The 115,343-nt window shown below is 45.4% G+C and carries 62 protein-coding genes, 2 tRNA genes, 3 rRNA genes and 2 pseudogenes (1 of these 69 running past the window's edge); 58 read left to right on the forward strand and 11 right to left on the reverse strand.

The features are described from left to right. The first annotated feature begins 849 nt into the window (after window positions 1-849). The 19 genes from HXT28_RS00005 (at window position 850) to HXT28_RS00095 (ending at window position 26,866) form a co-directional block, all read left to right on the forward strand. Window positions 850-2,376, forward strand: a 16S ribosomal RNA gene (locus HXT28_RS00005). 379 nt (window positions 2,377-2,755) lie between these two features. Beyond that, window positions 2,756-5,817: ribosomal RNA gene (locus HXT28_RS00010) — 23S ribosomal RNA — on the forward strand. A 178-nt stretch (window positions 5,818-5,995) separates the two neighbouring features. Further along, window positions 5,996-6,112: ribosomal RNA gene (gene rrf / locus HXT28_RS00015) — 5S ribosomal RNA — on the forward strand. Together the 16S, 23S and 5S rRNA genes form the textbook arrangement of a ribosomal RNA operon. A gap of 942 nt (window positions 6,113-7,054) precedes the next feature. Then, window positions 7,055-7,609 (forward strand): cysteine hydrolase family protein, encoded by a 555-nt coding sequence (locus HXT28_RS00020; RefSeq protein ID WP_016636814.1) that lies wholly within the window; start codon window positions 7,055-7,057, stop codon window positions 7,607-7,609. Window positions 7,610-8,096: 487 nt separating this feature from the next. Continuing rightward, window positions 8,097-10,457, forward strand: coding sequence for a choice-of-anchor M domain-containing protein (locus tag HXT28_RS00025; RefSeq protein ID WP_422113418.1), 2,361 nt, complete (start codon window positions 8,097-8,099; stop codon window positions 10,455-10,457). Between the two features lie 47 nt (window positions 10,458-10,504). Next, complete coding sequence (locus HXT28_RS00030; RefSeq protein WP_422113419.1) at window positions 10,505-11,707, forward strand: TIGR03773 family transporter-associated surface protein; 1,203 nt, start codon at window positions 10,505-10,507, stop codon at window positions 11,705-11,707. 15 nt (window positions 11,708-11,722) lie between these two features. Next, complete coding sequence (locus HXT28_RS00035) at window positions 11,723-13,966, forward strand: choice-of-anchor M domain-containing protein (RefSeq protein WP_422113667.1); 2,244 nt, start codon at window positions 11,723-11,725, stop codon at window positions 13,964-13,966. Between the two features lie 58 nt (window positions 13,967-14,024). Further along, window positions 14,025-15,815 carry an anchored repeat ABC transporter, substrate-binding protein gene (locus HXT28_RS00040; RefSeq protein ID WP_016636818.1) on the forward strand — a complete coding sequence of 597 codons (1,791 nt, stop codon included), beginning with the start codon at window positions 14,025-14,027 and terminating at the stop codon, window positions 15,813-15,815. 45 nt (window positions 15,816-15,860) lie between these two features. Then, the gene (locus tag HXT28_RS00045; RefSeq protein ID WP_422113420.1) at window positions 15,861-16,706 is read left to right on the forward strand and encodes an anchored repeat-type ABC transporter ATP-binding subunit; all 846 of its coding nucleotides are present in this window, start codon (window positions 15,861-15,863) and stop codon (window positions 16,704-16,706) included. Further along, a complete protein-coding gene (locus HXT28_RS00050) occupies window positions 16,707-17,570 on the forward strand; it encodes an anchored repeat-type ABC transporter permease subunit (RefSeq protein WP_016636820.1) in 864 nt (287 codons plus the stop codon). Between the two features lie 57 nt (window positions 17,571-17,627). Continuing rightward, window positions 17,628-18,512 (forward strand): lysophospholipid acyltransferase family protein, encoded by an 885-nt coding sequence (locus tag HXT28_RS00055; protein ID WP_422113421.1) that lies wholly within the window; start codon window positions 17,628-17,630, stop codon window positions 18,510-18,512. Window positions 18,513-18,696: 184 nt separating this feature from the next. Then, window positions 18,697-19,692, forward strand: coding sequence for an NAD(P)H-dependent glycerol-3-phosphate dehydrogenase (locus HXT28_RS00060; RefSeq protein ID WP_016636822.1), 996 nt, complete (start codon window positions 18,697-18,699; stop codon window positions 19,690-19,692). A 122-nt stretch (window positions 19,693-19,814) separates the two neighbouring features. Continuing rightward, on the forward strand, window positions 19,815-20,957 hold the full coding sequence (locus HXT28_RS00065) for a D-alanine--D-alanine ligase family protein (protein WP_422113422.1): 1,143 nt from the start codon (window positions 19,815-19,817) through the stop codon (window positions 20,955-20,957). 129 nt (window positions 20,958-21,086) lie between these two features. Then, on the forward strand, window positions 21,087-22,088 hold the full coding sequence (locus tag HXT28_RS00070; protein ID WP_016636824.1) for a CPBP family intramembrane glutamic endopeptidase: 1,002 nt from the start codon (window positions 21,087-21,089) through the stop codon (window positions 22,086-22,088). A gap of 67 nt (window positions 22,089-22,155) precedes the next feature. After that, the gene (locus tag HXT28_RS00075; RefSeq protein ID WP_064347706.1) at window positions 22,156-23,502 is read left to right on the forward strand and encodes a homoserine dehydrogenase; all 1,347 of its coding nucleotides are present in this window, start codon (window positions 22,156-22,158) and stop codon (window positions 23,500-23,502) included. A gap of 72 nt (window positions 23,503-23,574) precedes the next feature. Further along, on the forward strand, window positions 23,575-24,660 hold the full coding sequence (thrB, locus tag HXT28_RS00080; RefSeq protein ID WP_064347708.1) for a homoserine kinase: 1,086 nt from the start codon (window positions 23,575-23,577) through the stop codon (window positions 24,658-24,660). 55 nt (window positions 24,661-24,715) lie between these two features. After that, window positions 24,716-25,024 (forward strand): hypothetical protein, encoded by a 309-nt coding sequence (locus HXT28_RS00085; protein ID WP_016636827.1) that lies wholly within the window; start codon window positions 24,716-24,718, stop codon window positions 25,022-25,024. Between the two features lie 10 nt (window positions 25,025-25,034). Continuing rightward, on the forward strand, window positions 25,035-25,388 hold the full coding sequence (locus tag HXT28_RS00090) for a hypothetical protein (protein WP_004135602.1): 354 nt from the start codon (window positions 25,035-25,037) through the stop codon (window positions 25,386-25,388). Window positions 25,389-25,432: 44 nt separating this feature from the next. Further along, window positions 25,433-26,866 (forward strand): Maf family nucleotide pyrophosphatase, encoded by a 1,434-nt coding sequence (locus tag HXT28_RS00095; protein WP_422113423.1) that lies wholly within the window; start codon window positions 25,433-25,435, stop codon window positions 26,864-26,866. A gap of 143 nt (window positions 26,867-27,009) precedes the next feature. On the opposite strand, the gene HXT28_RS00100 is transcribed toward HXT28_RS00095, so the two are convergent. Continuing rightward, on the reverse strand, window positions 27,010-27,951 hold the full coding sequence (locus HXT28_RS00100) for an AEC family transporter (protein WP_422113424.1): 942 nt from the start codon (window positions 27,949-27,951) through the stop codon (window positions 27,010-27,012). Window positions 27,952-28,486: 535 nt separating this feature from the next. Between HXT28_RS00100 and HXT28_RS00105 the strand changes: the two genes are divergently transcribed. From HXT28_RS00105 to HXT28_RS00165, 13 genes are all read left to right on the forward strand, one after another. Then, complete coding sequence (locus HXT28_RS00105) at window positions 28,487-32,659, forward strand: Rne/Rng family ribonuclease (RefSeq protein WP_422113425.1); 4,173 nt, start codon at window positions 28,487-28,489, stop codon at window positions 32,657-32,659. A gap of 174 nt (window positions 32,660-32,833) precedes the next feature. After that, a complete protein-coding gene (gene rplU, locus HXT28_RS00110) occupies window positions 32,834-33,142 on the forward strand; it encodes a 50S ribosomal protein L21 (RefSeq protein ID WP_004129104.1) in 309 nt (102 codons plus the stop codon). 33 nt (window positions 33,143-33,175) lie between these two features. Next, window positions 33,176-33,427, forward strand: a complete 252-nt coding sequence (rpmA, locus tag HXT28_RS00115) for a 50S ribosomal protein L27 (RefSeq protein WP_004106248.1) — start codon at window positions 33,176-33,178, stop codon at window positions 33,425-33,427. Window positions 33,428-33,772: 345 nt separating this feature from the next. Further along, the gene (gene obgE, locus HXT28_RS00120; protein ID WP_422113426.1) at window positions 33,773-35,455 is read left to right on the forward strand and encodes a GTPase ObgE; all 1,683 of its coding nucleotides are present in this window, start codon (window positions 33,773-33,775) and stop codon (window positions 35,453-35,455) included. Window positions 35,456-35,574: 119 nt separating this feature from the next. Then, complete coding sequence (proB, locus tag HXT28_RS00125; protein WP_422113427.1) at window positions 35,575-36,720, forward strand: glutamate 5-kinase; 1,146 nt, start codon at window positions 35,575-35,577, stop codon at window positions 36,718-36,720. A gap of 180 nt (window positions 36,721-36,900) precedes the next feature. After that, window positions 36,901-38,139, forward strand: coding sequence for a pyridoxal phosphate-dependent aminotransferase (locus HXT28_RS00130; protein WP_422113428.1), 1,239 nt, complete (start codon window positions 36,901-36,903; stop codon window positions 38,137-38,139). 117 nt (window positions 38,140-38,256) lie between these two features. Continuing rightward, window positions 38,257-38,332: transfer RNA gene (locus HXT28_RS00135), tRNA-Trp, on the forward strand. Between the two features lie 40 nt (window positions 38,333-38,372). Further along, a complete protein-coding gene (secE, locus tag HXT28_RS00140; protein ID WP_016636842.1) occupies window positions 38,373-38,600 on the forward strand; it encodes a preprotein translocase subunit SecE in 228 nt (75 codons plus the stop codon). 26 nt (window positions 38,601-38,626) lie between these two features. Beyond that, window positions 38,627-39,565 (forward strand): transcription termination/antitermination protein NusG, encoded by a 939-nt coding sequence (nusG, locus tag HXT28_RS00145; protein WP_016636841.1) that lies wholly within the window; start codon window positions 38,627-38,629, stop codon window positions 39,563-39,565. Window positions 39,566-39,968: 403 nt separating this feature from the next. Continuing rightward, window positions 39,969-42,695: a hypothetical protein gene (locus HXT28_RS00150; RefSeq protein WP_422113429.1), complete on the forward strand. Its 2,727-nt coding sequence runs from the start codon at window positions 39,969-39,971 to the stop codon at window positions 42,693-42,695. A gap of 242 nt (window positions 42,696-42,937) precedes the next feature. Beyond that, window positions 42,938-44,911, forward strand: coding sequence for a SpaH/EbpB family LPXTG-anchored major pilin (locus HXT28_RS00155; RefSeq protein ID WP_422113430.1), 1,974 nt, complete (start codon window positions 42,938-42,940; stop codon window positions 44,909-44,911). A gap of 668 nt (window positions 44,912-45,579) precedes the next feature. Next, window positions 45,580-46,620 (forward strand): class C sortase, encoded by a 1,041-nt coding sequence (locus tag HXT28_RS00160; protein ID WP_422113431.1) that lies wholly within the window; start codon window positions 45,580-45,582, stop codon window positions 46,618-46,620. Between the two features lie 64 nt (window positions 46,621-46,684). Further along, window positions 46,685-46,972 carry a hypothetical protein gene (locus tag HXT28_RS00165; protein WP_016636835.1) on the forward strand — a complete coding sequence of 96 codons (288 nt, stop codon included), beginning with the start codon at window positions 46,685-46,687 and terminating at the stop codon, window positions 46,970-46,972. A gap of 17 nt (window positions 46,973-46,989) precedes the next feature. Here the strand turns inward: HXT28_RS00165 and HXT28_RS00170 are convergent, their stop codons facing one another. Further along, on the reverse strand, window positions 46,990-47,277 hold the full coding sequence (locus HXT28_RS00170; protein WP_422113432.1) for a type II toxin-antitoxin system RelB/DinJ family antitoxin: 288 nt from the start codon (window positions 47,275-47,277) through the stop codon (window positions 46,990-46,992). A gap of 440 nt (window positions 47,278-47,717) precedes the next feature. Here HXT28_RS00170 and HXT28_RS00175 point away from each other — a divergent pair, with 440 nt between their 5' ends. Both HXT28_RS00175 and HXT28_RS00180 read left to right on the forward strand, forming a co-directional pair. After that, entirely contained in the window at window positions 47,718-48,740 is a 1,023-nt protein-coding gene (locus HXT28_RS00175) for an ORF6N domain-containing protein (RefSeq protein WP_422113433.1), read from the forward strand. Window positions 48,741-49,597: 857 nt separating this feature from the next. Next, window positions 49,598-49,990, forward strand: coding sequence for a hypothetical protein (locus HXT28_RS00180; RefSeq protein WP_422113434.1), 393 nt, complete (start codon window positions 49,598-49,600; stop codon window positions 49,988-49,990). 14 nt (window positions 49,991-50,004) lie between these two features. Here HXT28_RS00180 and HXT28_RS00185 read toward each other — a convergent pair whose 3' ends face one another. After that, window positions 50,005-50,175: a hypothetical protein gene (locus tag HXT28_RS00185; RefSeq protein WP_422113668.1), complete on the reverse strand. Its 171-nt coding sequence runs from the start codon at window positions 50,173-50,175 to the stop codon at window positions 50,005-50,007. A 22-nt stretch (window positions 50,176-50,197) separates the two neighbouring features. Here HXT28_RS00185 and HXT28_RS00190 point away from each other — a divergent pair, with 22 nt between their 5' ends. The 9 genes and pseudogenes from HXT28_RS00190 to HXT28_RS00230 all read left to right on the forward strand — a co-directional run bounded on the left by HXT28_RS00190 (window position 50,198) and on the right by HXT28_RS00230 (window position 61,447). Then, on the forward strand, window positions 50,198-50,659 hold the full coding sequence (locus tag HXT28_RS00190) for a Panacea domain-containing protein (RefSeq protein ID WP_422113435.1): 462 nt from the start codon (window positions 50,198-50,200) through the stop codon (window positions 50,657-50,659). A gap of 182 nt (window positions 50,660-50,841) precedes the next feature. After that, complete coding sequence (locus HXT28_RS00195) at window positions 50,842-51,000, forward strand: hypothetical protein (RefSeq protein ID WP_422113436.1); 159 nt, start codon at window positions 50,842-50,844, stop codon at window positions 50,998-51,000. Between the two features lie 213 nt (window positions 51,001-51,213). After that, window positions 51,214-52,580: pseudogene (locus HXT28_RS00200) on the forward strand (ATP-binding protein). 473 nt (window positions 52,581-53,053) lie between these two features. Beyond that, a complete protein-coding gene (locus tag HXT28_RS00205) occupies window positions 53,054-53,914 on the forward strand; it encodes a KilA-N domain-containing protein (RefSeq protein WP_422113437.1) in 861 nt (286 codons plus the stop codon). A gap of 359 nt (window positions 53,915-54,273) precedes the next feature. Next, a pseudogene (locus HXT28_RS00210) lies at window positions 54,274-54,444 on the forward strand (ORF6N domain-containing protein); the annotation flags it as partial. 150 nt (window positions 54,445-54,594) lie between these two features. Continuing rightward, window positions 54,595-55,887, forward strand: a complete 1,293-nt coding sequence (locus HXT28_RS00215) for an ATP-binding protein (RefSeq protein WP_422113438.1) — start codon at window positions 54,595-54,597, stop codon at window positions 55,885-55,887. A 306-nt stretch (window positions 55,888-56,193) separates the two neighbouring features. Then, entirely contained in the window at window positions 56,194-56,625 is a 432-nt protein-coding gene (gene rplK / locus HXT28_RS00220; RefSeq protein ID WP_004118588.1) for a 50S ribosomal protein L11, read from the forward strand. A 14-nt stretch (window positions 56,626-56,639) separates the two neighbouring features. Beyond that, window positions 56,640-57,335, forward strand: coding sequence for a 50S ribosomal protein L1 (gene rplA / locus HXT28_RS00225; RefSeq protein WP_016636831.1), 696 nt, complete (start codon window positions 56,640-56,642; stop codon window positions 57,333-57,335). A gap of 1,346 nt (window positions 57,336-58,681) precedes the next feature. Continuing rightward, the gene (locus HXT28_RS00230; protein ID WP_422113439.1) at window positions 58,682-61,447 is read left to right on the forward strand and encodes a hypothetical protein; all 2,766 of its coding nucleotides are present in this window, start codon (window positions 58,682-58,684) and stop codon (window positions 61,445-61,447) included. Window positions 61,448-62,077: 630 nt separating this feature from the next. Here the strand turns inward: HXT28_RS00230 and HXT28_RS00235 are convergent. Both HXT28_RS00235 and HXT28_RS00240 read right to left on the reverse strand, forming a co-directional pair. Continuing rightward, window positions 62,078-63,544, reverse strand: coding sequence for a PucR family transcriptional regulator (locus HXT28_RS00235; RefSeq protein WP_422113440.1), 1,467 nt, complete (start codon window positions 63,542-63,544; stop codon window positions 62,078-62,080). Between the two features lie 168 nt (window positions 63,545-63,712). Further along, a complete protein-coding gene (locus HXT28_RS00240; RefSeq protein ID WP_422113441.1) occupies window positions 63,713-66,082 on the reverse strand; it encodes a DUF6020 family protein in 2,370 nt (789 codons plus the stop codon). Window positions 66,083-66,264: 182 nt separating this feature from the next. On the opposite strand from HXT28_RS00240, the gene HXT28_RS00245 reads away from it, so the two are divergent. Continuing rightward, entirely contained in the window at window positions 66,265-67,155 is an 891-nt protein-coding gene (locus HXT28_RS00245; protein ID WP_064347841.1) for a biotin--[acetyl-CoA-carboxylase] ligase, read from the forward strand. A 552-nt stretch (window positions 67,156-67,707) separates the two neighbouring features. On the opposite strand, the gene HXT28_RS00250 is transcribed toward HXT28_RS00245, so the two are convergent. Beyond that, on the reverse strand, window positions 67,708-68,364 hold the full coding sequence (locus tag HXT28_RS00250; RefSeq protein WP_422113442.1) for a biotin transporter BioY: 657 nt from the start codon (window positions 68,362-68,364) through the stop codon (window positions 67,708-67,710). A gap of 241 nt (window positions 68,365-68,605) precedes the next feature. Between HXT28_RS00250 and HXT28_RS00255 the strand changes: the two genes are divergently transcribed. From HXT28_RS00255 to HXT28_RS00265, 3 genes are all read left to right on the forward strand, one after another. Beyond that, on the forward strand, window positions 68,606-70,522 hold the full coding sequence (locus HXT28_RS00255; protein WP_422113443.1) for a biotin carboxylase N-terminal domain-containing protein: 1,917 nt from the start codon (window positions 68,606-68,608) through the stop codon (window positions 70,520-70,522). Next, a complete protein-coding gene (locus HXT28_RS00260) occupies window positions 70,522-72,159 on the forward strand; it encodes an acyl-CoA carboxylase subunit beta (protein WP_422113444.1) in 1,638 nt (545 codons plus the stop codon). Before HXT28_RS00255 ends, HXT28_RS00260 begins: the two co-directional genes overlap by 1 nt. Window positions 72,160-72,267: 108 nt before the next feature. Continuing rightward, on the forward strand, window positions 72,268-81,822 hold the full coding sequence (locus HXT28_RS00265) for a fatty acid synthase subunit beta domain-containing protein (RefSeq protein ID WP_422113445.1): 9,555 nt from the start codon (window positions 72,268-72,270) through the stop codon (window positions 81,820-81,822). A gap of 1,058 nt (window positions 81,823-82,880) precedes the next feature. Here the strand turns inward: HXT28_RS00265 and HXT28_RS00270 are convergent. From HXT28_RS00270 to HXT28_RS00280, 3 genes are all read right to left on the reverse strand, one after another. Further along, window positions 82,881-93,209, reverse strand: a complete 10,329-nt coding sequence (locus tag HXT28_RS00270) for a Rib/alpha-like domain-containing protein (RefSeq protein ID WP_422113446.1) — start codon at window positions 93,207-93,209, stop codon at window positions 82,881-82,883. A gap of 687 nt (window positions 93,210-93,896) precedes the next feature. After that, window positions 93,897-94,394 carry a holo-ACP synthase gene (locus HXT28_RS00275; protein ID WP_422113447.1) on the reverse strand — a complete coding sequence of 166 codons (498 nt, stop codon included), beginning with the start codon at window positions 94,392-94,394 and terminating at the stop codon, window positions 93,897-93,899. Between the two features lie 1,084 nt (window positions 94,395-95,478). After that, the gene (locus HXT28_RS00280) at window positions 95,479-97,365 is read right to left on the reverse strand and encodes an RICIN domain-containing protein (RefSeq protein WP_422113448.1); all 1,887 of its coding nucleotides are present in this window, start codon (window positions 97,363-97,365) and stop codon (window positions 95,479-95,481) included. Window positions 97,366-97,549: 184 nt separating this feature from the next. Between HXT28_RS00280 and HXT28_RS00285 the strand changes: the two genes are divergently transcribed. Beyond that, window positions 97,550-97,623 (forward strand) — tRNA-Gly (locus HXT28_RS00285). Between the two features lie 193 nt (window positions 97,624-97,816). Here HXT28_RS00285 and HXT28_RS00290 read toward each other — a convergent pair. Next, complete coding sequence (locus HXT28_RS00290; protein ID WP_016636584.1) at window positions 97,817-98,743, reverse strand: glycosyltransferase family 2 protein; 927 nt, start codon at window positions 98,741-98,743, stop codon at window positions 97,817-97,819. Between the two features lie 314 nt (window positions 98,744-99,057). Here HXT28_RS00290 and HXT28_RS00295 point away from each other — a divergent pair, with 314 nt between their 5' ends. From HXT28_RS00295 to HXT28_RS00315, 5 genes are all read left to right on the forward strand, one after another. Then, entirely contained in the window at window positions 99,058-101,151 is a 2,094-nt protein-coding gene (locus HXT28_RS00295; RefSeq protein WP_422113449.1) for a DUF6020 family protein, read from the forward strand. 103 nt (window positions 101,152-101,254) lie between these two features. Beyond that, entirely contained in the window at window positions 101,255-103,063 is a 1,809-nt protein-coding gene (locus HXT28_RS00300; RefSeq protein WP_064346859.1) for a phosphotransferase, read from the forward strand. Between the two features lie 74 nt (window positions 103,064-103,137). Next, the gene (locus HXT28_RS00305) at window positions 103,138-104,073 is read left to right on the forward strand and encodes a DMT family transporter (RefSeq protein ID WP_422113450.1); all 936 of its coding nucleotides are present in this window, start codon (window positions 103,138-103,140) and stop codon (window positions 104,071-104,073) included. Window positions 104,074-104,256: 183 nt separating this feature from the next. Next, window positions 104,257-105,366 carry a LicD family protein gene (locus HXT28_RS00310; RefSeq protein ID WP_016636579.1) on the forward strand — a complete coding sequence of 370 codons (1,110 nt, stop codon included), beginning with the start codon at window positions 104,257-104,259 and terminating at the stop codon, window positions 105,364-105,366. Between the two features lie 308 nt (window positions 105,367-105,674). Further along, window positions 105,675-107,837, forward strand: coding sequence for a DUF6541 family protein (locus tag HXT28_RS00315; RefSeq protein ID WP_422113451.1), 2,163 nt, complete (start codon window positions 105,675-105,677; stop codon window positions 107,835-107,837). Window positions 107,838-107,906: 69 nt separating this feature from the next. Here the strand turns inward: HXT28_RS00315 and HXT28_RS00320 are convergent, their stop codons facing one another. Then, window positions 107,907-109,085 (reverse strand): acyltransferase family protein, encoded by a 1,179-nt coding sequence (locus HXT28_RS00320; RefSeq protein WP_422113452.1) that lies wholly within the window; start codon window positions 109,083-109,085, stop codon window positions 107,907-107,909. A gap of 75 nt (window positions 109,086-109,160) precedes the next feature. Here HXT28_RS00320 and HXT28_RS00325 point away from each other — a divergent pair, with 75 nt between their 5' ends. The 5 genes from HXT28_RS00325 to glf all read left to right on the forward strand — a co-directional run. Next, window positions 109,161-110,006, forward strand: coding sequence for an ABC transporter permease (locus tag HXT28_RS00325; protein ID WP_422113453.1), 846 nt, complete (start codon window positions 109,161-109,163; stop codon window positions 110,004-110,006). Beyond that, the gene (locus tag HXT28_RS00330; RefSeq protein ID WP_422113454.1) at window positions 110,006-111,280 is read left to right on the forward strand and encodes an ABC transporter ATP-binding protein; all 1,275 of its coding nucleotides are present in this window, start codon (window positions 110,006-110,008) and stop codon (window positions 111,278-111,280) included. The genes HXT28_RS00325 and HXT28_RS00330 overlap by 1 nt, the downstream gene beginning before the upstream one ends. Before the next feature lie 112 nt (window positions 111,281-111,392). Beyond that, on the forward strand, window positions 111,393-113,105 hold the full coding sequence (locus HXT28_RS00335) for a glycosyltransferase (protein ID WP_422113455.1): 1,713 nt from the start codon (window positions 111,393-111,395) through the stop codon (window positions 113,103-113,105). Then, window positions 113,093-114,094, forward strand: a complete 1,002-nt coding sequence (locus HXT28_RS00340) for a glycosyltransferase family 2 protein (RefSeq protein ID WP_422113456.1) — start codon at window positions 113,093-113,095, stop codon at window positions 114,092-114,094. Before HXT28_RS00335 ends, HXT28_RS00340 begins: the two co-directional genes overlap by 13 nt. Window positions 114,095-114,261: 167 nt before the next feature. Next, window positions 114,262-115,343 carry the 5' portion of a UDP-galactopyranose mutase gene (gene glf, locus HXT28_RS00345; protein WP_422113457.1) on the forward strand. The gene runs 145 nt beyond the window's last position, so 1,082 of the gene's 1,227 nt are visible here — the first part of the coding sequence; its start codon is at window positions 114,262-114,264; its stop codon lies beyond the right edge, outside the window.

Genomic DNA, 115,343 nt, shown 5'->3' on the forward strand with positions numbered 1-115,343 from the left:
GTATATTTGTGTCTTTTTTGCGTTGATTTTGTGTTGATTGTGCGTTGTTAATTACTTTGTTACTCGAGTATCGTTTATTCGTTTTGATTGATGTTTAATGAAGTTACTTTGATGAGTTTCGTAAGTTTTTAGCATCGTGTATTACGCTCATACACTTTGCTTGTACTGCTGCTGAGTTTGCGCGAGCGTTGTAAAGCAAGCGCTACCGCATTAAGCTCACTTTAAGTTAATCTTCTTTGGTCGTCAGATTACGCTTTCTTCATTAGTTTAAAGAAAGCGTAATTGTTTGCGCGCTTGCGCGGAAAGCGCACTGTGCTTTCTGTATAAGCAAGCGCTACCGCATCGGGTTGCTTTTCGCGCTACGCTTTAAGCGAAAAGCAAGTCGATGCGACACGCCCGGGTTTGGTGGTTTTGGGGTTGTTTTTTGGTTATTTTTTGTTGTTTTTGGTTATGGTTTTTGGTTTTGGGTTGGTTTTTGAGTGTTTTTTCGTTGTTTTCGACACGCCGGTGGATGCTAGTGTTTTCAAGGGTTTTGGTGTGTTTGTTTTTGTTGGGTTTGCGTTTTAGCGTGGGTTGGTGTAAGTTTATCTCTTGCTGCTCAGCGCGGCTGGTTCTCCTCGGTTGAGGTTGATGAGCCGGCTGGTGTGGTGGTGGTTTGAGAACTCAAGAGCGTGTCTGTACTACTTATTAGTTAATTATTGCCAGTTCATTGCCTGCCTTGCATGTTGCAGGGTGCCTGAGAGATGGTTAAATGGTGGTGAGGTTTTTGTTGGGATGTTCTTTCCTTAAAGAATGTCTCGTCTTTTTCTTTTTATATTGGAGCCTTTTGTTGGCTCTTCATTGAAGTTTTTCGTGGAGGGTTCGATTCTGGCTCAGGATGAACGCTGGCGGCGTGCTTAACACATGCAAGTCGAACGGGATCTGGTCAGCTTGCTGACTGGTGAGAGTGGCGAACGGGTGAGTAATGCGTGACCAACCTGCCCCATGCTCCAGAATAGCTCTTGGAAACGGGTGGTAATGCTGGATGCTCCAACTTGACGCATGTCTTGTTGGGAAAGTGTTTAGTGGCATGGGATGGGGTCGCGTCCTATCAGCTTGTAGGCGGGGTAATGGCCCACCTAGGCTTCGACGGGTAGCCGGCCTGAGAGGGCGGACGGCCACATTGGGACTGAGATACGGCCCAGACTCCTACGGGAGGCAGCAGTGGGGAATATTGCGCAATGGGGGGAACCCTGACGCAGCGACGCCGCGTGCGGGATGAAGGCCTTCGGGTTGTAAACCGCTTTTGATTGGGAGCAAGCTTTCGGGTGAGTGTACCTTTCGAATAAGCGCCGGCTAACTACGTGCCAGCAGCCGCGGTAATACGTAGGGCGCAAGCGTTATCCGGAATTATTGGGCGTAAAGAGCTTGTAGGCGGTTCGTCGCGTCTGGTGTGAAAGCCCATCGCTTAACGGTGGGTTTGCGCCGGGTACGGGCGGGCTAGAGTGCAGTAGGGGAGACTGGAATTCCCGGTGTAACGGTGGAATGTGTAGATATCGGGAAGAACACCAATGGCGAAGGCAGGTCTCTGGGCTGTTACTGACGCTGAGAAGCGAAAGCGTGGGGAGCGAACAGGATTAGATACCCTGGTAGTCCACGCCGTAAACGGTGGACGCTGGATGTGGGGCCCATTCCACGGGTTCCGTGTCGGAGCTAACGCGTTAAGCGTCCCGCCTGGGGAGTACGGCCGCAAGGCTAAAACTCAAAGAAATTGACGGGGGCCCGCACAAGCGGCGGAGCATGCGGATTAATTCGATGCAACGCGAAGAACCTTACCTGGGCTTGACATGTGCCTGTCGACTGCAGAGATGTGGTTTCCCTTCGGGGCAGGTTCACAGGTGGTGCATGGTCGTCGTCAGCTCGTGTCGTGAGATGTTGGGTTAAGTCCCGCAACGAGCGCAACCCTCGCCCTGTGTTGCCAGCGGGTTATGCCGGGAACTCACGGGGGACCGCCGGGGTTAACTCGGAGGAAGGTGGGGATGACGTCAGATCATCATGCCCCTTACGTCCAGGGCTTCACGCATGCTACAATGGCCGGTACAACGGGATGCGACATGGTGACATGGAGCGGATCCCTTAAAACCGGTCTCAGTTCGGATCGTAGTCTGCAACTCGACTACGTGAAGGCGGAGTCGCTAGTAATCGCGAATCAGCAACGTCGCGGTGAATGCGTTCCCGGGCCTTGTACACACCGCCCGTCAAGTCATGAAAGTGGGCAGCACCCGAAGCCGGTGGCCTAACCCTTTTGGGATGGAGCCGTCTAAGGTGAGGCTCGTGATTGGGACTAAGTCGTAACAAGGTAGCCGTACCGGAAGGTGCGGCTGGATCACCTCCTTTCTACGGAGTTTTTGTGCGCGCTCGGTTGAGTGTGGTTACTGGTGTGGAAAACAGTGGTTAACGTTTTAGATGAGTTTGTTGGGCATGCTTTTGGGTTCCCGGATTGCCACCCCTCCTGTTTTTTGGGGGTTGCGGTCCTTGACTCATGGGATTTAGTGTTGATGCTTTTGAGTGTTGATGCTGGTTTTGTGGTGTTGTGGTGGTTTGAGAACTGGATAGTGGACGCGAGTAAAATGCGAGACTTTTTTTTGGTTTCGATTTTTTTGCTTTTATCAATTTCAACCGGCTCCTTTTGTTGGAGTCGCTTGATCGTTTTGTGATCGTTTAGTGTGATGATTTTTTGTCTAGAGAATTTTGCTGATGGGTTCTTGCTTTAGTGTTTGTCACTGGTAAGGGCGTATGGTGGATGCCTTGGTAGACAGGACCGATGAAGGACGTGACGGGCTGCGATATGCCTCGGGGAGCTGCCGAGTGGGCTTTGATCCGAGGATTTCCGAATGGGGAGACCCGGCCACTGTTATGAGTGGTCACCACAGTTTTGTGGGGGGTACGCAGGGAAGTGAAACATCTCAGTACCTGCAGGAAAGGATACTCCGTGAGTAGTGGCGAGCGAAAGCGGATCAGGCTAAACCGGGTGCGTGTGATAGCCGTCAGGTGTTGCGCATTCGGGGTCGTGGGATGGACTGTTCAGCCTCTGACGGGGTTGAGGAGAGTGATAAAATGTCGTGCTAGGTGAATGGGATTGAATTCCCAGCCGTAGAGGGTGATGGCCCCGTAGCTTGTCGTGCGATGTCTCTTTATGTTTATTCCCAAGTAGCGCGGGACTCGTGGAATCCCGCGTGAATCTGCCCAGACCGTTGGGTAAGCCTAAGTATTCCTGTCTGACCGATAGTGTACTAGTACCGTGAGGGAAAGGTGAAAAGCACCCCGGGAGGGGAGTGAAATAGTTCCTGAAACCGTGCGCTTACAATCCGTCGGAGCCTTCTTTGTGGGGTGACGGCGTGCCTATCGAAAAATGAGTCTGCGAGTCAGTGGTATGTGGCGAGGCTAACCCGGGTGGGGGAGCCGTAGCGAAAGCGAGTTTTAAAAGGCGTTTGAGTCGCATGTCCTGGACCCGAAGCGGGATGATCTAGCCCTGAGCAGGTTGAAGCGCGGGTAAGACCGTGTGGAGGACCGAACCCACCTAGGTTGAAAACTGGGGGGATGACTTGGGGTTAGGGGTGAAAGGCCAATCAAATTCCGTGATAGCTGGTTCTCTCCGAAATGCATTTAGGTGCAGCGTCGTGTTATTGCTTACAGGGGGTAGAGCTACTGGATGCTTGCGGGCCCATACCGGGTACCAATAGCAGCCAAACTCCGAATACCTGTTAGGTTTATCACGGCAGTGAGTCGGCGGGGGATAAGCTCCGTCGTCAAAAGGGAAACAGCCCTGATCGTCGTCTAAGGTCCCGAAGCGCGTGCTAAGTGGGAAAGGATGTGGAGTCGCATAGACAGCCAGGAGGTTGGCTCAGAAGCAGCCATCCTTGAAAGAGTGCGTAACAGCTCACTGGTCTAGTGGTTCCGCGCCGACAATGTAGCGGGGCTTAAGCACGCCACCGAAGACGCGGCTGCATGAATTTTGTTCATGTGGGGTAGGAGAGCGTCCTGTATGGGGTGAAGCGGCAGTGTGAACTTGTCGTGGACTTTACAGGAGTGAGAATGCAGACATGAGTAGCGAGAGACAGGTGTGAATCCTGTCCGCTGAATGACTAAGGGTTCCGGGGCCACGTTCGTCGTCCCCGGGTGAGTCGAGTCCTAAGGCGAGGCCGACAGGCGTAGTCGAATGGATGAACGGGTTGATATTCCCGTACCGGTGTTACACCGTTCGAACTGAATCTGAGAGTACTAACCTTCATTTGCTGGTTGATTTCCTTTCGGGGTTGTTGGCTGGTTTGTGTTGGGACTGTATCGGTAGTAGGTTAGCGTGGGAGTGACGCGGGTAGGTAGCCGGCTGCGGAGGTGGTTTTCCGTGGCTAAGCGTGTGGGCTGTCTCCTAGGTAAATCCGGGGGATGTTTAAGCTGAGGCGTGATGGGTAGGCTGTAAGGCTGATTCCGGTGATCCTGCTTGCCGAGAAAAGCTTCAACGTGAGGTGTGATTCCGCTCGTACCCTAAACCGACACTGGTGGTCTGGTAGAGTATACCGAAGCGATCGGGCGAATCCTGGCCAAGGAACTCGGCAAATTACTCCCGTGCCTTCGGCATAAGGGAGACCCTTGATGGTGATATGGTTTTACGCTGTTGAGCTGTTGGGGGTGGCACAAGCTAGGGGGTAGCGACTGTTTACCAAAAACACAGGAGCGTGCGAAGGCGTAAGCCGCTGTATACGCTCTGACGCCTGCCCGGTGCCGGAAGGTTAAGAGGATCCGTTAGCTTCGGTGAAGCGGTGAATTTAAGCCCCGGTAAACGGCGGTGGTAACTATAACCATCCTAAGGTAGCGAAATTCCTTGTCGGGTAAGTTCCGACCTGCACGAATGGCGTAACGACTTCCCCACTGTCTCGGCCAGGAGCCCGGCGAAATTGCAGTACGAGTAAAGATGCTCGTTAAGCGCAGAAGGACGAAAAGACCCCGGGACCTTTACTATACCTTGGTATTGTCGTTAGGTGTGGATCGTGTAGCATAGGCGGGAGGCTGTGAAGCGTGGGCGCTAGCTTGCGTGGAGTCGACAGGTGAAATACCGCTCTTTCCATATCTGGCGTCTAACCTCGACACGTTATCCGTGTTAGGGACAGTGCCTGGCGGGTAGTTTAACTGGGGCGGTTGCCTCCTAAAGAGTAACGGAGGCGCTCAATGGTCCGCTCAGCCCGGTTGGCAATCGGGTGTTGAGTGTAATCGCACAAGCGGGCTTGACTGTGAGACTGACGGGTCGAGCAGGGACGAAAGTCGGAGATAGTGATCCGGTGCCGGCGTACGGACGTGGCATCGCTCAACGGATAAAAGGTACCCCGGGGATAACAGGCTGATCATTCCCAAGAGTCCATATCGACGGGATGGTTTGGCACCTCGATGTCGGCTCGTCGCATCCTGGGGCTGGAGCAGGTCCCAAGGGTTCGGCTGTTCGCCGATTAAAGCGGCACGCGAGCTGGGTTCAGAACGTCGTGAGACAGTTTGGTCTCTATCCTCTGCGCTCGTTGGAATGTTGAGGAGACCTGCCCATAGTACGAGAGGACCTGGGTGGACGAACCTCTGGTATGCCGGTCGTCACGCCAGTGGCGCTGCCGGTTAGCTACGTTCGGAAGGGATAACCGCTGAAAGCATCTAAGCGGGAAGCCTGCTCCAAGATAAGCATTCCTTGCACTTGAGTGTGTGAGCCCCCATGTAGAACACGTGGTTGATAGGCTAGACGTGGAAGCCCTGTAAGGGGTGGAGCTGACTAGTACTAACGGGCGATGGTGACATTCTTCCTCACTTTTATTGGTGGGGAGGGTGGGTTCTTGTGAGTATTTTTCTTCTAGCGTTAATGAGTACTGAATGTTTTGCTTAACGATCGGTTGGTAAAAGAGTTTTTATTCGCGTTCATGTCCGGTTCCCTAACCGCCACGTGTTGCCACTCACGGTTTGTGAGTGTATAATTTAGTTTTGCGGTGGTCATGGCTCAGGTGAGACGCCCGGTCCCATTCCGAACCCGGAAGCTAAGGCCTGACACGGCGAGGGTACTGCACTCGATAGGGTGTGGGAGACTAGCACGCTGCCGCATTATTCTTCTAGCGGGGAACTTGATTGTTCCCCGCTTTTTTATTATCCGCATACCGTTTTTCGGGGTTATAGGCTGAAAAGTGTGTAAAACTATGCTGATGAATATTCTGTGGCATAAACTAGCCCCAGTACTGTTAAAAACTCAGTCAATGCACTGAGTTAGTAATGGTAATCACTCAAACATTGTTAAAACTCAGTCAAGTATTTTAAGAAAGTAACGGTCATATGTTACTGGTGCAGTACGTAATCTGCGTTAATAACGAATAATTGCTATTTAGCGTTACTCGCGCAGTATGTAATCTGCGCCAGTAACAAATAAGCAGTACCACTCGCGCTTTAAATCGCAACGCGAAAGCAGGTCGTCAGCGCACACAGAACACAACCGAATTACCAATGAACTACCACGCGAGCCTGCCCTGCCTTCGTCAATCGAGACGAAAGCAGACCTCGCTTGCGTTGAAAGCACACCGTGCTTTCAACTTAAGCAAGCTCAGCGAATCGAAGTGACTTCTCGCGCATTATGCAGCTCGAAGTCATCGATTCGCAAATCAGCCGAACGGCTATGCCGTGAGGAATAAGCGCTCAAGCACGTCGTCAGCGCAAATGTTTTATGATTACACTTGCCGCAAGGTAGTGATTAAATAATGGTAGTCGACGCAGAAGCATGAGCTTTCGGTATGCTGCTGGTAAGCTTTTAAGAAAGTTTTACGTAAGCTACCGATAAGCTTCCAGAAGCTTTTGGTATTAAAGTATTGCGCCGATTGCAATTGGGCCAGCAATTGAGTTGATAATTGGGCTATCAATTGAAATAACATTAAGCAATTAAGAATGCGGAATATTGTAACTAAAGCGATTATGCTATTGCAGTAGAGCTATTTGCGATAATGCTGTTAGCAGTAATGCTATTTGCAATTATTCTGCGATTTTCATACAAGGAGTAGGTGTGAATAAAGCCCTTATTAACATTGATTATACGAATGATTTTGTGGCAAGCGATGGCTCTCTTACTGTGGGCGAGCCTGCCCAAAAGCTCGAGAAGCGTATTACGGAGATTTCGCAGGAATTTCTTGACGCTGGTGAGTTCGTGGTTTTTGCGATTGATACGCATCATTTGAACGACCCGTATCATCCTGAAACTAAGCTGTTCCCACCGCACAATATCGCCGGAACTCACGGTCAGAAGCTGTATGGCACGCTTGGTGATTTTTATGAGGCGAATAAAAACAAAAGTAACGTGTATTACATTCACAAGACTCGCTACTCGTCGTTTAATGGCACGGATTTGCTGATTAAGCTTCGCGAGCGTCACATTGAGGAGTTGCATTTGGTGGGAGTTTGCACGGATATTTGCGTGCTTCACACTGCTGTTGACGCATATAATCTTGGGTTCAAGATTGTAGTTCATAAGGATGCCGTGGCAAGTTTTGATCCTGCAGGTCACGAATGGGCTTTGCGTCACTTTAAGACTTGCCTTAATGCGGATATTGTAGAAGGCTAAAGTTGCTTTTAAAAATATTAGATAAATATTAAAAATTACTCAATGATTGCGCTGGTTGCTTTAAGCTGCCAGCGTTTTTGTTTATTTGTGGTGTTCTTATTTGTGGTGTTCTTTATTCGGTTGATAGTTACAAAGTAGGTTTGCGGGTCGAAAGTGTGTAAAGCTATGTTGGTGAATATCCTGCGTTATAAGCCACAACCTGAATATTGTTACTATCTTCAGCTAACAATCTGCGGTAGTAACGTTCGTAGCTCAAGGAATAACCCACGTTCGATGGGTTGTTAGTGCGACTGTCACAAGACGTATGAGCTTAGTTTTTACATACTTTTGATCTGCAATTGGTTTATTCGGAGTGTTGACTTGACTATTAATGAGAATCATTATTATTATTAATAAACGTTGTAATAATATCTTCAATAAATATCTGCGAAAAAGAAGAGTGCAGATAAACGTTAAGAAGATGAAGTGTAGAGAGCGGAAACACAGCATGACTCAGGTTGTAAAAAATGTTGCGAAGCGTGCGTTTGCAGTAGTAGGCGTAATGATGCTTGCTTTCGCAGTATTGGCATCGGGATTAAGTGCAGCATTGCCAGCATATGCCTCTGAAGGAGGAAATCCTGAAAGTAAGTACAATGCAACTGCTAAACAAGTAATTGAACATGGTCATACTGATGTCTTTTACCCAATCCAGCATAAGGGTAAATTCATCATGGCAGTTGAAAAAGACGGTGCTACTTTCCTTAAGCCTGAAAATACAACATTTCGTGTATTAAAAAACACTTATACAGAAAAATCGCAACTGCCAGATCTTGCTACAAGTTACTACTATCTTGACATTGCAGGAAAGCAGAAAGGCAATCCTTTATATCCAGGCTGGGATACTGGTTATGCCGCATCATTAGTTGGTGCAGCTCATGCTGATGATGCTACAGCAGATATTGCGATTCAACAAATCACTGGCCCTATGAACGGACGAGTTTTATTGTGGTCAACCGAAGGTGTGGGCAAAAACTCAAAGAAAGTATCGTTTGAAGAGAACGACTTAGATGATGAACCAGATGTTGATGGTAGTCGATTTATGCTTCCTGGTGTTATTCATCAGCATACTGCCGGTCATGTGCATGCGAACTGGGGTTTTACGCAGCCAGGCGTATACAAATTAAAAGTAACTGCTACTATCACCAATAAAGAAACAAAACAAAAAATTACAACTGAACCTGCAGAATATACATTTGAAGTTGAAGATACGTATTCTGGAGAAGTACCTTCAACAACTCTTACTGAAACACTTGACTTACATCGACGCGAAGATTTTATTAATCCAAATGATGATACAGTGTCGCATGAAGCATCTGAAAAACACAAAGATACAGACGAAGATGATGGCGGCGATATGCGCATCGGGAATATTCGTGATTCTGGTCCGCACCCACATTATCATTCGTACGAAGGTTTCGGCGGTTTAGATTTAAAGGTAGTAAATAGGCCAAAGGGCGCTCGCATTGAATGGCGCTATGTGCGTGCAGATGAAGGTCCAGATGCGTATGGAACTACGCTTTTTGCGGATCGATTGCAGCTACCGGCAGAACCTGCAATGAATAAGATGAAGGTTTATGCGCATGCTACTGAAGGTGCTACGCAAATCGGGAAAGATACTGCATCTGCAACTATTGCAGTTGAAGATCATGGTGCTGACGGTCATCCTGTAGTAAAAGCAATCGCACCATATAAAAGATATAAGCCTGGCGACACTTTGCGCGCAAGGACAATCCTGCTTAATCCTCACGTCGCCACAGATGGTACAACTGGTGAACCTGTTGACGACCCAACAGATCCTGTAACTTCTATAGTTAAGGATTATGTGTGGCTTATAAAGAAGGAAGGGGAGCGTGAATTTAAGCGCATTCCTGGTGCTGTAAGTAGCAAGTTGGAGCTGAAACTTGATGCGTCTATGCAAGGTGCAACGATTCGTCCATCGTTAGTCCTAAAAAATGGAGAGCTATATCGTAATAGTAAATTTGATGAGTTCTGTGATTACATTATTGAAATGGACGACGGTGCTCATAACAAACATGATGCACAACATGGTGGAAGTTCGCAAGAATCCGAATCAGAAATCGATGGTAATCCTGGTACGAAGCAGCGTCATAAAAAACGCAAAAAACATCATAAGCGTGTGAATGGTGCCAGTAATTTTGTGAATGGTATTTTTGCTAGCATTGCACACAATGGTTTTGGTAATGGTTTTGGTAACAGTTCAGCCGGTGGTTTTAACGGCGGTTTGAATAATGGTTTCAATACTCATGGAGCATTCCAGTTTACGCCTGATTTCTTTAAGAGATCTCATAAAAAATTGAAGCGTACGAAAAATCAGCGTAATCAGCGTAATCAGCGTAACCAGCACAACAATAATGCTCAACATAGCACTCAACAAGGCTCTGCTGTACAATCTGGTTCCTTTACAAGAACAGAAAATACAAGTGGAAAATCTTTGCGTACTATGAATCGTCGAGGTGCTAACAACTTACATCATTCAATGAGTATGCAACGTAATAAGCATGCTAAGAAACTTGGGCAAACTGTCCGCAATTTTGCTGATGCTAGCAGTAAATCGGCAGCAAAATCGGCAGCAAACAACAATAAGCAGGATCGTAGTGCGCATGAGGGTGAGGGCCATGACGGCGCATATGCGGATGATGAGGATGATTCTGATGATGCTGATGATGCGGAAGAAAATCACTCGTCGACGCAATGGGTTGCAGCTGCTGCTGGTACTGCCAGCGTTGGTTTATGCACTATAACCGGTGCATGTAGCGTATTGATGCGGCCTCGTATGAAATTGCTGTGAAACAACAAGATTTACAATTCGTAATCTACAAAAGAAAGCTTATATTCATGAATAGCAACTCAACTCAAGCAAAGCATGCAAGGCGACAGTATGTGTATTCAACTGCGCTACTTGCTATGGTATTTTCTCTTATTATTTCGATTGCTTTTCTATGCGTACCATCTCCAATAGATAGTGCTGCTCAAGCTGCGGAAGGCAATCAGCCAGTGATGATTCAAGCTGGTCATGCTGATTTTGGGCCTACGCTCATTGATAACAAATGGAAACTGAAAATTCGTGATGATACTGGTGATGAACCAGTGTGGCGAGACCCAGAAAATGTGGTATTTAAATTAGGGAGCAACTCGATTATTGCTATGCCTGACGATGCTGCATACAGTTTTATTGGTGAGAAGCCTGGAACAAAACTATATGTGATTCCACAAACTCAGAATCCGGACGTGCCGTGGCTTGGTTGGAATACTCAGGAAGGCGGCGTTTTAAACGAGCTTGATAGAGGTGCTAATCTTTCACTTGAAGGAGTGAGTGGTCCTGGTAAACTGCACGTTTACTTAGAAAATGGTAATAATAATCCGCAGCAACTTTGGGATAGTACTAAGGGGTATCCGCAAAATAGTTGGATTGAAGCTAATGCTCATACTCACGTCAATTGGGTATTTTCTAAGCCTGGAATATATCATGTAAAACTTACTTTTTCTGGCAAACTGAAGAACGGTCGCTCAGTTAGTGATACTCGTGTTCTTAACTTTGCAGTTGGAGATAATACGGATCCGAATGCTGCTTTAAGTGCAAGTGCAGATTCTAGTGCAGATGATGATGAGCAATCAGATGATGGTGCTCAAGATGCCGACAATACTCAAGGTGATAATGCAGCAGAAGGTAATTCACGCCATCATGCTCATAGTGCTTTGAATCATAAAGGTAAGAATGTAACAAAGAATGATGATACGACTTTAGCGCTTCAGCTTATTGGTGTGTTTGTGGCTGTTATTGCAGTAATTATTGTGATTTTTGTGTGCATTGCTGTGATGAAAAGCAAAAAAGCTCGTGAGGAGGCGCTTGCGCAACGAGATTCATTGCAGCATGCTCAGCAAACAGTCAAGCATGAAAATAGTTTGTCGAATTTAGTGCGTGAGCAAGAAACTACTGTAATGGCGCCAATTGATACTCATACTACTGAATCTGGCGCTTCTCAGTTTGATTCTTCCAGCTTTGATTCTTCCAGCTTTGATTCTTCTCAATGGAAATAAGAAATTGTGGTGATGATGATGCGTAATACTATAAAGAAATTATCTCGCGCTTTATTGGTTGGCATGTGCTTGTGCGGCATGGTTGCGGGAACCCCGTCAGCATTCGCGGCTGATAATGATTCTGTTGTTGCAGCAAATGGTAAGCAACAGTCGTCAAAAGATTTTGCTGCGATAAAAAAAGCTAATTTTGAAGCTTGTAAAGCTGCTCGCTTAGCGCATACAGCACCGCAGCCTGAAGTTGATACTAAAGCGGCAATGTGCCATGCGTATAAGGGGCATACCGATACTTTTGCTACCTTTTTTGATACTGCAAGCCAGCGTATGGTATTAGGAACTTTGGGTGATTCATTTGAAAGTGATGATAATGACGGTGCTCGTTATGATACGAATCGGCTTATTTTTGAAGTTGGTTCTAAAAACATCATGCAACTTTCTCAAGATGAAGATAGTCCTGCAATAAAGGAGATTTACGCAAAAACGCGTGAAGGTGTAGTTTGGTTCTTTGACCAGTCAGGTGCTGGGAATACTGGTGCTTTGTGGCCAGGGCTTGATACTCGCCCTATGTATCAGAATGCCGGTAAAGCGGCGATAAACCCGACAGTAACAATGTCATTGACTTCAATAGAAGCTCCTCATGATGGCGAAGTATTTTTGTATACACGTAGTGGTGAAAGTTACGAAAAAATGCTTGGTTCAGCAGATGGGTGGCCTAAATCATTTGATGTTAGTGATACTCAAGGTAAGCATGAACACATGTATTGGTCATTTACGCGACCAGGTACATACAAACTGGCGATGAAAGCTGTTGCAACGATTCATGGTAAAGAACAGTCTGCTGAGCAGGTATATACCTTCCACGTAACCAATCACGATGTGACTGCAGGTGATTTTGCTGACTATGATGGTCCATCATTTGATGAAGATGATGAAAATGATGAGAATAGTGCAGATGATGAGAATAATGCTGACGAAGATGAAGACGATGCAGATGCTGATGGCGAAGATAATAGCATTAATGTGCAGCAAAGTAATGGAGCGTTCTTCATCAACGGGAATAACAATACAGTGTATGTGACGCCGTGGCCTGGCGCTAAACCGGAGCAAGGTTTAGCAGTGCCGTCGAATTCCGGTAACACACAGCATTCACAAACGACGCAGAACAGCGGATCGTTTATTCAAAATCATGCCGGTACTCATTCCTCACAGCAAAATCAAAATTCATCGCAAGATGCTAGCAATAGTGCAAAAGTCACGAAATTTAAGGATCTTCAAGGAGACAAGCTCGTTATCGATCATGGGCATGTAGATATTGCAGTATACACTGGCGAATCCAATAAAGTTGATATGGCTGTACAAGAAGATGTGACAGGAAGCCACGTTTTCCGCAACCCAGATACTGTTGTATTTGCTGTAAGTGATGCTGGAAAAACTCAAGGCGTTTACCGTATTCCACAAACGCAAATTAATGGAGTTCCATGGATGGGATGGAATAATCAATCCATGAATCCGCATAAGCCAACACAATTAACTTTGACTGGTGTTGATGGTCCTGGAAACGTGCGCGTATGGATGTTCGGTGGTTTAGGCGGTGGTGACCAAGAGATTTTCTCGACACAAGGGGCAAGCAATTACACAATACCTGCTAATACGCATGCGCATGCAAATTGGGACTTTGATAAGCCTGGATACTACACTCTACACTTCCAAGCTTCTGATGGAACTTCCACTGTCAGCCGCAGTATTCATGTTGCAGTTGGCGTAGACCCAATGGAAACACCAATGACATCTGTGGACGGCGATTCTGCTCCAAGTAAACCTACAAATCCTATCCAAGCTTCGTCTCCTACTGCTGGAAAAGGCGCTGGAAAGGGCGCTGGTAGTGGGTCTGGCAGTAGTATGCTTTCCGGGCATGGTGGTAGCGCTGCTTTTGCTGGAATGCATAATGGCAGCTTCGGCGGAAGCAGTTTCAATTCTGGTAAAAGTTTGCCGCGTGTTGCAAAAAAGAAGCATAAAGGACTCGTATCAAAAATTAGCAATAAAAGACTTGCTAAGAGTTTATATCGTCAAAAACTCGGTGATGATGTTGAACTTGTAGATAATGAGCCAACAGGTATTGCTGGTTTATTCCAACATAATCCTGTTCTTGCTTATTCGCTGCTTATTGGTGGTCTTTTAGCAGTGTTTGGTGTTTTGGGTGCTGGAATATGGTACCTCTATAAGCGTGGTTTTATTAATTTGAATTGGCTATTGCGTTATTAAGTAGAAGTAGTAGGAGCGTGAAAGGGTGATTGTTCAGCCCAGAACAATAAAACGAACTATGCTTGCTGCAGTGAGCATTATTGCGACTACGGTTCTTGTGCTACCACTCGCTGCTTGCGGAACAATTTCTAGCGATAATCGTGCAGGGCATCGTAATGGACGTATAAACGTTGTTACTACAACCGGGGTTTTGCGAGATATGGTTGCTAACGTGGCAGGAGATGCAGCAGACGTAAGTTCTATTGTGCCAGATAATGCAGATCCGCACTCCTATGAGCCGCGCTTGCGTTCTATTCGAGATGTTGTGTACGCAGATGTAGCTTTCAGCAACTACATGATGCTCGAGGAACATGGTGTTATCACTGCTTTAGACGCGAATTTGCGTAAGGGTGTGCCGAATGTGCAGCTTGCTGAAGAAAGCGTGAAACATGCTGCAGATATTATTCCAATGGTTGAGGATGTGTCGTTAGATACTATTTGGCTCGGGCTTGCTACGGAGCGTGTAGCTGCGCAACCAGGAGATGAAGTGCAAAGAGAGCAAGGTTCTACCAATACGCAACATCCTGCGGAAGAATCACCATCTACTGCTAGTGGACTAGCATCGCTCAACAATCTCAATAAAACAAAAACAAATTCAACACAAACTCACCAACTAGAAAAATCTGGCCAATCTTCGCAGTCAAATGCGCCATCTACTACCACAAAAGAAGGTCGCGCAACTGTAATAAAGCCAAACGCATACAATATGAAGCGTTCCGACAGAATCCGCTTAACTGCAACGAAAGTGAGTGGACCGGGAGCATTATTTGCTTATCTAACTGGCACTTTTGGTAGCGTGGAAACTTACGTAAATTCAGCGAACGGAATTAACGACGAAGATCACGTGGATTTGCCAGCGGATGCACACACGCATTTAAGTTGGGCTTTTAGCAAGCCAGGAGAGTATACGCTTGATTGGCATGCGGATATTTTAGATGCGCAAGGAGCGCGAGTAGCAAGTTTGGGAAATACTAGAATGCGTTTTGCTGTTGGCATAAATGCGCAGAAAGTAGCGAACAAGCGTGGCGCTCGCGTAGTTCTGAATCAAGGTCATGCTGATTTAGCATACAATTTAGCAGCACACGGATTTATGTACCGAGTAGATACGCTGCAAGAAAAGCGCTCTACTACGCCAAAACGCGTATATTATGCGCCGCATGACGTAGTAGTAGAAGTGCCGACGAATGCGTTAAAAGAAATTCCAGCAGAGCAAGGGTATCGTTTCTTGGGTGCAGCGCGCGAGAAGTTGTATCAGCTTCCGCAGGCTGTTTTAGGAAAGCATGTTCACGGCGATATTGATCCGCATTTGTGGCAGTCGGTAAAAAACGGTATTGCGTATGTGCGCACTATTGCTGACCGCTTGTGCGAAGTCGACCCTCAAAATGCTCGCAAATATCGCGCTAATGCTGACCGATATATTAACAAACTGCTGGATGTGGACGCGTATATGCGCAAGAAAGTTGCGGCAATTCCCAAAGAACGTCGCAACTTGGTTACAACGCACGATGCTTTTGCTTACTTAGGTAAAACTTACGGTGTAAACATTGCAGGATTTGTAACAATCAACCCTTCGAGTGAACCAAGCGTACAGGATAGACGTAGACTTTCGCAAATTTTGCGCGATTTGGAAATTCCAGCGGTATTTTTGGAACCAAATTTGATTTCGCGCTCTTCGGTGCTTAAGGAATTGGCTGCTGAAGCGCATGTAAAAGTCTGTCCAATTTATGGTGACGCTTTCGACGCAAAGGTGAGAACTTATGCGGATATGATGCGTGCGAACGCTGACTCATTGGCGAAATGTTTGAAGTGAGTTTGAAGTGAGTTTGAAGTTATGAGGATTTGGTGAGGATTACATATGGATGCAAATACTGTTATTAATGCGCAAAACTTGAGTGTAAGTTATGGGAATCGCGTTATTGTAAAAAACGTTTCGTTTGGTATCCAAAGTGGCGAGTTTGTGGGATTGCTGGGTGCGAATGGTGCTGGTAAAACTACACTGTTTCGCGCGATTATGGGTTTGATTCCACACTCCGGAAAGCTAGAAGTTAAAGCTCCTAGCGCAGAAGGCGGTAGTGTAAATCCGCGCGTATCGTACGTTGGCTACGTGCCGCAAAGACATGATATTGCTTGGGATTTTCCGCTTTCTGTGCTTGATGTTGTGATGATGGGTAGGATTCGGCATATTGGTTATGTTCGTCGCGCGAAGAAAGAGGATTATGAAATAGCGCTTGCTTCGCTTGAGCGTACCGGAATGGCTGATTTTCGAGATCGTACGATTGGAGAGCTTTCTGGCGGTCAGCGTCAACGCGTGCTGGTTGCTCGCGCACTGGCTGGAGAGCCGCGACTGTTGCTGCTTGATGAACCTTTTACCGGACTCGATATGCCGACTCAGGAATTGCTTACTGACTTATTCCTTACTTTAGCTGCTTCTGGCGAAGCAATTCTTATGAGCTCTCACGACATCATCGGCTCAATGAACTCATGTTCAAGAATTATGCTGTTTGATGGCACTATTGTTGGTGACGACAAGCCGCAACATTTGCAAACTGAACAGTGGGTGCAAACCTTCCATGTAGCACCTGAAAATCCGCTTATTAAAGCTATTGAGCGTGTTGTTGGGCAAGAAAATGCTCAGGAAAATATGTGCAAAAATGTGAAAACTGACGAAAATAATAAACTGCATAGTGGGGTGGAAAAGTAAATGTTATCGCCAATCGAATTTATACAGGACTTAACCAACCCCGATCTTTGGTTCCTGCTCAAAGCGCTTATTGTAGCCTGCTTTTCTAGTGTAATTTGTGGAGTAGTTGGCTGCTATGTGGTGCTTCGCGGCATGGCATTTATTGGTGACGCTGTAGCACACTCAGTTTTTCCAGGATTGGCTATAGCTTTCGTATTACAAGGCAATTTATTATTTGGAGGTGCGCTCGCAGGAGTTGCAACCGCGCTCATCGTATCTATTTTTAGCCAAAACCGCAGGCTTCGCGAAGACTCGTTTATTGGAGTATTCTTCGTATCTGCTTTCGCACTTGGAATCGTAATCATCTCAAAAGCTTCAGGTTACGCAGGATCCTTAGAATCCTTCTTATTTGGCTCAATTACAGGCATTCCGGACTCGGATATTGCTGTGGTAGCTGTTACAGGGCTGATTATTGTGGCGTTGCTGAGTATGTTCCACAAAGAACTTGTGTGTGTGTCGATGGATCGAGAAACTTCGCGCGCAATGGGATTGCCAGTGGCTTGGCTTGATGGAATGTTGTACGTGCTGGTGGCGATTGCGGTAGTTGTTTCTGTGCAAATTATTGGTAATGTGCTTGTGCTTGCACTGCTGGTGACACCTGCTGCAACAGCAAGGCTGCTTACGGATAGGTTGTCGAGAATGATGATTTTGGCACCGGTTATTGGTTGCGTTTCGTCGATTGTGGGCATGTATATTTCGTGGAGTTTTGATACGGCAACAGGCGGCACGATTGTGCTTGTTGCTACAGTGCTTTTTGTGTTGGCTTGGGCTTGCTCGCCCAAGCATGGTTTAATTGCAAAGGCGTTAGTAAATACAAAAGGTTAAGAAATCGGGTTTGGCGCAGGTTTAGCGCAGGTTTATAGCGTGCGGCACAATAGACGTATGGTATCAAAAGGAAAACCTTCGCCAAGAAGTGCTGTCAAACCGCTCAGTGATGAGCAAGTAGAGCGTTTAGCACGCGTACACAACTTAGTTGACCCAACGTATTACTATCCAACGGGAGCGCGCAAACCAAACGAAGCTGAAATCAACGCGCAAAATCCAAAAGCAACCGAAAGATTGCTCGAAGGAACGTCGCGCGTATTGCGTTCGCGCTGCAAAGTAAAGGCGTGGGGATTAGAAAACGTGCCAGAAGAAGGCGTGTTTATAACCGCTTGCACGCACGTAACAATGTTCGACGTTTTTGTACCAATGACAGCGCTATTCCACCAAGGACGTAGACCTCGCTACATGGCAAAAGCAGAACTAGCGCACTGGCCAATCTTAGGCAAATGGTTCCAGCTAGTAGGTATGCAGTCGGTTCCGCGCAGAAGCGGAAAAGCGCGCGAAATTGAGGAAGAATCTATTAAAATCCTCACCAACGGCAGACCGCTGAGCATTTGGCCGGAAGGCACTTTAACGCGTGACCCTCACAAATGGCCGATGAGCATGAAACCAGGCGTTGGAATTATTGCGCTCGAAGCTTCTCGCAGACTAGGGCATCAGATTCCGCTATTTTGCGCGGTTGTTTGGGGTGCTGCAAGCATTAACCACTGGTGGCCTTGGCCAAAGAAAAATGTGGTAATGTGCTACGATACTCAGCTTGATTATGCCGACTTGCTGCAGGGAAGTGAAACTTGGGGAGAATTACCCCCAATGGAAGCAGCTGAAGAATTAGCTCGTCGCGTGCGAGTGCGCATGACGCACATCATGGAAGAGATTCGCGGCGAAAAAGCGCCTGCTGGATACTTTGATTACAGGCAGATGAAACGCGTCACGGAAGAATAACAATATACGGAAAGATACAAGGAAGAATACAATAAAGTAGCTTTTTAAAATCCCGTAAAGCGGCGTGTGTAGTATTAAGTAATAGTGTGATTATAAGTCAAAATTGAGCTGCAAATTAGCCTGCGCAATACGCGAAACTATAACGCAGCCCACGAAACTTCAAACCGAAAGGCAGGACGTAAACATGAACGTTACGGTGTTGGGTGCTGGTGCTTGGGGAACTGCATTTGGTCAAGTGCTTGCGGACGCAGGAAATCAAGTGACGATGTGGGCAATAGAGCCGGAAATCGTTGAAGGAATTCGCGACCATCATCATAACGGTGTGCGCTTGCCAAGCGTGGAAAAACTGCCAGAAAATATGACCGCAACTGGGGATAGAGCGGAAGCTGTTGCGAACGCGGATATTGTAGTTGTGGCTATTGCGGCACAATTTGCTCGCGTTGCCTTAGCAGAATTCGTGGGTTTGATTCCACAAAACGCGATTGTAGTTTCGCTTATGAAAGGCATTGAGCGCACAACAGGCAAACGTATGGACGAAGTTGTGTGTGAAGCTTTGAACTTACCGCGTAACCGTTTTGCCGCACTTTCCGGACCAAACTTAAGCAAGGAAGTTGCTTCTCGTCATCCGGCTGCAGCAGTAGTTGCGTGCGCAGAAAAATCTCAAGCAGAAGTAGTCGCAAAAGCTTGCTCAAACAGCTACTTTAAGGCGTTTGTGTCAACCGACGTAATCGGCGTAGAAATGTGCGGCTCGCTGAAAAACGTGGTTGCGCTCGCAGTTGGCATGGCTCGAGGCGCAGGATACGGCGAAAATACTGCAGCCATGATTGAAACGCGCGGTTTGGCAGAATTGACAGCATTGGGCGTTGCAGAAGGCGCAGATTCACGCACTTTCGCAGGTCTTGCAGGCTTTGGCGATTTGGTTGCAACTTGCGGATCCCCATTAAGTCGCAATTACACTTTCGGTGCCAATCTTGGTAAAGGCATGAGTGTTGAAGAAGCAACAGCTGTGAGTAATGGCGTGGCTGAAGGTGTGCCAACCACAAGCGCAGTAGTTGCAATGGGCAAACGTTTGGGCGTCGCAACTCCGCTCGCAAGTGCAATGGCTCGCGTGCTGGAAGAAGGAATCTCCTGTCAAGAAATGCTCGCAATGCTTTTTGACGAAGATGTTTGCGAAGAGTAGGTAGCTTTTGCGAAAAGTAGCGCGAAAAGTAGCGCGAAAAGTAGCGCGCGTAAATAATCGTAAATAATCGTAAATAATCGTAAATAATTAAAATAATCAAAACTAAAATAATGAAGGAAAAAATGACGAAAAAACGCGTAGTGTTTTTGTATGGCGGTAAAGCGGACGAACATTCGATTTCTTGCATATCTGCTGCTGGAGTGCTCAGTGCTGTAGATGAAAATCGTTTTGAAATCGTACGCATTGCAATCACGAAGCAAGGAGAGTGGATTGTTGGTGGTGAAGATCCACGCAACTTCCGTATGGACGAGGGGGAGCTTCCAGTAATCACAAAAACCGCAAAAACGCGCGATGTTGTGCTTGACCCTGCAAAGGGTGCAGACGGATTTTTGGTGCGCGAAGCTGACGGTACGCTGACAAGTTTAGGTCATATTGATGCTGTTTTCCCTGTGCTTCACGGTCCAAACGGTGAAGACGGCACTTTGCAAGGTTTGCTTGAGATGATGCAAGTTCCATACGTTGGTTGCGGAGTGTTGGCATCAGCTGCGTGCATGGATAAATACTATGCAAAGCAACTATTTAAAGCAGCCGGAATTGCTGTGGCTTCTGGAATTGCACTGGATGCACGCAAGTTTGCAAGCGATTCGGCGAATAATTTTGTTGCATACGCAAACGAAATTCTTGAGCAAGTTGAGGCTGCAAAACTCGAATACCCGCTTTTCGTAAAACCAAGTCGCGCAGGATCTAGTTTTGGTGTAACAAAAGTGGAATCGCACGATGCCCAGGCTTTAGCACAAGCTGTTTTTGAGGCTTCAAAACACGATTGGCGAGTATTGGTAGAGCAAGGAATTGACGCGCGTGAAATCGAGTGTGCGGTGCTTGCAGCTCGTGACGGCGAAGAGCCTCAAGCAAGTTTGCCTGGAGAAGTGGTGCTCGACAAGCGTCAGGCAGGTGAAGATCAGTTCTACGATTTTGACAGCAAATACATGGATTCTGCAGCTTCGCACGTTGAAGTTCCAGCAGATCTGCCGGAAGAAACTTTGGAACTCGTTCGCAAAACGGCGCTCGCAGCATTCAAAGCGGCAGACGGGCGTGGGCTTAGTCGAGTAGACTCTTTCGTGACTAAAGACGGGCGCGTAATTCTTAACGAAATCAACACAATGCCTGGATTTACGCCAATTTCCATGTATCCAAAAGCTTGGGAAGCAACCGGAATAAGCTACAGTGATTTAATTACGAAACTTATTGAAGGTGTTCTGAAATAACTTCATGAACTACAAAAATAATTACTGAGTAAATCGCAAAAAAATAATTGAATGATCAACAAAAAAGTAATTACCTATCAATAAAAAGTAATTACGTAAGTGGTTGCAAAATAGCAAAAAGGAACAGGTATGCAAAATTTGCAAGAACCTCAACATGACGATACATATGTGTTGGCACGTAAACGCCAGGGGACTGTTGGCATGTCTTTATGCCTGTTCCTTGTAGTTTGGATTGGTGTTGCGTATGCTCTCGGTATACTTTTTCAGCAATACGTGCCTAAAGGCATGCTGAGTGACTCTTTTAGCACAATACTGGTATCGGATATTGCACAATATGTAATTGCGCTTCCAATCGCTATGCTACTTATGCGAACTGTTCCAGTGGAAACAACTCGCCAATTTCCTATGAAATTACGTCAATTTGGCGGATTCTTTGCAGTAAGCATACCGATTATGTATATCGGAAATTTAATCGGTACTGCGCTCGCTGCGTTTCTTAGTGGTGGGAAAGCAGAAAATCGTGTTTCTGACACCATTGCATCGGGAAACATGTGGGAAACGTTTATATTTGTAGTAATTCTTGCACCAATCGTAGAGGAATGGCTTTTTAGAAAACAAATATTGGGAAGATTACGAGCATACGGTGAAAAACGAGCAATTGTATTTTCCGCACTTGCTTTCGCGCTTTTCCATATGAATGTGTTCCAATTTTTCTACGCATTTGGGTTAGGACTTGTATTTGGATATATGTATGTTCGCACATCTACCTTGCGATACAACATACTGCTTCACATGATTGTGAATTTCCAAGGAAGTATAGTCGCATTATGGCTGGAAAAGCAATTAACAGATGCAAGCGGCAATATGATTGAGGTAGATAAGCTGTCAAATCAGGAACTGTCAAGGCTTCCAGCAGGTTTTATGTTAGCTGGCATCTATGGAATATTTATGTTTATAGTGCTTGTAATTGGCGTAGTGTTGTTGGTTCGTCGTCGCAAGTATCTTGTGTTCTTTGATGCGCCGCAAGAGCTTCCAAAGAAAGCAGGCAACAAAGCTTTATATGGAACTGTTGGAGTAATCGCATTTTTGATAATTTCAATACTGCTGAATGTGCTTATGCTATTTGCGTAAAAGCAAGTAACAATAATCGCATAACAATAAAATATAAAATGTAAATCAACGTAGGGAGGCGAAAGCTATGCAAAGCGATCAGTTAACTCATAAGACTATTCGTGTGGGACTGTTGGGTGCTGGAACTGTTGGTTCACAAACAGCGCGACTCATAGTCGAACAGCGCGATGAGCTTGCTGCTCGAACAGGTGCTGTTGTTGAGCTTGTGGGAGTTGCATGCTTACGCCCGGAAGAAGTTGACGCTCCTTGGATTGCTCGCGATTTGCTTACTACAGATACGGCAGCGTTGTGTGCTCGTGAGGATGTGGATATTGTAATTGAGCTTATTGGTGGGCTTGAACCGGCTCATACTTTCGTAAAAACTGCACTTGAGCACGGCAAATCTGTTGTGACTGCCAATAAAGCGTTGCTTGCAAAATTTGGTCCAGAATTGTATAAGTGCGCAGAAAGTCACGGTGTTGACCTGTATTTTGAGGCTGCTGTAGCCGGTGCAATCCCTATTTTGCGTCCGCTTCGAGAGTCGCTTATTGGTGACGAAATTACGCAAATTTTTGGCATAGTAAACGGCACTACTAACTATATTCTTGACGAAATGACGGTGCGCGGACTTGATTTTGATACTGCTTTGCGTGCAGCTCAAGAAAAAGGTTATGCTGAGGCGGATCCAACTGGAGACGTTGAAGGTTTCGACGCTGCAAATAAAGCTGCTATTCTTGCGACGCTCGCATTTCAAATGCCGGTAAGTATTGACGACGTTTCAGTTGAAGGAATTACTGCTATTACTGCTGCGGATATTGCGGCGGCGAGCGCGGAAAAGCGTGTAATTAAGCTACTTGCAGCTGTTGAACGACATGACGAAAACGGCGTAAGTGTTAGCGTGTATCCGGCGCTTGTTGGAGCGGAGCATCCTTTGGCGTCTGTACATGGCAGTTTTAATGCTGTGTTTGTGAAAGCGCAGGCTGCAGACGACTTAATGTTCTATGGTCGTGGTGCTGGCGGTGCTCCAACAGCCAGCGCTGTTGTGGGAGATGTTGTGAGTGCGGCGCGAAATCTTGTGCGCGGATGTGCAGGTTTTGGCGTGCCAATGTACAACAAGTATGTGCCAGCTTCTGACGAACAGGCTCGTGCAGATTTTGTGGTGCGATGCAACATGGAAGATACTTCGTTAGCATTGTGTGAAGAAGTAATGGATGTGTTTGCATCTCACGGCGTTCAGGTTGAGCGTTTATCTTCATCGTGCGAAGCACAATATGAAGGTGATGGTGATTGTCCAGCATGTGGAATTGGTGGGCAGGGAGATATGCGCATGCTAGCAAAAGCCTCTTCTGAAGCGGATTTGCATGAGGTTATTGCTGATTTACAAAAGCTGGATGTAGTGTGTGGAAAGCCGCTGGTTTTGCGCGTTATCAAGTAGAAAAACTGGCGGGGAATCGAGTAGCGTAATAATCAGCGTAATAATCAGATAATTAAGCGAGAAGGTGATTGTATGAAACCAGTATGTAATAGTGTTTCTGTGCGCGTGCCGGCAACTAGCGCAAATCTTGGTTCTGGCTTCGATACTGCTGGCATAGCACTTGATTATGCGGATTCTTTAGTTTTTACTTTGGATGATAATCATTCTAAAAATTCGCTTGATTCGCTTGATTCGCTTGATTCGCTTGATTATGCGGGAAACGTGCGCGTAATTATTCACGGCGAAGGCGAGGATACGCTTCCAAAAGATGAAACGCATTTAGTTGTATCAACATTTCGTAAAGCCTGCAAAATATTTGGTCTGCCAAACTTACGATTTACGTTAGAAGCGCATAATCGGATTCCGCAAGCTCGCGGTATGGGATCGTCTGCGGAGGCAATTGTCGCAGGAGTGGCGGCTGCTTGGGCTTTTGCGCATGAAGGTGAGCTTAATCACGAAGCAATCTTTGAAATTGCTGCTGCAATTGAAGGTCATCCAGACAATGTTGCTCCTGCAGTTTTTGGTGGTTTGACGATGAGCTGGAAGCTTGATGCTGGGGAAGGCAAAGGTTCCGTGCGCGTGGCTGGAGATTGCGAAGTTCCACTTTCTACCGGTTTTCATACTGTGCGATACAAAGTTTCGCGAGATATTTCTGTGTCGGTATTCGTTCCTGATTTTGAGCTTTCTACGGAGCTTGCTAGGCGCGCACTTCCAGCAAAAGTGCCGTATGGTGACGCAATATTTAACGTATCGCGAGCTGCAATGCTTCCGGTTGCGTTTGGTGAGTTAAATGGCGATTCTGAAGATAAATCAGAGACAGTAAAATCTGATATTTCGCGGAATGCGCTACTTTTTGCTGCAACTCAAGATGCGCTTCATCAAACGTATCGCGCAAGTCTTATGAAAGATTCGTGGAAGCTAGTGGAAACGTTGCGCGAGCATGGTTTTGCGGCCGCGATTTCGGGAGCAGGATCGTGCGTTGCTGTATTTTATGCAGGAAACAGTGCGCTCGCAAACGCACAAATCGACAAAATTGCAGAGCCGTGGCTTTCGCGCGATGGCTGGCGGGTGCTTCACGTGTCGGTTGATTCTGCAGGCGTGGCAATAACTCGCGAATAGGCTGTGCGAAGTTGTAATGAAGTAGCAAGTCAATAAATTGTGGTACAATTAGTTAATGGTTATTAGATTTGATCCCAAATCTGCATACAAACATTTTGATGAAGATCATCTAAATGAGGAAGAGATACGAAAAGCTATGGCTGAACCTATATGGTTTGCTTTAGTTAATCCTAATGATGTGTCAAATCCGCCTAGTTCAAACGGAACATTCGTTGCACTAGTCATATGTTTAAGGCATCCAGGTGCGTGGAAGGATGATTTAATTGAAGTGCTTGCAAGACCTCAAGGTAAAGATTTTTTGGTGTTTCACGTAGAGCATCTGACTGATAAATGGTTTAAATATTGGAAAAGATGGGGCAAATGAGGTGATTTGCATGGATATTTATGAGAATTTAGCTGATGAAAATGTGTCTGCTCCAAATAATCCTCCTGTAGCTCAATTTTCAGGCAAGGATGCTTCGGTAATTATGCAAACTTTACTTTCTGAAGATTCTGATGCAACTGAAATATTTGCATCCTTATCTGGACCAGGAAGACCAAATTCGAAAGAAAGGCGCGAAAGTAGTGTTCAAGAGCGTTTTCGTGTACCTAAATCTTGGAGTGAATATATTTCTCGCGCTGCTAAAAGAGATGGCATGCCAAATAAAAGCAAGTATTTACAATCTTTGATTTTGAGAGACGCTCAGATGCATAATGAGCAATGCCAGCTACAGGCGGTATTACAGTAACCAGAAAATAGGCTGTGTGAAGTTGTAAAAAGGAAGAGTAAGGTATGACAGTTTCGTTGATTTTGGCCTCGCAGTCTCCTTCGCGTAGAGCGGTTTTGGCGGCGGCTGGTGTGATTCCGGTAATTCATGTAAGTGAAGTGGATGAGCCGGCGGCTTTGCGCTATGCGGCTAGTGAGCGCGGAACAAACGTTGAAGAGTTGAGCGCTGAGCAACGCGTTTCGATTTTGGCGTGCGCGAAGGCTAAGGCTGTATATGAGTCATGGAAGCGTGTGGCAGATGCGGCTGCTTCAGCTAGTGGCGATTTGGTTGTGGGGTATCCGCTGGAAGCTGAGCCTGAATCTTCTGAATCTTCTGAATCTGCTAGTAACGCTTTAGCAAGCGACTCTCAAGCAGACGTAACGCATAATGTAGATACGGCGCAAACCCGCGACTTTTCAGGCGTAACTGTGCCTACCAAGACTTTCGATATTCACGATTTTGCGCATCTCAATAAATCTTCTAACGATTGCAACAGTGTGCTGATTGTTGGCTGCGATTCCATGTTCCTGCTTGATGGTGAGTGCTACGGAAAGCCGCATACGCCTGAAATTGCTTTTGAACGAATCAAGAATATGAGTGGGAAAACAGGGCAATTGTGGACTGGTCACTGCTTAATCGACGCAAAAACCGGCAAATTCGTGTGCAAAACAAGTCACGCAAGCGTAACTTTTGCGCAAATGAGCGACGCTGAAATTCGCGCGTACGTAGAAACTGGCGAACCGCTGGAAGTTGCGGGATCCTTTACGCTAGAAGGTTTTGGCGGAGCTTTTATTGAGGGAATTCAGGGAGATCCTCACGGCGTTCTTGGAATCAGCTTGCCGCTGCTTCGCAATATGGTTGCCGAGCTTGGGTACGCGTGGCCGGATTTGTGGAATAAGAATACTTTGGAAGAAGTTGGTGCGAAGAACGATCCGACTTCCACTGAAGTGCCTAAAGAAAATGTGCATCAGCCGGGAGACGGCTGGGTACATTGCAATTGTGGTCGCAGACACTGGGGTCATAACGGTGCTGCTGGCGTGCTGCTTGCTAGACGAGATGCCGAAACTGGTCGCGTGACGCACGTTGTGATGCAGCATCGCGCGCTTTGGAGTGCGGAAGGTGGTACTTGGGGTATTCCGGGCGGCGCGATTTCCGACGGCGAAAGCGCAATTGAGGGAGCATTGCGCGAGTCTTTTGAAGAAGCGAATATTACTTCGGAAGATATTGAGGTTGTTGGGGCTTACCGTGAAGATCACGGAAACTGGCGCTACACAACGGTTTTTGCGTTTGAAAAGCCGGGGCATAGGGTTGAGCCTTGCGCGCACGACGACGAGAGTATGGAAATTAAGTGGGTGCCGATTGACGACGTGCCGAAGCTAAAGCTGCTTACGGCAATGCGAACGGATTGGCCGTCTTTCCGAGCGCGCCTTGATGGGCTTGCTACGCGACGACCTGCTTGAGCGTAGCGCTCCAAACTTGAGAGAATCATCTCGCATTTGGAGGGTTTGAGGCCGTGTAGCGCTCCATTTACGGGGAACTTATCTCGCATTTGGAGGGTTTGGGGTTGTGCGGCGCTCCAAGCGCGGTCAAAGCAAGCGCGCAATTACCCTAAAATAGCAGCGATTACGGCTATGCAGATTGGGCTAGTTACGGTAGAAAACAGTATGCCATCGCGAGCGAAACTTAAGCCAACGTTGTATCTAGCAGCATAATTGTAAACGTTCTGACCCGTCGGGAGCGCAGCAAGCACAACGCAAGCGTATAAAGTCGCCCCACGAAAGCCCATCATAAAGTAAGCTAGCACAAACGCAATAATTGGCATAATCAGATTTTTTAGCACAGCAACCGTGGCAATGGCAGCGCGATTAGAATCTTTTTGCAGTGGTCTACTTCCGTAAAGTGACATGCCGAAAGCCATCAAAATCATAGGAACCGCGGAATCGCCAATCATTTTAATAGGATCGTACAAAAAATTCGGCACAGGAGAATATCCAACTTTAGCTGAAATTGCAGAAATCACAATTCCGCCGAGAGATCCAATTAAAAGCGGTTGCTTTAAAGGTTGCTGAGCAATACGTTTTAGTGAACATTTGCCGGTGGTTGTAATGTCAAGAACCGTCAAACCAACAGGCGTAAAAACAGCCTGTTGCATAACCAAAATCGGAGCTACAAGCGCAGGATTTCCCAAAATATAAGTGGCAACCGGCAAGCCAATATTATTTGAATTTAAATAAAGCGAATTGAGCGCGCCAATTGTGCAGTCGGCTGCAGGAAGATGGAAAAACAGGCGGTTCAACAATACGAACGCAAGTCCGACAATCATCGCAGAAAAGAACGCAACAAAAATTGAAGAATGAAAAATCTCAAAAATAGGCTCTTTAGAAAGAATTGCGAACATTAAGCACGGGCTGGAAACGAAGAAACTTACACGATTGAGCACCATTTGAGCCTGAGAGCCGCCAATGCGAAGGCGCGCGGTAATGTAGCCGGCAAGAATCACAATGCCGATTACGCAAAAGCCTTGCATAGCGCTGATTAAGCCCATTTCGTGCCTCCTTATTAGGCGACTACTCACTAACTTGGTAAATAGCTTCATAACTTTCGTAATTGGTGATTCACTTCGTAACCGATAATCTACTCACTAACTGGTAACTTACTCGGTAACTGGTAACGCACAAATTACTTGCTAACCTATGTTGCAACTATAGGAGTGCTATGCAACTTTTTGCACAAGAGTGAGTTATGTAACAAGTGAGTTATGTAATAGATATGTTGAGATGATGTGGTGACGTGCCTGTGGTGTGCTAATGCTCGTTTTGAGGGCTTTATCGGTACGCTTTGTGTGTTGTGCTGTATGTTTTTGCTTTTGCTTACTTGACTGCAAGCATTTGCTTACTTGACTGCAAGGAACAGTACGTTTGAAACTGAATATTTACTACATTCGATATTTGACCCGGCAATATGGCATACTAGAGGACGGTGGCACTGCAAGCCGCCAGGCGATTGATGGCGTCGATCCCCTCGTGAGTGTATTCCGAGGCTGGTGTCCGCCATTGTGCAGCTAGACTTTACGGAGAGCCTTGGGGTGGCTCGCGTACGTGCGTGTTCATCTTAAAGCCAAGGAATACGAGGCGATGCAGCGTCTTGTGAGGAGCATAGTGCCCAGAATAATGAAGAAAAGCTTCAACGAATCTGAAGCTGAAGATAGTACAACTATGTCTAAAAATGCATCAAAATCTATAAATAGTATTACGAGTGTAAGTGACGTAGCATCTACTGATAAAACTGCAACTGATCAAACTACTGTTTCTGCAACCAACAGTGTTGTGAACACTGCACAATCTGTGAATACTGCACAATCATCTTCTAGTGTAGTTCGTCGTCGTGGTCGTCGCGTAACACGTGGTGCGGGAGCTGCTGGAGAGGCAATGGAATTGAAAGTAGAAGATACTGGATTAAAGAATGCTGAGCCTCATACGGTTCAAGTTCGCTCAATTGCTCCTGTGTTGTTTCAGGAACCGGTACTTCCTGTACGCGCCGAAAAGCATGATGAAAATGGGGAAGATTCTCGCAACAATATAAGTGACGAATCAAGTGGTGATTCTCGCAACAAATCTCGTAATTATAGTGATGGTCGTAATGAGGATCGCGCTACTAGCCGCAATGATCGTAATGATCGCAGTAATCGTAATGATCGTAATGATCGCAATGAGCGCAGTAATCGTAGGTTGCGTGTTGAAAGACGCGGCGATTTTCGTGACGATCGTTATGCCGATAATTATCGCGGCGATACTTATGGGGATGAGTACGAAGATGCGTACACTGACAATTACAGGGGTAAGTACGCTGATAAGTACGCTGAGAAGTATTCTGATAAGTACGCTGATAAGTATTCTGATAAGTACGACGATAAGTACGATGCAAGCCGTGAAACAACGCGTGAAACTAACCGTGCTGTATCACGTATGCAACAGAAGAATCTGAATCGAAAAGATAAGCGTAATTCTGTTTTCGATGATGAGTTTGATGAGCGAAATATTCGCGACGATGCACGTTATGATTCCCGTGACGATGCGCGTGACGATGCGCGCCAAAATATTCGCGAATCTCGCCGTCGCCGCAATGGCAGGAATCGTGAGGATGATGTATTTGAGCGCCCAAATCGTCGCTTAGCAAATGAAAAAAATAATAGTAACGGCAATAACGGCAATAGTGACAGTAACACTAACACTAACAGCAAAAAGAACAGTAATAATCGCAGTGCCAATAGTAATGGCGGTAATGGCGGTAATAAGGAAATTACTTATGCTGAAAATACTGAAAATACTGAAAATGCGGGTAATGCTACAAATGATGTAAACGCTGGGAATGCTCGTAATGCTCGTAACGCTGGGAATACTACTCACGATATTGACTGGTATCAAAATCGCGATGAGCAGCCTCGTAAAAGTCAGCGTTCTCGCCGTTCTCGTCGTCTAAATGCAGTTGAGCGGCGTGCGGCTGCTGAAGTTGAGCAAATTGAAGAAGATCTTGCTTATGACGATATTGTGTACGCTCCAATCGATACGCGTATTGATGAAACGCTTGATGTTAGCGATATCGTAGACGCAGGCGGTAATCGTCGTGTGCATCGCCGTAACTTTGCATCTCGTGATGATTTTGATCGTGACACTTTGGATGATGATGTGGCTGATGATTCGCGTGATGATTCGCGAGATTATGAATTGCGAACTCGTTCAAGAAATATCACTGCGTCGCGTAACGTTCCTGATAGTGACAACAAGAGTGATGGCGATAGTGGCGTTAATGGTGACAATAATGATGACAACAGCGACAATTACCATAATGGTGATGATGAAGGAATAATATCTCGCCGTCGCCGTCGCCGTCGATCTTCTCGCGCCAATCGCAATGCGGATCGTAATACAGATCGTGGTGCCGATCGTAGCGCGGATCGCAATGCAGATAGTGATACAGATCGCAACACAGATCGCGATTCTCGCTACAATTCTCGCGATATTGATGAAGATATCGATTCTCGAATAAACCGCGAAGATTTTGAAGCAGTTTCTCAAGAAGATCGTGATTTAATTCCTGATCCAGATGAACTTCGTGCGCAGGATGAAGAAGAAACGTTGTATACGCGTCGTCGCCGTCGTCGTCGCTCGAAATCTTCCGATGACTCGTCTTCTGCATCGTCTTCTGCGTCGTCTTCCTCGTCTTTATCAGACGATTCACGCAATAGCGTTGACGAAGATGCTCCCCGTCGCTCCCGCAAGCAACAGTATATTGACGAAATTACGGATATTGAAGGATCGACGCGACTTGAAGCGAAGCGTCAGCGCCGCCGAGATAACCGTCGTGAGCGCAGTCGTCAAAACTTGTTAATGGAACAAGATTTCCTTGCGCGTCGTGAAAACGTTGATCGGCTTATGGTAGTGCGTGAGCGTGATCGCCATACACAGATTTCAGTTATTGAGGACAATGTTCTTGTGGAGCATTACGTTTCCGATATTCAGGAAGTCGCAACTGTTGGCAATATTTATCTTGGTCGCATTCAGAATGTGCTCCCAAGTATGGAAGCCGCGTTTGTTGATATTGGTCAGGCTCGTAACGGCGTGCTATATGCTGGTGAAGTTAACTGGGATATGACACGTTTGGAAGGTCAGCCTCGCAGAATTGAGTTGGCATTTAAGTCTGGTGATCCTGTACTGGTGCAAGTTACGAAGGATCCTATTGGCCATAAAGGTGCGCGTTTAACTTCTCAAGTAACGCTTGCTGGTCGTTTCCTCGTATTGGTACCATCCGGGGGTATGACAGGCGTAAGTCGTAAGCTGTCAGATCGAGAGCGCTCGCGTTTGCGCGCTATTGTTGCCAAAATTGCGCCAAACGACATGGGTATTATTATTCGTACTGCTGCTGAAGGCGCAAGCGAAGAGGCAATACAGAAGGATCTTGAGTCACTGATTAAACAGTGGAATCGTATTGAAGCAAAGCGCCAAGAATATTTGCATGGTAAGCGTCCGAAATTGCTACAAGGTGAGCCTGATGTGGCAATTCGTGTGGTTCGCGATATCTTCAACGATGACTTCCAGAAGCTTATTGTTGAGGGTGAAGGTGTGCATCATCGCATCGATGAATATCTTGAGATGATGGCTCCAGATTTGCGTAGCAAGGTTGAATATTGGGATCCTGCTGATCATGAAGGCAAGGATGTGTTCGATAAGTGGCAGATTGATAGTCAGCTGCGTAAGGGCATGGAGCGACAAGTGTATTTGCCTGCAGGTGGTTCGATTGTGATTGATCGTACGGAAGCTATGACAACAATCGATGTGAATACTGGTAGGTTTATTGGACGCGGTAAGTCTTTGGAAGAGACGGTAACGCGTTGTAACTTGGAAGCTTCTGAGGAGATTGCGCGACAGCTGCGCTTGCGTGATATTGGCGGCATGGTCATGATTGATTATGTTGACATGGTTATGCCAGCTAATCGTGATTTAGTACTTCGTAGGCTTTTGGAGTGTTTGTCGCGCGATCGTACGAAACATCAAGTTGCCGAGGTTACTTCTTTGGGTCTTGTGCAGATGACGCGTAAGCGTGTTGGTCAAGGCTTGGTGGAGGCGTTCTCTGAGGAATGTCCTACTTGCAAGGGGCGAGGCTTTATTTTGCATGATGAGCCGACTGTTTCTTCTGAGTATGCTGATCCTTACGCACTGAAGGGCGGCGATCCGTTCGTTAAAACCAATAAATATGGTCATGGAAGCGCAACGGAACAGCCTGCGCCTGTGAAGCAGCAAACTTCAAGTGCCGACGTGCGCGCTAAGTTGGCACGTATTGCTGCCGCATCTGTGATTACTGATGCTGCTCATCGTGCTGATGAAGAAGTGAGCGATACTGGACTTGAGAATCTTAATGTAGTGGAAACTGACGGAACTGCTGCGGAGGCTGAGGAGACATCTGCAGAGTCTACTGAGGTTAAGGCTGTTGCGGAGTCTACTGAATTTGCTGAGGTTACTGAAACTGCTGGAGCTGCTGTGGAGGCTGCTGTGGAGGCTGAGGGTACTGAGGCTAAGGTTGTTGAATCTACTGAAGTGACTGCTACTGCGGAAGAATCTTCGGAAGTAATAGAATCTAGTGAAGAATCTACTGCTGAATCTACTGAAGAAGAAACTACTACTGAAGAATCTACTGAAGAAGCTGTAGAAAATCGCATGGAAACTTCAGCAGAAAACAATACTGAAACTGCTTTATAAGTAATGAAGTATATGGCTTGAGTACAATAGTGAATATTGTCTGCATCGCCTTATGTGGCTAGCGCTTGACGTTAGTACATGGGTGGGTGTAATTTTGATAGTCGGTGTCTTGCCGCGTGCGTTTCGCTGCGTGCAAGGCAAAAGTAAGCTTTCAATTGAGCTAAGGAACGAATTATGTACGCGATTGTGAAGGCCGGTGGCCATCAAGAGAAGGTTGAGGTTGGCGACGCCATTCTCGTGAACCGTCTCGATGCAAAGAAGGGCGATACCGTGGAATTCCCGGTCGCGCTCGTTGTTGACGGTGCTAAGGTGACCTTAAGCGCCAAGGATCTTGCTAAGATTACGGTGAAGGCAGAAGTTTTAAACGACGAAGCCAAGGGTCCAAAGATTAGCATTATGAAGTTTAAGAACAAGACTGGCGTGGCTCGTCGCAAGGGTCACCGTCAGAAGTTGACTCTCGTCAAGATCACGGCCATCGCCTGATTGACGGTGTTATAAACCTGAAAGGACAGTGAGATGGCACATAAGAAGGGTGCGTCTAGCTCGCGCAACGGTCGCGACTCGCAAGCGCAATATCTTGGTGTGAAGAAGTTCGGCGGTGAAGCTGTAGTAGCTGGCAACATTATCGTTCGTCAGCGCGGTACTAAGTTCCACGCAGGTCAGAACGTGGCTTTGGGCAAGGATCACACGCTGTACGCTTTGGTGGATGGCAATGTGAAGTTCGGCATTCGTCGCGACCGCAAGGTTGTTGACGTGGTGACTGCCTGAGTCATAAGTTAAACCTGAGCCGCTTCGGTAATAAGTCGACAGTAAGTTGACGACGCGTCAGCAGTAAGTTGACGGTAAAGCGTTTAAGCCGCACCCAATTCGGTGCGGCTTTTTTGTTCTTGATTTGTTTCCGCGAGTTTGGAGCGTGTCTGTGTGGTGTGACGCTCGCGCGGGTAACGCGCTCGCTTACGAAACTCGCGTTGGAAGTCCACTGGACTTCCAACCTGAGCGAGTTTCCGCTCCGAATTGCTTTAGCGCGCGCTATGCTGCGCTCAAGCAGGTCGTCGCGCAAATGCGCGCATGATCCCGCGAATTTAAGTGTTTAGCTTCGAGTAAGGTAGCAGTATGAGTGATTTTGTAGATCGCGTAACAGTGCACGTGAAGGGCGGCGACGGCGGCAACGGTTCTGCCGGCGTGCGTCGCGAAAAATACAAGCCGTTGGCAGGTCCTAACGGTGGCAACGGCGGCGACGGTGGCTCCGTTATTTTTGTAGCTGACCGTAACGCCAACAGCTTACTGGATTACCGCTTCATGCCTCACCGCACTGCAGAAAGCGGTACGATGGGCTTAGGTGACACTAAAGACGGCTCAAAAGGTGCGGATTTAGTGCTTCCTGTGCCCGTTGGAACTGTTGTTTTTACAGCGCGCGGTGCTGCAGGCTCTCAAAAGCGGCCGGGCGAAGTTTTGGCGGATTTGCAGCACGTTGGAGACAAGTTCGTTGTAGCTCAAGGCGGTGCCGGCGGTCTTGGTAACGCAGCGCTTGCCAACAAAACTCGACGCGCGCCAGGATTCGCGCTTTTAGGCGAGCCTGGCGAAGAGCGCGACGTAATTTTGGAACTTAAATCTATTGCAGACGTAGCTCTAGTTGGCTTCCCATCGGCAGGAAAATCAAGCTTAGTCGCCTCAATGAGCGCAGCTAAACCAAAGATTGCAGACTATCCTTTTACTACTTTGGTACCAAATCTTGGCGTAGTAAGTTTTGGAAACTATCGCTACACAATTGCGGACGTGCCAGGTTTGATTCCGGGAGCTTCCGAAGGAAAAGGCTTAGGTCTTGAGTTTTTGCGTCATATTGAGCGTACGGAAATTATTGCGCACGTAATCGATTGCGCAACGCTGGAGCCAAACCGCGACCCTGTGAGTGACTACCACGCTCTAGAGCACGAACTTGCGCAATACGCAGATAAACTTGAGCTTCCGCTGGGTGCAATTCCAATTCCGGAGCGTCCGCGCATTATTGTGCTGAATAAAATCGACGTGCCAGAAGCTAAAGAATTGGCTGATTTCGTGCGCGGCGAATTTGAGGCGATGGGATTGACTGTATTTGAAATTTCTACCGCGTCTCACGAAGGATTGAAAGAGCTTGGTTTTGCTCTTGGGCGATTGGTTGAAAAAATGCGTGAGAAGCTCGCTGCTGAGGAAGCAGCGCGTGAGGAAGAGCGTGTTGTTATTCAGCCGCTTGAGCAGCAGACTTCAGCTTTGCGTCGTCGTCGCGATGATGGTCGCGGTAGTAGTGCCGATTTTGAGATTAAGCGCGAAGAAGACAGGAATGGTGATTTTTGGTTCACTGTTACTGGCACGAAACCTGAGCGCTGGGTTGTGCAAACGAATTTCGACAATGACGAAGCCGTCGGCTATTTGGCGGATCGCTTGGCAAAGCTTGGCGTTGAAGATGAGTTGCGCAAGAAGGGTGCGCGTCCAGGAGACGAAATTCGTATTGGCACTGGGAATCATATGGTTTGCTTCGACTGGGATCCAAGTATTGCTGCCGGCGCAGAAGGATTGGACGGCGCTAACTTGGGTGCTCGTGGCAAGGATTTGCGACTCGAAGCGAACGATCCTCGCGGAGCAAGGCGCACGAATGCTGAGCGTAGACGAGATTATCACAGCATGATGGATGCAAAGAGCGCAGTTCGAGACGCAATGATGGCTGAACGAAAGTCTGGCCACTGGGCGGATCCTTCCGTAGATGACGATCGTCATGACGAAAATAGCTTGTTCGGGCGAGGCGAAGAGCAGAAAAACTAGCTATATTGCACTCAACATTACGTCCGTAAGTTTTGACTGCAAGTTGTGTCCGCAAGTTGTGTCCGCAAATTACGCCTAAAAGTCGCGTCAAAAATATCGATAATAAAAAGGAACCATATATGAATAATCCAGCAATTGAGCTTACCGAAGAAGGGGTTCGGCGTTCAATTCGTGAAGCGCGCACAATCGTAGTGAAAGTAGGTTCAAGTTCGCTTACGAATTCGTCCGGGCAGCTGGATGTGCAAAAGTTGCGCGCTCTTGTGACTGCAATAAGTCATGCGCAAATGCAAGGTGCTCGCATTGTGCTTGTGTCTTCTGGTGCAATTGCAGCTGGATTTGGTTTGCTCGGCTTCGGCGAACGTCCTAAAGATGTGCCAACTCAGCAGGCAACGGCTTCAGTTGGTCAAGGATTGCTTATGGCTCAATACGAGGCAGCTTTTGCACAATTTGGCTTCCGCGTAGGGCAAATGCTTCTTACGGCGGACGTTACTATTTCGCCGTCACGCTACCGAAACGCGCAACGCACGATGCTGCGATTGCTGGAACTTGGCGTAATTCCAATCGTAAACGAAAACGACGCGCTTTCTAGCAACGAAATTCGATTTGGTGACAACGATCGTCTTGCAGCTCTTGTGGCGAATATTGTGCGCGCGGAAGCGCTTGTGCTGCTTACGGATGTGGATTCCCTTTATACTGCGCCGCCGAGCGAGCCGGGTGCTAAGCGTGTGAGTTTTGTGCCGGATGTGACGCGTGCGCTAGAAGAAGTGAAAGTTGGGGCAAGTGTTTCTGGCATAGGTACTGGGGGTATGGTGACGAAGATGGAAGCTGCGCATGTTGCTGCAGTTTCTGGAATTCCAACTGTGCTAACTTGCGCTGGAAGTGCTGGCCCGGCACTGGCTGGAGATGCTGTTGGCACTGTGTTTGCGCCGGTGCATACGCGCGATTCTTCAAGGCGACTGTGGATTGGTTTTGCTTCGCATCCGCACGGTGCTTTGGTGGTTGATGATGGTGCTGCAAAGGCGGTTCGCGGAGGTCGCGCGAGTTTGCTTGCGGCCGGTATTGTGCGTGTTAGCGGCGAGTTTTCGGCGACGGATCCTGTGTGGATTGACGATGAGCAAGGTAACCACTTGGCTAAGGGTTTGGTTGCTTTCGACGCGGAAGAAATTCCTGAGATTATGGGGCGTACGAGCGATGAGCTTGAAGAATCACTCGGTCGTCAGTATGCGCATCCGGTGGTGCACCGCGACAATCTTGTGCTTGTGTAGTTAGCTGCAGCTCCAAACGTGCGCAACTTTTCTCGTGTTTGGAGGGTTGTGTCGTGATTTTCGCTCCAAACGTGGGGAACTTTTCTCGTGTTTGGAGGGTTTGGTCTGGTTTAGCGCTCCAAACGTGGGGAATTTTCCGGCAGATTTGTCGTTTCGCGGCTTAAGGTTACACTAGAAATCATGGCAGAGAATATGGTAGATACTTCCGCACAAGAAAATTGGCGCGTATTAAGTGAGCGTATTAACCGAGTCGCTCCGAGCGCAACTTTGGCAGTAGATGGCAAGGCAAAAGCTATGAAAGCTGCCGGCATTGACGTAGTAAGTTTCGGCGCAGGAGAGCCAGATTTTCCTACTCCTTCTTATATTGTCGAAGCTGCAGCTGCCGCTTGCAAAGACCCACGCAACTACCGCTATACCGCAACTGCCGGTCTTCCGGAACTTAGAGAAGCTATTGCGCGCAAGGTAAAGCGCGATTCCGGTTACGAAGTTTCCCCAAATCAAGTCGTAGTAACAAACGGCGGAAAGCAAGCTGTGTACGAAGCTTGCCAAATTCTTTTACATGATGGCGATGAAGTTATTATTCCAGCGCCTTATTGGACAAGCTATCCGGAGGCTGTAAAGCTTGCAGGCGGCGTGCCTGTGCCGGTCTTGGCAGGTGCAGACTGCGGTTTTGAGCCAGATATTGAGGCGATTGAGGCCGCTCGCACTCCACGCACGCGCGCAATCATTGTAACTTCGCCGTCGAATCCTACCGGAGCTATTTGGAGCGCACAAACTATTCGCGCAATCGGCGAGTGGGCTGTAAAACACCATATTTGGGTGCTTTCTGACGAAATTTACGAGCATTTGCATTACGACGGTATTTCGACTTCGTATATTGGCGTCGAAGTTCCGGAGGTGCGCAATCAGCTATTGATTTTGAACGGCGTTGCCAAGACTTACGCTATGCCTGGCTGGCGCGTTGGCTGGATGGTGGCGCCTGCTGACGTTGCTAAGGCTGCTGTAAAGCTGCAGAGTCACATGACTTCTAACGTTTCTAATATTTCGCAACGTGCTGCGATTGCTGCAGTTGGCGGATCTCTGGACGTGGTTGCCACTATGCGTGAGGCGTTTGACGCTCGACGCAAAGCCATTGTGGCGGCGTTGAACAATATTGACGGCGTTACCTGCCCGCTTCCTCACGGCGCTTTTTATGCGTTTGCTCACGTTGAAGCGTTGCTTGAGCGTCCGCTTGGCGAGCATCGCGAGGTGCCGCATACTTCTGCACGATTTGCTGAAATGCTGCTCGATGAAGCGCATGTTGCTGCGGTTCCTGGTGAGGCTTTTGGCGCTCCTGGATATTTGCGTTTCTCTTGTGCGTTAGGTGACGACCAGCTTGCTGAGGGCATGCGTCGCATGAAGCAGTGGGTTGAAGCGTAACTGCGCGACACTCGCTAATGCGTGGAGATGTAGCGAAATCATGCCCATGAGATAACATATCTATCTGGCGGTTTTGCTATGTCGCCCCATCTGGGGTATGATAGGCAAGTTCCCCTTAGGGATGTGGCGCAATTGGTAGCGCAACGGTCTCCAAAACCGTAGGTTGTGGGTTCGAGTCCCGCCGTCCCTGCCAGTTTTTTTTTAGTTCATATTTTTTACACGAAGGATTAGGCATGGCACAGGCACACAGCAGTAAGAAAGCAGTAACGCCGAATTTGTTCATGCGTATTGGCATGTTCATCAACCAAACTATTGATGAGACGCGTAAGGTTATTGCACCTCACGGTAAAGAGTTGTTTGCCTGGTCATTTGCAGTGTTCGTATTTGTTGTATTTTTAATGGCTTTCGTTACCTGCATGGACTTTGGTTTAGGCAAGTTCGTTATGTGGTTGTTCGGCTGAGTTGAAATTTTGAAGGTGTTTACAGTATGACTGATGAGTTCAATCTCGAAGAAGCAGATGAAGCGTCTGTAAATCAAGCCGCTGCTGTGGCTGCAGACGTTGATGCTGACGCTAGTGATGCTGCTGCTTACGCTGCCATCGATGCGCTTGATGCCACCACGGTGGATGCTGAAGCTGTTGCAACTCCTGCAGCTGAAGATGATTCAGATGCTGATGCAGCGGTCGCTGGTGTTGCTGATGCTGCAACTGGTGTGACAACTGCCGATGCTGTAGCCGACGAAGCCGGTGCTCAAGATGCCGGTGCTCAAGATGCTGATGATGCAACATCTCAAGAGGCTGATCCAACTGATGCTGGTGCAATTGCTGTAGCTGAATTTTCTAAGAAACTGCGCACGTTGGAAGGCAAGTGGTATGTGCTTCACACATATTCCGGCTACGAAAAGCGCGTAAAAACTAACGTTGAATCTCGCGTGCAGAGCTTTGGTTTGGAAGATAAAATTTTCCAGATTGAAGTTCCTATGGAAGAAGTCGAAAAGCATACGGAGAAGGGTAAGAAGATTATTACCCGCGTTCGTGTGCCTGGCTATGTGCTGATTCGCATGTGGCCTGACGAGAATGCTCGCCGCATTGTTCGCGAAACTGAGGGTGTGACTGGTTTTGTTGGTCCTTCTAGGGAACCGGCACCATTGACTCGCAAAGAAGTTGTGGCAATGATGGCTCCTATGATTGCTTCTGAAGCTTTGAGGAATGCTGGTGATAAGCCTGCTGCTGCACGTAAGCGCACTGTTGAAGTTGCTTACAAGGTTGGCGATCAGGTAACAGTTACCGATGGACCATTCTCTACGATGGCTGCTGTGGTTTCCGATGTGGAGCCTACAACTCAAAAGCTTACTGTGTTGGTTTCCATCTTTGGTCGTGAAACTCCTGTGGAGCTTGGATTCAACCAAGTGGAGCCGATTGTTTGAGCTGAAAGCCTAAGCTTTGTAGCTTTTATAACTTTTATAGCTTTTATAAACCGGGGTGCGTGATTCGCACTCCGGTTTTTGTTTATTTGATTGAAATTGCTGTGTTTGTAATCTGCGTTATTCGTACTTCAGTTTTGGCAGTTTTGTTGAGGGTTATTTACCGCGACACGCCGTAAAATGATAGATTTTCTTGCAATCTTACGGCTTTTATCAATATGCATAATAAATATTTTCAAAATAATTACTTTGACTTGAATTGAGCCATGGGGGGGGGTATACTCTCAGCTGTACATTACGAAAGGGGTCAGATTCCGCCTGGTTGTTAATTGGAGCCGTTGGGTTTCGTTAATTCTGAGGCCTTGAAATATTAAGATTGATTATGACGATATAAGGAGAGTATGTTATGACTGCTCCGGAATCTAATATATTTTTAAGGCGTGTGCGCGCGATTTTCGATTTCGCTGCTCACCGCCGTGACTCTAGCGTTGCAAGAGCATCTAAAGAGGCTTCTTGCGCCGCTTTACGCTTAAACGCGTCCAAAAACGCGTCTAAAAATGTATCCAAAAGCTCGTTCGTAAAATCATCTAAAAATTCGTCTCAAAAAGCGTGCGGTTCGTGCACGAGTCGAGCGTTACTTTCGTTATTTGTAGCATCTGCAACGTTGCTTGCTACTTTTGTGATTGCTCCTGCTTATGCGTTGAGCGCTGGCGAGAATGCTGGTGTAAGCGCTGCTGCTAATACTACTGTTCCTGCTGAGAAGGCTGAGGGTGCTAAGTCTGGTTCTACTAAGACTGAGGGTGAGCAGAAGCAGCAGTCCGAGCAGAGTGAATCTAATAATGCTGAATCTGATAAGAAAAATACTGGCTCTTCTGATGCTTTAAAGAAGAATAATAATAAGGAATTGAAGCCTGTTGAAAAGCAGCCGAAGACTGCTGGTAACAATGGTGTTGATAAGGCTAAGGCTGATTCTGATGTAAAGAAAAACGCTAAAGATGCCCAAAAGAAAGCTGCTTCTGCGGATGCTGTTAAAGGCACTGACAGAGATGCGAATGAAGATCCTCAGCTTCCGGACGAGTGCAAGGGTAATAAAAAGTATAATACTCCTGAAAAATGCTACAGTATTACGTATGGTAATAAAAATATAGTAGACATTAAAGGCGATAATGACAGGCCTTATACTAAGGTTCCTCAGATTTTTAACCCAACAATAGAAGTTGCTGGTAATAATCAGACGACATTACCTAAGGACGTGTGGCTTGAGTTGAAGGCGTACGGTAGTACTGATTATGTAAAGTATGCTTTTTTCAAGGGCGAGAATGATAAGAATGATAACTACACTGCTAAATCTACGAGAAATGTATCTAATAGCGATGGTTCTATACGCTTTTTCCCAAGCAAATGGCTGAAAGCTGCATACTATAAGTTTAAAGTTGTAATACATTATAAAGGTGTTTCTAAAACACAATTTAAGATAATTAAAGTAAAACTTGCTACAAAGGATTTGCCTAATCCTCAATCTGGTGATTTATCGCTGAGTTTATACGATTTTGTGAATAAGCAGGATGATGTTGCGGTAAGTGGTAATAAAATTACTATAAAACCAAATTCTGATAGTCAAGGTGCTGGCGGAAGTACTACTGACAGTAATGATAAAAAAGACGTTTACGATTCTATTAATAAGCTTTTTATTGACTCGCAATCGAAAGATAAGCGAGGTGAGCTTTACCATCACATGATTTGCAATGATGGTGCCAATAATTACACGGTAGATAGTTTTAATGGGTTGAGTCTTAAAGATAAAAAAGATGATCCTTCTGCAGATAATCAGACTCAGTTCAAGCATATGGTAAATGAAAAGCGCCCTGATTTTGGTGCAGAGGATTCTGCTTTGTATGAGAATGATGATTATACTGAACGCTCTCAAAGTTGGATTACTGGTACGCCTACAAAGGCTGGAACTTTTGAGTGCAAAGTGTTTGCTATTAAAAAAGATGTTGAATTAGAGGGAAAATCAGACGGCGGTAAAGAGCCGAAATCTTCTAAGCTAGTAAAAGAGTTTGATGCTAGAGCAGCAACTCCGGCAGGTAAGCAATCCCTGTTTGAGGGAAACATTGTTGAAGATAAGTGGGCTAATAAAGCGTCTATTAAGCAAGGCGTTGACTGGGATTATAAGTCAGTTACGATTGAGGTGAAGTCGAATAAGCCTCCAGAGCCGGAGCCGCCAAAAATTGGTGATAATGATCTTACGCTGAAAGTGTATCCGTTTAAAAACGGCGATGGTTCGTTGCCGACTGCGTTGTCTGACAAGAATAACGATATTTCTGCGATGCTCGGTATGGAGCTTAAGCCGTTTATTGATGCTACTTCTGCGGCGGATAGCACGAAGAAGATTACGTTGCGCGTGCTGTGCTCGAAGGGCGAGAAGAAGGCTGCTGCTGATGCCGGAGGTGGCGGCTCTGCTGTCGGTGACTCAAATGGCGCTACTGCTGTCGATGGTTCGTCTAGCAGTGCGCAATCTGGCTCGCAAAGTGAGCAGCCTTCTGGTTCGTCGCAAGCTGCGGAGAATCTTGAATACAAGACTTGGAGTAGTAATCTTGCCGAACTTGGGCTGAGTGTGCCTGCGGATAATAATCAAAATACGTGCCACTCTAATAAAGAAGGCGATAAGACTTGCGCGTCGGCTGATCCTAAGACGAATGTGGCTGCGCGAACTGATAAGGAAGTGAGCATAAAGCCGAGCATAAAGCCGAGCATAAAGCCGACTGAGGTTGGCGATTACCAGTGCGTTGTGTATGCGTTGAAGCCTGAAGCGCTTACTAAGTTTGATGATGCAATAAGCAAAGCCGCTCAATCTGGCAGCTTAACGCCTACGTTGATAAGCTCTGCGCTAACTTCTGCTACTCCTACGGCTTTTAAGGAACATAAGGATTTTGCTGCTTTTACGCTCAATATTCAATTGGCGAGTAATTTCACTTTGCCGCACACGGGTGGTCAGAGTTGGAATTTGCAGCTGGGTATTCTTGCAGCGCTATTGGTGAATCTGTTGGCGGCTGGCTTCGTGGTAAGTCAAAGTGAGCGCGGTCGCAAATTAATTTTGGGAAGGTGGCGAGGCTTATGCAATCACGTATAAAGCAGTTGTATATGCATTTACTTGCGGTGCTGCGCATAAGGCGACTGCGTACGCATTTGCGCATAAAGCCTTCCTGTTTCGCGCATTGTTTTATTGCGTATTGTTTTATTGCGCAATCTTTCGGGATTTGGGAGCGTGATAACACAAGGTAAATGCCAAAAATTTTGAAACTTTACTCGTATGAGCATGATAAATGCAAATCAATTTTCTACTTGCTGTAAAAAGCAATGAAAGGAGTGAACATGAAAAAGTTCACTAATAAATTCGTGGCGGCGGTGGCGTCGCTTGCGATGGCTGGCACGCTGTGCGTCGCCGGCGCTGTAACAATGGCTGGCGTTGCGTGGGGTAGTCCTAATCAGTTACAGGGACCACCGGATAGACCTGCTCCGGCTCCGTGGGAGACTGGTGCTCCACAGAATGGCACTATAACCATTCTCAAGTGCGTGAAGGATAAGGACGCTAAAACTCCTTCTACTCCTTCTTCTACTACTTCTGCTACTTCTACTAGAGGTGGTGGGAAGCATGTTCCTCAGGTACAATCGGTTTCTTGCCCTACTGGTTTTAAGCCGCTTGAAAATGCTACTTTCAAATTGACTAAGGTCGTTTCTGCTAAGGAAGGCGATAAAGACGTTACTTTGGATCTTAACAAGTTTGAGTCTTGGCAGAAGATTGCGAAACTTGTTACTAAGTTGAATGATCACACTATTAAAGACAGTGGTGATGATGCAGAAGTCAAGTTTGATACTACTAACACCATTGATCCGAAGACCACTAGCGATAAGGGTATAGCCAAGTTTGGTACTAAGAGTTCTCCTCTTGCTCTTGGCTTGTACAAAGTTGAGGAAACTAGCGCGCCTAAGGGCTATGGTGTTTCTGATTTGCAATCCTTCTATATGACGCTTCCTTTGCCAGAGTACACTACTACCACGGGCAAGGATGCCAAGACGACTGTGTCTTACAACTATAATCCTACTGTGAAGCCGAAGAATAAGGATCTCTCGGCTACTATTCAGAAGGTTTACGATAAGACTAAGTTCGCTAGCGTTAAGGATAAAGTGCCTTTTACGATCACTGCGGAAGTGAACAAAGCTAAGCCTAAAGAGGGTAAGTTGACTGCTGCTAATCTTCAGGGTTATAAGGTCTTCGATGATGCTCCAACTGCTGCCTTGACAGTGAAAAAGGCTGCTGGCGAAACAACTGATCCAACTCTTGCTGATGCTGTGAAGACTGTGAAGATTGGTACAACGACTCTTGAAAAGGGTACTTCTGCTACTGACGCTAAGGATTACAACGTCACTTTAGTGACTGATAGTTCTAAACCTGAAGGTAAGGATCTTGCTACTGGTCACACTCGTATTCTTGTGACGTTTACTGATGCTGGCTTAGATAAGATTGCTACTGCCTTGAATAACGTTACTGAAGGTCAAGAAGCACCTAAGGTTACGGTTGATCTCGAGTTTGAGATTAATCCTGATTACCAGACTGGCACTGCTCCAACCGAATCTAAGCCAATGTCTGAGGATGATAAGAAGAAGGATGAGATTGTAAACAAGTCCGGCTTCTTCCAGGCTCATGAGAGTAATGAGAGTGACTTGCCGCCAATCATTCCTGATAATGAGCATTCTAAAGCGACTATTGACTTCGGTTTCCTTGATGTCCATAAGTACTACATGAAGGACGGCAAGCAAGAAAATCTTTCGGGTGCTGAGTTCAGGATTTTTGCTGATGAGAAAAAGGCAAATGCTTGCGCTAAAGGACTTGCGGATCTTACCAAGAAAGTAAACCAGATTAAAGCTTGCAGGGCTGCGTCAACTATTAGTGATGCTACTGCAAATGCTGGTGCTTCCCAACCAGCTGGCGCTGCTGCTACTGACGTACATACTGCTACAACAAACGCTGAAGGTAAGTTTACAACTCCGTACAAGACTCGCGCTGGTGAGCCGGTTTATCTTGTTGAGGTTAAAGCTCCTACGGGTTATGCGCTTTCTCCTGTAGTTCATGCTGTGACTGTTGAGAAAGATAAGACTACGACTGAGCCGTTTGAGGACTTCCCACTTAAGGGTGGCGAAGATGGTAAGAGCTTCTGGTTCAATCTTCCTGCAACCGGTGCTTATGGCGTGCTGATTTTCGCTGTCGTGGGCATGGTTCTTATTGTTGCGAGCGTGATTCTGTACGTGCGCAATCGCAAGGAAGAAGAACAGCAGCAGAACGCTTGATTCGCTTTCTGAAGCTGGTCTTGTAGTCTAATAGCAAAGTGTGAGTCTAGGGTTTACTGAACTAAATCCTAGACTCACTTGCTTTTATAATCGTAATCTCCCAAAACATTCGGAAGCTTTGTACCAGTGCTTTGCTAACGCTGGTTTTGTAGCTTTGCAGTCGTGCTTTGCTAACGTTGAGTACTTGTTGATGAGTGAGCTTTAGCATTATTGCTCTGCTGACGTTGAGTATTTATTGCTTAGAGAACACTAGCATTCATGCTGCCGCACACACCACGCCAAACCTACTCTCAACCACTAACTCACCCGAAGCTTAGTTGCACTGAGTAAACCACGCACTTTCGTAACTTTCTGCACGAGTCTATGAGTTTTGTGTTGTGTTTAGTGTGTTGAGAGGCTGGAAAAATTGTGTTCAGCACTAAAAGAGGACTGAGCGAACGCAACACAACATAAACAAGGTTTTACTACAGTAAAAATGCTTCATATGAGTGCGGAGTGAAGGACGGGACGTGCGCAAACACAAATTTTCCAGCCTCGTAAAAACCAAAAACTAAATCAGTTACAAAACTCATAGACGATACGCAAGAATCTCGCAAAACAAAATCGCGAATAAACTAAAACAAAAAAGTAAAAGCAATCTAAGCCTAATTATCCCACAAGGAGGAAGCATGAAATTAAACGAAGCTGTTACAAAAGTATATGCTTTCTTCAAGCAGAACAAAGCAAAATCAGCAGCAAAACCCGCAACCGAATCAACCCAAGCCTCATCAACCCAAGACTCAGCAACCGCACCAAAATCCGCACCAAAACCAACGAAAAAACCAAAATCCAAACTTCGCCGCACTCTCGAGCCAATCGCCCTCGCACTTGCCGCAATTTTGTGCTTCACGTACCCGGTTGCGTCAACGTTGTGGAATAACAAGGTATCGAAGGAAGTTTCTGTAGCCTACGATCGCCTGAGTCGTAAGCAGACTGCGAGCGCTCGCGAGAAGATTTTGCGTGCGGCTCGTCGTTATAATGCGCGCCACAAGTCGATTATTACGTCTGATCCTTATGATGGCACAACGGATTATATGAAAACGCCGGAGTATAAGGATTACGCGAAGCAGTTGGATGGGCCGATGGGCATTATGGGCATTGTAAAGATCCCGAAGATTGGTGTTAAGTTGCCGATTTATCACGGTAGTTCGCAGGAGGTTTTGGCGTATGGAGCTGGTCACTTGTATGGCACGGATTTGCCGGTTGGGGGCAAAACTCGTCACGCTGTTGTGACAGCGCATACGGGTTTGCCAAATGCGACTATGTTTGATGATTTAGTGGAACTGAAGAAAGGCGATTACTTCTACTTTGACGTGCAAGGGGAGACGCTGCGTTACAAGGTGTTCCGCATTAGCGTGGTCGATCCGCATGATATTAGGTTGCTTCAGCGTGAGAAGGGGCGCGATTTGGCGACGCTGCTCACGTGCACGCCGTATGGTGTGAATACGCAGAGGCTGCTGGTTACTGGGTATCGCGTGCTACCGGATCCGGTTTCGTCGCCAGGAGACAAGTTGCAGTGGTCGCTTTGGATGACGATGTTCGTGCTCGCGCTTATTGGCTGTGCGATGATTCTTGCCACCATGATTTTGGCTGCGGTTCGCCGTCGTCGTCGTGAGGCAAACCTCGACAGCGCTAAGCATGTGGGTAAAAAATATGTTGTTAGTAAATAGTTGATAAGTCTAAATAATATGTGACAGCATTTCGTATACGAAAGTATTGAGAGTAAGAGTGATTATGGCTAATTTTCGTGGTGAAGGTGGCGTTGATGTCACTGATGAAATGCTTGATAAATGGGAAAGTGATGCTGAAAAAGGTATCTATCATGGCAAAGCTGGTAATTTGCGTATTAAAAAGCCGCTTGGTAGACCGCCTCTTTACAAAGAAGCTATGTTGCCTATAACTTTTCGTATATCTGCTGAAGATGCTGATGCTCTAAAAGCTTCTGCTGATAAGCAGGGTGTGAAGATCGGGGATGTTGTGCGCGAAGCTTGCAAACTGCTTCTTTCGCAGCAAGCAAGTTGAGTTGATTGGCTGATTTTCTATTTATCGTCGTGGCGGTTGCTTAGATTGTGCTCTTCGAGCTTGATAGTGCCATTTTTAACGCCGTCAATCTGCGATTTCAAATATGCCTGATTTGACGGCGAGTAAAATGGGTCTAGCGAAAAATCTAACGGTATTCTCTTTTCGCGACCAATCGTTTTAATAAACACGTTCAGCGCGGCGCTCATAGAGATTCCGAGTTCTTTGCAAACTCGTTCTGCGTTGAGTTTGTCTTCTTTCTTTGCGCGAAAGTTTACGTTTACCATGTCTGTTGTTGCTGTAGTCATTTTGACTCCTATGTCTATGGTGAATTTTGTACTTTTTCTTATATCTCTCATATAAGTATACAATAATTCTATACAATGTAACGTAAATATCATTAATTATGCTTACAAACTTCCGCTGGCTGTCTTCCAACTTTCGTAAGTTTGTACCCAACTTGGAAGCAGACTTCCAAGTTGCATAGTTTTATTGAGAGCTTGTTTTAGAAATTAACTCTTTACTTTGCTTGAGTTTTGGAGAATAATCCGAGTTCGTTGCTTCTTATCTGTGAAATCTTATAGAATTGTATTTATGCGCTGACACGTGCTAGTTTTCTGCTAGTTTTAGAAGTTTTGTGGCTTGTGATTGATTTTGTATTGTGCTTGCGATTTATGGGGTTGTGTCAGAAGTTTACGGTTTTATTGCAAAACTATAGGTTTTACTTATATTTTGAGGAAGGGATTTTATGGTAGAACGGAATAAAAATTTAGTTATTGTGGACGCTAAAAGCGAGTCTGTTAAAACGCTTATAGACGCTAAAACGATAAAAGAAAAAATTTATAACATTCGCAATCAAAAAGTCATGCTTGATGTGGATTTAGCTGAAATATATGGGTACAGTACAAGAGCGTTCAATCAACAAGTAAAAAATAACATAGAAAAGTTTGATAACGACTTTATGTTTCAATTAAACAAATCCGAGTTGAAATATTTGCAATCAAATTTTTTGACCGCAAATATTAGTTCTAAAAGTAGGTCACTGCCTTATGCTTTTACTGAGCAGGGTATTTATATGCTCATGACGGTGTTAAGAGGCGAACTTGCCACAATGCAGTCGAAAGCGCTTATTAGAACCTTTAAGCAAATGAAGGATTATATTGTTGAAAATAAGGATTTTATTGGCGCGAACGAGTTAGCGCAGCTGGCGATTCAAACGAATCAGAATACTAAAGATATAGCGGAAATAAAATCTCGAATGGCAACTAAGGAAGATTTTAATAAGGTAATGGATAATTTTATTAATCCAGATACGTATAAACATTTTCTTCTTATGGATGGCAATAAAATAGAAGCGGATCTTGCGTATTCTAAAATATATAAGTCGGCTAAGAAAAGCATTTACGTTGTAGATAATTATATTGGTCTTAAAACGTTGGAACTCTTGCGGTTTGCTAGAGAAGGGGTTGAAATCGTAGTTTTTAGTGATAACGCTAGGAACAAGAATATGCTTACGGAAAGCATGTTGAGTGATTTTGTAAGCGATTATCCAGGTGTTGATTTGAAGTTTAAGACTGCTGGCAGAAAGTATCATGATAGGTATGTGGTTATAGATTATGGGACTGATGATGAGGCTGTTTATCTTTGTGGCGCTTCGTCGAAAGATGCTGGCGGCAAAATATCAACTATTACGCGGATAGAGTTTTTGAATTTGCGCTTGTATCATGCGATGTTTGATGAGTTGTTAAAGAATCCTGAGTTAGAGTTTTAACATGTTATAATGTTCTAGCGTTTGGCACTCAACTTGGAAGCAGGCTTCCAAGTTGCGAAAGGCAAATTGATTGAATAAACCGTATTCGCGTGAATTGTGTAGTTGATTGGCTGATTGAAAAGGCTTTACGATTGGGAAATTGGTGCAGCTTGGTTCCTCGACTGTGTCTTTAATGACAGCGGCTTTCGTGGATTTTTGCAGACTTACGGCTCGCCTAAGTTCATGAGTATGGGAATTAATAACGAAATTTCCAGTAATAAATATAATCAATTATGACAAACTTAATTGCATTGTCATTGGAGCACGCAGATATCGTACTTACTAAAAGCGGGTTTGAAATGCTTAATTTAAAAGATAAATTATATTCATTTTTTAACAGTCGTAGGAATTGCATACTGGTGGCATGTACGCTTTTAGTAATATTCTCTGTGCTTTTACTGTATTTTACCATAGCCATAATTTTTTACGGTAATATTGAATACTCAAAGCGAATATATTCTATTGTTAATGCTTGTGTAGTGTACTTAATACTATTTTTATTGTTCCTTATTTATTTAAAGTTTAAGAACAATGAAATTCTATTTTTAATACCTTTTATTCAGTTGTATTTATCCTTTTGCATTTCGGCATATATTTATTATGATACAACTAAGGGGTTGCCAGAATGTTATAAATCGCTAGTAATGTTCATTCTATGGTTTATACCGTTCTGCTTTTTAGTGCGCAGAAGCGTTAAAGCTTTCTTGAAAAGTTCAAAGTTCTTGATTTCTGTTTTGTCAGTATTGTTTACACTTTTAGGGTTTTTAAACGAGTCTAATTGGACGATAGTTGCTTTGATAATAACGTGCATTGTATTTTTGCTTAAATTGGAAAATTTACAGATTCTATGTAAAGGGATATTTGATATAAAAATAGAAGATTCAGATAGTAATAAATATAAATTAATTATTATCAATATTATGGCAGTAGTTTTTGAAGCAATGTTGTATTTATCTTTGAAACTTTCTGAGTATTTATCAGAATTATTAAATTGGATTTATGATTGCACTAATATTAGTGGTAGTTCGAGATTGTTAAATAATGAAATTATTACAGAACATATGTGGTTAGGATTTTACAGGTTTATTATTTTAGCTGTTATTTTCATTATTGTATGTAATTTTTTTGAAAGTAAGCAGAATGCCATCTCAACATGCATAAAAAATATATTTGACTGCGAAGATGACGCCCAGATGAAGAAGAATTTATGATTATTATCCAGAGCTTAATTAATTAATTCTCCTACCTTTTCAAGATTGATAATTTCGTCATAGATTTTGTAAATTTCGTTTACAGAATTTACAATCACCCTGCATCCTGCAATGTCATCTATTGCGCCAAGCTTAAAATTTCCATTGCTGCGGAATAATTTTTTTAATATTGATTCTTTATGTATGTTCTATAAAAGTGAGGTGCGTATGACAACAATATTTAACGTGGCAGCGTACATCCTTAATATTACTGGAACTATTACCACTATGAAGCTTCAGAAGTTAGCTTACTATTCGCAAGCGTATTCTTTGGCTACTACTGGATATCCATTATTTAACGAGGATTTTCAGGCATGGAGGAATGGTTCTGTTTGCCCAGAATTATTCGCATCGCATCGCGGGAAGTTTTTGATTCGTAAGGGGGAGCTTGTGCTTCCTAGCACTGATAAGTTGAATGATAATTCTTTAACAGATGGTCAAAAGATTCTTGTGGAAAAGATATGCAAAAAGTTTGCTGAGTGTTCTGATAGTGATTTGAGTGCTATGACACATCGTGAGGATTCATGGAAGGATGCTTATGATGGTACTAATAGTTCGGCGATATGCGTTCAAAAAATTACTAAGGATTCTTTGAAAGAGTACTATTCGGTTCATAATTTGCTTAAGTAAATGTGATACTCTTTTGCGCTTTTATTTGCTTTGAGTTAGTTGTAGCGTTGCTTGAGATTTGTTGAGTTTGTGTTAAGAGCATAGAAATAAAGAATGATATGGTATCTTGAAAGCAACGCAATACTTATAATTCATGCGAATCGGCTTACAAAAGGATTCTTACAAGAGATAAGGGATGCGAGATGAGTAAGAATACGTATACTGCGGAAAATGGATTCGTTATTACTGACGATATTGTTGATAAGTGGGCTGAGGAGGCAGAAGATAATTTTCCTGGTGCCACTATTACAGAGTTTGCTGGAAGAGCTTGGGAAAATGAAACTCAGCCGTTGAAACCGTGACAATATCCTCAATTTCGTGAAAATTCTGCATATATTTACCTTCAATTTCGTGAAAATTCAGCATATGTTTACCCTTAATTTCGTGAAAAATCGGCATATATTTACCTTCAATTTCGTGAAAATCCAGCCTAAATTGACATTGATTTTCGTGAAATATATACTATAAAACAATAGTATTTTCAACTGTTTTGTGTTAATTAAAAGTGGTGTTATATGTTAAGGCGAAAATTCTATCAAAAAATGCTCGATTGGAAGAATGCTGATCGCGGTTCAACAGCACTTTTAGTAACAGGTGCTAGAAGAGTTGGGAAAAGCACTTTAGTTGAAGAGTTTGCAAAAAACGAGTACAAGTCTTATATTCTTATTGATTTTTCGCAAGCATCAAAGATGCGCTTAGGCTATTTGAAGATTATCGTTCAGATTTAAGCACTTTCTTTACGTACCTATCTGCATTGTATGGTGTGAAACTTTATAACCGTGAATCGGTAATGGTTTTTGACGAAGTGCAATTTTTCCCACAGGCTAGAGAGTTTATAAAACAATTAGTTGCAGATGGCAGATACGACTATATAGAGACTGGCTCGTTATTGTCTATTAAACACAATGTTGAAACAATATTGATTCCATCTGAAGAACAAGAAGAACGCATGTATCCTCTTGATTTTGAAGAATTTTTGTGGGCTTTTGGAGAAGAAAATCTATCGAAAGTTATTAAAAATTCATTTAATGAGTTAAGTCCTTTGCCGGATGCTTTACATAAAAAAGCGATGCGACTTTTTAGAGAATATATGCTAGTTGGTGGCATGCCGCAATCTGTAAATGAATATGTTGATTCGAGAGATTTTACTCGAGTAGATAGGGTTAAGCGTCGTATTCTTTCACTCTATAGGCAGGATGCTGCAAAGTTTGCGAAAGGGTATGAAATGAAAGTTATGGCTGTGTTTGATGGAATACCAGCACAGCTTTCCAGGCATGAAAAAAGATATAGGATTACTTCCTTGGGTAAGAATGCTCGTATGCGTGATTACAAGGATGCGTTTTTTTGGCTTTCGGATGCGAGTATTACAAATAATTGCTACAAATCTACAGATCCAAATGTTGGCTTGAATCTTAATGCAGATGATGCGTTAGTAAAATGTTATATGGCTGATACTGGTTTGTTGACTTCTATGATACTTTCAGATGGTAGCATTGCGTCTAATGATTTATATAAAGAAATTTTATTTGGAAAAATCTCAATTAATGAAGGAATGCTAGTTGAAAACGTTGTTGCGCAACAGCTAATAGCATCTGGACATCGCCTATTTTTCTATTCAAATAGAGATAAAGAAAATTCGGAAAATACCATGGAAATCGATTTTTTGATTTCTAAAGCTTTTCAGGATTCTGCTGGCAAAATGCGTATATCTCCTATTGAAGTTAAATCTGGGAATGCGTTTAAAACAGTTTCTCTTGATAAATTTAAGGCTAAGTTTTCAAAAAGAATTGGAACGAGTTATGTATTTGCTCCTAAGCAGCTTGGCGTTAAAAAAGATTTAAATTGCGTAATATTGCCACTGTATATGTGTGGATTGTTGTAGCGCTACGACCTGCTTGAGCGCTGCGATTTAGCGCGCGAAAGCAATTCGGAGCGCCGAGCTTGCTCAGGGTTGAAAGCGCGGTGTGCTTTCAACGCAAGCGAGGTCTGCCTTCGTCAATAAAGACGAAGGCAGGGCAGGCTAGTGTGGTTGTGCTTTAGAAACTGTGTTGTGGTTGGTGTGCGCTGACGACCTGCTTGAGCGCATAGAGCGTGAGCATTGCTGTTTTTGACTACATTTGCCGGCAATTTCTCCGGCATTTGTTGCTTCTTATCTGTGAAATCTTATAGAATTGTATTTATGCGCTGATGCATGCTAGTTTTCTGCTAGTTTTGAGAAGTTTTGTGGCTTGTGCTTGATTTTGTAGTGTTGCTTGTGATTTATGGATTTTGTGTTGAGCGCATAAAAATAAAGCAAACTAAGCAAGTAAATAAAATAATTACGTAAAAAACTTGCGCAAAAATTAGGGGAATATCATGTCTAATATGTCGAAAATTAAAAAAGAAACTATTGAAGCAAAAGGCTTTACAATTCAGGTTTATACGGAAGATTTTAAGAATGATTACGTTAGTTTAACCGATATTGCGAGATATAAAAATAAAGAAGAGCCTAAAGATGTTGTTAAAAACTGGCTGAGAGTGAAGAATACTATTGAGTTCCTGGGATTGTGGGAGAGTATTAACAATCCGAATTTTAAAGGGGTCGAATTCGATGCCTTTAAGAACGAGGCTGGTTCTAATGCTTTTACTCTATCTCCTAAAAGATGGGTAGAATCAACAAATGCTATTGGCATAGTTTCCAAATCTGGTAAGTGTGGTGGAACTTACGCGCATAAAGATATAGCATTTAAGTTTGCAGCTTGGATTTCAGCAGAATTTGAATTATATATTATCAAAGATTATCAAAGGCTTAAATCTGATGAGAACTCAAGGCTTTCGCTGAACTGGAATTTAAACCGTGAGATTTCAAAGATTAATTACAAGATTCGTACGGATGCTATTAAAGAGTATTTGTTGAAGGATTTGACTCCTGAGCAGTTGATGTATAAGTATGCAAATGAAGCAGATTTGTTAAATGTTGCACTGTTTAATAAGACAGCTAAGCAGTGGAGGGATGCAAATCCTAAGTCAAAAGGCAATATTCGAGACGAGGCGAGTATTAATGAGCTCTTGGTATTGGCGAATATGGAAAGCTATAACGCTGTTTTGATTTCTAAGGGTTTGCCACAGGCTGATCGAATGGTTGAACTTAGAAATTTGGCGCGAACGCAGATTTTATCTCTTGAGAATTTGAATAATCCTGGATTAAAGAGTTTGGATGCCGTGCTAAAAAATTGAGTTTGATCCTTTTCAATTCTGTGCTTAGTGCTGGTACCTACCTCGTTTTCAGACGCTCGCAGTACGTAATCTGCGTTAATAACGAATAATTGCGATTTATTGTTACTCGCGCAGTACGTAATCTGCGTTAATAACGAATAATTGCGATTTATTGTTACTCGCGCAGTACGTAATCTGCGTTAATAACGAATAATTGCGATTTATTGTTACTCGCGCAGTACGTAATCTGCGTTAATAACGAATAATTGCGATTTATTGTTACTCGCGCAGTACGTAATCTGCGTTAACAACAAATAAGCGGGGTTATATGTTACTGGTGCAGTAGCTAATCTGCGCCAGTAACAGCGTTTGATGATGACTTTATGTTTCAGCTAAACAAATCTGAGTTGGAATATTTGCAATCAAATTTTTTGACCGCAAATTTTAGTTCTAAAAGCAGGTCACTTCCTTATGCTTTTACTGAGCAGGGTATTTATATGCTCATGACGGTGTTTGATGAGCTGTTAAAGAATCCTGAGTTAGAGTTCTAGCGTTTTTATAATGTTCTAGCGTTTTGCGCTCAACTTGGAAGCAGACTTCCAACTTTCTTAAGTTTGTACCCAACTTGGAAGTAGACTTCCAACTTTTGCCATTTTGCACTAAACTTGGAAGTAGACTTCCAACTTGCGAAAGGCAAACGTATGTATTCAAGAACTGAGTATCTTAATAAGCTTCTTGCTTTTAAAGACACAGATTTTGTAAAAGTAATAACAGGCGTGCGCCGCTGCGGAAAATCGGTAATTCTTCAGCAATACATGAATTCTTTGCGCGAGCTTGGAGTGCCTGAATCGCATATAATCTACATAAATCTTGAAAGTTTTGAATATCGCGACGTTCTTACAGATTCCAATCTTATAGATGTTATTTATTCAAAAATACAAAGTGAGGATGATTCACAAAGTGACGAAGACACACAAAGTGACGAAGACACACAAAGTGGAGAAAATCCGCAAGGTAATGAAAGCCAGCAAACAAATGTAAATCAACCCAAAACATACATTTTAATAGATGAAATACAGTTTGTAGATGGTTGGCAAAAAGCCATTAACGCGCTTAGGGTTAGTTTTAATTGCGACATTGTTATAACGGGAGCTAACGCAAAACTTCTTTCTGGCGAGCTTGCCACTAACTTAAGCGGAAGGTACGTTGAAATACCAGTGTACCCGTTCTCTTTCAAGGAATTCTTAGGAGCAAAGCAAATCGACATTAATTCTAGGGAAGTCGATCCGGCATATAAAGAATATGAACAATATGGTGGATTTCCTAGTGTTGCGCTTGCGGATGAATCGCTTCGATACACCATTCTTTCTGGCATATACGATTCCATCATTCTTAACGATATTGCTGCTCGTGCGCAAATAAAAGATAGTTTTACGCTTAAAAGAATAGTCGCATTTTTGGCTGATAACGTTGGTCAGCTGGTTAACGCTTCCAAAATTACGAGTCTTTTAAAAAACGAGCGAATTGAAGTTTCAAATCATACTGTTTCCAGGTATTTAGAGCTTTTGCAAAATGCTTATCTGTTCTTTGAAGTTCGGCCCTACGATATTCGAGGTAAAGCATACTTAAGGCAGAATGCAAAGTATTTTATTGTTGACAGTGGTTTGAGAAATCAGGCTGTTAGCCATCGGCTTGGGAATATGGGTAATCGCTTAGAAAATATTGTGTTTTTGGAGTTGTTAAGAAGAGGATATGACGTTGATGTTGCTAGGGTTGAGGGAAGTGAAGTAGATTTTATTGCGCGCAAGGGCGATTCGGTTGAATATTATCAGGTTACACAGCAGTTGCCGGAGAATACGCATGAAACTGATAATTTGCTTAAATTGCGTGATAATTACGCGAAATTCCTTATCACTGGCAGATATGCTGGTGTTGATTTAATAGATGGGGTTCGCGTGAAGTATGTAGTTGATTGGTTGATTGAAAAGGCTTGACGAGTGGGAAAATCTTTGCGCATAAATGCGCAAAGATAGTTGTAGCTTTCGTAATGATGCGTGTCGCGAAGATGTGGCATAATAGGAAGGCTTGTGACTGGAGGAGGAATCCGCTAGCACAGCACAGCAATACAAGATGCGGGAGGAAGCTGCAAAACGGCTTTATAGCAACGTTTTGTAAGTGTTTATGCGTTTCGTAACGTTTTGCACGTTCTATTAAGAAGCGACTATAGGCGACTAGAAGCGACTATATTAGCGTTCGCAGCAACCGTTTGAACCGCTTGTACAAGAAAGAAGAACCATATTATGGCTCCGAAAAAGAAAGTCTCCGCGCTTATTAAGCTCGAGATTCAGGCTGGTAAGGCAAATCCAGCTCCACCACTGGGTCCAGCATTAGGCTCCCACGGCGTGAACATCATGGACTTCTGCAAGGCGTATAACGACCAGACGAAGGACAAGATGGGTCAGATCGTCCCAGTAGAGATCACCGTTTACGAAGATCGTTCCTTCACCTTCATTTTGAAGACCCCACCAGCTGCTGCTTTGTTGCTTAAGGCTGCTGGCATTCAGAAGGGCACCGAGAATCCATTGACTCACAAGGTTGGTTCTGTGACCAAGGCTCAGGTGCGCGAAATCGCCGAAATTAAGATGCCTGACCTCTCCGCACGTGACGTCGAGGCCGGTATGAAGATCATCGCGGGCACCGCTCGCTCGATGGGTATTACCGTTACCGACTGAAAGGGAGTGTAGAAATGGCTAAGCGTTCTAAGAAGTATCGTGAAGCGGCTGAGAAGATCGACCGCAATAACCTGTACACCCCAGCTGAAGCTATCGCTTTGTTGCAGAGCATGCCAAAGCACGCTTTCGACGAGTCCGTTGAGGCTGTTATGCGCCTTAACGTGGATCCTCGCAAGGCTGATCAGTTGGTTCGTGGCGTTGTGAATTTGCCAAACGGCACCGGTAAAACCGCTAAGGTTTTGGTGTTCGCTCGTGGTCCAAAGGCTACTGAGGCTCAGGAAGCTGGCGCTGACATCGTTGGTGATGACGAATTGATCGAAAAGGTTGCCGGTGGCTTCCTTGACTTCGATGCAGTCGTTGCAACCCCAGACATGATGGGTAAGGTTGGCCGCTTGGGTCGTGTGCTCGGTCCTCGTAGCTTGATGCCAAACCCAAAGACTGGCACCGTGACCATGGATGTGGCCAAGGCTGTTGCTGATATTAAGGGCGGTAAGATTGAGTTCCGCGTGGATCGTCAGGGCAACCTGTCCTTCCTCTTCGGCAAGCTCTCCTTCGATGCTAAAGCTCTTGAAGAGAACTTCAGGGCTGTTGCAGACGAAGTTCGCCGCTTGAAGCCAAGCACCATCAAGGGTCGTTACATTACGAAGGTAACTGTGACCTCCACGATGGCTCCTGGTGTTCCAGTTGACATTGCCAGCATCGCTGCCTGATTTGTTACTAGCGAGTTTGCGCGAAAGCGCGAAATTCGCAAAGTAAAATCAAGTATTAAGGCTTATAAACGCTGAGAATATGCTCCTTTGTGAGTGTGTTCTCAGCGTTTTTTTATTTTGTATTGTGTGCAAGGATGGGTGCTCCAAACGTGGGAGCACGCTCGCGCTATAAGCGCTCGCTTACGAAACTCGCGTTGGAAGTCCACTGGACTTCCAACTTGAGCGAGTTTCCGCTCCGAGTTGCTTTCGCGTGCGCTTTGACCGAGCTTGAAATCAACAGGATTTCAAGCTCCTTCAAAGCGTGATTTGGCTCAATTGTGAAGCACGGTGTGCTTAACGCTCGCGCGGGTAACGCGCTCGCTACTGAGCTTGCGTTGAAAGCACACCGTGCTTTCAATTTGAGCAAGCTCAGCGAATCGAAGTGACTTCTCGCGCATTATGCAGCTCGAAGTCGTCGATTCGCAAATCAGTCGAACGGCTATGCCGTGAGGAATAAGCGCGAAAACAGGTCGTCAGCGCACACCAACCACAACCCAGTTCCTAAAGCACAACCACACTAACCTGCCCTGCCTTCGTCAATCGAGACGAAGGCAGACCTCGCTTGCGTTGAAAGCACACTGTGCTTTCAACCCTGAGCAAGCTCGGCGCTCCGAGTTGCTTTCGCGTGCGCTTTGACCGAGCTTGAAATCAACAGGATTTCAAGCTCCTTCAAAGCGTGATTTGGCTCAATTGTGAAGCACGGTGTGCTTAACGCTCGCGCGGGTAACGCGCTCGCTACTGAGCTTGCGTTGAAAGCACCCCGTGCTTTCAACCCTGAGCAAGCTCAGCGAATCGAAGTGACTTCTCGCGCATTATGCAGCTCGAAGTCGTCGATTCGCAAATCAGCCGAACGGCTATGCCGTGAGGAATAAGCGCGAAAACAGGTCGTCGCGTGCGGTAAACTACGGCTAGCAAAATAACGTACAGCTTTAACGTAACGTACGGCTAGCAAAACAGCGTACGGCTTTAATGTAACGTACGGCTAACAAAACAGTGTACGGCTAATAAAATAGCGCTCGGCAGCGAAGAATAAGTAAGCAATTCAGCTGAGCGGCTTCGGTCAATAATTTTGGTCAATAATTTTGGTTAATAATTTTGGTTAATAATTTTGGTCAATAATTTCGGTTAATAATTTTTAAAAAATATTGCCGTTGCTCTTGATTTTTGCCTACGGGGGGGGGTATGTTGATATTGATGAGCTGGCTTATAGCCGGTCTCGAGTTGTACCGAAATTGCGATTGATATGCGATTTCGGTAGGCATATTCTTCGCACGTTAACGCGTGAGAAGGAAGAAGAAAGGAAAATTATGTTAAGTAAAAAGGCGATTGCCGCATTTGCTGCCGGCGCTACGCTTGTTTCAGGCTTAGCTTTGACCGTGCCAGCTTTGGCAGATAATAATCAACAGCCAGCTGGTGATTCTACTCAGGTTGATAATTCTGTTAAGGAACTTGGTGAAGTTAGTTTCAAGTTTGTAAATGGTGGTGATTCTGTTACTTCTCGTACTTTTAAGACTGTTTATTGCAAGGATGGAAAGTACGGTTTTGACAAGGCTGCTATTAGCTATGATGCTGCTTCTATTGTTTATTCCGTGTTTAGTGAAGCGAAAGTTAATAATAACAAGTTTGCTAATGTAAAAGGTATTGCTTTCCCAACAACTATCCATGCTGGTGTGAATGAAGTACAGGTGTCTGATAATGCTGCTTCTAACAAGGAAGAGCAAACTCCAGAAGCTTTGCAGAAACAAGCTGAGCATCAGCTTGAAACAGCCACCAGTCTTGAGAATATTACTGCTGATGGGATTACTGCTGCTTTTAAGGGCTTGACATATGAGCAAGCTAAGGCTTTGTATGAAAAGATTGCTAATGAAGTCAATGCTACTAAGATGACTTCTGCGGATGGCAAGGTTTCTGCTGCTGATGCTGCTAAGCTTAAGGCTGCTCAGGATGCGTTTAATGCTATTGCTAAGGCTGAGGCTAAGAAAGTTCCAGCCGAGCCTTCCAAAGAACAGAAGGATCATGACGCTAAAATTCACGAGATTGATGAGAAGGGCAATCTGACTCATGTGCTCGAAGATTTGGCTAAGAAGGCTGAGCAGGAAGGTCTTAAAGATGCTGCAGTGAAGATTCGCGCTGCTAAGACTGTTGAAGAGGCTAATGAGCTGCTTACTACTGCTGAAGCAGTTAAGGCTGATATTGAGGCTTTGGCTAAGAAGGCTGAGTCTGAGGGCTTCATTCTTACAGCTAAGAAGATTCGCGCTGCTAAGACTGTTAAGGCTGCTCAGGATTTGCTCGTGAAGGCTGAGAAGGCTGCTATTAAGGCTTTGGCTAAGAAGGCTGAGAAGGAACTGCTTCATGAAGCTGCTCAGCAGATTCGTGCTGCTAAGACTGTTGAGCAAGCCCGCACTATTCTTACTAAGGCTGAAAACACATTAAAGAATATTCCTGCTCCAGTAGTTGATAAGCCTGTTGATGACGTGACTGTTGCTCCTGAGAAGGAGGAAGAGCCTACTAATCCGATGTTTGTGACTGAGGATCCTGATGAGTTAGCAGAGCGCTTGGAGCTTGAGTCTAATCCTTCCTTCTATAAGACTGAGGATCCTGACGTTATGGTTAAGCGTATTCTCAAGCAGGATGCGATTGAGAAGATTGCTAAGCAGGCTGAGAAGGAAGGCTTCAACTTTGCTGCTAAGCAGATTCGTAAGGCTAAGACTGTTGAGGGTGCTCAGGCTTTGTTAGATGCTGCTCGTGCTTCTAAGAAGACGCCAGAGCCAAAGCCAGTTCCACCAACTCCAGAAACTAAGTTTGATATTGAGCATGCTTTGAGCCAGGTTAATGGTGACACGGTTGCTGACTATAAGTTGCACCCAGCTGACGTGAGTGAGCTTGTTGGTGGTAAGGGACAGACGCCAGTTGTTCCAACTCCTGCTGTTGATCCTGCTATTGAGGCTTTGGCTAAGAAGGCTGAGTCTGAAGGCTTGACTTTCGCTGCTAAGTATATTCGTAAGGCTAAGACTGTTGAGGGTGCTCGTGCTTTGCTTGCTGAAGCTGAGAAGTCTGCTATCGAAGATTTAGCTAAGAAGGCTGAGAAGGAAGGCTTCACTTTCGTTGCTAAGCTGATTCGTAAGGCTAAGACTGTTGAAGGTGCTCGTGCTTTGCTTGCTGAAGCTGAGAAGGGCAAGAAGCCGACCCCAACTCCAGTTCCTCCAACTCCAAAGCCAACCCCAACGCCGACCCCAACGCCGGTTCCACCAGCTCCAAAGCCAACCCCAACGCCGACCCCAACGCCGGTTCCACCAGCTCCAAAGCCAACCCCAACACCGACCCCAACTCCAGTTCCACCAGCTCCAGTTCCAACGCCAGAGCCTAAGATTGAGCATAAGCTTGATTTGGTTGATCTTCTTGGTGGTAAGGATGCTAAGGAACCAACGTTTGTGTCTCCTGATGGTAGCGAGAATTTGTTCACGAACTATGATGGTTTGACTGTTCTTCTTGCTAAGCATGGTTTGACGAATGTTGCTGCTTATGATGCTCTTCTTGATAAGCTCGAGTTTGGTTTGAAGCAGACTGGTTGGGCTAACATTTTGAAGAACTTCGGTGGCGATAACTGCGCTTACTTGGGTAAGCTTCGTAACCAGTTGAAGAAGGCTGTTGCTCATTATGGTCATGTTGAGGCTGCTGTGAAGGATATCCTCGCTGAGCTGAATGCTGATTATAAGGATGCTCAGAAGGCTGAGGATTGGGATGCAGCTAAGGTTATTAAGACTAAGCTCGCTACTGCTTCTAAGCTTGCTGAGGTTGCGCATCATAACCTTACTCGTGCTGCAGCTATCTTGGATTCTGCTAATGATCATGCTAAGGATTTGAGCTGCGATACTGGTGCTCAGGAAGTTTTGGATGCTATGAAGAAGGCTGGTAACTTCCCTGGCAAGGCTGCTGCTAAGGCTCCTGCTAAGAAGCATGCTGCGGCTGCTGCTGCTCCATTGGCTAAGACTGGTGCTGCTGTAGCTTTGGCTGCTGTTGCTGCTTCCGTGCTTGCTGGCATGGGTGCTGCTCTTCGCAAGATCCGTCACTAAGATCTGCTTATTCAGTGTAAAAACTGAATAACACGTTTATGATGCTGCTTAGCTTACTGCCATAAAACAGCTAAGTTGAGCAGCATCTTCTTTAAATTTTGTGCTCAGTGTGCAGTAGGGCTTCGTTGCCAAATGTGCTGTGGTTGGTTAGTTACTGTGTTCTTTTGCGGATATGGTTTGCAGTTTCCTTTTCTTCCCGTTGACGCGGAGAGCGTGGTGCTAACTAATTTCTGAGTGCGTTACTAACGTTGTTTTCCTTCTTAGGGGCTGGGAAATAATGCTAGTGTAAAGGCTTACGAGTAACATCGTAAGCCTTTTTATTATGTTAACAACCAACACAATGTACTACCCAACAACAGGGTTATAGGGGGTTATAGCCCCGAAAGTGTGTAAAGCTAAGCTGATGAATATTCTGTGGCATAGTCACAATCCAAACACTGTTACTAACTCAGTTAACCGACTGAGAAAATAACGGTAATCACCCAAACACTGTTACTAACTCAGTTAACCGACTGAGAAAATAACGGTAATCACCCAAACACTGTTATTAACTCAGTAAGCCGACTGAGGAAGTAACGGTCATGAGGCACTAATGCAGTGCGACGACCTGCCGGAGCGCTATGAAAAATCTTAGTGTGAATCGCGAATACGACCAATAGTGATAGCTGTTTGTAACACGTATGCTGCACGCGGATCTGTGGCATCCCAGCCAGTAGTCTGAGCTACTTTACGCAAACGATAGCGTACAGTATTCGGGTGCACGTTTAACTCATGTGCTGTTTGATCCAACGCTCCACCAAAACGCAAAAACATATCAATAGTGGATAACGTTGGATCATCATTACTATACGGCGCCAAACTTTGATACACCCTGTTATACAAGGTGTCAAACGCTGTGGCATCGCCAATGAGCGCACGCTCAGGAAGCACATCATCCGTGTGAATAATCTGTGGCAAATGTTGCACAGCAGGAGCAACCGCAATAGCAGCAAGCGTGGAAGTAAGCGTTGAAGCAATCTGCTCAACGCCTTCAGCTACATTGCTAACACAAATCGGCTTATGTGATGGCGCAAAAACTTGGCATAACTTTTCAAGAGCTTGCTCACTAGGATTGTCGCGAACAGCCAACAGTATGATGTGTGAAGGAGCAGCAATATGAGTAACGGCAGTGTTGCTAGCATGATGTTGCGAAAACATTTGCGCGTTGCGCCAAGAAGCAGCAATATGCTGTAAAGCGCTAGTTTGCACACGTTCAACAATAGCATCGTACGCAGCGCAGGTACTGAGTTGAGGCCAAATATTGCGACGTAAAGCGTCCGTATTATCAGGGGGCACAGTAGGAGCAGGCTCTCGATTTGGACCAGTATCTGGCGTGATTGTAGTGCCAAAACTTCCAGCAATCACCACCGCTTTTGGCACATCTTGCCATTGGAGCAAATGCATAAAAGCATGTACGCGAGCGTCCGCAATACCATTCATGAAACACGTGGCAATCAGCGTGTGTAAACGCAAACGCGTTGCAGCATCAAAAACTTGACCATCGCGAACATCAAAAATGCCAGCTGTTGGGCTAGAAGATTGAGGGACGTTAGGCAGTGGTGTAAAGTGCGGCGCGTCGTTAGAAGATTGCTTACGTGTTGCAGATTTACTTTCGCGACGCTGGCTAGAAGAAAGTCGATGCCATAAATGGTGACGATGCTTTTCTTCGCTTGGTTCTTTTGTAGTGAGCTCTGCAGTTGTTGCTGACGTTGCAGGAGTTGCTGACGCTGCAGTTGTTGCTGACGCTGCAGGAGTTGTAGTAGAAGATGTAGTCGAAGTAGCAGCAGACATAGCCGAAGTGGCAGTAATCGCAGCGCTAGTATTGTCAATTTGGGAAGATTGCGCGGAAGATTGCGCGGAAGATTGCGCGGAAGATTGCGCGGAAGATTGCGAAGGAAATTGCACGCTAGCTAACAGCGAAAGAAAATCACTATTCGCACTTGTGATCGCTTGATTTGCTTCTACATAATTCACATTATTCGCGCAATCATCATAAGATACGACGGAAGTATAAGCGCCGGTAGTTTGCGCAAACTGCTGTGTATGCTTCTCGTCCATATTACGCCTTTGATTGCAACCATATTGCTAGAGTATTGCTTATGTAGCAACACACTCTACTATTATAGCGCGTGCTGATTTACGAGTTCATTCTCTTTTCATCAATAATCCGAGAATGTGGACTTAGCCTGTGTGCAAGTCCACAAATGCGGGCACATCACCTTGCGTTCACGCTTGAATTGCGTGAACGTTGCTTGCGCTGCTTGCGTTACTTGTATCACTTGCGTTACTTGTATCACTTGCGTTAGTTGTGTCACTTGCGTCTGCGCTTTCGCTACTGGCACTTTGCTTACTATCTCTCCAAAAAGTAAGCAACACAAAACAGAACACAAAAACCAACGGCAGCATATGACGCTCAAAATTATTCGCCGGAGCTAATATCATCACACCAACTAGCAAAGCAAGTGGTATATGCCACAAAACCGTACGCCAACGACGAAGCGCAATCTCCGCCATGCCAATAAGCAATGTTGCAATCACAAAAGTATTACCATGAATCAGCCAACTTATAACAGGAACATCACTCCATGAACTAATTACATCAGCAAACTCAGTACGCCAACTACTATTCCAATACTTAATCCAATCAGAATTACGAATATTATCAGTATTGATGTAATATTCCGGACCAACATACGGTCGGTCAAAGATATCGAAATAACCATACATTTTCGCAATAAACGCGTCTGCAGCCACAAGAGGACTATGCGTAACCATTTGCCACCAAGCGCGATTTAAATTACGAATATTATCTCGTGTAACGTAGCGCCAACGATAACTTACCTTTTTTGATTGCAAACCAGAAGATTTTACAGGATCAGCGTCATACGGTTTATATGCTTCCGCAGTTTGGTCAAGATTAAAAATTGGGGCAATCATGCGTTTAGCACTATGCGGAATACTATGTGGGTCCAACTTCGCAATGCGCGCAATCTGCTGCAACTGAATACCACGACTTTCAATAGGGTCTCCAGTAATAACAGCACCGCTTGAAATAAGCAGCACCAAAGCAGTGTGAACAACAAGCGTTGGTAATAAAACGCCACCAACCCACACACGCCAACGTTTACGCTCAAACACAAGCAGTAGAAGGCACTGAATAAGCAAAATGTACCACGCATATTTTGCTGCAATCAGCATAACGCATACTGAAATCAGCAATTCTATAAACGTGCCGTAGTGAATCTTCGCAATGCCAGCGTGCGTGTCATCAGCATGATAACTACAAGTTAACTCATAATTTATGCCAAACCACCACACAAAAGCGAACGCAAAAAGCGGTGATTTAGTGAGTGCAATAGTAGAACACAGCACAAGTGGATGAAGCAAAAACATGAGCAGGACGGCGAATCTTGCGAAAAGTGGCGTGCGGGACGAGAGGGACGTGCAAGACGTGCAAGACGTGCGAGATGTGCGAGATGTGCAAGACGTGCGAGATGTGCAAGACGTGCGGGACGAGAGGGACGTGCAAGACGTGCGAGATGTGCAAGACGTGCGAGATGTGCAAGACGTGCGAGATGAGAGGGTAGGTTGTGGTGCATTCGACGTAAGCCAAGGTTTATTCAAAAAACGATGCGTAGTAGCGGCAATACACCAAGCTGCAAAAACAAATTGAGTGAATGCAAGAAGCACAATGCCAGCATCATTTGAATGAGTAAAGTAGCGTGAAACTGCCGCAACTGCGCCATAAATAACAGTAAGAACTATGTTATGCTGATCGGTCAAATACGTGGGTTGCGTTGGCCACAAGTAGTGCGCAGTAGGGTAAATATCCATGGGCACAAAACTAAAGAAACCAATGTATGGCTGCTTAAGACCAGTAAGCTGATTCCAGGCCCAGCTATATTCACGAATTTGCGAACAAACGTCAGCGCCGTACGCGGCAAGTAGAGTAGCGGGTATCCACAGCCAGCCTAGGAAGAAAGTGAGGAAAAGATTGCGGCGGTTTCGTGTGGAATGCTTAATAAACCAACGTGCTGCGCTATAGAAACGTTTTGAAATATTGCGAATGAGGCGGCAGATTGCGGATATGCGGTGCTTTTTGACTTTGCGATTGGGTGTGCTTTTGCTTTTGCTTTCGATAATTTTCTCGACAGTTTTCTTGTCTGTTTTCTCGACAGTTTTCTTGTTTGTTTTCTCTGCGTTAGTCTTGTGCTTTTTTCTAAAAATTGACTTAATCCACGCTCCCAAACGGCTGTATTGCTTAGGAAAAGCCGCATGTTTGCCGTAATAAATAATCGTCCACAAAATAATCGCGTATATTGCGAACGCGGCAATAAAAATTAGCGCATTAATCCAAGAACAGTCAGCGAGCGTTCCTAAATGCAGTTGTGGGTCTTGATTGCGAAAAATTGGTCCTAAACTTGTGCAGGCTGCGAGTAAGAAACAGAGCAGAGCGGAGAGTGTGTAGGTGAAAAAACGGGTTAGTGTAGTTTGGTGGATTGATTGAGTGTGGGAAGCTGATTGAGTAAGAGAGTGCTGTTGACTAGTATGAGCGCGCGCTTGTTGTGATTGTGTTTTGCAATGAGTACGCTTCATATATCAACACCTGCTTAATAATTTAATAAAACTATACATATGTTTATTTCGTTTGTGCGAAGCGGCGCTGATACGCAAATATGCAAAATCGCAAATATGCAAAATCGCATACAATAACGCAAGTTACTTATATTCGACGCACGCACATGCAATAACCATATAATCTGATGTAAATTATACCTATGACTACTTTTTCTTCGCAAAGCGTGGCATTGATGCCTCGTACTTCAATTGTGGCAGACTCAGTAAAATATTTCGCTATTACGGATTCTACGCAAAATATTGCGCGAGATATGATACAAAAAGGCGAAATAATCGCACGAGATGATGGAAAACCAACAATATTTGCGATTGTTGCAGACGAGCAAACGGCTGGTCGCGGTAGACTCGGGCGAGCGTGGGTAAGCAGACCGGGAGAAAGCTTTTTGGTTTCATTCGTCACGTTGCTGCCAAAAGCAATGGTGATGGATGAGGATCATAATGGCTGGTTGCCAATAATTGCAGGTCTTGCTGCACGCGACGCGCTACTAGCAGCTTTCCGCGAGCACAACAGTTCGCCGATGCATGGTGAAGCATGCGCGCTTAAACTCAAATGGCCGAATGACGTGTTTTTACACGACTGCAAAGAAGGCGGAATCTTAACCGAAATTGTGGCGGTGCCGGGGCGTGACGACGTTGTTGGAGTGGTTTTTGGAATCGGATTGAATTTGTGCGTGCCGCAAGAAGTGCTGCCGATTAAAATGGCAACTTCACTACAAATGCACATGACTGCGCTGCCAGAAGCTCAAGCATTGCGCGATGAGATTGCAGCGAACATTGTTACGGGATTGCGCTCGCGGCTATACGATTTTATGCGCGATTATCCAAGTAATGCTGCCGATTTGCAGAAAGAAGTAAGCGGAGTATGTTGGACGCTTGGGCGCGAAGTAAACGTACATCCGGTTGACGGGAAAGTGGTAACCGGAACAGCAGAGCGGATTGGGGAAGATGCGTCGCTTACGATTCGCAAAGATTCCGGCGAGGAGATTGTAGTTAAAAGCGGCGACGTGCAAGCCGTTGCGTACGAAGCGTGACGACCTGCTTGAGCGCAGCATTGCGCGCGCGAAAGCAACTCGGAGCGCCGAGCTTGCTCAGGGTTGAAAGCACGGTGTGCTTTCAACGCAAGCGAGGTCTGTCTGCGTCAATAAAGACGCAGGCAGGGCAGGTTAGTGTAGTTGTGCTTTAGAAACTAGGTTGTGACTAGTGTGCGCTGACGACCTGCTTGAGCGCTGCGATTTAGCGCGCGAAAGCAATTCGGAGCGCCGAGCTTGCTTAGAGTTGAAAGCACGGTGTGCTTTCAACGCAAGCGAGGTCTGCCTTCGTCTCGATTGACGAAGGCAGGGCAGGTTAGTGTAGTTGTGCTTTAGAAACTAGGTTGTGACTAGTGTGCGCTGACGACCTGCTTGAGCGTAGCATTGCGCGCGCGAAAGCAACTCGGAGCGGAAACTCGCTTAGGTTGGAAGTCCAGTGGACTTCCAACGCGAGTTTTGTAGCGAGCGCATAGCGCGCGAGCATGACAGTTTTATGGAACATTTGCCGGAGATTTTCCGACAAATGTTCCCGTTGAGAGCATTTAGATTTATTCGCTACGCACGCTTTTTGTTCAGTGCGTTGTACAAGCCGGAGCAAGCCGCGCTCGCAACGAAAGCCTTAATTAAATCGCCAATCATGAAGATAATCAAGGTTGCGGCAGCAGTCGAAAGCGGCATGCCGGTAAGTAAGCTCTGACCGAAAATGCCGAATGCGTAAATCACAATCGTGCCAATTATGGAAGCAACAGCGTAAGTGCAGAAACGAACGAAAGTCTTCTTCAATGAACGCTCTGGCATCATTGCGTCAAGAGCAACGTCGAATACGTGCTTTAAAGCAGCAGTTGCAGCAACACCAAAAATAAAACCAACAAGGAAGCCTGCAGTAGGACCAACGAATACAGCCCAGCCTCCCTTAAAGCCAGCGAACACAGGCAAACCTGCAGCACCCAAAGCTAGATACATTACAACGGAAGCAACGCCCTTGCGCCAGCTCAAAGTCAAACCAATAATGCACAGAACAAGAGTCTGCAACGTAATTGGCACAGGAGTAATAGGAAGATAAATTGCGCCTGCCATAGTAGAAAGAGCCAACAGCACAGTGAGGAGAACTGGTTTTGCGAGCCAAGTTGCAACTGCCTTCACTTTATTAACAGCTGCAGTAGATGTTGCGGTTGCAGTTGTTGCTGCATTATTTTGATTCATGCTAGTCATACAAACCTTCTTTTGGTTATTGCCGGTTATTGCCGGTTATTGCCGGTTTGCTGCTTGAGTAGATTGCAACTTAAGTAATTTGCTACTCAAGACTTAAGCTTTTACCGGTTGTTTTCCGTTTCGCTAATCACAATACGTGCCATAAAAATCATGTGCATTGGAGAAGTGTACAAAATTTTGCTCTAGCTTTTGTGTATGTCGGCTCATACGCAAACGCGACTTTTCTAATATCTTGTAACGTATGGTTACGAATATCAAAAAAATTCTCATCGCAAACCGCGGTGAAATCGCCTTGCGAGTTATTCGCACGGCTCACGAAATGGGCATTGCTACCGTTGCTATTTACGCACCGACTGATCGCAATGCGCAGTTTGTAGAAATGGCAGACGAAGCGTACGCACTTTCCGGAGACACGTATCGCGACACTTATTTAAACGAAGATGCGATTCTTGACATTATTAAAAGAAGTGGCACGGATGCTGTGCACCCGGGTTACGGATTCCTTTCAGAAGTTGCGTCTTTTGCGAAGAAAGTCAACGATGCTGGGGTTATTTGGATTGGCCCTCGTCCAGAAGCGCTTATTGATTTGGGTGATAAAATTACAGCTCGCCGCGTGGCTGTGCGAGCGAAAGTGCCGCCAGTTCCAGGCATTTCGGAGCCGGTAAAAGATATTCGAGAACTGTTGACTTTTGCGCAAACGCACGGCTATCCGGTGATGATGAAGCGCACGGATGGCGGCGGCGGACGCGGTATTACAGTCGTTCATAACGACGATGAGTTGCGCGGCTTTTACATGAATCACGACGCTTTGCAGGGCGGCGACTTAGACGAATATTTTATTGAGCGTTTTATTGACAAGGCTCGCCACGTAGAAACGCAGTGCGGCCGCGACGCTCACGGAAATTTCACCGTATATTCCACGCGCGATTGTTCGGTGCAGCGCCGAAACCAAAAGCTGGTTGAGGAAGCTCCTGCACCGTTCTTGACCGACGATGAAAAAGATCAGCTTTACCGATATTCTCGTAACCTATTTGAAGCTGTTGATTATGTTGGTCTTGGCACGTGCGAATATATGGTGACTTCTCAGCATAAAGTCTACTTCTTGGAAGTTAATCCGCGATTGCAAGTTGAGCACACGGTGAGTGAGGAAGTGAGTGGACTTGATTTGGTGCGAGAGCAGCTCAATATTGCTGACGGCGGTGAGTTGATTAAGGATCCGGAGCCGCGCGGACACAGCTTTGAGCTTCGCATTACTTCGGAAGATCCTGCTACGAATTTGACTCCAAGTTCCGGCACTTTGACGAAGATTAAGTGGCCTTCCGGCCCTGGTATTCGCGTCGATTTTGGTGTTGAAGTTGGCGATAATATTTCGCCAAAATTCGATTCCATGATGGGCAAGCTTATTATTACTGCGCAAAGTCGCGAAACTGCTGTGGCTCGCGTGCGTCGTGCTTTGAAGGAACTTTGCATTGAGGGCGTGCCAACTCCGGCGAAACTTTTTGAGCAGATTTTTAACGACCCTGAGTTTACGGCTGAAAATCACAGTTTTGACGTGTCTACTAAGTGGATGGAACGCAAGTATTTGAACCGCGTTCCTGCAGCTTCCTTGGGTGGTCAGCCGGCTTCGCTTGTTTCTGGAAAGTCTGCTGATGAATCCGAAAATAAGCAGCCTGCAATGGAATCCTTCATTATTGAGGTTGATAATAAGCGCGTAAAGCTTACAATTCCGCAAGATATTGTTGATAATTTGACCGGCTCTGCGCGAGTTCGTAGCGTTTCTAGAGCTTCCCAGCCGTTGCGTGGGCGTTCTCTTCGCGGCAGTACCCACAAATCTGAAGAGCAAAAGCAGATTCCAGGCGTAATTGCAGCCCCTATGCAAGCTGTTATTACTCGTGTGAATGTGGCTGAAGGACAGCAGGTTGCTAAGGGTGATTTGCTTGTGGTGCTTGAGTCCATGAAGATGGAAAATTACGTGTATGCTCCGGCGGCTGGTACTGTTACTGGAATTTTTGTTGGGCCTGGCGACGGCGTGGAATCGGGCGCAAAGCTTGTGACGATTGATCTTGCTGAAGATAAGAGCGAAGGTAAGGGCACAGAAAAGGGCACAGAAAAGGGCACAGAAAAATCTTCTGAAAGTTCGCAAGGAGAGCAAAAATAATGAGCGCGTTATTGCAAGAACAAACAAAAATTTCAGCAAAAACTGCTTCCAGTGATGCTCTAAGCAACGCAACTGACGCCGCCAACTTGCAGCCGCGCCGCGGAAAAGCAGCCGTTCAGCACGCAGCAAAATTAGCTCGCGACGCAGAACAAAAAGCATGCGAACGTCAGCACGCAAAAGGCAAAAGCACTGCTCGCGAACGACTTGACCTGCTTTTTGACACCGGCTCATTCGTGGAAATCGGACGTTTTAACGGCGGTGACATAAACAACGACGTTGCCGGATGCGCTGTAATCACCGGCTTTGGCGAAGTTTATGGCAGAAAAGTTGCCGTATATGCGCAGGACTTTTCTGTGCGAGGCGGAACGCTCGGCAAAGCGGAAGGTGAGAAAATCTGCCATCTTTTGGATATGGCTTTACAGCTTCGCGTGCCAGTTGTTGCAGTAATTGATTCCGGTGGCGCTCGCATTCAGGAAGGTGTGAACGCGCTGATGCAATACGGACGCATCTTCAAAAAAACTTGCGAAGCGAGTGGCTTAATTCCGCAAATCTCCATTATTCTTGGACCTTGCGCTGGTGGCGCTGTGTATTGCCCTGCGTTGACTGATTTTATTATTATGACGCGTGAACATTCCAACATGTTCGTCACTGGCCCGGATGTTGTTAAAGCGGCAACCGGCGAGGCTATTAGCATGGACGATTTGGGCGGCGGTCTTGTGCATAACGCAACTTCTGGAGTCGCTCACTATTTGGGTGAAGATGAAGCGGACGCAATCGACTACGCGCGCACGGTTTTGGCTTATTTGCCGTCTAGTTGCGAAGTGGAGCCTCCTACTTTTGCTTACGCTGCAACGCGAGCTGACCGCGAAACTGCGCGAGAGTTGGCAAGTATTGTACCAGATAACGACCGTCAGCCTTACGATGTGCTGGACGTGATTCGCAGAATCGTTGACTACGGTGAGTTTGTGCAAGTGCAGGAATTGTATGCTGCTTCGGCAGTGGTTGGTTTTGCTTGCATTGAGGGGCATCCGGTTGGAATCGTGGCAAATCAGCCTAAGGTGAACGCTGGTATTTTGGACGTAAATTCTTCCGAAAAAGTAGCGCGATTTGTGCGATTGTGTGATGCGTTTAATTTGCCTGTGGTGACTTTGGTTGATACCCCTGGTTATAAGCCGGGCTCGGATCAAGAGCATGCTGGCATTATTCGCAGGGGTGCGAAGGTGATTTATGCGTACGCAAACGCGCAAGTGCCGCTGGTTACAGTGATTTTGCGTAAGGCTTTCGGCGGAGCTTATATTGTGATGGGCTCGAAGTCGATGGGTGCGGACGTAAATTACGCGTGGCCAACCAGCCAGATTGCGGTTTTGGGTGCGCAAGGTGCTGTGAATATTATTCATCGCAAGGATTTGCAAAAAGCAAAGGAGCGAGGTCAGGACGTTGCGGCTCTGAGAAAGCAGCTGGTTGACGAATATGAGGCGACTACCGTGAACGCAAATCTTTCGCTGGAAACGGGTCAGATTGACGCAATGATTGACCCGGAGCAGACGCGCGATATGATTGCTGGTTCGCTGAGGCTTTTGCGCAGTAAAAAGCGGGTTTCTAGGACTGGAAAGCATCACGGAAATCAACCAATGTAGAAATCTAAAGAAATCTAAAGAAATCTACAAAAATCTACATAAATTACAGAAATCGCAAAACTTATAAAAATTTATAAAACTTATGCAAATCGACGAGAAGGAACTACTATGACAACCTACTTTTTTGACCAACTCGCTCATAATCCTCACGCGCTCATTTTCGCAGGTCAATCAACTCCATGGGTTGACGCTTTAAGAGAACTTGGCAAAGACGAGGAGTTAAATACTGAGCTTCACGAGTATGAGGCTAGCGCAAAAGCTTTGCTCGCACCAATGTACGCTGAACTTTTAGCAAACGCCGGCGGAGACATAAATGTTTTCGACGCGCTGGAAAATAAGCATATTAACGCCGCAAACGCGCTTCTTAGTGTGCCTGGAATTACCTTAGCGCAGCTGGGTGCTGTGCGTGACTTAACAAATCTTGGCTATAACTTTGAAGTAAACAAGCCTTGCGCTGTGTTGGGGCATTCTCAGGGCGTCATTGCAGCAGAAATGGTAAAAGCAAGGCTGAAAGCAAAGTCTTGGCAGAAGGCTCGTGCACAAATCGAAGAACTGCTTGCAATTGCCTACTTAATTGGAGCTGCAGGGGATCGCGAATCGCGCATGCTTGAAATTACGGGTGACGGCGAGCACACGCCAATGCTGTCGCTTAAAGGAGTTACGAAAAAGCAAGCAGAAGCGCTTATTTCTCGCGTAGAGCGCACGCGAGGAGAAATCTCAATCGCAGTTAAAAATGCTTATAATCACGTGGTTATTGCAGGATATCCGGAAGATATGGAAGCTGTGGCGAACGAAGCGCAAAAAGAAGCGAAACGTTCGCAAAAATTGCGCGAAATGAAGGTGCGCGGTGGTGCTGTGTTTGCGCCGGTTGCTGAATATTTGGATGTGACAGTGCCGTTCCATTCGCCAATGCTTCAGCCTGCGGTTGATCGGGTAGAGGATTGGGCGCGTGAGGCTGGTTTGAACACTGCAGTTGCGCGAGAGTTGGCGGATGCTGTGCTTGTGCAGCCTGTTGATTGGGCTGCGCAAATTGGCGAAGTTTTGGATCAACATGATGCGCGCTCGCTGTGGATATTAGATATGGGTCCTAGCGAAGTGCTTGGCAAACTTACGGGTGTGCTTGTGCAGGGGACTGGCGCTGGAGTTGTGGAAGCTGCTACCATGCGCGCTCGTGCGCAGCTTTCAACAGCTGACTCGGCTTCGGAACCTACTCGCACCGGCTGCTGGGCTGATTTTGCACCTCGCGCTATCAATACCCCTGCCGGGTATAAAGTTCTTACGAAATTCAGCAAGCTTACCGGCAAAGCGCCTGTGCTTCTTGCAGGTATGACACCAACAACAGTAGAACCGGAAATCGTTGCGGCTGCAGCGAATGCAGGCTACTGGGCTGAGCTTGCTGGCGGCGGTCAGGTAACTGCAGAAGTTTTCGATCGTCATATGAAGTCGCTTGAAAAGCAGCTTCGAGAAGGTGCAACTGTTGAATTTAACGCCATGTTTATGGACCGCTACCTGTGGAATTTGCAGTTTGGTTCGAAGCGAATCGTACCAAAAAAGAGGCAGTCGGGCGCTCCAATTGACGGCGTAGTTATTTCTGCTGGCATTCCAGAACTTGACGAAGCTAAGGAATTAGTAGCGTCTTTGCAAAAAGACGGATTCCCTTACGTAACGTTTAAGCCGGGAACAGTTGATCAAATTCGTCAAGTTGTGCGAATTGCGAAAGCGGTTGCTCCAGCCACGATTATTGTGCAAGTTGAGGGCGGTGCTGCAGGCGGCCACCATTCGTGGGAATCTTTGGACGATTTGCTTATGACAACGTACGCACAAGTGCGCGAATGCGATAATTTGGTACTTGTGGCCGGCGGCGGTATTGGTACTCCTGAGCGTGCTGCAGACTACATTTCCGGCGAATGGGCGCGCGAATACGGTTTGCCAAATATGCCAGTTGATGCCGTAATGATTGGCACGGCTGCAATGACAGCAAAAGAGGCGCACACAAGCCCTGAAGTAAAGCGTATGCTGGTTGAAACTCCGGGAATTGTGATGCCGAAAGCTTCAAGCGTTGAAGGCTTTGACGAGGATCCGTTTGCTCCAATGGGTGAGCGCTGGGTGCCTTCCGGAAAAGTTGTTGGCGGCGTGACTAGTGGTTTAAGCCATTTGCACGCGGATATTTATGAGCTTGAAAACGCTTCTGCACGTTGCGGACGCTTGCTTGTTCACATGATGAAGCATCCGGAAGAGCTTGAAACTCGCCGCGACGAAGTAATTGCAGCGCTGAACTCAACTGCAAAACCGTATTTTGGCGACTTGGAAAGCATGACGTATGCTCAGTTTGCTCAGCGTTTCCTCGATTTGGCATACCCGTGGGTAGATCCTACATATGCGGATCGCTACATGCACTTATTGCAGCGAATTGAAGCTCGTTTGGTGAGCCAAGATTCCGGCGAATTTACGTCGATTTTGCCAACTCGCACGCAAGTTGGAGAGCATCCTCAAGCTGCCTTGAATGCTTTAGTTGAAGCGTTGCCTCAAGCTCGTGAGCTTAATGTGGTGCCAATGGATGCCGCTTGGTTCCCAACTTTGGTGCGCGAATACCCGAAGCCAATGCCATTCGTGCCAGTTATTGACAACGATTTGCTGCGCTGGTGGGGTCAAGATCAGCTTTGGCAGTCGGAAGATTCGCGCTACTCAGCAGACGCTGTGCGCGTAATTCCAGGACCTATTTCCGTGGCTGGAATCACAACTATGGATGAGCCGATTGCGGATATTCTTGGACGTTTTGAAGCAGCAATGCTAAATCGAACAAAAGAAAATCGTGCGGAAAGTGCGGAAAATCGCGCAGAAAATCGCGCAAATCAGTCTGCATTCAGCCAAATTGCAGCAGCTGCAAACGTTGAAGCATATGTGCGCGCATGCCCGAATATTTCCTGGGTTGGTCACGTCACTGCAAATCCTGCGTACGGTACAAAATTAGGTGACGAAAATTACGTAATTACTGTAACTGCTACAAATGACGACGTAATTTCGCTTGATTTGGATATTAAGCTCGATACTTTCTGGGATAATCAAGAAAATCAGGAAGCGCAGAATGCTGCTAAAAATGCTGCTAAAAACGCTGCAAATTCAGCAAAACGCAAGCATGCAGTTCGAGATATTATAATTCCGCTTACAGTTGATGCAAGTAAAGCTGGAAGCATTCCGGTAGTTGATCGCGAGCGCCTTCCAAAGCATGTGTACGAAATGCTGGCAGCAACCGCAGGTATTGGAAATACTGCGATTACGGGTGATGTGCTCGACGCTATGCCTAAGGTTGAAAGAGTAAAAGAAGATGGCAGTTTGGCGAAATTGCCGGAAGATTTGCTTAACGAAGGTTATAAAGATTTCCCATTCGGATTAGTCCATTCGTCTTATACTTTCTCTCGCAATCTTGGAATAGATCACGAGTCAGCAACGGCTGGTCGACTCCCAGACGGTTTACTGGCCTCTCGCATTGTGCCGGACGCGTTAGTTGGTCCTGCTTGGCCAACAATTTACTCGGCTTTGGGTTCCGTAATGGTTGACGGATACCCGATTATTGAGGGCTTGCTGAACGCAGTTCATTTGGATCATTTGGTTGAGCTTGACGTTGACGCTGAAGAATTCCGCAAGTATGTTGACAAGCGAATCAACCTGCTCGGCTGGGCGGAACCGTACGCAGAATCTGCTTCCGGACGCGTGGTCACCATTCACATCGTGCATACTGCCGCTGACGGTACGCGACTTGCGCACGAAACCGAGCGTTTTGCTATTCGTGGCCGCAGCTTTAGCAACGCTCTTCCGGAGCCTGCTGCCGAATACGGCGACGCAGCAGGATTGCACGGATACGAAATTGAGGACACTCCTCGCCGAGCTTTGCGCAGAGTAGTAGTTCGCGCGCCTCACGATATGACCGCTTTTGCGCGTACTTCTGGAGATTTCAACCCAATTCACACTTCCGCTAGGGGAGCTGCAATTTCCGGACTTTCCGCACCACTCGTACACGGAATGTGGCTGTCTGCCACCGCTCAGCACGTGGCTCAAGCAGTTGACGCAAAGGGTGCTCGCTACGAGCTTATTGGCTGGTCTTACAACATGTACGGCATGGTTCAACTGGACGACGAAGTAGAAATCACCGTTGAACGCGTTGGAAAAGTTCGCCGCGGCGGACTCGCTTTGGAAGTTACGTGCCGAGTTAATGGACAAATCGTGTCTAAAGCAAGTGCACTTACTCGCGCTCCACGCGCAGCATTCGTATACCCGGGTCAGGGTATCCAAAAGCAAGGAATGTCGCTTGATGAGCGAGCAAAGTCGCCTGCTGTGCGCGATACTTGGGAGAGAGCAGATAAGCTTACTCGCGAAAAGCTTGGGTTCTCAATCCTTGCCGTCGTGCGCGATAATCCAAAGGAACTTACAGCTCGCGGCGTAACATATCGTCATCCTGAAGGACTGTTGAATTTGACGCAATTTACGCAAGTTGCGCTCGCAACAGTAGCGTTTGCACAAACCGCGCGTTTGCGTGAAGCTGGATGCGATATTTGGCCAGCCTACTTTGCCGGTCACTCGCTTGGCGAATACAACGCATTAAGCTCCTTCGCGCAGATTATTCCGCTCGAAACTGTGCTGGAATTGGTGTTCCACCGTGGATCTACCATGCATCATTTGATTGAGCGCGACGCTCAAGGACGCTCGAACTACCGCATGGGCGCACTTCGACCAAACCAGTTCGGAGTTGGCGACGAAGGTGTAAACGCTTACGTCGAAGGAATTTCCAAAGCTACAGGCGAATTCTTGCAGATTGTAAACTACAATTTGGCAGGTCAGCAGTACGCAATTGCTGGAACAATTAAGGGCTTGAAGGCTTTGCAAGCCGACGCTTCTCAGCGCGCGAAAGAATACGGCGGAAAGCCGCCATTCATGCTCGTGCCTGGAATTGACGTGCCATTCCATTCTCGCATTCTTCGTAAAGGCGTGCCGGAATTCCGCGATAAGCTCGACTCGCTGCTGCCAAAGCATATTGATTACTCTGTGCTTGTAGATCGCTACATTCCAAACCTCGTGGCTTGCCCGTTTGAGCTTACTCGCGAGTTTGCGCAGAAGATTTTGGACGTTGTGCCATCCGAGCGTATTGAAGCAGCTTTGGAAGATGAAGCAACTTGGAAGTCTTACGCAGACGACGAGCAAAAGCTTGGTAGACTGCTTCTTACAGAGTTGCTTTCGTGGCAGTTTGCTTCTCCAGTTCGCTGGATTGAAACGCAGGCTCTTCTGTTTGCTGATCGCGCTCGCGGCGGTCTTGGCGTTGAAGAATACGTGGAAGTTGGTTTAGGAAACGCTCCAACTTTGGCAAATCTTGGCGCGAAAACGCTTGCTTTGCCGGAATTTAGTGGCGAAAAGGTAACTGTTTACAACGTTGGCCGAGACGAGGGTCGCGTTTATATGACGGATACGGATTCGCTTGTTCCGGAAGTGTTTGATGAGGAAGATAGTACGATTGAAGCTGCGCCTGCAGCTTCGGCAGCAGCTTCTGCAGCTGCTACTTCTTCTGCAGCAACTTCTGCACCTGCTTCTGCTCCTGCAGCTCCTGCTGCTACTAACGCAGCAGCAAGCGGTCCTGTAGCAGACTTGTCATTTAAAGCATCTGACGCAATCTCAATGCTCATCGCCTATAGTGCAAAAATTCGCCTCGACCAAATTGGCGATGCGGACACAACCGACACGCTCACAAACGGCGTATCTTCCCGCAGAAACCAGCTGCTTATGGATATTAGTTCCGAGCTTGGCGTAGCTAGCGTGGACGGTGCTGCTGAAGCTCCAATGAGTGCATTGCGAAAGCTTGTGGATTCGGTTGCTCCACGCTACAAGGCTTTTGGTGCAGTACTTTCCGATATTGTTCGCGAACGTTTGCGCGCGCTGTTCGGCGCTGCCGGCGTGAAACCTGCGCAAATCGACAAGCGAATTTCTGAAGTCTGGCAGTTAGGTGAGGGTTGGCGTGCTCATGTGCTTGCAGCTTTGGTTTTGCAAACTCGCGAAGGTGCAAGCGTGCGCGGCGAAAATCTTGCGCAACTTTCTACGGATCCTGCAAAGAATACTGCTGCAGCTGACGCTTTAATCGACGCAGCAATTCAGCAGGTTGCTCAAGCTCACGGCGTTAGCGTTTCTCAGCCGGGTGCTGCTGGCGGTGCAGGCGGTGCTGTGGTTGATTCTGCAGCTCTTGACGCTTTCGCTCAGCAGGTTGTTGGTGCTGACGGCGTGCTTGCTGCAACCGCTAAGTTTGTGCTTGCAAAGCTTGGTGTTGAGGCTCCTCAAGCAGAAACTGAAGCCGACGAAAACGCGGCTGTTGTAGCTGCTGTTGAAGCTGAGCTTGGTGCGGATTGGCCAAAGCAAGTGGAGCCTCGATTTGATGAGCGAAAGGCGATTCTTTTCGACGACCGTTGGGCTTCTGCTCGCGAGGACGTTGCGCGCTTGTACTATGAGCATGCTGTAAAGAATGAGGATGCTCAAGCAGATGAAGTTTCGGCAATTGCAAGCCGATTCGGTAGTTTCTTGAGCGCCGGTGAGGCTGTAGCTTCGGAAGCTGAGTGGTTTGCAAGTCTTTCTCAATCTCGCGAATTAAACAATCTTGCAACAATATTGAATGGTATTGCTCACGATTCTCGCACGAAACTTTCGCAAAGTAACGCTTCTGAAGACACTGCTTACGCAACTCGTTTTGCAGGAGAAGTAGCAGTTGTTACAGGTGTTGCTCCAAACTCAATCGCAGCTCGCGTAGTAACAGGCTTGCTCGCAGGTGGCGCGACTGTTATTGCAACTTCGCACAGCTTTAAGCCGAGCGTAAAGTCTTGGGCAAAGAAAGCGTATCGCGAATATGCTTCAATGGGCGCGAAGCTTTGGCTTGTGCCAGCAAACTTGTCTAGCTACCGCGATGTTGATGCGCTTGTGAAGTGGGTTGGCACAGTTTCAAAGAAAGTTAGCGGCGCAACCACTACTATTTTGAAGCCAGCTTACGAGCCGAGCATGTTCTTCCCGTTCGCAGCACCTCCAGTTCACGGCACGTTGGCTGATTCCGGTTCGCTTTTTGAATCGCAATCGCGCTTAATGCTTTGGGGTGTAGAGCGTGCAATTGCTGGATTTGCGCAGATTGGAGCAGATACGGATGTGCAACATCGTATGCACGTTGTGTTACCTGGTTCTCCAAACCGCGGTATGTTTGGCGGCGACGGCGCTTACGGCGAAGTCAAGAGCGCGTTTGATGCGATTGTAAGCCGTGCGCATGCGGAAAGTGTGTGGTCGGATCGCGTTACATTCGCTCATCCAAAGATTGGCTGGGTGCGTGGAACCGGCTTAATGGGCGGAAATGATCCGCTTGTGGCTGTAGTTGAGCGTCACGGATTAACTACCTACTCTACACAAGAAATGGCAGACCGTTTGCTTGATTTGTGCACTCGCGAGGCGCGCGAACAGGCTGCAATCGCGCCTTTGGATGTTGATTTTACGGGCGGATTAGGCAAGGAGCCTCTTGATTTGAACGCGCTTCGTGCAGAAGCGTTGGAAGATCAAAAGCGTGCGGAAGCTGCGGACGAGTCTGCCGAATCTTCTGCTACATCAACTGCTAAATCAACCAACAAAGCGCTTCCAACTCCTTACGTGCCAACTCAGCCGCAAGTCAACTTGTCTGATTGGAAGAATGTAACAGCGCGACCAGAAGACGAAATCGTAATCGTCTCCGTCGGTGAGCTTGGACCATGGGGTTCCGGACGTACTCGTTTTGAGGCGGAGCTTGGAATTAAGGAAGACGGTTCAGTAGATCTTTCTGCAGGAGCAGTACTGGAATTGGCTTGGAATATGGGCTTGCTTACTTGGCAGGATTCACCAAAGCCGGGCTGGTATGATGCGGAAGGCACGCTTGTTCCGGAAGAAGACATTGCAGAGAAATATCGTGATGAAGTAGTGGCGCGTTCCGGTATTCGACCATTTGAAACCGGCATGGGCGGCGACTACAAGGACGGAGCGAACGAAGAAGAAGCAGAAATCTTCCTCGATCACGATGTGAGCTTCAGCGTTCCAACAGAAACGATTGCGCGCGAATACGTGGCTCTTGACGAAGCACACACTGAGATTGCTCGCGATACAGAATCGGGAGAGTGGACGGTTACTCGCAAGGCAGGTTCTATGATTCGCGTGCCACGCAGGGCTGCAATGACCAGAACCGTCGGCGGACAATTCCCTAAGGGCTTCGACCCGCTGAAGTGGGGTATTCCGGCTTCGATGGTTGGAAGCGTTGACACGATTGCGTTGTGGAATATCGTCACAACCGTGGACGCTTACATTTCCGCCGGTTTCACGCCTTCGGAGATTTTGCAATCCGTGCATCCGTCGCTGGTTGCTTCTACGCAAGGCACTGGTTTTGGTGGTATGAGCTCAATGCGAAAACTGTACTTAGATCGCTTCCTGAACCACGAAATCCCAACCGACGTGCTGCAAGAGGCACTTCCAAATGTTGTGGCAGCTCACGTAATGCAAACCTATATCGGCGGCTACGGAAACATGGTTCAGCCGGTATCGGCTTGCGCAACTGCAGCGGTTTCGCTCGAAGAAGGCGTTGATAAGATTGCTCTCGGCAAAGCTGACTTCGTAGTAACTGGCGCAATCGACGATATTGGCGTGGAATCTGTGGTCGGCTTCGGCAATATGAACGCAACTGCCAATAGTGAGGAAATGTATGCTAAGGGCATAAATCCTCGATTCTTCTCTCGTGCGAACGATCGCAGACGCGGCGGCTTCCTTGAGGCTCAAGGCGGCGGTACGATTTTGGTTACGCGCGGCGATATTGCGCTGAAGCTCGGTTTGCCTGTTGCGGGAGTGGTTGGTTTCATTCACTCCTATGCTGATGGCATTCACACTTCCATACCTGCCCCGGGTTTGGGTGCGTTGGCTGCAGGCATGGGCGGTGCTAAGTCTAAGCTCGTGCGCGATTTGGCGGCGCTTGGCGTAACTCCGGACGATATTGCTGTGGTTTCTAAGCATGATACGTCTACGAATGCCAACGATCCGAACGAATCTGAGCTGCACAATACTCTTGCGCACGCAATCGGACGCACGGACGGCAACCCACTGTTCGTAATCAGCCAAAAGACGCTAACCGGACACGCAAAGGGTGGCGCGTGCATCTTCCAAATCAACGGTTTGACGCAACTGTTTAGAACTGGCGTAATTCCAGCGAATGTGTCGCTTGATTGCGTGGATCCTAAGCTTTCGCGAGATGACCACATGGTTTGGTTGCGCGAGCCGATGCGTATTAGCGGCGGAACAGTGAAGGCTGCGCTTGCAACTTCACTCGGTTTCGGCCATGTGAGCGGATTTGTTGGGCTGGTTCACCCGGGTGCTTTTGAGGCGGCTGTGGCTGCTAGCGCTGGTGCTGAGGCTCTGGAGGAGTGGCGCAAGCGCGCAAACGCTCGCTTGGCGGCGGGTCAGAGAAGGCTTGAGGAAGGCATGATGGGCCACGCTCCACTGTTTGAGCCAGTGGAAAATCGCCACTTGCTGAAGGATGGTACGCGCCTGCCGGATGGCACTCGCTATGACGGCCACGAGGCAGAAAAGGCGATGCTGCTTAATCCTGATGCGCGCCTTAACGCGAACGGCTACTACTGCTGATCTGCTGCTTTAGCTTGTTTTGACAACAAACGCCGGGGAATTTTCTCCGGCGTTTGCGTTCTAACCTGCTTTCGTGCATCATTGCGAGCGAAAGTTCTTGCTTGATGTGGCGCGAGTTTTGGATTCCTTTCTTGTGTGACTTTATTTGCGAGATACTTGCGTATCGTCTATGAGTTTTGCAACTGATTTAGTTTTTCGGTTTTGACGAGGCTGGAAAATTTGTGTTTGCGCACGTCCCGTCCTTCGCTCCGCACTCATGTAAAACATTTTTACTGTATTAAAACCTTGTCTACATTATGTTGCGTTCGCTCAGTCCTCTTTTAGTGCTGAACACAATTTTTCCAGCCTCTCAACACACTAAACACAACACAAAACTCATAGACTCGTGAAGTTCGTTGCGAAAGTGCGTGGCTTACTCAGTGCAACTAAATTCGCGCAACTAAGCTTCGGTTGAGTGCGTGGTAGGTGCGTTTGGTGTGGCATGTGCTGCAGCACGAATGCTAGTGTTCGCTAATCAACAGAAATCAACGTCTGTAGAGCATTATTGCTAAAGTTCACTCATCAACAAGTAATCACCGTTAGCAAAGCACAACTGCAAAGCTACACAAGCAACGTCAGCGGAGCATGACTGCAAAGCTTCAAAATCGCTTTTCGCAGAAGCACTGGTGCAAAGCTGTTGGAACATTTGCCGGAAAATGTAAGGCGATTGGAGTTGCGTTAAAAATCACGTAAGTAGCTCTGTAGTTCAGTATGCCATATTTAGTACGTGTAGCATTGCGTATGTTGCCTGATATTACCTAATGCCAGTAGTACGCTGTCATTATCGCAGTGGTATGCCGCTAACCAGTACCCACTACCAGTACCCAGATTATTTAACGGCATCTATTTGTCGCACCTATACCTCAGTATCCTATACCTCTGTAGCCTACAGTTCTATAGATTTACAGATATAACAATGCTCCGTGGTTGAAGAGTTGTCGTAAATTTCGCGAACCCTTTTATCACGGAGCATATGTATATTATTTATTCAATTTTAATATTTGTTGCACCACCAACGTTTAGTCGCGCTTCTTCCTGCGAATAATGACTGCGAGTGCAGTACCTATTGCGGCTGCGAGTGCAGCAACAGCGCCTGCTGCAGCAATTGCAGAGCCTGTATTGGTTAACTTTGATTGCGCAACCTGACCGGAGGAGTGACGTGCAGGAGACTTAGGAGCTTGTAACTGAGTGTTATTGCTCTTATTCCTGTTGTTTTCACTGTTGCCAGTGTGTTCATCAGAATCATGAGAACCAGATTCATGTTCTGGGGTCGGCGCAGGGGTCGGCGCAGGGGTCGGCGCAGGTTCTGGCGTTGGTTCCGGTGTTGGTTCCGGTGTTGGTGTCGGTTCCGGTTCCGGTTCTGGTGTTGGTTCCGGTGTTGGTGTCGGTTCCGGTGTTGGTTCTGGTGTCTTGGTTGGGTTGTTTCCGACTTTACCGTTTACCTTGTTGGATGGTTGACCATTCTTCTTGGCTTGTGCGGTAATCGTACTACCATCCTTGATTTGAGTTGCAGGGATGGTGACTTTACCAGTCTTAGGATCAACAGTCACGCCGGTTGGAGTGTTACCGTCAACAGTCCAGTTACCATTCTTATCTTTCTTCACGGTAATTGTTACAGGAGTCGTTGTATCGCCTTCTGGAACATACGTGATTTCGAGAGTATCAGCATCTGCTGGTGGGGTAACAGTTGCGGAACCTTGCTCACCACCATCTTGTGGCGTGAGTATAGTCGGCTCACCCGCAGGCGTTGGCGTTGGTTCTGGTGTCTTGGTTGGGTTGTTTCCGACTTTACCGTTTACCTTGTTGGATGGTTGACCATTCTTCTTGGCTTGCGCGGTAATCGTACTACCATCCTTGATTTGAGTTGCAGGGATGGTGACTTTACCAGTCTTAGGATCAACAGTCACGCCGGTTGGAGTGTTACCGTCAACAGTCCAGTTACCATTCTTATCTTTCTTCACGGTAATTGTTACAGGAGTCGTTGTATCGCCTTCTGGAACATACGTGATTTCGAGAGTATCAGCATCTGCTGGTGGGGTAACAGTTGCGGAACCTTGCTCACCACCATCTTGTGGCGTGAGTATAGTCGGCTCACCCGCAGGCGTTGGCGTTGGTTCTGGTGTCTTGGTTGGGTTGTTTCCGACTTTACCGTTTACCTTGTTGGATGGTTGACCATTCTTCTTGGCTTGCGCGGTAATCGTACTACCATCCTTGATTTGAGTTGCAGGGATGGTGACTTTACCAGTCTTAGGATCAACAGTCACGCCGGTTGGAGTGTTACCGTCAACAGTCCAGTTACCATTCTTATCTTTCTTCACGGTAATTGTTACAGGAGTCGTTGTATCGCCTTCTGGAACATACGTGATTTCGAGAGTATCAGCATCTGCTGGTGGGGTAACAGTTGCGGAACCTTGCTCACCACCATCTTGTGGCGTGAGTATAGTCGGCTCACCCGCAGGCGTTGGCGTTGGTTCTGGTGTCTTGGTTGGGTTGTTTCCTACTTTACCGTTTACCTTGTTGGATGGTTGACCATTCTTCTTGGCTTGCGCGGTAATCGTACTACCATCCTTGATTTGAGTTGCAGGGATGGTGACTTTACCAGTCTTAGGATCAACAGTCACGCCGGTTGGAGTGTTACCGTCAACAGTCCAGTTACCATTCTTATCTTTCTTCACGGTAATTGTTACAGGAGTCGTTGTATCGCCTTCTGGAACATACGTGATTTCGAGAGTATCAGCATCTGCTGGTGGGGTAACAGTTGCGGAACCTTGCTCACCACCATCTTGTGGCGTGAGTATAGTCGGCTCACCCGCAGGCGTTGGCGTTGGCTTCTCCTTTTCGCCAACTTTAGCAGTTACCACTTCGGACTTGCTCTTGCCAGTCTTATCGCTACTGTCTTCTGATTGCGCAGTAATAGTGCTACCGCGCTTAATCTTGTTTGCTGGAATCGTAACAACGCCAGTTTGCGGATCAACAGTCACGCCGTTAGGTGCAGAGCCGTCAATCTTCCACTCATGCTTATCGCCTTCAGCAACAACAGTAATCGTTGCGGTTGTTTCACTGCCTTCTGGAGTGTAAGTAATTACAACCTTGTCCACGCGAGTATCCGTGAGATCCGGCGTCACGCTAGCGCCACCCTCGGTTGGAGTGTCAATCTTTGGCTTAGCAATATTTCCGCCGATAGTAATATTTACGCTATCGCCCGTCTTTGCAGAATCACCCTTACCATTGGTTGGCGTGAGGGTGACGATGGCACCAGGCTTTTGCTTGTTGATAGTAATAGTGAAGTTGCCATTCTTATCTGCAACGCCACTTCCTATTTCTTTGCCCTTTTCGTCGGTGACAGTTACCTTCGCGCCTGGAAGCGTCTTTCCAGTGATGATTTGCTTAGTAGAATCATCTGGATTATCTTTCAGTGTTTGCTGAGTAATCTGCGGAGTCTTAAAGCCGGTTACAGCAGTAGCAGGATCAGATGGTTTATCCTTCTTGTTCTTAGCTACTGCAGTAATAGTGCTGCCATCCTCCAAATCCTTTGCCGGAATCGTAACAACGCCAGTTTGCGGATCAACAGTTACACCTTCTGGAGTGTCTCCGTCAATCTTCCACTTGCCGCCATCACCCTTCTTGACAATAATTGTCTGTTCTGGCTTTTCTGGACCGTTAAGCGGATTTGGCTTGTCGTTAATCACAATCTTGACAACGTTTTCATCGCCGTGTGGCGGTGTTACAGTTACGTTTCCGCCGTTCTTGTGATCGTCGGTTGGTACCGTAATCGTTGGTTTTTGTGGTTTAGCAGTGACAGTTGTGTCCACTGGATTGCCATTTTCGCCACCCTTGCTTGGAACGAGCTTAAGATCTGTACCAGGCTCCTTCTTATCGATTTCGATAGTGAAGTTTCCGTCTTTGTTAGCAGTTCCAGTACCAACAGTCTTACCGTCTTTGTCTTTGACAGTTACGGTGTTTCCTGGCTGAGTTTTACCAGTAATAGTGGTCTTATCAGGCTTAGTTGGCGTGTTTTCAGCATTGCCATCGTTGATAAATGGCTTGTTGGTCACGTTTACTGTTACTTGCACTTCTACTGGGTCTTTTACGCCTGGAATCTTAACGAGCACAGTGCCGTTAGTGGTGCCTGGCTTGTCTGTCTTTGGAGCAGCATCCTTCTTCCACTCGAAGGTGGTTCCCTTAGGTAAATCACCATTATTAGCAATGCTGTCTTCTGGCTTTGGCTTGGCGTTTACTGGCACGCTTACTGTCTTGCCTTTTGGATTTGGCACAACGAGCACGTTGACTGGAATGTCAACAGCTGGCTCGCCTGGCACTGTAACAGTCACAACGCCTGGCTGGTTGCCAGTCTTTGACGTATCAGGCTTCTTCTTCCAAGAAGTCTTGGCATTCTCAGGCAAATCTCCGTTATTCTTAATAACATCCTTTGGCTGAGGAGTGGTATCCTTGCTGCCAGTCTTTTGCAACACGGTTACGTCTTTTCCTTCAGGAGATGCTGTAACAGTAATTTTTACAGGCACTTCTTGAGGATCTTGCCCTGGAATCTTTACAATCACCGTGCCAGTAGTATTGCCTGGTTTGTCGGTCTTTGGAGCAGCACCTTTCTTCCACTCGAAGGTGGTTCCCTTCGGGAGATCTTTGCTATTATCAATGCTGTTCTTAGGATCTGGATCGCTATTCTGTGCGACGGTGGTTTCCTTCGCTATAGGCGCAGGAGTTACGTTCACAGTAACTGTGGCTTCCACTGGATTTTTCACACCTGGGATATGAACGAGCACAGTGCCAGTAGTAGAACCAGTCTTGTCGGTCTTTGGCCCGCCATCCTTCCACTCGAAGGTGGTTCCCTTAGGGAACTTATCCTTATTAGCAATACCCTTCGATGCGTCTGGAAGGTTGTCGCCAACCTTCACGTTAACAACATTCGTTTCTGGATTTGGCGTAACGTTCACTGTTACAGGCACTTCCACAGGCTTTTGACCTGGAATAGTAACAATAATCACGCCATTCTGCGTGCCAGGATTCTTGGTATCCGGTGTATCTTCAGGCTTCCACTCGAACTTAGTGCCTTCTGGGTACTTGTTTCCGTCTCCACTTGTGTTATTAATAACATCCTTTGCGTTAGGCAAATCCGTGCCTTGTGGCACGTTAATTTGTGGAGCACCTGGATCAACAACGGTCACCTTTACTGGCACGTCCACAGGATTTTGACCTGGAACTGTTACAACAACAATTCCTGGCTTGTTGTTGCCTTCCTCAGACGTGTCTGGCTTGCTGTCTTTCTTCCACTCGAAGGTGGTTCCCTCAGGGAACTTATCCTTATTGGCAATGCTGTCTTCTGGCTTAGGATCCACGCCCTTTGGCACAGTCACAACTTTAGTCGTAGCAGTTGGAGCCTTAATAGTTACAGGTACGTTAATCACGGTTGTTGATCCATCCGGATACTTAACCGTTACAGGCACTTCAAACTTGCCAGCCTTATCTCCAGTAGGAATCTTAGACTTATCGCCATCAGCAATAGAGTAAGTTAGCTTATTTTTTTCGCTTGCTGGCAAAGTAGGAACGCTTACTTTGCCGATAATTTCTTCTTCTGAAGGCTTTTCACCATTCTTCTTGGTAATGCTATCTGCCTTAGGTGGGTAAAGTTCAGACTGCTTGTTGCTAATAGTTACTGGAACTTCAACAATATCAGTCGTGCCATCTGGGTAGGTGACTTTAACCTCAACAGGGTAGTTTCCAGGAGTCTTGCCGTCTGGCAAATCTTTGTCAGGAATGTTCAACTCAATCTTTAGCTTACTCTTGTCTGCTTCTGGCCAATTAGGAACAGTTACATTGCTTGTTACATCATCAGATGTAACCTTCGTGTCAAACGGCTTAACAACAGGCTTTGCTGTTGGCTCGAAAGTATCCGACTGCTTATTCTTAATAGTCACATCAACAATAACATTATCAACAGTTTTGTCAGGATACTCAACATCTACATTTACATGATAGGTGCCAGGTGTATTGCCGTCTGGAATATCATCATCTTTGCTTGTGATAGTGACTTTTGGCTGTTTCTCTGAATCTTTTGGCCAATCAGGAACAGTTACAGCAGCTGTAACAGCTTCCTTGGTCTTTTCTTTACCAGTGCCATACGGCTCTTCCACAGGCTCAACGTTCGGAGTGTATTCGTCTGCGTTTGTATCCGTTACAACAACAGGAACCTGTACGGTTGTGGTAGTGCCGTCTTCATACTCAATAGTTACAGGTACGTTAGTTGTGCCAGTCTCGTTCGTATTTGGAATCTTATCGGCATCAACCTTTAAGCCAGGCTTCTTATCGCTGCCGCTGACGCCAGTACTAACATGTTTCTTGATTTCGTCTTCACTTGGCTTATTTGTATTGTTTTTATCGCGCTTCAACTCTATAGGAGTTGCAGAAGCCTTATGAGTAACGTTATCTGGATCGCCAACTGTTACAGGAACTTCCACGTGATCCTCAGAACCGTCAGGATACTTCACAGTAACCTTAACGTTTACGGTTCCAGGGGTCTTAGTGTCGATAGGTGTTTGACCATCGTCAACTGTAATTTTTGTATCAGTTGGTTGGTTTGGAACGGTGACTTTAGCAATGATGGCACTGTCAGAAGGACCGCTTTCTCCATACTTTTTAGTGATTACTCCGTCAACCTTTGGCGTGTGAGTTTCACTCTGAGGCTTTCCTACGGTAACCTTTACCGTTGCATGATCCTTAGAACCATCCTTATATGTAATGGTTACAGGAATATTGAAATCGCCAGGCTGAGTGCCATCTGGAACAGTCTTATTGCTGTCAATAGCAATGCTTACGACGTCGTCTGGAAGCTTTGTAAGCTCTGCTGTTTCGCCGTTCTTCTTTAATTTAATGCCATTGCCAGTACCAATACCAGTAATCTTGCTGGATATGTCAGTATTCGGCTTCTTATTGTAGTCAATGTTAATCGTTTGACCTTCTGGCGTATAAGTTTCACTTTGTGGCTTCTGCACTATAACAGTTACTGTTGCAACATCACTAGAGCCATCCTTATACGTAACCTCGACTTGCACTTGGCTTTTGCCAGGCTTATCGGTGCTTGGAACGTCTTTCGCGTTGACGATTTTGACTGACTGGAGTTTATCATTTCCAGGTGTGCCGTTCCACCTCAATCCCTTGCCATCGCCGAAGGATTGAATCTTATTTTCAAGATCCTCCTTGGAGTAGTGCCAAGGAACAGTAACCGTATTGCCTTGTGGGTTGTATGTTTTTGCAGCAGAACCAATCTTTACTGGTACGTCTACGACTGTAGTAGATCCATCTGGATATTTAACAGTTACAGGAACAGTATGCATGCCAGTAGCAGTGCTTTCTGGAAGTGGCTTAGTTACTGTGAATGTTGGTTTAATCTTTGGATCTTTAGAATCTTTATTAGTTATAGTAATAGCATTAGTTATATCTTGCTCAGTTATAGGATCGTCATAATTTTTATCGACTTGCTTGGCAGTAGCAGTATGTTCTTCAGCATCCGTGTACACGGAAATCTGAATCTTCAGCGTAGACCTGTTGCCAGCTTCGTCTTTAACAACAAGATCGCGAGACCACTTGTTACCGGACGAATTAGTTATCTTCGGATCTCGCTGTGCAGTACCTGTAATAGTAATTTTTGCAGGCTTTTTTGCAGAATTATTAGTGTTATTAGTGATACTAATATTGCTGCCAGTTATTTCCTTAGGCAAAGGCGAATCAAATTCCGCACTCTTAACCTTTCCACTGTTATCGTAAGCGTTGATATCAATGCTGAAATGTTCGCCGTTGTGCACCTTGAACTGGTAGTACTCAGGCGTTTCAGTTGCGCTAGTAGTTTTCTTTGCTTTATTTGTAGCAGGGTTCTCAATAACAGGCGCAATATCGTCCTTAACGGTAACAGTTGTCTTTACTTTCTTAATGGAACCATCTGGGAACGTTATGAGGACTTCAGGGTTTATCTGTTTGCCAGGCTTATTCCAATCTGGTTCCGTAGACCAAGAATATGTGGCATTGCTAGGTAGCTTCTTCACTGCTTCTGGATCAATGCCGCTCTTAGGATCTGGATGCGTTGTTCCTTCGCTCATGTTGTACGTCACAGGATTGTTTTTAACGTCAACATATTTGTCTGCCTGCGTCTTAACAACAAACTTCACAGTCACTTCTGTAGTGTTGCCCGAAGGATCCACCGCCGTGATAGTACGCTTATAGTCGCCAGGCTCAGTGTTGAGCGGAGTAGTGCCATCAAGCGTTAAAGTCTTAGGATCTGCGGTTGTGCCAGTTCCAGTAAGCGCTTTATCTTTTTCGCCTGGAGTTTTAGGCGTTAAAGTAAGAGTTGTAACTTGGCCACTGTTGTCGGTTGCAGTAATCTTAATATCGTTCTTATCGCCGCAATACGTAGTAATAGTTGCTACTTGAGTAGATATTTTTCCTCCAGATTCAGTTTCAGTTTTAATAGCAATATCTTTATAGTCACTGCCATCATTTTGCTGAATCTTAACTTCAGGACTTTTGTTATCCCTAACAGTTACCTTAACGTTAACAGTTTCAACGCGTGGATTCCTTGGGTCGTTAGTAGGAATAGTTACAATAACTTTTCCAGACTTTTCTTTGCCAAGCTTTGAAGTGTCCGGCTTTCCGTCAGTTTCAGTGCTCCAAGTAAACGTAGTTCCTTTTGGTAATTTATTCGCATGAGCAATAGCTTTCTTTGCGTCTGTGTTGTCTAGCGGGTGGCCTAAGTCAACAGTAATATTTCTTGGCTTAATGTTTTCTTTTTTCTTAACTGTTACGGCTACAGTTACAGGCTTCGACTCGTTTCCTGCAGAATCGACGGCCTTAAATGTTAATTTGTATTTGCCTATTTCTTCCGGTTTGAAACCAGAGAATGTGTAAGTAAGTTTCTTATGTGTGTCTGTGTTCTTAGAATCATACTTGACTCCAGCGCGAGTACTATTCTCAAGCATTTTGTTCATGTCGTTTCCAGACAATGTCATAGTTGCTGTTGCTGTGTCAACGCTATCAACTTTCAAATTGTCTGTTGCTGTAAGCGTGATAGTTAAATCTTTGCCAACTTCGACTTCAACATTATCTTTATTAGCAGTTAATGTTGGTGCTTTGTCGTCTTTAGTAGCATTCTTAGGGTCGCTTACTGGCGACTGGACCGACTGCTCCTTAGTTGGATCTGCAGGATTTGTAGACGTTACGGCAGTTACATTTCCAGCAGGAATGCCGTCAGCAACCTTAATTGTAACTTTGCCATCAGCTCCAACTTTTCCAGTGCCGATAACTTTATTATTGTCTTTACTTTTAAGAGTTACAGTGCTTCCTTCGGTGCCAGGGCCTGCATTAACTACAACTTCCTTGCCTGCTACGCCTGCAACGCCAGTCAAATCAGTTTCAATTGTAGGCTTTTGAGGGCGCACAGTGAAAGTGACCTTTTCTTCCGCTGTGCTGCCATCTTTAAACGTGACTTTAGCAGTGTAAGTTTTCTTTCCTGCAACAGCTGTGGAAGGTTCGCCGTTCACCCACTCTGCGCTCTTGATGTTCTTCTTAGTAGCGTCGTCAAGCTTGCCAAGATATTCCTTAGCGTCAACCTTTTTGCCATCGTTGGTCTTTGTGAGCTTATCGTTAACGCTCACTTCAACAGTGTGATCCTTAAGCTCGCTCTTATGTTGCAATGCGAGCGGCTTCTTAACATTCACCTGAACAGTCACATTGTGATACGAGCCATCGCTATACGTCATTTTTCCAGAAGCGTATGCAGGAGCAGTGTCTTTGCCATTAAAGGCAATGTCAGGAAGCTTAGTTTCTGGAATAGAGTCAAAAGTAAGAGTGCCGCCATCGGCTCCAGAAACATGCTTATTGAGCTCATCTGCAGTTGGCTTATGACCCCAATCAACAGTAATTGGTGTGGTGGTTGGAGCCTTATGCTTAAGATTTTGGTTCTTAAGATGTACTGTAATCGTCTTTTCTGCTTTATTGCCGGAAGCATCGGTTGCAGAAACAGTAATCGTGTAATTGGAGTTTACTGGCGTCTTGCCATTCTTGTACTCAAACTTAACGTTCTCAACAACCTTTGTATGAGGATTGCTTTCGCTAGCGTTAATGCCATTATCGTTTTTCTCGTCAGCATTGCCAGCCTTAGCAAAATCTGGGAATCCGCTTACAGAGAACTTCGTCACCTTTTCGCTATTGTCGGAAGTGCCGAAAGTGATCTTTGGCGACTCACCCTGATATACGTCAATGCTGTTGTTGGAATCGCTAATCTCCTTGCCGTTCAAATACAGCTTTGGAGGCAAATTATCGCTTTTTGTGCGCTTAAGATCTGGTTCAGTCCAGCGCTCGCGACCAGAAATAAAGGTATAGGCTGAGTTAGTATTTTTACCATAAGTACTTGTATTTGCCCATGTATAAGCATCTTGAATCTCGTCAAGAGTGACTCCTGGACGTAACTTTACTTTGCAATGCATGTGCACTGCATAGTCGGCGTTTGTAGTTCTTAAGCCAATGCCGTAGCTCTTGCCGCTATATACGCCTTTTAATGTTGTAGCATTGCCAATGACGCCGTCGCCTGCATTATTGTGGAAAGTATTACTCAAATCTTGCTTGTTGCTATTTCCTCCTCTTATGCCGAAGGTTGGTTTGTAAATAGAGTTTCCAAGGTGCTGGTCATCTTTCAAGGGGTCATTAAGATTTTTTGACTGGCTATCTTCTTTATTGAATAATGAAAAATCGCGTGAAAGAACAGCGTTTGTTGCTTGTGCACTATTGCCATTTCGTTTATAAAAATCAAAGCTTAAATCACTTAATGTGTCTGACTTGTAAAAACCATTATTTAAGTCAGCAACTGCAAAAGGAATTTGCCAAACATACTGTTGTTGTTTTGATGCTTTAAGCATGGACTTGCCGTCGTTGTTAAAGAATACATCGAAGACTAAATACTTAGCACCGTTATGTTCCTCAATATGTGCATACATATCCGATTTCTTGGTGGTGTTATCGTAATCACCCAAACCGTCGGGTCCTATTTTACCGATTGTTCCATTGCTGTTAGCAAAGCGATACCTTTGGAACTCAAGAATGTTTGGTGTATGTAGCCAAGGAGTAGGGTCGTTCTTACGCACTTCTTCCGCAAAAGCCGCTGTAGTTGGAGGAAGAAGAATATTAGAAGATGCGAGGATTGGCTGACCGCCCAAGCAGGTGGCTGCAGTCAGAACTGTGGCAAGTGTGCTCAATGACACCTTGCGCATGGCAGCATATGTTGCATTTATGTTTAACGAATGTGATTTTTGAGATTCCGCGTCCTTGTTGCGCATATCTTTTGTCATAGTAATAATCCTTTTTATTTTTTCTTTACTGTGTTCTTGTTACTTTCGTACGTTTGCTTACGCATATCAATCTAAACTTATGTTTATTTTTGTGGCAGATACTCGTTGTTTGTTTATATAACAAATTTAACTGTAGCTATACACACGTATGCGCATATTTCTTAATATTATATCGCGTTTTCAAGATTTACCTGTAATTTTTTTCATAATATACGAATGAAAAGTGTAAAATTTCCTTCCGGGGGGGGGTGCTCTATATAAGAAATTTTGTTATAACGACATATCTTCCAATATTATGAGAATTTTTATTATTTCTACCGTAATTTCTTCAGAGAGAGATTTCTGCTAAAGTGACGCGATGTAGGTGTGTTTGCTTAGTTTTTCGTCGGTTTTTCGTCGGTTTTTCGTTGGTTTTGTGTTGGCTTTGTTTGCGTAGTTGTTAAATTTCGTCTATGAATTTCGGTTGCGAGGTTTTTGTTTTTTCTGGTGTATCAGGTGAATTGGGTGTATCAGGTGAATTGGGTGTATCAGGTGAATTGGGTGTATCAGGTGAGTTGGGTATGGCAGGTGAGTTTGGTGTAGTTTGTATGGCAGCTCGGGCGCACGCCACAGCAACCACCCGCATCGAACTATCAAGTAAACTACTCAATAAACTACTCAATAAACTACTCAATAAACTACCGAAAACTACAAGATTTCGAGCAGAACTACAGCGGAAGCGATTGCTGTATTATCTTGTGTAGATCCGTCGTGAGTAAGTGAAATATGCCAGCGGATCACGCTGCTATTACTGTTATTGCCGCCATCGTCGCTGCTACTACTGTCAGAAAATATATGATGACATGATTGATAAAGCTTACTTTGTACTTCTTGTGAGAGCTGCACGCGCGGGCAACCGTGAGCATTGTCAAGAATCTCAATATTTGACCAAGGTGTATTGTCAAGCGTATACGGATAAGTGCCATTACTGATTGATAATGCTTCAGACCATGCTTTAACCACTGCTTCTTTGCCAGCCCAACGCGCAGCAATATGCAAAGATTCATCATCATGCTTAGCTTCTGCACGTAGGCTGCATTGTCGAAGTTCACGCGTAGAAAACAGTGTTCGCCAACCGTTACTTTCGCGCATCTGCTCAGCAAATTGTGCAACATTCACCACATCGTGACCTATCCCTGCAATCATGATCACTGCCTTCCCTCATAGCGTAAGAACCTATTGTTGCATACTGATCGGTTCTCATAGTTTATGGTTCGCAATCCACTTCACAATCCACTGTTTACAATCCACTTCACAATATATCGGAAGCACGATTGCAAATCTACATAACGGAATAAAACAAATCTACATAACGTAATAAAAAGTATGTTGCGAATGTGCTTTCAATGCAAATTTTGTGAGTAAGTGCACTGAGATTGTGCGAGCGTAATAAACGTACTTTCGTTCTGATTGACGAAAGCAAGAACAGAATTTGCACTAATACACGCAACTAGTAATACATGCACTAATACACGCACTACTAGGGTTATAGGCCAAAAGTGTGTAAGAAATCATGTCTTAGGCCTTGCAATACAAGCGTTTTGCGGTAATCGAATCTGTTTGCTGCATATTCGCCACCACCTGGACAAAACTGTGTAAAAAATAAGCTCATAACCTTTACGGCAGTAGGGCTCGTGGTATATCGAATGTGGGTTATTTCTTATGCTAAGCGGCGTTCCAAGTATATATAACACACATCGTCAAACGCTGTTACTGGCGCAGTTTACGTACTGCGTGAAGAACGCTAAATCACAATTATTCGTTATTAATGCAGATTACGTACTGCGCGAGTAACGATAAATCGCAATTATTCGTTATTAATGCAGATTACGTACTGCGCGAGTAACATATGGCTGTTACTTTCTCAGATACTTGCCTGAGTTTTTAACAGTGTTTGGGTGATTACCGTTATTTTCTCAGTTTGTTGACTGAGTTTTTAACAGTGTTTTGCTAATAACCGTTACTTTCTCAGTTTGTTAGCTGAGTTTTTAACAGTGTTGCGTCTGTGGCTTATGCCACAGAATATTCATCAGCTTAGCTTTACACACTTTTGGGGGAATAACCCCACTACTACATGCATTACTACACTAGAAATAAGTTGTGTTAATATACACTGACGACCTGCTTGAGCGCTATGTTTTGTAACGTTCAAACAGGTCGTCGTGCAAGCAAAACTCACATGCGCTTAAGTAACTAAACTCTTGTTACTTGTAACGCAGACAAGTCGCTATTACTCAATCTTCCAACGCTGTGCAGCAGTATGGTTTGGAGTATACATTTGAACTCGCTGACCATTATGAGCATTCGCGCTAGGAATATCGATAGCCTTACCAGAGCACATGCTAATCAGTGCATATGTGCCATCAGCATACTTCCACAAAGCCCAAGTTTGAGCATCTGTGCCGTTGGCAGTATACTGCTGTAACTTCACACCGTTGTCAGTAGCAGCTCCAGGAACATCGATTGCTTTGTGAGAATTGTCGTTCAAAACAGTGTAAAGTCCATTACCAACTTGCTTAAAGCTAAAACGTTGAGCTTGAGAACCGTTGCTTTGATAGATTTGCAACGGTGCAGAATTACTCAGCGAACCCCAGCGAATATCCATACCAACTTTGTTGTTGACTGCTGACTTCACAAGCAATCCGTTCTTAGCAGCAAAATCAGTAGAAGATGGAACAAAGAGTTGAGCTTTAGTGCCGTTTGGACGATACAAGCTAATGCGAGTGCCATTAGCACGATTTGCGCCAGCAATATCAAGCACCCAGTTGCCGAGTGCAGACTGAATAAAGTAACCATTGCCAGCATTACGAATCAGCCAACGCTGAGCTTGAGAACCATTTGCGGCATACTGCCACACAACAGCACCATTGGCTGGTTCAGCATAACGGACGTCTAAAACTTTACCTGAATTCTTATTACGAATCACGTAAGTGCCGTCATTTTGACGCTCAAATGCAAACTTTTGAGCGTTGGAATTATTCCATGAATACAATTGGATAGTTGTACCATCTGACTTACTTGCACCAGGTATGTCAATACTTGAAGTGCTTTTCAGCATAGTATTGATGAAGTAATCTCCACTAGGAAGATCCATCAGTGGCAACTGTTGAACATCAAAGCCGGCATATTCTGTATTGTTAGTGGCATGAGATGAAGATGAGGTTGTGGTGCCAAATTCAGAAGTGCCGTTAATTTCGCCGCCATCAGCCATGCCGAATGCGTTCAAATCTACACGACCAGCAATGCCGTTCACACTGCCGCTTGACGTATACTGCCAGCCACGCAATGCTGTAGTAATAGGGAAGCCAACGCGTGAACCATAACTTGCAACCCAACTAGTGCGCTCATGAATATACTGAGAATTGAGTGGTCCTCTCAAATAGTTCGTGTATGAGTAAACACCGAGTTTAGTGTAACCAGCAGAAACGAGCTGATTCCACCATGAAGCCACAATGTCCTGATATACATATGGAGAAGTCGGTGGATGGTGACCACTCCAACTCCACTTTTCCAAGTCATAATACACCGGATACGTTAAGTCACTAGGGCTTACTCCAGCACCTTTCAAAAGATTTACAACATCCGCACCTTCGGCAGCACCATCTGCGGCTTTTTCAGCGTAGGAATACATGTAAATACCAAATGGAATACCAAGACGCTTGCACTCGCGAATATTACGTAACGCTTGCTTATCGTAGCCGTTATCCCAGCCATAGCTAATACGAATAATCGCACCATCTACGCCGGAATTTTTTACAGCATCCCAATCAATTTCATGCTGATGTTCAGAAACATCAATAACGCCTTGAGCATTCTTCACAAACACGTTGTCATTGCCATCAAGGAATGCGGCAAGACCGTCAGCTTCACTCCAATGCGCACCGTACTCGTTTTCCTGAAGCGCAGTTTGACGTACTACGCCAGACGGCGTTGGTTGAATAATTGGTTTAACAGCTGTAGTACTTGACTTAGCAGTTGTAGTAACAGCATTACTGCGAGTATGTACAGGTGCAGAAGATTGCTGAGGTGCCACAGCATTCATAGTAAAAGCGGTTGCAATTGATACTAAACTCGCTAATACACGTACGATAATCTGTCCCACAAATCCTCCAGACATGTTTTTACGTGCTTTTTCAGTTCTACATTAGCAAAAATACCTTAATAAAGGGTAAGAATTTAGCAAAAAGTTGATTTTACTATTGATTTTAGCAGTAATGGTAATGGCAATGTCGCAACTATCTGTATACTTGAACAAGTCGCTGTTTGTGCGTAAATATTTCGTGCGAATGCGGTGCGTAATTGCGGACGTAGCTCAATGGTAGAGTCTCAGTCTTCCAAACTGATTACGCGGGTCCGATTCCCGTCGTCCGCTCCACTTGTGAAACGTTGATATATCAACGTTCTTCGCCTATTCTTATACCTTTTTGCACCTTTTCTTGCATCCTAAAATAGGTTACATGCGCAAATAATGCGCAAATAATATGCAAATAGTATGCAAATAGTATGCAAATAGTATGCAAAACTATTAACGCACCTATGAAACTATGAACGTACCTATAAAAATTCTTTTAGTGTCGACGTAGGTAGTCGAATAGGTTGACTTGTTCAATAAAACGTTTGCGTTCGTTTTTAGCTAGAATTTCAAGAATAATCCCCGAAATAAAGAACAGTAAGCCGGCAATAATAAGCATGACCGCGCCAATAAGGGTTGGGAAATGTGTTACTAAATGCGTGCGCCAAAATTCAATAAATGGTGTTAAACATGCACCAAGCCCGCACAAAGTAATCAGTACGCCGAGAGTGCCGAAGAACGGCATTGGCTTATATTCTCTAATCATGCGGAAAATGGTGGAAAGCACTCGAATGCCGTCGCCAACGGTGTCAAGTTTGCTAACAGAACCTTCTGGACGGTCGCGATACTGAATTGGCATTTCATACAATTTCACGTTGTTGTTGAGTGAATGAATAGTCATTTCTGTTTCAACTTCAAAGCCGCGTGAAAGTACTGGGTATGTTTTTACAAAAGCGAAAGAAAATGCTCGGTATCCGGTCATAATATCGGTTACTTTTGCATGAAAGAGTGTGTTAATTGCTCCGCGAACTAAGCGGTTACCGAAATTGTGGAATGGTCGCTTATTCTCTTGGAAATACGTGGAACTTAGACGGTCGCCAATAACCATGTCGTAGCCTTCAATAACTTTGGCGACCATGTTTGGTGCTGCATCAGCAGGGTAGGTATCGTCGCCGTCCGCCATAATGTAAACGTCTGCGTCAATGTCTTGGAACATGGCGCGAATTACATTGCCTTTGCCTTGACGTGGTTCCTTGCGAACTATTGCGCCGGCTTCTGTAGCAATGCTGGCAGTGTTGTCGGTTGAATTATTGTCGTACACATATACTGTGGCTTCCGGAAGAGCAGCTTTGAAATCTCGCACAACTTTTCCAATAGTAATTGCTTCGTTGTAGCAAGGCAGCAACACTGCGACGGAAGTCATAGTAATATCCCTTCATAATGGCGAATAGTGCGCATGGAGTGAGCAGTAATCTTCGCACACTCTGCGCGTATCACTGTTATCTTACCTATTGTTGTGGATTGTAGCGCAACAATCTGTTTGCGTTTATGTGGCAGTGTGCGGTGTTGTGCGTCGTACTTGCGCATGGAGTCTGCAATACTGCGTGAGTATAGTCTGCGATACTGTGTGGCAAGTGTTGTGTAATCTTTTGCAAGCTATATGATGAATGCGAATATTAAGAACAGTTATGGTGGCACGCAATACGTATAACACATGTAGCGTATGGGGGATTTACAGTGTTCAATGATCAGTCAGATGGAGTTCGATTAGTTGAAGAAACTGCGCAACACAAAATGGGGATGCGTACTCGATTGATTGTAGCTGCTTTGCTCGGTTTTGTTATTACTGCAGCTCTTATGCTTCCTTCGGCTTCAACATTTGGTTCTTTTACTGCATTATGTTTGTACGTTGCTGCCAGTTGTGGAGTGTATGTTGCTTTACCAACATTATCTTATGTAACATGCCGTCAGCGAGTGGTTGGCATGAGTGTAAGTTTCATTTTTGCATTATCGCTGATGTCTGTTGGTGATCCAGCTTCTCGCATTCACGCATTGTTGCCATCGTTTGTTCTTACAGGGTCGTTGCATTTTCGGGTTCTGCTCGTATTGTTTACGATATTTCGTTGTGTTTGCGTTGCAATAGCACTATTCCTTGCTTATTCAGTTGTGTTGCTGTGGGTGCAACGTATGAAGTCTGACGAATGCGTAGGTAATGATATTGCGACAATAAGTGTTACGCAATCTGATAGTGAAGTATCTTCCAGCACAACCTCTTCCGGCGCAACCTCTTCCGGCGCAATAATAAGCAATCAGTATCATCGTTGTGTCGATTGTATTATGAGGGCATTGCGTTGGCTGTATAACGCTATTGCTCGTATTGAGTTTAAGTGTAACAGTGTGCTACTGCTCACCGCTGTGCTGTTTATATTGTGGATTCCTATGATGATAATCAATGGAACATTTTCGATTCCACTAGATACGATGGTTCAGCTCATTCAAGTGCGTGGTTTTCCAGCTTGGGACCCTATGATGATGGTTCCTTTGCCTGGTTATTGGATGACAGATCATAACCCATTTTTTGATTCACTTATATATGGTGCTTTTGATCAGTTGGGTTTGTGGCTCGGCTGTGAAAAGCTGGGGTTTGTGCTTTTGATGGCATTGCAATCATTTGTTGGCGCATTGTCGCTGGTAGTAACAATAGCTTGGGTTGCTTGTCGCACAAAATTGCACAAGCGAATTATTGTTGCATCGTTTATGCTGTTTGCACTGCTACCTGCATGGTCTTCTTATATGACGATTATTATGAAGGACACTACGTGGGTGCCGTTCTTTACTCTGTGGTGCGTCATGTTCTTTGAATATGTGTATCGTGTAATGCATCGTATACATATTTCTTGGCGATGGCTTCTTGGTTTTGTGGTTATTGCTTTTCTTGCAGGACTTATGCGTAAAACGTCATTGTACATAACTATGCCTTGTTTACTTGTTGTTGCTGTGCTACTTAAGCAGCGTGTAAAAACTCTTATTGCTGCAATTATTCCTTTTGTAGTAGCGCTTATATGTATACCTATGTTTTTATTCCCTGTATTGCATATTGCGCAAGGTGGTAAGCAGGAAGTGCTGGGTACACCAATTCAGCAGGTAACAGCAGTGTTGATGAAGCATGAGCGTGAGCTTGCGAAGGAAGACATTGAGATTGCTCATCGCGTGTTTAATGTTCATCGTGCTAAAAAGCATTTTGACAAGCATTGTGTGGATGCTGCTAAGCAGAATATGTACCGTAATGCTAAAAGCGAGGATATTGCTGCGTTTGTACGTTTGTGGATTCGATTGTTCTTCCGCTATCCAGTTGATTATGTGAAAGCTGTGTCATTTATTCGCTACTTTTTTGTGATTGATGATACCTACTTTACGTATGGGACTATGAAGTGTGGTTGGGGTCCGAGTGGCGGATATGCCATTCTTCCTCAAGTGCAGGATTGCACGTTGTCGCCTTTCCGTAAACATATAACAGTTTCGTTTCATAAGCTTATGAATAAACTTCCTGTTGTGTCTTTCTTGGGCGCGGAAGGTTTGTATGTGCTGTGGATTCCTGTTTTTGCTATTGCGGGATGTATATTGCGCAAAAAATGGTGGAATTTGCTGTATCTTGCTCCAGTGGCGTTATCGTGGGCCAATCTTATGCTCGCGCCGATGCATTCTGTGCGATATTCTATCAATTTCTTATTCTGTGCTTTACTGTTGGTAGCAGTCCCATTTATTGAAGATACTTCTGTTGCGGATGCTTCTGTTGCGGATGCTGCCAATAGTGTCGAATGTTCAAAATAAACTAATAATAATTATTTTTGAACGCCTGGTGCATACTCTACCGATGCAACACAATGTATCGAGCTAGTAGCATGCACCTCAGCTAGTGCATGGAGACAGTGTTATGGAAGCATATTCAGCATTAACTCACAACGAATTTGCGGTAATATCAGCATTGCAACGTTTGCCAGGAAGCAATCAACGTACTCTAGCTGAGCATACGAAGCTTTCATTAGGCACAGTTAATAGTGCGTTGCGCGATGCTATTCAGCATGGGTTTGTTGTCAATGGTGAAGTTACAGCAAAAGGTCTTACAGCACTTGAACCGTATCGTGTGCACAATGCCGTTATTATGGCAGCAGGGCTTTCGTCACGTTTTTCTCCGATTTCTTACGAATTGCCAAAAGGTTTACTCACTGTGCGTGGCGAAGTGCTTATTGAGCGACAAATTCGTCAATTGCAAGAGGCAGGAATTAACGATATTAGCGTAGTAGTTGGCTACAAACAGGAACGATTCTTCTATTTGGAAGATGCGTTTCATGTGAAGATTGTGCCTAATAAGGAATATCTCGAGCGCAATAATAACAGTTCGATCATGGCAGTCGCTGATCGTTTAAGTAACACATATATTTGTTCTTCCGATAATTATTTCGATGAGAATCCTTTTGAATTGTATGTGTGGAAAGCGTACTATGCTGCGCAATACCAGCAGGGTAACACCAAAGAGTGGTGCATGAGTGTTGGTGCGCATGATCGTATTACTTCAGTAAGTATTGGCGGAAGTGATGCTTGGTACATGATTGGTCACGTGTATTTTGATAGTGAATTTTCAGCTAAATTTGTGCGGATTTTACGCGCGGAGTACGATTTACCGCAAACTGCTGACAAGCTGTGGGAAAATATTTTTATTGATCATGTAGATGAGCTTGATATGCGTATGCGTCGCTATGATCCGCCGATTATTCATGAGTTTGATTCGTTGGATGAGCTTCGCGAGTTTGATCCGCTGTTTTTAGAGAATGTTGATAGTGAGGTTTTTGATCGCATTGTTCGAGTACTTGGTTGCAAAAAATCAGACATTCATGATGTGTACCCTCTCAAAAATGGTTTAACGAATCTTTCTTGTCATTTTGCTGTTGCTGATCGTGAATATGTGTATCGGCATCCTGGTGTTGGTACGAATGTGCTCATCAATAGGCAAGCAGAAGATGAAGCTTTGCGTGTGGCTCAAAAGCTTGGTTTAGATGGTACGTTTGTTGCGGATGATCCGCAGTGTGGTTGGAAGATTTCACATTTTTTGAAAGGCTGTCGTATTGCTGATTTTCATACGAAACACGATTTGCATGAAGGTATGCAGCTTATAAGAAAACTTCATAACAGTAACGCTACAGTAAATCGTAAGTTTGATTTTTATGAAGAATCTCAACGCTATATGAATGAGCTGCAAATTCGCAACGCAATACTCCCGGTGGGTATTGTAGCGTTAAGTTGTAAAATTGATATACTGCATCAACAAATGTTAGATTACAGTGCGTATCAGGAACCATGCTTATCGCATAACGACTTACTTGGCTCTAACGTATTAGTTGATTCGCAAGGTCGCTACCATCTTATTGATTGGGAATATGCTGGAATGTCTGATTATGCACAAGACGTAGCAACCATGTGTGTTTCGGATGCCCTTACTGAGCAAGAATTTGACGCAGCTTTAGTAGAGTATTTCGACCATACTCCTACAGACGATGAGCGCGCTCACTGTTTAGCATACGTGAGTTTTGCAGGCTGGTGCTGGTACTTGTGGGCACTACTCAAAGAAGCTGAAGGTGAACCGGTTGGCGATTGCCGATACTTGTACTACCGATATGCAAAACATTACGCCCAGCGTGCGCTTATGGCTTATGCAACTTCCCATCCTATACATATAAACGAATAAGTAATAGTCAGCGAATAATGAATAAAGAATAAGAAAAATAAGAAAAAGAGTTCAGAAGAAGAAAGCTTAGTGACATGAAGTATTCCTTATTAAGCGGATTATTCTGGGGTTTAGACACTGCGTTACTAGCATTACTGGTTGCAATAACAGTAAGCGGATGTGTACCAAATTCAGCATGCTATGTTGGTGTAGTCGGAGCATGCATACACGACGTGTTATGCGCAATAGTGCTATGCGTATATATGACTTTTCGTGGCAAATGGCGCAACATGCTAGCAGTGTATCGACAGTCACGACTGCTCATACCTATTGTGCTGAGTTCACTTCTTGGCGGACCAATTGGCATGACTGGCTACGTGCTTGCTGCCAACAATATTGGCGCTGGCTATGCTGCCGCAATATCAGCGCTATATCCAGCATTCGGCGTGCTACTCTCATCAATCTTGTTGCGAGAACGACTGAGTGCGTTACGCTACGGAGCGTTCGGCATAACGCTTATGGCAGTAGGCATACTCGGATACTGTTCTTGCTCAGAACCCTCAGCTGCACACGCCACATCTTCAGGCAGTGTACTATTAGGTCTTATTGCTGCATTCCTTAGTGTTATAGGTTGGGGTAGTGAAGCAGTCGCCTGTGCTTGGGCTACGCGAAAACACAGTGTTGACGACGAAGTAATGCTGCATATTCGCGAAACAGTTTCCGCAATATCCTACGCTATAGTAATTATGCCTTTATGCACCTTGCTACCAGTTTTCCGCGTGCGTATAGATTCAGTGTATTTGCTTGTGTTGGCGATTGTTATCTCACTCTTAGGCACAGCATCGTACTTATGCTACTATCGCGGTATTGCAAAAGTTGGAGCAACTCGAGCAATGGCTGGAAATATTACCTATGCTGTGTGGAGCATGATTGCTGCAGCGTTACTTTCCCAAACAATTCCACCGCTTATTGCATGGGCTTGTTGTGTAGTAATCATCGTTGGTACTGTAGTTGTTTCTTCTGAACGTTGAACAACTTATGTACTACATATGTATGAAAAATATGAATTTTGTATAAGCGAAATTTATTCGCATAGTAGTCATTCGCACAACTTGCTTTGAGCAATATACGCGGAAAGTTTGCGGTAACAGCAAGAGAGAGTATGCTGTGTTATTACATCGTAACTTACGTTGTGATCACGAGGAGCAGAAGATATGATTTCACCACTGCGTTGGCTTATAAGCAGACTTCCAGCCTCAAAGCGTGCTGTTGCAGATCTTCGCATGCAAGTTACTGCCATGCAAAATCAGTTGGATCAATTACAGCAGTGCGCACATCAACAGTACGTAACGTTACAAGATAATCAACATACGATGCTGCAATCATTACGCGATGAAATCCGCACTAATCGTGAACACTCATCAATGATGTTCTGGGCGAATTATCAACAAGAAAATGAAGATGCATTAAGCGCGCGTAAACGATTCTTTCTCAATCTGCCAAAAGCTACTGGCTCTGTGCGACTCATACAGCGTGGTTGCGCAGCATTACTCAATGAATTTACGCAAATTGCAAACCAACATCATCTTCAATATTGGGCTGATTTTGGCACACTGCTTGGTTGCATACGACACCACGGTTTTATACCTTGGGATGATGATGTTGACTTAGGTATGATGCGACAAGACATTGATAAACTGCTTGTCCTCTTGCGCGAAGACGCTACTTTACGTGCGCGCTACCGTGCGGTACTTGTATACGATCCGTACGTTTGTTGCCGTCAATTGAGATTTCGCTACAAGAACACTGAAAATCCTTGTTTCTTAGATATTTTCTTCTACGATTACGCGCCACAATACACTGCTGAGCAGCAAGAATCTTTCGTGCAACTTCGCAATAATTTGCAGCAAACATTACAAGCTCAACCGTATTTCCAAGATTGGAAACAACGCGGTTATATAGAAAACGGCAATGAGTATACGCAAGATATTGAGCAAGTATTCCAACGCTACCAGCAACAAGCTGTGCAGCAAGGACTTATTGTCAACAAATCCGATGCCGCAAGCATGGTATACGGTCTCGATAATGTTGAAGCAGAAAACCTATACACGCTGCAATACCATGAAGTTTTTCCAACAAAAACAACAACATTTGAAAACTTTTCTGTAAATGTGCCGCAATATGCAGAAAAAATCTTGGAACGTGCTTATGGCAATATTTATCAACTGCCAGCCGACATTATTACGCACTTCCAACATATTGATCGTAAAATCCTACAAAACCAGCACATAATAGATACCATCGAACAAGATATTCAACAGTGAAGTTGACAGTTTGACGACGCGAGCTTAATTTTGTTGCTCGGTTTATTTTGTTGCGCTGCTTTATTTGGTTGCTCGGTTTATTCGTTACTTGTGTAACTATCGGCTATGAGTTTTGATTGGGGCGGTGGTAGTTGAGGGGATTGATGGGATTGAGTTTGGTGTGAGGTGTGCGGCTGCTGAATTGAACAGCCAGAATATGCTGTGTGCAACTTTGCAGCGCATTGCTTTGCTAACGAAGAGTGATTGCGTTACAGTGAAGTGGTAGATTGTAAGCACAGCATTAGCATCAAAGAAAGGGCCTCTTAGCCATGGTAGGTTTCTCGGTCGTAACATTAGCCATGTTCTTAACATCATTCATGATGATGGCTGTATTCCTTTACCTGCCAGGATTTTTACTATTACGCAGCACTCGTCAAACAAGAATGACGAGCTTATTCTTTGCTCCTGCTATGACGCTTGCTTGCTACGGAGTATACGAAATTATATTAAGCAGCATCAATATTCGTGGCTCCTGGCTCACCATCGTGCTACCAATTACGTTAGTGTGCATAGTAGCATACGCAACATCGCTCATCTTACATAACAATGTAATGAAAAAAACTGAAAAACAAGCCGATACTCAACTTGATGCTGCAGATCAAGCAGTTATACTTGCGAATAAATCTGCTACTGATACTACACGTAACTTTCTTGATCGTGCAATGCGCTCGCCATGGTCAATCGCAGGATTATACGTAGTAATCAGCGCAGTAATTGTTCTTATTATTTTCTTCGTAGAAATTGGCGGATTATCTACATATTCGCAACTGTATGACAATGCTTGGCATATGAGTATTATTCGCAAATTCCTCACTACAGGCGACTATTCCACTCTTCACTCTGGCGATATCATTGCAACAGTTGGTTCAAAATTCTACCCAACAGGCTGGCACTCCTTAATGGCATTAACAGCTTCTGCCACTGGTGCCTCAATTCCGGTCGTCATTAACGCAGGTATTGTACTCATACTTACGGTAGTGTACCCGACTTCTATGTTTGTGCTTGCACGCATGCTTTTCCAAAAGCAACAACGTTTTGTAATGGCAATGTCGTTAACGCCACTGCTCTTTGCCATTTTCCCATGGCGGTTCTTAGTGTTCGGGTCGCTTTATTCCAATCTTCTATCATTCGCCATTTTGCCGTTAGCGATTGCATTATGCATAAAATTGTTGCATCCAGTAAGCACGCTTCGTAGTCGTTTAGCAACATTTGCAATGCTACTAATAGCCCTAGTGGGTATAGCAGTTACGCAGCCTAATTCAGTATTCACCATGGGCGTACTAGTAGCCCCATACCTGTTCTATTGTGTTCCGCAATACGTTTCTCAAATCGTGAAAGATACTAAGAAGCGTACTCAGTATTCGTGTATGGTTATGGTGTTGCTGTTGGTAGCAATCGTTGCAGTATGGTTTGGCTTATATAAAGCGTCATTTATGCAGCGTACCGTTACATGGCAGTGGCCAGCAATTGAGCGCAAAATTCAGGCAGGTATTGACGTGCTCTTTGTTGGTTTCCATAATGCTGAACCGCAAATTTGCTTAGGAATACTGGTGATTATCGGCATTATATATACGCTATTCCACCGTGAGTATCTGTGGATGAGCTGTGCTTACGGAATTATGTGCATTTTATACATGCTTGCTGCTGCTAGTGACGGTCGCGCAAAAGCAGTGCTCACTGGTTTCTGGTATCACGATTCGTATCGACTTGGAGCTTCAGCAGTATTCTTTGGCGCAGCATTGGCAGCACTTGGCATGTGCGTGTGTTTCGACATTATATGCAATATGAGTAATATTGCGCTCGCTGACTATTCACAAGTTCATAATCGTAAGTTACTCGTTGCAGTACTTTCATGCGTACTATTGCTCATAAATTACTTCCCATCTCACTATCTTTCTGGAAGTAACGGATCGGTAGTCACGGCATTTGGCGCTGTAGTACGTGACGTTCGTTTTTGGAATCGTCCTGGAAAGCCAAAAAGCTACGATGCTCAAGAATCTGCTTTTGTGCAAAAAGTTCTTAAGATTGTTCCTCAAGGTTCTTTGGTACTGAATCAGCCGTATGACGGTAGTGTGTACGCTTGGGGTGTTGACGGCTTAAACGTGTATTACAAAGCGTGGGAGGGCAACTGGATGGGTGCTCCTACAGAAGATAATACGCTTATCGCTACGCGCCTTAACCGCATATATGAAGATCCGCAGGTTTGTGCTGCTGTCGCTCATACGAAGGCAAAATATCTACTGCTATTGAACCGCAGCGATTATCAAGTTGATGAGTCTAACCCAAACTATATGAAATCAATGTATGCAAGCTATGAGATTGCTCAGTGGAAAGGCATCGACAGAGTTCGTGACACAACACCAGGTTTTAAACCTATACTCACTGAGGGTACTATGCGACTGTATAAGATTACAGCTGATTGCAATCAATAAATTGCTCACCATGAATTGCTCACCATGTACATAATGAAGCAATAATGAAGCAATAATGAAATAAGAGTATTATGCTGTAGCTTTCGCACTAAACTTGCGCACTATAGCGCTACTTAATTTGCATAATGGTGTAACAGCAATCTTATAAAGCACAAAGCTTATTGCCAATAACACAACATATGTGCCCACAATAAGTAGCGCATTACAAGCTATTTCATAAGGCATAGCATGATTCGCTAAAGGCGTGCGGAAAACCATGTTCCACAACAATGGTTTTATCAAAAAATTCTCATGAATTAAATACACGCCAAACGTAGCAGGAGATACTTTAGCTACTATGATGCCGAATTGAGAATGGGTAACTGTAGTTTTGCTAAAACGTTGCACGCAATACAAAAACCATATCGTTCCCACGATGACAGAAAGCACAGGGGAAGCGCCAGGACCTGCAATAAAAAGATTGCCAGGATAATTCAGCACTCTCGTAAGAATAAATCCACGTTGCACAGCGCACGTGCCAATAACACATAACGCATAGCACAGCAACGTTACCATACAAGCCGTTACTGCGTTGATATGAGGAAGCTGATGTTCATATTTGCGAATAAACGCACCAGTCATGTATATCGACAGCAGATAAGCTACATCAGTAAAGTATTGAATTTGAGGATTAGCAAACTTCCACAGCAGTGTTATGCCAACCACAATCGTAAGAAACACAATTGCTTGCCTCTGACTTAACGCATGAAAAACAATATTTACGTAAGGTGCGATGAGCATAAGAACGAAGAAAGCAGTAATAAACCAATAATTATTAAAAATAATTGGGAAGAGTGAGCTTACTATATTACGAGTAGAAAGATAACTACATAATTCTTGAGGTAGCAACCTGCGCAGAAAATGTGTCAATAGTGCGTAAACAGCTACTCCTAAAACCGAGTAGAAGAAAACTTGCGTCCACAATTTTACTAATCGTTGAGTCTGTTGAGGAAGCAGTCTTGAAATATCGTGCTTGCTTAAAAAGTATGCAGAAATAAGCACAAAAAGAGTGACTCCAACCTGTCCACTCATCATGAGTGACTCGTGTGCTGCAAAACGGAGCGAAATATGAGGAAGCGTAACGCTCTTATTGTCTGCAGCAAAAAAATGTGTAGCAACAATAAGTAGCATTGCAATAATACGAAGCCATTCAAAACGCCAATCACGCATTGGTGTAGTTGCAACTGTTTCTTGCTGGTTCATCATCATCCTCATAATTCTTAGTTCTGCGCGCAGAAAAGCATAGTTAAACAAATAGTATCTAACTGATAAAATATATATCTTGTGAAAAACATTGTAGATACGTTACGTGCGCGCTACCACTATTCGTGGGTAGTGCTGAAAGAGCTAGTAAAAACTGATTTCAAACTACGCTATCAAGGTTCTTTCTTAGGTGTTGCGTGGTCAGTTTTGCGCCCACTCATGCTGTTTTGCGTTATGTACGCAGTGTTTGCAAAGTTTTTGAGGATGTCTGATGGTACTCCAACATATCCAGTGGTGCTGCTGCTTGGTATTAGTGCTTGGCAGTTTTTTGGTGAAGCAACATCAATCGGTTTGCGTGCAGTAGTAGACCGCGGTGACTTACTTCGTAAAATCCATTTTCCTAACTACATTGTGGTAGTGTCGGCAACTGTTGGAGCGTTAATCAGTTTTGCAATAAATCTTGTTGTCGTTATTATTTTTGCAATATGCTCGGGCGTGCAATTTACGTGGTGGGTTCTCTTAGTTCCTTTGAATTGCATACAGTTGTACGCATTGGCATTAGGCGTAACGCTGCTACTGGCAACTATGTACGTGTATTTTCGCGATATTGCGCACCTTTGGGATGTTGCTCAACAAGTATTGTTCTACGCTATGCCAATTATTTACCCACTGAGCATGGTAATGTGTAATCGTTCTCTCGGCAAATGGGGCATGCTTATTGCAAAAATACAGTTACTGAATCCTATTGCACAATGCATTCAAGATTTACGACATAATCTTGTAGCGCCACTTACACAACCTACTGTCTGGAATTTATGTACTTCACCACTATCTGTAGCAGTGCCAATAGTGCTCACTATCGTGCTGTGTGTGCTTGGCGTTGTTGTGTTTCGTAAGTGCAATCGCAAGTTTGCTGAGGTGATGTAATGAGCGAAATTGAGTTAGCAAATACTGCCACAAAGCAACCTGCTCAAGTAGAAGATTCTCGTCCAGTTGTACTTTCTGTTGAGCATGTTGGAAAATATTTTAAACTACCAACCGAGCAGGCAAGTGGCTTAAAGCAGGCGTTTATTAATTGGACTCGTGGTATTAAAGGCTACAAAGAACAGCATGTTCTGCGTGATATTAATTTTGAAGTACATCAAGGTGACTTTTTCGGTATCGTAGGACGAAACGGCAGCGGAAAATCAACCTTGCTAAAACTTATTTCTGGAATCTACGTGCCTGATTCCGGCAGCATACGCGTCAATGGGAAGCTAGTACCATTTATTGAGTTAGGCGTGGGTTTTAACCCAGAATTAACTGGTCGCGAAAACGTATTCCTTAACGGAGCGCTGCTAGGATTTACTCGCGCACAAATCGAAAACATGTATGACGATATTGTGCAATTTGCAGAACTTGAAGAATTTATGGATCAAAAACTGAAAAATTATTCTTCAGGCATGCAGGTGCGTTTAGCATTTTCTGTAGCAATCCAAGCACAAGGAGATATTCTCGTGCTTGACGAAGTGCTCGCAGTAGGTGACGAAGCGTTCCAGCGAAAGTGCGACGCATACTTTGCAAAAGTGAAAAAAGATGCTCACAAAACTGTTATTCTTGTTACGCACGACATGAACGCTGTGAAACGCTACTGTAATAAAGCGGTACTTATTAAAGACGGCGAAGTGATAGTAAACGGAGACAAAGACGACGTTGCAAACCGCTACACGCTCGAAAATCTTTCCAACAAAAAGAATAACGATAGTGCTGACGGATATCCTATCGGTTTAAACGAACGCGTACCGTTTATGCGCATTGTGCCAATGAGTAAGCAGTTGCTCAACTGTGATGAAACATTCCGTTTTGCTGTAGAATACGAATTCAACGAGCCTGGAAAGTACTTTATAGCTGTGGCAATGCACGACATTAAGCGTGGCGGAATTGCGTACGACACTGGTGGAGACGCCATTGAGTTAGAAGGTGAAGGTCGTCAGCGCGCTGAATTTGAAATGCCACTTACAATCCTCAATAATGGCGAATTTAAGCTTGTCGCTTCCTTACGTACGAGAAGTGCTACTGATCCTGATGATACTGACATGATTGCGTTCACAAACGACAACAATTCTTGCATGTTTGCTGTAAGAGATAGTCGAAATCGTGAATATGCGCTCTTAAACGACAATGCTATGACTATGCATTGCGTCAAACATTCGCAATGTTAATTGTGTAACATTCGCAATGTTAATAGGCTTGATAAGTTAATAAGAAGTTGATAAGAAGTTAAGAATACGAGCTTTATGCACAAACACCATAAAGTTACATAAAGGCATATTGATGATAACGTTTTTTAAGATTGATGCTGATGGTGAACAATATATAGCTTCAATAAGTGAACGCCAACGTAGGCTTATTACAGGAGCTATCAATTACCATTCGCTCATGCAGCCGGGGCGTACGTTACGCTACCAAGTTTACATGGGTGCGCGTTGGCAGTATCCGCGATTGGCTGATTTTTCAGTATTTAACGGAGTTTGTACAAAAGGTGCAGGTTTGCAGCCATGCGCAACCTTTAGCGCACAATCAACAGTACAAGCAAGTAGTGAGTATCCAACAGAATATTGGAATGAAGATATTGTTGTTCCGGACGATGGCACGCGCTACTTAATGCTTACGCCAGATGATGCTACTGACGACGACGTAATGTCTCACTGGGCAACTGATACGTTGAAGCAGCGTATTTATAAAGAGTGCGAATTGCATGCGCCGTCAATGTTTGATATTGTGCGCGAAGCTATGCGAAAGCGTCGCGAAATTGCGTCACGTAAACGCACTACTGCTTACAATCCTTTCAACCAAAAGCTGTTTGAAAATGTTGCCAACAAGCAAGAACAAGCCCAAGGTGTAGCAGCACCAGTACAACAAGCTGTGCCGGGCAAGCGCGTAGCAAATGCTCCGAAAGCTGTAATTATTGGTTTACACTGGTTACAAGCTGGCGGTGCTGAGCGTTGGGCTGTAGAAACTATCCGCATAGCTCAACAAGCTGGATTGTTGCCAATTATTATCACTGATCGCGATGGTCATCAACCGTGGATAGCAAAAGATTTTTGTGAGAATGCTCTCGTATTGCCTCTTACTCCACCAGTGCAAGAATGTTGGAAAGACGTGCCGTTGTTGCGCTCGCTATTTGAACAGTTTGATATTCGAGGTATTGCTATACATCACTGCCAGTGGTTGTATGATCATATTTGGTGGGTGAAACAGTATTTCCCGAACATGCATATTGTTGATTCGCTGCATATTGTTGAGTATGTGAATCGCGGAGGGTATCCGCATGAGGCTGTGACGCACGATCAATGGATTGATTTGCACCACGTTATTTCGCCGCAATTAGTACATTGGTTGCATGATGTGCATGAAATTGATGAGGCGAAAATCGTTGATGCTCCGCTTATTGGTTTAACAACGCATACACAATGCAATACGGTGGCTACACGATGTGATAACAAAGTGCTTACTGTAGCTTTTGTGGGGCGTATGGCTCGCCAAAAGCGGCCAGAAGCGTTCGTACTTGCAGCGCGAGCGCTTAACAAACGATACCCCGGTTGCTTCCACTTCATTTTGCACGGTGATGGCGAATTAGATACTTTTGTGACTGAACTTATTACACGGTACGGTTTGCAAAATGTTATTGAACGCCGTTCTATGAACGTACCTGCGCAACAAACATACGACGATGCTGATGTGTTGCTGATTAGCTCAGTCAATGAGGGCATAACATTAACTACTATTGAAGCGTTAGCAAATGGTGTGCCTGTGCTATCCACTGATGTTGGTTCGCAGCGCACTGTTATACCAAAGAGCGCGTTATTGCCGCGCATGACTTCGCAGTTTGTGCGAGCATCTGTAAAAGCGTTAGTAACATTACGTGAAAACGAAAATCTTCGCTCTCAACTTTGGGAAGAAGAAACTCGTCAACTTAATAATTTTGCGCAACTTGAATCAGCAGACGCATTATTTACTAGATTATTTAAAGAATGGAGCAAATGATGGTCGACGCGAACGAAACGCAACAACGCGACGTAGCTGGTAGCCAAGTGAACGTAGCTGGTAGCCAAACGAACGTAGCGGCTGTAGTCGTCACCTTTAATCGCCTCGAAAAACTAAAAAAGGTGCTGGCATCGCTACGCGCGCAAACGCGAATCCCAAATCAGCTGATTATTGTAAACAATGCTTCAACAGACGGCACAGATAAGTATCTAGAAGCATATGCGCATGATTTTGCCAATTCTTATGCGGATGGCAGTGTGAAACTTACTGTAGTAACTCTTCCAGAAAATGTTGGTGGTGCTGGCGGATTTAGTGCTGGCATGCGAAAAGGCTACGAATTGGGAGCTGACTTCGTATGGATTTTCGACGACGACGGCTACCCTCAGCCTCAAGCATTGGAAAAGTTGCTAGATGGATTTAATGCTGCTGTAGGTGAGCTTGGTCCAGATGTGCCATACGCTTGCTCAATGGTGAAGTTCATTGACGGATCAATTTGCGAAATGAACAATCCTGTACCAACATGGGATTGGGGAAGACTTATTGCTAAAGGATTTAGCAATCTCGTTATGGTTACAAGCTGTTCGTTTGTGTCAGTGCTTATTCCTCGTTGGGTTATGGAAAAGCATGGTTTGCCGTTTAAAGAATACTTTATTTGGTTCGACGACGCGGAATATACGTTGCGCATTACACGCGTATGCCCAGGTGTACAAGTGCTCGATAGTGTTATTGTGCACGATATGGGTGCTAATAAAGGCGTGAACTTTACGATGATAGACGAAAAAAATGCGTGGAAATTTGCGTACGGCGTGCGCAATCAAGCATCGTACCGACTGCATCACGAAGGTAAAGCAAAGTACTTACTGTTCTGTGCAAATGTGATTCGTCAGATGCGACGCGGGCATGTGGCACGCAAGTTACGTCGCAGTATGATTAGCCAAATGCTGAAAGCTATACGATTTAATCCAAAAGTAGATTTTCCGCAAAAATAATAAAACGCATGCGCTATGCGATGTGCGATGTGCATCATGCAATGTGCATCATGCAATGTGCAATGTGCGTCATGCGTCATGCAATGTGCAAATAGTGAAACATAATTTGTAACTGTAAAACGTAACTGTAAAACGTAACTGTAAAAGGTAACCGATAGGGGCAGAACATGAGCGACAACAAATCAACAAATTACCCGGATTTAGTAGTGGTTGGCGCCGGATTATTCGGCTTAACTGTAGCTCAGCAAGCGGCAGAACGCGCTGGCGCTCGCGTCGAAATTATTGACGTTCGTAATCACATTGGTGGCAATGCTTACTCGTATTTTGACGAGCGCACGGGAATTGAAATTCACAAGTACGGAGCGCATCTTTTCCACACAAGCAACAAGCGCGTATGGGATTATGTGAACCGTTTTACGTCGTTTACTCACTACGTACATCGCGTGTACGCAACGCACGACGGCGAAGTTTACCCGTTGCCAATCAACTTGGGTACGATGAACCAATTCTTCCATGCACACTACACGCCGGAAGAAGCGAAGGCTTTGATAGCAAGTCAAGCGGGGGAGTTGGCTGGCAAAGATCCGCAAAATTTGAATGATAAGGGCATTAGCTTAATTGGGCGTCCGCTTTACGAGGCGTTTATTAAAAACTACACGGCAAAGCAGTGGCAAACGGATCCTTCCGAGTTGCCTGCTGGAATTATTAAGCGTTTGCCTGTGCGATTTAACTACAATAATCGCTACTTTAAAGACACTTGGGAAGGTTTGCCAACGGACGGCTACACAGCTTGGATGCAGCGCATGATTGACGATCCGCGTATTCACGTTTCACTTGGCGTAGACTTCTTCGACGAGTCGCAGCCGTTTAACAAGCGCGCGTTGGCGGAGGCTGGAGTACCAGTGGTTTATACCGGTCCGGTTGATAGGTATTTTGACTACGCTCTTGGCGAGTTGAAGTGGAGGACTGTGGACTTTAAGGAAGTGCGTTATGAGGAGAGCGACCACTTTGGTTGCCCGGTGATGAATTATTCGGATGCTGACGTGCCGTTTACGCGCGCGATTGAGTTTAAGAACTTTAATCCGGAGCGAGAGGAAGTTTCTGCGGAGTCTAATGGCGAGGCTGATTTTGTGCCGGGCAAAAGCGTGAAAGCCGGGGAGACTGTTGTGTGGCAAGAGTATTCGCGCGCAGCCAGCCGCGACGACGAGCCTTACTATCCTGTGAATACTGAGGCAGATAAAGCATTGTA

Origin of the sequence: Gardnerella washingtoni, assembly GCF_049262705.1 — a bacterium.
Classification (GTDB): Bacteria; Actinomycetota; Actinomycetes; order Actinomycetales; family Bifidobacteriaceae; genus Bifidobacterium; species Bifidobacterium vaginale_D.

Excerpts from the sequence above, each read along its gene's own strand:
- HXT28_RS00025 (WP_422113418.1), top strand. The coding sequence starts at position 8,097 with ATGACTCAGGTTGTAAAAAATGTTGCGAAGCGTGCGTTTGCAGTAGTA.
- HXT28_RS00030 (WP_422113419.1), top strand. The coding sequence starts at position 10,505 with ATGAATAGCAACTCAACTCAAGCAAAGCATGCAAGGCGACAGTATGTG.
- HXT28_RS00035 (WP_422113667.1), top strand. The coding sequence starts at position 11,723 with ATGATGCGTAATACTATAAAGAAATTATCTCGCGCTTTATTGGTTGGC.
- HXT28_RS00040 (WP_016636818.1), top strand. The coding sequence starts at position 14,025 with ATGCTTGCTGCAGTGAGCATTATTGCGACTACGGTTCTTGTGCTACCA.
- HXT28_RS00045 (WP_422113420.1), top strand. The coding sequence starts at position 15,861 with ATGGATGCAAATACTGTTATTAATGCGCAAAACTTGAGTGTAAGTTAT.
- HXT28_RS00050 (WP_016636820.1), top strand. The coding sequence starts at position 16,707 with ATGTTATCGCCAATCGAATTTATACAGGACTTAACCAACCCCGATCTT.
- HXT28_RS00055 (WP_422113421.1), top strand. The coding sequence starts at position 17,628 with ATGGTATCAAAAGGAAAACCTTCGCCAAGAAGTGCTGTCAAACCGCTC.
- HXT28_RS00060 (WP_016636822.1), top strand. The coding sequence starts at position 18,697 with ATGAACGTTACGGTGTTGGGTGCTGGTGCTTGGGGAACTGCATTTGGT.
- HXT28_RS00065 (WP_422113422.1), top strand. The coding sequence starts at position 19,815 with ATGACGAAAAAACGCGTAGTGTTTTTGTATGGCGGTAAAGCGGACGAA.
- HXT28_RS00070 (WP_016636824.1), top strand. The coding sequence starts at position 21,087 with ATGCAAAATTTGCAAGAACCTCAACATGACGATACATATGTGTTGGCA.
- HXT28_RS00075 (WP_064347706.1), top strand. The coding sequence starts at position 22,156 with ATGCAAAGCGATCAGTTAACTCATAAGACTATTCGTGTGGGACTGTTG.
- thrB (WP_064347708.1), top strand. The coding sequence starts at position 23,575 with ATGAAACCAGTATGTAATAGTGTTTCTGTGCGCGTGCCGGCAACTAGC.
- HXT28_RS00085 (WP_016636827.1), top strand. The coding sequence starts at position 24,716 with ATGGTTATTAGATTTGATCCCAAATCTGCATACAAACATTTTGATGAA.
- HXT28_RS00090 (WP_004135602.1), top strand. The coding sequence starts at position 25,035 with ATGGATATTTATGAGAATTTAGCTGATGAAAATGTGTCTGCTCCAAAT.
- HXT28_RS00095 (WP_422113423.1), top strand. The coding sequence starts at position 25,433 with ATGACAGTTTCGTTGATTTTGGCCTCGCAGTCTCCTTCGCGTAGAGCG.
- HXT28_RS00100 (WP_422113424.1), bottom strand. The coding sequence starts at position 27,951 with ATGGGCTTAATCAGCGCTATGCAAGGCTTTTGCGTAATCGGCATTGTG.
- rplU (WP_004129104.1), top strand. The coding sequence starts at position 32,834 with ATGTACGCGATTGTGAAGGCCGGTGGCCATCAAGAGAAGGTTGAGGTT.
- rpmA (WP_004106248.1), top strand. The coding sequence starts at position 33,176 with ATGGCACATAAGAAGGGTGCGTCTAGCTCGCGCAACGGTCGCGACTCG.
- obgE (WP_422113426.1), top strand. The coding sequence starts at position 33,773 with ATGAGTGATTTTGTAGATCGCGTAACAGTGCACGTGAAGGGCGGCGAC.
- proB (WP_422113427.1), top strand. The coding sequence starts at position 35,575 with ATGAATAATCCAGCAATTGAGCTTACCGAAGAAGGGGTTCGGCGTTCA.
- HXT28_RS00130 (WP_422113428.1), top strand. The coding sequence starts at position 36,901 with ATGGCAGAGAATATGGTAGATACTTCCGCACAAGAAAATTGGCGCGTA.
- secE (WP_016636842.1), top strand. The coding sequence starts at position 38,373 with ATGGCACAGGCACACAGCAGTAAGAAAGCAGTAACGCCGAATTTGTTC.
- nusG (WP_016636841.1), top strand. The coding sequence starts at position 38,627 with ATGACTGATGAGTTCAATCTCGAAGAAGCAGATGAAGCGTCTGTAAAT.
- HXT28_RS00150 (WP_422113429.1), top strand. The coding sequence starts at position 39,969 with ATGACTGCTCCGGAATCTAATATATTTTTAAGGCGTGTGCGCGCGATT.
- HXT28_RS00155 (WP_422113430.1), top strand. The coding sequence starts at position 42,938 with ATGAAAAAGTTCACTAATAAATTCGTGGCGGCGGTGGCGTCGCTTGCG.
- HXT28_RS00160 (WP_422113431.1), top strand. The coding sequence starts at position 45,580 with ATGAAATTAAACGAAGCTGTTACAAAAGTATATGCTTTCTTCAAGCAG.
- HXT28_RS00165 (WP_016636835.1), top strand. The coding sequence starts at position 46,685 with ATGGCTAATTTTCGTGGTGAAGGTGGCGTTGATGTCACTGATGAAATG.
- HXT28_RS00170 (WP_422113432.1), bottom strand. The coding sequence starts at position 47,277 with ATGACTACAGCAACAACAGACATGGTAAACGTAAACTTTCGCGCAAAG.
- HXT28_RS00175 (WP_422113433.1), top strand. The coding sequence starts at position 47,718 with ATGGTAGAACGGAATAAAAATTTAGTTATTGTGGACGCTAAAAGCGAG.
- HXT28_RS00190 (WP_422113435.1), top strand. The coding sequence starts at position 50,198 with ATGACAACAATATTTAACGTGGCAGCGTACATCCTTAATATTACTGGA.
- HXT28_RS00195 (WP_422113436.1), top strand. The coding sequence starts at position 50,842 with ATGAGTAAGAATACGTATACTGCGGAAAATGGATTCGTTATTACTGAC.
- HXT28_RS00205 (WP_422113437.1), top strand. The coding sequence starts at position 53,054 with ATGTCTAATATGTCGAAAATTAAAAAAGAAACTATTGAAGCAAAAGGC.
- HXT28_RS00215 (WP_422113438.1), top strand. The coding sequence starts at position 54,595 with ATGTATTCAAGAACTGAGTATCTTAATAAGCTTCTTGCTTTTAAAGAC.
- rplK (WP_004118588.1), top strand. The coding sequence starts at position 56,194 with ATGGCTCCGAAAAAGAAAGTCTCCGCGCTTATTAAGCTCGAGATTCAG.
- rplA (WP_016636831.1), top strand. The coding sequence starts at position 56,640 with ATGGCTAAGCGTTCTAAGAAGTATCGTGAAGCGGCTGAGAAGATCGAC.
- HXT28_RS00230 (WP_422113439.1), top strand. The coding sequence starts at position 58,682 with ATGTTAAGTAAAAAGGCGATTGCCGCATTTGCTGCCGGCGCTACGCTT.
- HXT28_RS00235 (WP_422113440.1), bottom strand. The coding sequence starts at position 63,544 with ATGGACGAGAAGCATACACAGCAGTTTGCGCAAACTACCGGCGCTTAT.
- HXT28_RS00240 (WP_422113441.1), bottom strand. The coding sequence starts at position 66,082 with ATGAAGCGTACTCATTGCAAAACACAATCACAACAAGCGCGCGCTCAT.
- HXT28_RS00245 (WP_064347841.1), top strand. The coding sequence starts at position 66,265 with ATGACTACTTTTTCTTCGCAAAGCGTGGCATTGATGCCTCGTACTTCA.
- HXT28_RS00250 (WP_422113442.1), bottom strand. The coding sequence starts at position 68,364 with ATGACTAGCATGAATCAAAATAATGCAGCAACAACTGCAACCGCAACA.
- HXT28_RS00255 (WP_422113443.1), top strand. The coding sequence starts at position 68,606 with ATGGTTACGAATATCAAAAAAATTCTCATCGCAAACCGCGGTGAAATC.
- HXT28_RS00260 (WP_422113444.1), top strand. The coding sequence starts at position 70,522 with ATGAGCGCGTTATTGCAAGAACAAACAAAAATTTCAGCAAAAACTGCT.
- HXT28_RS00265 (WP_422113445.1), top strand. The coding sequence starts at position 72,268 with ATGACAACCTACTTTTTTGACCAACTCGCTCATAATCCTCACGCGCTC.
- HXT28_RS00270 (WP_422113446.1), bottom strand. The coding sequence starts at position 93,209 with ATGACAAAAGATATGCGCAACAAGGACGCGGAATCTCAAAAATCACAT.
- HXT28_RS00275 (WP_422113447.1), bottom strand. The coding sequence starts at position 94,394 with ATGATTGCAGGGATAGGTCACGATGTGGTGAATGTTGCACAATTTGCT.
- HXT28_RS00280 (WP_422113448.1), bottom strand. The coding sequence starts at position 97,365 with ATGTCTGGAGGATTTGTGGGACAGATTATCGTACGTGTATTAGCGAGT.
- HXT28_RS00290 (WP_016636584.1), bottom strand. The coding sequence starts at position 98,743 with ATGACTTCCGTCGCAGTGTTGCTGCCTTGCTACAACGAAGCAATTACT.
- HXT28_RS00300 (WP_064346859.1), top strand. The coding sequence starts at position 101,255 with ATGGAAGCATATTCAGCATTAACTCACAACGAATTTGCGGTAATATCA.
- HXT28_RS00305 (WP_422113450.1), top strand. The coding sequence starts at position 103,138 with ATGAAGTATTCCTTATTAAGCGGATTATTCTGGGGTTTAGACACTGCG.
- HXT28_RS00310 (WP_016636579.1), top strand. The coding sequence starts at position 104,257 with ATGATTTCACCACTGCGTTGGCTTATAAGCAGACTTCCAGCCTCAAAG.
- HXT28_RS00315 (WP_422113451.1), top strand. The coding sequence starts at position 105,675 with ATGGTAGGTTTCTCGGTCGTAACATTAGCCATGTTCTTAACATCATTC.
- HXT28_RS00320 (WP_422113452.1), bottom strand. The coding sequence starts at position 109,085 with ATGATGATGAACCAGCAAGAAACAGTTGCAACTACACCAATGCGTGAT.
- HXT28_RS00330 (WP_422113454.1), top strand. The coding sequence starts at position 110,006 with ATGAGCGAAATTGAGTTAGCAAATACTGCCACAAAGCAACCTGCTCAA.
- HXT28_RS00335 (WP_422113455.1), top strand. The coding sequence starts at position 111,393 with ATGATAACGTTTTTTAAGATTGATGCTGATGGTGAACAATATATAGCT.
- HXT28_RS00340 (WP_422113456.1), top strand. The coding sequence starts at position 113,093 with ATGGAGCAAATGATGGTCGACGCGAACGAAACGCAACAACGCGACGTA.